Source organism: Ensifer sp. SL37, assembly GCF_026672675.1.
In the GTDB taxonomy this organism is placed as follows: Bacteria; Pseudomonadota; Alphaproteobacteria; order Rhizobiales; family Rhizobiaceae; genus Ensifer; species Ensifer adhaerens.
The window spans coordinates 1,710,211-1,822,794 of sequence record NZ_JAPPRN010000006.1; the positions used below are offsets into that span (position 1 = coordinate 1,710,211).

Annotated in this window: 107 protein-coding genes, 1 tRNA gene and 3 pseudogenes (2 of these 111 cut by a window edge); 59 read left to right on the forward strand and 52 right to left on the reverse strand. The window is 63.5% G+C overall.

Annotated features, from left to right (window positions below; genetic code table 11):
- Positions 1-506, reverse strand: the beginning of a protein-coding gene (gene proB, locus OVA00_RS20375) for a glutamate 5-kinase (RefSeq protein ID WP_268089534.1). 664 nt of this gene lie to the left of the window's left edge; only the first 506 of its 1,170 coding nucleotides appear in the window; the start codon lies at positions 504-506; the stop codon falls past the left edge of the window.
- 1 nt (position 507) lies between these two features.
- Complete coding sequence (gene obgE / locus OVA00_RS20380) at positions 508-1,530, reverse strand: GTPase ObgE (RefSeq protein WP_060521425.1); 1,023 nt, start codon at positions 1,528-1,530, stop codon at positions 508-510.
- Positions 1,531-1,665: 135 nt separating this feature from the next.
- Here obgE and OVA00_RS20385 point away from each other — a divergent pair, with 135 nt between their 5' ends.
- The gene (locus tag OVA00_RS20385; RefSeq protein ID WP_268089535.1) at positions 1,666-2,526 is read left to right on the forward strand and encodes an endonuclease/exonuclease/phosphatase family protein; all 861 of its coding nucleotides are present in this window, start codon (positions 1,666-1,668) and stop codon (positions 2,524-2,526) included.
- A 41-nt stretch (positions 2,527-2,567) separates the two neighbouring features.
- Here the strand turns inward: OVA00_RS20385 and OVA00_RS20390 are convergent, their stop codons facing one another.
- The 4 genes from OVA00_RS20390 to rplU form a co-directional block, all read right to left on the reverse strand.
- The gene (locus OVA00_RS20390; protein ID WP_060586506.1) at positions 2,568-3,152 is read right to left on the reverse strand and encodes a GNAT family N-acetyltransferase; all 585 of its coding nucleotides are present in this window, start codon (positions 3,150-3,152) and stop codon (positions 2,568-2,570) included.
- Positions 3,149-3,781 carry a GNAT family N-acetyltransferase gene (locus OVA00_RS20395; protein ID WP_034802649.1) on the reverse strand — a complete coding sequence of 211 codons (633 nt, stop codon included), beginning with the start codon at positions 3,779-3,781 and terminating at the stop codon, positions 3,149-3,151. Before OVA00_RS20395 ends, OVA00_RS20390 begins: the two co-directional genes overlap by 4 nt.
- A gap of 126 nt (positions 3,782-3,907) precedes the next feature.
- Positions 3,908-4,177, reverse strand: a complete 270-nt coding sequence (rpmA, locus tag OVA00_RS20400) for a 50S ribosomal protein L27 (protein ID WP_034802646.1) — start codon at positions 4,175-4,177, stop codon at positions 3,908-3,910.
- Positions 4,178-4,210: 33 nt separating this feature from the next.
- Complete coding sequence (gene rplU, locus OVA00_RS20405; RefSeq protein WP_034802644.1) at positions 4,211-4,585, reverse strand: 50S ribosomal protein L21; 375 nt, start codon at positions 4,583-4,585, stop codon at positions 4,211-4,213.
- Positions 4,586-4,880: 295 nt separating this feature from the next.
- Here rplU and OVA00_RS20410 point away from each other — a divergent pair.
- Positions 4,881-4,970 (forward strand) — tRNA-Ser (locus OVA00_RS20410).
- A gap of 430 nt (positions 4,971-5,400) precedes the next feature.
- Here the strand turns inward: OVA00_RS20410 and OVA00_RS20415 are convergent.
- The 6 genes from OVA00_RS20415 to OVA00_RS20440 form a co-directional block, all read right to left on the reverse strand.
- Positions 5,401-5,898 (reverse strand): hypothetical protein, encoded by a 498-nt coding sequence (locus OVA00_RS20415; RefSeq protein WP_034802641.1) that lies wholly within the window; start codon positions 5,896-5,898, stop codon positions 5,401-5,403.
- A 92-nt stretch (positions 5,899-5,990) separates the two neighbouring features.
- Entirely contained in the window at positions 5,991-7,097 is a 1,107-nt protein-coding gene (locus tag OVA00_RS20420; protein ID WP_268089536.1) for a DUF937 domain-containing protein, read from the reverse strand.
- Positions 7,098-7,527: 430 nt separating this feature from the next.
- Positions 7,528-9,204, reverse strand: coding sequence for a flotillin family protein (locus tag OVA00_RS20425; protein WP_060611126.1), 1,677 nt, complete (start codon positions 9,202-9,204; stop codon positions 7,528-7,530).
- Positions 9,205-9,237: 33 nt separating this feature from the next.
- On the reverse strand, positions 9,238-9,867 hold the full coding sequence (locus OVA00_RS20430) for an OB-fold-containig protein (protein ID WP_268089537.1): 630 nt from the start codon (positions 9,865-9,867) through the stop codon (positions 9,238-9,240).
- Positions 9,868-9,872: 5 nt separating this feature from the next.
- Positions 9,873-11,006, reverse strand: a complete 1,134-nt coding sequence (locus tag OVA00_RS20435) for a PspA/IM30 family protein (RefSeq protein ID WP_268089538.1) — start codon at positions 11,004-11,006, stop codon at positions 9,873-9,875.
- Positions 11,007-11,166: 160 nt separating this feature from the next.
- Positions 11,167-11,670: a hypothetical protein gene (locus OVA00_RS20440; protein WP_034803102.1), complete on the reverse strand. Its 504-nt coding sequence runs from the start codon at positions 11,668-11,670 to the stop codon at positions 11,167-11,169.
- Positions 11,671-11,911: 241 nt separating this feature from the next.
- Here OVA00_RS20440 and OVA00_RS20445 point away from each other — a divergent pair, with 241 nt between their 5' ends.
- Positions 11,912-12,073, forward strand: a complete 162-nt coding sequence (locus OVA00_RS20445) for a hypothetical protein (protein WP_090295460.1) — start codon at positions 11,912-11,914, stop codon at positions 12,071-12,073.
- A 490-nt stretch (positions 12,074-12,563) separates the two neighbouring features.
- Here the strand turns inward: OVA00_RS20445 and OVA00_RS20450 are convergent, their stop codons facing one another.
- Positions 12,564-13,874, reverse strand: coding sequence for an amidase (locus OVA00_RS20450; RefSeq protein WP_268089539.1), 1,311 nt, complete (start codon positions 13,872-13,874; stop codon positions 12,564-12,566).
- A 263-nt stretch (positions 13,875-14,137) separates the two neighbouring features.
- On the opposite strand from OVA00_RS20450, the gene OVA00_RS20455 reads away from it, so the two are divergent.
- The 3 genes from OVA00_RS20455 to OVA00_RS20465 all read left to right on the forward strand — a co-directional run bounded on the left by OVA00_RS20455 (position 14,138) and on the right by OVA00_RS20465 (position 18,446).
- Positions 14,138-15,703 (forward strand): alkaline phosphatase D family protein, encoded by a 1,566-nt coding sequence (locus tag OVA00_RS20455; protein ID WP_268089540.1) that lies wholly within the window; start codon positions 14,138-14,140, stop codon positions 15,701-15,703.
- Between the two features lie 201 nt (positions 15,704-15,904).
- The gene (gene typA, locus OVA00_RS20460; RefSeq protein ID WP_268089541.1) at positions 15,905-17,731 is read left to right on the forward strand and encodes a translational GTPase TypA; all 1,827 of its coding nucleotides are present in this window, start codon (positions 15,905-15,907) and stop codon (positions 17,729-17,731) included.
- 208 nt (positions 17,732-17,939) lie between these two features.
- A complete protein-coding gene (locus tag OVA00_RS20465; RefSeq protein WP_034802619.1) occupies positions 17,940-18,446 on the forward strand; it encodes a GNAT family N-acetyltransferase in 507 nt (168 codons plus the stop codon).
- Between the two features lie 33 nt (positions 18,447-18,479).
- Here OVA00_RS20465 and OVA00_RS20470 read toward each other — a convergent pair whose 3' ends face one another.
- Positions 18,480-19,079 carry a hypothetical protein gene (locus OVA00_RS20470; protein ID WP_268089542.1) on the reverse strand — a complete coding sequence of 200 codons (600 nt, stop codon included), beginning with the start codon at positions 19,077-19,079 and terminating at the stop codon, positions 18,480-18,482.
- Positions 19,080-19,239: 160 nt separating this feature from the next.
- On the opposite strand from OVA00_RS20470, the gene ppa reads away from it, so the two are divergent.
- On the forward strand, positions 19,240-19,773 hold the full coding sequence (gene ppa / locus OVA00_RS20475; protein ID WP_034802613.1) for an inorganic diphosphatase: 534 nt from the start codon (positions 19,240-19,242) through the stop codon (positions 19,771-19,773).
- A 3-nt stretch (positions 19,774-19,776) separates the two neighbouring features.
- Here the strand turns inward: ppa and OVA00_RS20480 are convergent, their stop codons facing one another.
- Both OVA00_RS20480 and OVA00_RS20485 read right to left on the reverse strand, forming a co-directional pair.
- On the reverse strand, positions 19,777-20,094 hold the full coding sequence (locus OVA00_RS20480; protein ID WP_034802611.1) for a DUF167 domain-containing protein: 318 nt from the start codon (positions 20,092-20,094) through the stop codon (positions 19,777-19,779).
- A gap of 21 nt (positions 20,095-20,115) precedes the next feature.
- Positions 20,116-20,409: a YggT family protein gene (locus OVA00_RS20485; protein ID WP_089044330.1), complete on the reverse strand. Its 294-nt coding sequence runs from the start codon at positions 20,407-20,409 to the stop codon at positions 20,116-20,118.
- 237 nt (positions 20,410-20,646) lie between these two features.
- Here OVA00_RS20485 and OVA00_RS20490 point away from each other — a divergent pair, with 237 nt between their 5' ends.
- Positions 20,647-21,888: an MFS transporter gene (locus OVA00_RS20490; RefSeq protein ID WP_060521413.1), complete on the forward strand. Its 1,242-nt coding sequence runs from the start codon at positions 20,647-20,649 to the stop codon at positions 21,886-21,888.
- Between the two features lie 21 nt (positions 21,889-21,909).
- On the opposite strand, the gene OVA00_RS20495 is transcribed toward OVA00_RS20490, so the two are convergent.
- From OVA00_RS20495 to hemC, 6 genes are all read right to left on the reverse strand, one after another.
- Positions 21,910-22,650 (reverse strand): glutamine amidotransferase, encoded by a 741-nt coding sequence (locus OVA00_RS20495; protein WP_442780540.1) that lies wholly within the window; start codon positions 22,648-22,650, stop codon positions 21,910-21,912.
- A gap of 1 nt (position 22,651) precedes the next feature.
- A complete protein-coding gene (locus OVA00_RS20500; RefSeq protein ID WP_034802604.1) occupies positions 22,652-23,134 on the reverse strand; it encodes a tellurite resistance TerB family protein in 483 nt (160 codons plus the stop codon).
- 26 nt (positions 23,135-23,160) lie between these two features.
- Entirely contained in the window at positions 23,161-24,807 is a 1,647-nt protein-coding gene (locus tag OVA00_RS20505) for a heme biosynthesis protein HemY (protein ID WP_268089543.1), read from the reverse strand.
- A gap of 11 nt (positions 24,808-24,818) precedes the next feature.
- Positions 24,819-26,099, reverse strand: a complete 1,281-nt coding sequence (locus OVA00_RS20510; RefSeq protein WP_268089544.1) for a COG4223 family protein — start codon at positions 26,097-26,099, stop codon at positions 24,819-24,821.
- A gap of 102 nt (positions 26,100-26,201) precedes the next feature.
- Positions 26,202-26,915: a uroporphyrinogen-III synthase gene (locus tag OVA00_RS20515; RefSeq protein WP_060611113.1), complete on the reverse strand. Its 714-nt coding sequence runs from the start codon at positions 26,913-26,915 to the stop codon at positions 26,202-26,204.
- Positions 26,916-26,919: 4 nt separating this feature from the next.
- Complete coding sequence (gene hemC, locus OVA00_RS20520; RefSeq protein WP_089044334.1) at positions 26,920-27,849, reverse strand: hydroxymethylbilane synthase; 930 nt, start codon at positions 27,847-27,849, stop codon at positions 26,920-26,922.
- Between the two features lie 74 nt (positions 27,850-27,923).
- Between hemC and tsaD the strand changes: the two genes are divergently transcribed.
- From tsaD to OVA00_RS20545, 5 genes are read left to right on the forward strand one after another with little or no spacing between them, the layout of a single operon-like run.
- Positions 27,924-29,018: a tRNA (adenosine(37)-N6)-threonylcarbamoyltransferase complex transferase subunit TsaD gene (gene tsaD, locus OVA00_RS20525; protein ID WP_112976118.1), complete on the forward strand. Its 1,095-nt coding sequence runs from the start codon at positions 27,924-27,926 to the stop codon at positions 29,016-29,018.
- Between the two features lie 26 nt (positions 29,019-29,044).
- Positions 29,045-30,046: an NAD(P)H-dependent glycerol-3-phosphate dehydrogenase gene (locus tag OVA00_RS20530; RefSeq protein WP_268089545.1), complete on the forward strand. Its 1,002-nt coding sequence runs from the start codon at positions 29,045-29,047 to the stop codon at positions 30,044-30,046.
- Positions 30,047-30,102: 56 nt separating this feature from the next.
- Complete coding sequence (locus tag OVA00_RS20535) at positions 30,103-30,396, forward strand: YciI-like protein (protein ID WP_034802587.1); 294 nt, start codon at positions 30,103-30,105, stop codon at positions 30,394-30,396.
- A gap of 7 nt (positions 30,397-30,403) precedes the next feature.
- Entirely contained in the window at positions 30,404-30,835 is a 432-nt protein-coding gene (locus tag OVA00_RS20540) for an EVE domain-containing protein (protein ID WP_034802584.1), read from the forward strand.
- 48 nt (positions 30,836-30,883) lie between these two features.
- Positions 30,884-31,543 carry a class I SAM-dependent methyltransferase gene (locus OVA00_RS20545; RefSeq protein WP_268089546.1) on the forward strand — a complete coding sequence of 220 codons (660 nt, stop codon included), beginning with the start codon at positions 30,884-30,886 and terminating at the stop codon, positions 31,541-31,543.
- A 76-nt stretch (positions 31,544-31,619) separates the two neighbouring features.
- Here OVA00_RS20545 and OVA00_RS20550 read toward each other — a convergent pair whose 3' ends face one another.
- On the reverse strand, positions 31,620-32,441 hold the full coding sequence (locus OVA00_RS20550) for a hypothetical protein (RefSeq protein ID WP_268089547.1): 822 nt from the start codon (positions 32,439-32,441) through the stop codon (positions 31,620-31,622).
- Positions 32,442-32,746: 305 nt separating this feature from the next.
- Between OVA00_RS20550 and sdhC the strand changes: the two genes are divergently transcribed.
- From sdhC to lpdA, 17 genes and pseudogenes are all read left to right on the forward strand, one after another.
- Complete coding sequence (gene sdhC / locus OVA00_RS20555) at positions 32,747-33,139, forward strand: succinate dehydrogenase, cytochrome b556 subunit (RefSeq protein ID WP_060586452.1); 393 nt, start codon at positions 32,747-32,749, stop codon at positions 33,137-33,139.
- 16 nt (positions 33,140-33,155) lie between these two features.
- Positions 33,156-33,536, forward strand: coding sequence for a succinate dehydrogenase, hydrophobic membrane anchor protein (gene sdhD / locus OVA00_RS20560; RefSeq protein WP_034802578.1), 381 nt, complete (start codon positions 33,156-33,158; stop codon positions 33,534-33,536).
- Positions 33,537-33,543: 7 nt separating this feature from the next.
- Complete coding sequence (gene sdhA, locus OVA00_RS20565) at positions 33,544-35,385, forward strand: succinate dehydrogenase flavoprotein subunit (protein WP_112771752.1); 1,842 nt, start codon at positions 33,544-33,546, stop codon at positions 35,383-35,385.
- 18 nt (positions 35,386-35,403) lie between these two features.
- Positions 35,404-36,183 (forward strand): succinate dehydrogenase iron-sulfur subunit, encoded by a 780-nt coding sequence (locus OVA00_RS20570; protein ID WP_034802573.1) that lies wholly within the window; start codon positions 35,404-35,406, stop codon positions 36,181-36,183.
- 299 nt (positions 36,184-36,482) lie between these two features.
- On the forward strand, positions 36,483-37,031 hold the full coding sequence (locus OVA00_RS20575; RefSeq protein WP_034802570.1) for a protease inhibitor Inh/omp19 family protein: 549 nt from the start codon (positions 36,483-36,485) through the stop codon (positions 37,029-37,031).
- Between the two features lie 59 nt (positions 37,032-37,090).
- Positions 37,091-38,245, forward strand: a complete 1,155-nt coding sequence (zapE, locus tag OVA00_RS20580) for a cell division protein ZapE (RefSeq protein WP_268089548.1) — start codon at positions 37,091-37,093, stop codon at positions 38,243-38,245.
- 183 nt (positions 38,246-38,428) lie between these two features.
- The gene (gene mdh, locus OVA00_RS20585; RefSeq protein ID WP_034802565.1) at positions 38,429-39,394 is read left to right on the forward strand and encodes a malate dehydrogenase; all 966 of its coding nucleotides are present in this window, start codon (positions 38,429-38,431) and stop codon (positions 39,392-39,394) included.
- 108 nt (positions 39,395-39,502) lie between these two features.
- Positions 39,503-40,696, forward strand: a complete 1,194-nt coding sequence (gene sucC / locus OVA00_RS20590; RefSeq protein ID WP_090295314.1) for an ADP-forming succinate--CoA ligase subunit beta — start codon at positions 39,503-39,505, stop codon at positions 40,694-40,696.
- Positions 40,697-40,713: 17 nt separating this feature from the next.
- A complete protein-coding gene (gene sucD / locus OVA00_RS20595; RefSeq protein ID WP_058321727.1) occupies positions 40,714-41,616 on the forward strand; it encodes a succinate--CoA ligase subunit alpha in 903 nt (300 codons plus the stop codon).
- Between the two features lie 244 nt (positions 41,617-41,860).
- Positions 41,861-44,857, forward strand: coding sequence for a 2-oxoglutarate dehydrogenase E1 component (locus tag OVA00_RS20600; protein WP_060521400.1), 2,997 nt, complete (start codon positions 41,861-41,863; stop codon positions 44,855-44,857).
- A gap of 56 nt (positions 44,858-44,913) precedes the next feature.
- Positions 44,914-46,156: pseudogene (gene odhB, locus OVA00_RS20605) on the forward strand (2-oxoglutarate dehydrogenase complex dihydrolipoyllysine-residue succinyltransferase).
- 149 nt (positions 46,157-46,305) lie between these two features.
- Positions 46,306-46,722 carry an MAPEG family protein gene (locus OVA00_RS20610; protein ID WP_318267229.1) on the forward strand — a complete coding sequence of 139 codons (417 nt, stop codon included), beginning with the start codon at positions 46,306-46,308 and terminating at the stop codon, positions 46,720-46,722.
- Between the two features lie 31 nt (positions 46,723-46,753).
- The gene (locus OVA00_RS20615; RefSeq protein WP_113553560.1) at positions 46,754-47,179 is read left to right on the forward strand and encodes a VOC family protein; all 426 of its coding nucleotides are present in this window, start codon (positions 46,754-46,756) and stop codon (positions 47,177-47,179) included.
- Positions 47,176-47,817, forward strand: a complete 642-nt coding sequence (locus tag OVA00_RS20620; protein ID WP_060521397.1) for a LysE family translocator — start codon at positions 47,176-47,178, stop codon at positions 47,815-47,817. Before OVA00_RS20615 ends, OVA00_RS20620 begins: the two co-directional genes overlap by 4 nt.
- Positions 47,817-48,320 (forward strand): hypothetical protein, encoded by a 504-nt coding sequence (locus OVA00_RS20625; protein WP_442780570.1) that lies wholly within the window; start codon positions 47,817-47,819, stop codon positions 48,318-48,320. Before OVA00_RS20620 ends, OVA00_RS20625 begins: the two co-directional genes overlap by 1 nt.
- Complete coding sequence (locus OVA00_RS20630) at positions 48,317-49,069, forward strand: SDR family oxidoreductase (RefSeq protein ID WP_034803090.1); 753 nt, start codon at positions 48,317-48,319, stop codon at positions 49,067-49,069. The genes OVA00_RS20625 and OVA00_RS20630 overlap by 4 nt, the downstream gene beginning before the upstream one ends.
- A 24-nt stretch (positions 49,070-49,093) precedes the next feature.
- On the forward strand, positions 49,094-50,500 hold the full coding sequence (gene lpdA, locus OVA00_RS20635; RefSeq protein WP_060586444.1) for a dihydrolipoyl dehydrogenase: 1,407 nt from the start codon (positions 49,094-49,096) through the stop codon (positions 50,498-50,500).
- 146 nt (positions 50,501-50,646) lie between these two features.
- Here the strand turns inward: lpdA and OVA00_RS20640 are convergent, their stop codons facing one another.
- Positions 50,647-51,141, reverse strand: a complete 495-nt coding sequence (locus tag OVA00_RS20640) for an acyl-CoA thioesterase (RefSeq protein WP_034802542.1) — start codon at positions 51,139-51,141, stop codon at positions 50,647-50,649.
- A gap of 190 nt (positions 51,142-51,331) precedes the next feature.
- Here OVA00_RS20640 and OVA00_RS20645 point away from each other — a divergent pair, with 190 nt between their 5' ends.
- The gene (locus tag OVA00_RS20645) at positions 51,332-51,808 is read left to right on the forward strand and encodes a DUF2867 domain-containing protein (protein WP_112771758.1); all 477 of its coding nucleotides are present in this window, start codon (positions 51,332-51,334) and stop codon (positions 51,806-51,808) included.
- Here the strand turns inward: OVA00_RS20645 and OVA00_RS20650 are convergent.
- Positions 51,805-52,401, reverse strand: coding sequence for a TetR/AcrR family transcriptional regulator (locus tag OVA00_RS20650; RefSeq protein ID WP_268089550.1), 597 nt, complete (start codon positions 52,399-52,401; stop codon positions 51,805-51,807). The genes OVA00_RS20645 and OVA00_RS20650 overlap by 4 nt on opposite strands.
- Positions 52,402-52,525: 124 nt before the next feature.
- Here OVA00_RS20650 and OVA00_RS20655 point away from each other — a divergent pair, with 124 nt between their 5' ends.
- Entirely contained in the window at positions 52,526-52,894 is a 369-nt protein-coding gene (locus OVA00_RS20655) for a hypothetical protein (RefSeq protein WP_268089551.1), read from the forward strand.
- Positions 52,882-53,763 (forward strand): MFS transporter, encoded by an 882-nt coding sequence (locus tag OVA00_RS20660; RefSeq protein WP_268089552.1) that lies wholly within the window; start codon positions 52,882-52,884, stop codon positions 53,761-53,763. The genes OVA00_RS20655 and OVA00_RS20660 overlap by 13 nt, the downstream gene beginning before the upstream one ends.
- Positions 53,764-53,807: 44 nt before the next feature.
- On the opposite strand, the gene OVA00_RS20665 is transcribed toward OVA00_RS20660, so the two are convergent.
- Together OVA00_RS20665 and OVA00_RS20670 are read right to left on the reverse strand one after the other, a co-directional pair.
- Positions 53,808-54,893, reverse strand: coding sequence for a TraB/GumN family protein (locus OVA00_RS20665; protein ID WP_268089553.1), 1,086 nt, complete (start codon positions 54,891-54,893; stop codon positions 53,808-53,810).
- A gap of 99 nt (positions 54,894-54,992) precedes the next feature.
- Positions 54,993-55,928 (reverse strand): tyrosine recombinase XerC, encoded by a 936-nt coding sequence (locus OVA00_RS20670; RefSeq protein ID WP_034802532.1) that lies wholly within the window; start codon positions 55,926-55,928, stop codon positions 54,993-54,995.
- Between the two features lie 135 nt (positions 55,929-56,063).
- Between OVA00_RS20670 and OVA00_RS20675 the strand changes: the two genes are divergently transcribed.
- Together OVA00_RS20675 and OVA00_RS20680 are read left to right on the forward strand one after the other, a co-directional pair.
- A complete protein-coding gene (locus OVA00_RS20675; protein ID WP_034802530.1) occupies positions 56,064-56,987 on the forward strand; it encodes a GNAT family N-acetyltransferase in 924 nt (307 codons plus the stop codon).
- 68 nt (positions 56,988-57,055) lie between these two features.
- Positions 57,056-58,189, forward strand: coding sequence for an AAA family ATPase (locus tag OVA00_RS20680; protein WP_034802522.1), 1,134 nt, complete (start codon positions 57,056-57,058; stop codon positions 58,187-58,189).
- A gap of 54 nt (positions 58,190-58,243) precedes the next feature.
- Here the strand turns inward: OVA00_RS20680 and fsa are convergent, their stop codons facing one another.
- A complete protein-coding gene (gene fsa, locus OVA00_RS20685; RefSeq protein WP_034802519.1) occupies positions 58,244-58,897 on the reverse strand; it encodes a fructose-6-phosphate aldolase in 654 nt (217 codons plus the stop codon).
- 179 nt (positions 58,898-59,076) lie between these two features.
- Here fsa and OVA00_RS20690 point away from each other — a divergent pair, with 179 nt between their 5' ends.
- From OVA00_RS20690 to OVA00_RS20725, 8 genes are all read left to right on the forward strand, one after another.
- Entirely contained in the window at positions 59,077-61,293 is a 2,217-nt protein-coding gene (locus tag OVA00_RS20690; RefSeq protein WP_089044347.1) for a primosomal protein N', read from the forward strand.
- 138 nt (positions 61,294-61,431) lie between these two features.
- Positions 61,432-61,818 (forward strand): AGROH133_08824 family phage infection protein, encoded by a 387-nt coding sequence (locus OVA00_RS20695; RefSeq protein WP_034802512.1) that lies wholly within the window; start codon positions 61,432-61,434, stop codon positions 61,816-61,818.
- Between the two features lie 257 nt (positions 61,819-62,075).
- Positions 62,076-62,642: a F0F1 ATP synthase subunit delta gene (locus tag OVA00_RS20700; protein ID WP_034802509.1), complete on the forward strand. Its 567-nt coding sequence runs from the start codon at positions 62,076-62,078 to the stop codon at positions 62,640-62,642.
- The gene (atpA, locus tag OVA00_RS20705) at positions 62,642-64,171 is read left to right on the forward strand and encodes a F0F1 ATP synthase subunit alpha (protein WP_034802507.1); all 1,530 of its coding nucleotides are present in this window, start codon (positions 62,642-62,644) and stop codon (positions 64,169-64,171) included. The genes OVA00_RS20700 and atpA overlap by 1 nt, the downstream gene beginning before the upstream one ends.
- Positions 64,172-64,198: 27 nt before the next feature.
- Positions 64,199-65,080, forward strand: a complete 882-nt coding sequence (locus OVA00_RS20710) for a F0F1 ATP synthase subunit gamma (RefSeq protein WP_034802504.1) — start codon at positions 64,199-64,201, stop codon at positions 65,078-65,080.
- Positions 65,081-65,104: 24 nt separating this feature from the next.
- Positions 65,105-66,622, forward strand: a complete 1,518-nt coding sequence (gene atpD / locus OVA00_RS20715; protein WP_034802502.1) for a F0F1 ATP synthase subunit beta — start codon at positions 65,105-65,107, stop codon at positions 66,620-66,622.
- 120 nt (positions 66,623-66,742) lie between these two features.
- Positions 66,743-67,144, forward strand: a complete 402-nt coding sequence (locus OVA00_RS20720) for a F0F1 ATP synthase subunit epsilon (protein WP_034803086.1) — start codon at positions 66,743-66,745, stop codon at positions 67,142-67,144.
- A gap of 178 nt (positions 67,145-67,322) precedes the next feature.
- Positions 67,323-68,750: a mannose-1-phosphate guanylyltransferase/mannose-6-phosphate isomerase gene (locus OVA00_RS20725; protein ID WP_268089554.1), complete on the forward strand. Its 1,428-nt coding sequence runs from the start codon at positions 67,323-67,325 to the stop codon at positions 68,748-68,750.
- A gap of 86 nt (positions 68,751-68,836) precedes the next feature.
- Here OVA00_RS20725 and OVA00_RS20730 read toward each other — a convergent pair whose 3' ends face one another.
- On the reverse strand, positions 68,837-69,940 hold the full coding sequence (locus OVA00_RS20730) for a saccharopine dehydrogenase family protein (protein WP_034802496.1): 1,104 nt from the start codon (positions 69,938-69,940) through the stop codon (positions 68,837-68,839).
- 125 nt (positions 69,941-70,065) lie between these two features.
- Here OVA00_RS20730 and OVA00_RS20735 point away from each other — a divergent pair, with 125 nt between their 5' ends.
- Entirely contained in the window at positions 70,066-70,497 is a 432-nt protein-coding gene (locus OVA00_RS20735) for an Lrp/AsnC family transcriptional regulator (RefSeq protein ID WP_034802493.1), read from the forward strand.
- A 36-nt stretch (positions 70,498-70,533) separates the two neighbouring features.
- On the opposite strand, the gene OVA00_RS20740 is transcribed toward OVA00_RS20735, so the two are convergent.
- Complete coding sequence (locus OVA00_RS20740; protein ID WP_060521384.1) at positions 70,534-71,448, reverse strand: DUF6030 family protein; 915 nt, start codon at positions 71,446-71,448, stop codon at positions 70,534-70,536.
- Positions 71,449-71,529: 81 nt separating this feature from the next.
- Positions 71,530-71,691, reverse strand: a complete 162-nt coding sequence (locus OVA00_RS20745; protein ID WP_268089555.1) for a hypothetical protein — start codon at positions 71,689-71,691, stop codon at positions 71,530-71,532.
- 41 nt (positions 71,692-71,732) lie between these two features.
- Here OVA00_RS20745 and OVA00_RS20750 point away from each other — a divergent pair, with 41 nt between their 5' ends.
- The gene (locus tag OVA00_RS20750) at positions 71,733-72,638 is read left to right on the forward strand and encodes an aminoglycoside phosphotransferase family protein (RefSeq protein WP_268089556.1); all 906 of its coding nucleotides are present in this window, start codon (positions 71,733-71,735) and stop codon (positions 72,636-72,638) included.
- 330 nt (positions 72,639-72,968) lie between these two features.
- Positions 72,969-73,718: a F0F1 ATP synthase subunit A gene (locus OVA00_RS20755; protein WP_113187482.1), complete on the forward strand. Its 750-nt coding sequence runs from the start codon at positions 72,969-72,971 to the stop codon at positions 73,716-73,718.
- 40 nt (positions 73,719-73,758) lie between these two features.
- On the opposite strand, the gene OVA00_RS20760 is transcribed toward OVA00_RS20755, so the two are convergent.
- From OVA00_RS20760 to OVA00_RS20775, 4 genes are read right to left on the reverse strand one after another with little or no spacing between them, the layout of a single operon-like run.
- A complete protein-coding gene (locus OVA00_RS20760) occupies positions 73,759-74,610 on the reverse strand; it encodes a metal ABC transporter permease (protein WP_113187417.1) in 852 nt (283 codons plus the stop codon).
- Positions 74,607-75,467 carry a metal ABC transporter permease gene (locus OVA00_RS20765; protein WP_034802481.1) on the reverse strand — a complete coding sequence of 287 codons (861 nt, stop codon included), beginning with the start codon at positions 75,465-75,467 and terminating at the stop codon, positions 74,607-74,609. Before OVA00_RS20765 ends, OVA00_RS20760 begins: the two co-directional genes overlap by 4 nt.
- Positions 75,464-76,399 carry a manganese/iron ABC transporter ATP-binding protein gene (locus tag OVA00_RS20770; RefSeq protein ID WP_034802478.1) on the reverse strand — a complete coding sequence of 312 codons (936 nt, stop codon included), beginning with the start codon at positions 76,397-76,399 and terminating at the stop codon, positions 75,464-75,466. The genes OVA00_RS20765 and OVA00_RS20770 overlap by 4 nt, the downstream gene beginning before the upstream one ends.
- Positions 76,396-77,301 (reverse strand): metal ABC transporter substrate-binding protein, encoded by a 906-nt coding sequence (locus OVA00_RS20775; RefSeq protein WP_034802475.1) that lies wholly within the window; start codon positions 77,299-77,301, stop codon positions 76,396-76,398. The genes OVA00_RS20770 and OVA00_RS20775 overlap by 4 nt, the downstream gene beginning before the upstream one ends.
- Before the next feature lie 121 nt (positions 77,302-77,422).
- On the opposite strand from OVA00_RS20775, the gene OVA00_RS20780 reads away from it, so the two are divergent.
- On the forward strand, positions 77,423-77,851 hold the full coding sequence (locus OVA00_RS20780; RefSeq protein ID WP_034802472.1) for a Fur family transcriptional regulator: 429 nt from the start codon (positions 77,423-77,425) through the stop codon (positions 77,849-77,851).
- Between the two features lie 61 nt (positions 77,852-77,912).
- Here OVA00_RS20780 and OVA00_RS20785 read toward each other — a convergent pair whose 3' ends face one another.
- Positions 77,913-78,824: a DMT family transporter gene (locus tag OVA00_RS20785; protein WP_060611070.1), complete on the reverse strand. Its 912-nt coding sequence runs from the start codon at positions 78,822-78,824 to the stop codon at positions 77,913-77,915.
- A 158-nt stretch (positions 78,825-78,982) separates the two neighbouring features.
- On the reverse strand, positions 78,983-80,467 hold the full coding sequence (locus OVA00_RS20790; protein ID WP_060611068.1) for a nucleobase:cation symporter-2 family protein: 1,485 nt from the start codon (positions 80,465-80,467) through the stop codon (positions 78,983-78,985).
- A 384-nt stretch (positions 80,468-80,851) separates the two neighbouring features.
- Between OVA00_RS20790 and OVA00_RS20795 the strand changes: the two genes are divergently transcribed.
- Complete coding sequence (locus tag OVA00_RS20795) at positions 80,852-81,259, forward strand: hypothetical protein (RefSeq protein WP_268089557.1); 408 nt, start codon at positions 80,852-80,854, stop codon at positions 81,257-81,259.
- Positions 81,260-81,376: 117 nt separating this feature from the next.
- Here OVA00_RS20795 and OVA00_RS20800 read toward each other — a convergent pair whose 3' ends face one another.
- The 8 genes from OVA00_RS20800 to OVA00_RS20835 all read right to left on the reverse strand — a co-directional run bounded on the left by OVA00_RS20800 (position 81,377) and on the right by OVA00_RS20835 (position 90,019).
- Positions 81,377-83,098 carry an ABC transporter substrate-binding protein gene (locus tag OVA00_RS20800; RefSeq protein ID WP_034802459.1) on the reverse strand — a complete coding sequence of 574 codons (1,722 nt, stop codon included), beginning with the start codon at positions 83,096-83,098 and terminating at the stop codon, positions 81,377-81,379.
- Between the two features lie 82 nt (positions 83,099-83,180).
- On the reverse strand, positions 83,181-83,603 hold the full coding sequence (locus tag OVA00_RS20805) for a DUF2160 domain-containing protein (protein WP_034802456.1): 423 nt from the start codon (positions 83,601-83,603) through the stop codon (positions 83,181-83,183).
- Complete coding sequence (locus OVA00_RS20810) at positions 83,603-84,421, reverse strand: carbohydrate ABC transporter permease (RefSeq protein WP_034802454.1); 819 nt, start codon at positions 84,419-84,421, stop codon at positions 83,603-83,605. Before OVA00_RS20810 ends, OVA00_RS20805 begins: the two co-directional genes overlap by 1 nt.
- Positions 84,422-84,443: 22 nt before the next feature.
- Complete coding sequence (locus tag OVA00_RS20815) at positions 84,444-85,310, reverse strand: carbohydrate ABC transporter permease (RefSeq protein WP_034802451.1); 867 nt, start codon at positions 85,308-85,310, stop codon at positions 84,444-84,446.
- Positions 85,311-85,312: 2 nt separating this feature from the next.
- Entirely contained in the window at positions 85,313-86,383 is a 1,071-nt protein-coding gene (locus OVA00_RS20820; protein ID WP_268089558.1) for an ABC transporter ATP-binding protein, read from the reverse strand.
- A gap of 21 nt (positions 86,384-86,404) precedes the next feature.
- The gene (locus OVA00_RS20825; RefSeq protein ID WP_060521377.1) at positions 86,405-87,475 is read right to left on the reverse strand and encodes an ABC transporter ATP-binding protein; all 1,071 of its coding nucleotides are present in this window, start codon (positions 87,473-87,475) and stop codon (positions 86,405-86,407) included.
- 130 nt (positions 87,476-87,605) lie between these two features.
- Entirely contained in the window at positions 87,606-89,123 is a 1,518-nt protein-coding gene (gene glpD, locus OVA00_RS20830; RefSeq protein WP_060586417.1) for a glycerol-3-phosphate dehydrogenase, read from the reverse strand.
- Between the two features lie 131 nt (positions 89,124-89,254).
- Complete coding sequence (locus OVA00_RS20835; RefSeq protein WP_034802440.1) at positions 89,255-90,019, reverse strand: DeoR/GlpR family DNA-binding transcription regulator; 765 nt, start codon at positions 90,017-90,019, stop codon at positions 89,255-89,257.
- 172 nt (positions 90,020-90,191) lie between these two features.
- Here OVA00_RS20835 and OVA00_RS20840 point away from each other — a divergent pair, with 172 nt between their 5' ends.
- The 7 genes and pseudogenes from OVA00_RS20840 (at position 90,192) to OVA00_RS20870 (ending at position 98,237) form a co-directional block, all read left to right on the forward strand.
- Positions 90,192-90,959, forward strand: coding sequence for an SDR family NAD(P)-dependent oxidoreductase (locus OVA00_RS20840; protein WP_089044358.1), 768 nt, complete (start codon positions 90,192-90,194; stop codon positions 90,957-90,959).
- Positions 90,960-91,155: 196 nt separating this feature from the next.
- Positions 91,156-92,054: pseudogene (locus OVA00_RS20845) on the forward strand (LysR family transcriptional regulator).
- A 176-nt stretch (positions 92,055-92,230) separates the two neighbouring features.
- Complete coding sequence (locus OVA00_RS20850) at positions 92,231-92,710, forward strand: formate dehydrogenase subunit gamma (protein ID WP_034802432.1); 480 nt, start codon at positions 92,231-92,233, stop codon at positions 92,708-92,710.
- Positions 92,707-94,263 (forward strand): formate dehydrogenase beta subunit, encoded by a 1,557-nt coding sequence (locus OVA00_RS20855; protein ID WP_268089559.1) that lies wholly within the window; start codon positions 92,707-92,709, stop codon positions 94,261-94,263. Before OVA00_RS20850 ends, OVA00_RS20855 begins: the two co-directional genes overlap by 4 nt.
- Positions 94,264-94,273: 10 nt before the next feature.
- Complete coding sequence (gene fdhF, locus OVA00_RS20860; RefSeq protein WP_060586411.1) at positions 94,274-97,153, forward strand: formate dehydrogenase subunit alpha; 2,880 nt, start codon at positions 94,274-94,276, stop codon at positions 97,151-97,153.
- Between the two features lie 21 nt (positions 97,154-97,174).
- A complete protein-coding gene (gene fdhD / locus OVA00_RS20865) occupies positions 97,175-98,014 on the forward strand; it encodes a formate dehydrogenase accessory sulfurtransferase FdhD (RefSeq protein WP_110818910.1) in 840 nt (279 codons plus the stop codon).
- Positions 98,004-98,237, forward strand: coding sequence for a formate dehydrogenase subunit delta (locus OVA00_RS20870; RefSeq protein ID WP_034802422.1), 234 nt, complete (start codon positions 98,004-98,006; stop codon positions 98,235-98,237). Before fdhD ends, OVA00_RS20870 begins: the two co-directional genes overlap by 11 nt.
- Positions 98,238-98,383: 146 nt before the next feature.
- Here OVA00_RS20870 and OVA00_RS20875 read toward each other — a convergent pair whose 3' ends face one another.
- The 4 genes from OVA00_RS20875 to rocF all read right to left on the reverse strand — a co-directional run bounded on the left by OVA00_RS20875 (position 98,384) and on the right by rocF (position 103,621).
- Complete coding sequence (locus tag OVA00_RS20875; protein ID WP_268089560.1) at positions 98,384-100,168, reverse strand: methyl-accepting chemotaxis protein; 1,785 nt, start codon at positions 100,166-100,168, stop codon at positions 98,384-98,386.
- 421 nt (positions 100,169-100,589) lie between these two features.
- Positions 100,590-101,069 (reverse strand): chemotaxis protein CheW, encoded by a 480-nt coding sequence (locus tag OVA00_RS20880; RefSeq protein ID WP_034803080.1) that lies wholly within the window; start codon positions 101,067-101,069, stop codon positions 100,590-100,592.
- Positions 101,070-101,354: 285 nt separating this feature from the next.
- Positions 101,355-102,560 carry an ornithine--oxo-acid transaminase gene (gene rocD / locus OVA00_RS20885; protein WP_034802416.1) on the reverse strand — a complete coding sequence of 402 codons (1,206 nt, stop codon included), beginning with the start codon at positions 102,558-102,560 and terminating at the stop codon, positions 101,355-101,357.
- 137 nt (positions 102,561-102,697) lie between these two features.
- Positions 102,698-103,621: an arginase gene (gene rocF, locus OVA00_RS20890; protein WP_060582860.1), complete on the reverse strand. Its 924-nt coding sequence runs from the start codon at positions 103,619-103,621 to the stop codon at positions 102,698-102,700.
- A 155-nt stretch (positions 103,622-103,776) separates the two neighbouring features.
- On the opposite strand from rocF, the gene OVA00_RS20895 reads away from it, so the two are divergent.
- On the forward strand, positions 103,777-104,211 hold the full coding sequence (locus tag OVA00_RS20895) for an Lrp/AsnC family transcriptional regulator (protein WP_043614769.1): 435 nt from the start codon (positions 103,777-103,779) through the stop codon (positions 104,209-104,211).
- Positions 104,212-104,322: 111 nt separating this feature from the next.
- On the forward strand, positions 104,323-104,805 hold the full coding sequence (locus OVA00_RS20900) for a VOC family protein (protein ID WP_034802409.1): 483 nt from the start codon (positions 104,323-104,325) through the stop codon (positions 104,803-104,805).
- 67 nt (positions 104,806-104,872) lie between these two features.
- Here the strand turns inward: OVA00_RS20900 and OVA00_RS20905 are convergent, their stop codons facing one another.
- Entirely contained in the window at positions 104,873-105,664 is a 792-nt protein-coding gene (locus tag OVA00_RS20905; protein WP_268089561.1) for an APH(3') family aminoglycoside O-phosphotransferase, read from the reverse strand.
- On the opposite strand from OVA00_RS20905, the gene OVA00_RS20910 reads away from it, so the two are divergent.
- Positions 105,575-105,874, forward strand: a complete 300-nt coding sequence (locus OVA00_RS20910) for a hypothetical protein (RefSeq protein WP_268090393.1) — start codon at positions 105,575-105,577, stop codon at positions 105,872-105,874. The two genes, OVA00_RS20905 and OVA00_RS20910, sit on opposite strands and share 90 nt — an antisense overlap.
- 21 nt (positions 105,875-105,895) lie before the next feature.
- A complete protein-coding gene (locus OVA00_RS20915) occupies positions 105,896-106,390 on the forward strand; it encodes a MerR family transcriptional regulator (protein ID WP_051659627.1) in 495 nt (164 codons plus the stop codon).
- Positions 106,391-106,592: 202 nt separating this feature from the next.
- On the opposite strand, the pseudogene OVA00_RS20920 reads toward OVA00_RS20915, so the two are convergent.
- Positions 106,593-109,394 (reverse strand): annotated as a pseudogene (locus OVA00_RS20920) (translocation/assembly module TamB domain-containing protein); the annotation flags it as partial.
- A gap of 1,480 nt (positions 109,395-110,874) precedes the next feature.
- On the reverse strand, positions 110,875-112,584 hold the 3' portion of the coding sequence (locus tag OVA00_RS20925; protein ID WP_112975146.1) for an autotransporter assembly complex protein TamA. The gene runs 204 nt beyond the window's last position; the window shows 1,710 of its 1,914 coding nt (coding positions 205-1,914); the start codon falls outside the window, past its right edge — the gene reads right to left on this strand; it ends in the stop codon at positions 110,875-110,877.

A 112,584-nucleotide genomic window follows, 5' to 3' on the forward strand; every position in this document is an offset into this window, starting at 1 on the left:
GCGCCGACCATAGTGGCGACACGGGCGGCGAGGCGATCGTTGTCGCCATAGCGGATTTCTGTGGTCGCAACCGTATCGTTCTCGTTGATGATCGGCACGGCGCCGAGTTTCAGCAGCTGGTTGATGGTGGCGCGGGCGTTGAGGTAGCGGCGGCGCTCTTCCGTGTCGCCGAGTGTCAGCAGCACCTGGCCGGCGACGATGGCATCGGTCGAAAGGCTCTCCGACCAGGCGCGCGCGAGCGCAATCTGGCCGACGGCGGCGGCCGCCTGGCTCTCTTCGAGCTTCAGGGCACCTGCCGGCAGGTTGAGCACGGTACGGCCGAGCGCGATCGCGCCCGAGGAGACGACCAGCACTTCGACGCCCTTGGCCTTCAGGCGGGCGATGTCGGCGCACATGGCGTCAAGCCAGGCCTTCTTCAGCCCGGTGGCGCGGTCGACCAGCAATGCCGACCCGATCTTGATGACGACCCGGCGATACTTCAAAAGCGGCTTGCGGGTCTTGGTCATCTCAGAGGTTCTCCTCGCCATAGCCTTCACCGGCCTTGGCGGCGACGATGACGCTGCGCAACGCTCGCAGCGCTTCGGTCATGCCCTTGCCGACGGCGGCAGAGAGCAGCAGGGGCTGCTCGCCGCAGGCCTTGGCCAGCGCCTTGGCTTTCACCTTCAGCTCGTCCTCGTCGAGCACGTCGATCTGCGACAGCGCGACGATCTGCGGCTTGTCTTCCAGCCCGCCGCCATAGGCTTCGAGCTCGTGCCTGACCGTCTTATAGGCCTTGGCGACATCTTCCTCCTGGGCGGAGACGAGGTGCAGCAGCACGCGCGTGCGCTCGACATGGCCGAGGAAGCGGTCGCCGATGCCCACACCTTCATGCGCACCTTCGATCAGGCCGGGAATGTCGGCGATAATGAACTCGTTGCCGTCGATGGTGGCGACGCCGAGATTGGGATGCAGCGTCGTGAACGGATAGTTGGCGATCTTCGGGCGAGCGCGCGTGCAGGCGGCAAGGAAGGTCGACTTGCCGGCATTCGGCAGACCGACGAGACCGGCATCGGCGATCAGCTTCAGCCGCAGCCAGAGCGTCTTCTCGTCGCCCTCGAGACCGGGGTTGGCCCAGTTCGGCGCCTGGTTGGTCGCGGACTTGAAGCGGGCGTTGCCGAAGCCGCCATTGCCGCCGGCGGCCAGCCGATAGCGCTGGCCCTCGGCGACCATGTCGACGATCAGCGTCTCGTTGTCTTCCTCGAAGATCTGGGTGCCGACCGGGACCTTCAGCGTCACGTCGTCGCCGCCGGCGCCGGTGCGGTTGCGGCCCATGCCGTGCTGGCCGGTCTTGGCCTTGAAGTGCTGTTGGTAACGGAAGTCGATGAGCGTGTTCAGGCCGTTGACGGCCTCCACCCAGACGTCTCCGCCACGGCCGCCGTCGCCGCCGTCCGGTCCGCCGAACTCGATGAACTTCTCGCGCCGGAACGAGACGGCGCCTGCGCCACCGTCGCCGGAGCGGATATAGACTTTCGTTTCGTCGAGAAATTTCATTGGGCTGCCATCTGTTCGGTGTAAGTGCGCGGTCTTAGAAAGTGTTACAGCGACCTTTGCAGGTCCTAAAGGATGCGCGGCGCTGTAATTTGCCGCCATCGATATAGGCGGTTTATTCGGAGGTCAAAGAATATCGTGCGGTTCGTTAGCTACAACATCCAATACGGCATCGGCCTCGACGGCCGCTTCGATCCCGAGCGTATCGCCGCCTCGATCGGGGACGCCGACATCATCGCGCTTCAGGAAGTGACGCGCGGCTTCCACCGCAACGGCCATGTCGATCTCGTCACCCGCTTCGAAAAGCTGTTTCCTGGCCAATTCGCGGCCTTCCACGCGCCTTGCGACATCGACATCGGTTCGGCGATCGAGGATGGACGCGCCGTCAGCCGGCGCTTCCAGTTCGGCAACATGATCCTGTCGCGCTGGCCGATCCTTGCAACCCGGCTCATCCCCTTGCCGCGCACCCGCACGATCAGCCCGATGAACCTGCAGCGCGGGGCGACGGAAGCGCTGATCGCAACGCCCGACGGTCCACTCCGGGTCTATTCCGTGCATCTCGATCATGTGCTGCCGGCCGAGCGTATTGCCCAGATCCGTTATCTCAAGGACCGGCTGCTCGGTTATCCGCTCGAAGGCGGCGCGATCACCGGGGCGGCCGATTTCGGCATGGCCGAGCCGCCGCATCCGGAGGACTTCGTCGTCATGGGCGATTTCAACATGGAGCCGGAGACGCCGGAATACTGCGCGATGACGGGCTCGCGCGACGCCTTCTACGGCCGTTCGCTGCGGCTTGAGAATCCGGTCGATGCGCTTGCCCATCTCGGCCGCCTGACGCCTGAAAGCTATAGCTGGATCCATCCCGAAAACCCCGAAAAACGCATGCATCTCGACTATTGTTTCTTGAGCGCCGGCCTTGCGTCTCGTCTCACCGATGCCTGGACCGACTATGAGGCCAAGGGTTCCGACCACCTGCCTGTCGGTTTCACGCTCGCATGAAAAAAAGTCCCCGCGAAGCCCGAGCTTCGCGGGGATGTTCTCTAGTGCGGTCGGCGCAGATCGGCGGCGGTCAGCCGCGTCTCGATATGGGCGACCATGGCGTTGCGCGCGAGCGCATAGACCTGGGCGCAGCCGGTGATCTGGAAGCCGATCTTCTCCTGCACCTTCAGCGATCCCGGATTGTCGGCAAAGACGCCGGAATGCAGGGTCGTTTCGGGCATGCGGCGGAAGAAGCGCTCGACCGCCGCATAGGCAGCCTCCGAGGCAAAGCCCTTGCCCCAGTAGAAGCGGTTCAGCCAGTAGCCGACATGCCATTGGCCGTGGCGGAGCTCGATGCCGACGCAGCCGATGTGCACGTCGTCACCGGTGGTGACGGCGAAGGTCCAGTCTGGCGTCAAACCTGAAGTCTGCGCCGTCAGCCAGTCGAGCGCGTCCTGCTGATCGTAGGGCGCGGGAACGCGCGCCAGCATGCGCGCCACCTGGAAATCGCCGAGCGACTGGGCGATCGCCTCGGCGTCGTTTCGCCGATGCGGGCGTAGAACCAGGCGCTTGGTCTCGATGACCGGGCAGGGGCCGGGACCGGGGCGGGCGACGATCCGCTGGCGTTCGGAAGCGAGCGCGTTCATCGCATGCCTCCCCAGCTTCTCAAGGAGACCCAGGTCTTGCGGTCGAGTCGGTACCATTCGACGGCGATCGAGCCGCCGAGCGCCAGGCTGCCGACCATGCCGCTGCCCTGGAACTGGAAACCGCACTTCTGGATGACCCGGCGCGATGCCAAGTTCATGACCCGGCAGCGCGCATCGATCTGGTCGATGTCGCGGGTGCGGAAGGCCATGTCGGTCAGGACCTGGGCGGCCTCGGTGGCATAGCCCTGGTTCCAATAGGGCTCGCCCAGCCAATAGCCGAGCTCCGCCGTCTTGCCATCGGGATGCGGCTCGATACCGCAACAACCGAGAAATGCGCCATTGTCCGCTTTGGTAATCGCGTAGACGCACTTGCCAATCGTGCCGGCTTTCGCGCGTCGCACGAAGTCGGCGGCATCGGCCGTCGTATACGGGTGCGGCATGCGCGAAACCATGGTCGCGACATTGGCATTGTTGGCAAGATGGGCAAGGGCGTCGATATCGTCTTCATGGGGCGCGCGCAGAACGAGCCGGGGTGACAACAATATCGGGCAATCGGTCCTTGACCGTTGGGGCCTCAGCCTCTGCTCGGGAGACCGGGATTGGTCTTCCCTCAACAACTCGGTTTGCATGGTTTCCTCCAGAAACGAAAAAGGGGAGTTGGGTATTGCCCCATCTCCCCTTTGAAGTCTGGCTTGGAACCATCAGGTGCGTCAGCCGGGTCGATGAGACGCCGGCTGTTTTAGAGCGCTACCGGCTTATTCCGCTGCTTCGGCTTTCGGCATTACAGACACGTACACGCGGCCATTGGCCTTCGTACGGAAGTCCACGTTGCCGGCCGTAAGTGCAAAAATCGTGTGGTCCTTACCGAGGCCGACATTGGCGCCCGGATGCCACTTCGTACCGCGCTGGCGCACGATAATGTTGCCTGCAATGACGTTCTCGCCGCCGAACTTCTTCACGCCAAGGCGCTTGGACTCAGAATCGCGACCGTTACGCGACGAACCGCCAGCTTTTTTGTGTGCCATTGGTGTTCTCCTTTAAACCTTAGATCCCTGAACTCAGTTTGCAGCGGCTTCAGCGGCAGCTTCAGACTTCTTCGAAGCCTTCTTTGCCTTGCCACCGGCAGCAGCGATGTCCAGGATGCGGACGGTCGTCTGGTGCTGGCGGTGACCGCGCGAGCGCTTGGAGTTCTGGCGGCGACGCTTCTTGAAGGCGATGACCTTCTTGGCGCGACCCTGCTCAACAACTTCAGCGCTGACAACGGCGCCTTCGACAAACGGAGCACCGATGGTTGCATCGGCGCCAACGCCGACCATCAGGATCTCGGTGAATTCGATCTTGTCGCCTGCAACGCCTTCCAGCTTTTCGATGGTGAGGACGTCGTTGGCGGCCACGCGGTACTGCTTACCGCCGGTCTTGATGACTGCGAACATTTTTTATCCTTTCATGTTCGATCCGGCTCTCTGCCCGAAGACAAGGCCGTCTTTTTCTCAGTCGACAGTTGAGTGGATCTCCTTTTCGGATATCCACCGGTGAATGGGCGCAAATCGCACCCGCTGCGGTGAAGCTAGGCCACACCACTTCATTGCGCGGATTACAAGGATTTGCACAGGCGTGTCAAGGCGAAAGCAACGAGGCCGTTACATATTCTTCAAACAAGGCCCTTGCCAGCACCCGAATCTGCCGCTATGAACCCGACCGCGCCGAACAAGCGCCGACCAGCAAAGCGGAGAGGTGGCTGAGTGGTCGAAAGCACCGCACTCGAAATGCGGCGTACGGGCAACCGTACCGTGGGTTCGAATCCCACCCTCTCCGCCATAATCTATCTCACCACCATGTGCTATGCGAAGCAGCCCGACTTCAGGGCGGTTCACGGAAGCTTCCGGGGTTCGTTGTTTAAACGCGCGTCTCTATCAACTCGACTTCGGCGTCCAGGAAACAAAATCGCCAGCAGGCTCGATATCTGTTTCAGGATGGGGGCGGGCACGTTCCTGTTGTGTCGGAGGCGCGGCGATCGATCGTTCTCCTTGCCAGCGGTCATCCGGCGCTTCCGATAGCCCACCCTGATATGGCGATCGCGGGTCGTGCGCCGCGTCAAAGGGTGACCCATCTGACAACGATGTCGCGGCGTTGTCGCCAGCGATTGCGGTTTGCCGAACTATAGCCATCGATGCCCTTGCGAACCGGGCAAGGGCGTCGGCGGCCGGGCTGACGGCACGTTCGTGCTTCCGCGGCGAAACGCAGCTGCCTAGGCGACTTTCAGCGCCGCGGAAATCTCCGACAAGGTGGCCTTCTCAGCATCGCTGACAGCGACGCCGCCGAAGCCCAGGAAGCCGCCTTCCTTGGCGGCTTCCGCCACCTTCTGGCTGATCTGGTATAGCCATGTGCTGAAGGCTGCGACATCACCCTGCGCCTTGGTCTCGACGAGTGTCCGGGCCTGATTCAGCGTTTCAATGCATCTGGCCTTCATGTCCTCCGGCTTGGCACCCTTGAGTTTCGTCTGCAGCCCATCGCGAGCGGCGGTCCGGCCCTCCGAGGTTTCGAAGTCGGCGACCAGCGCCTTGACGAGCGGGCTTGCTGCGGCATCGGCTTTTGCCTGCAGAAGTGCGCTGCTGTTGGCGATGCCTTCCTTCATCATCCCCCAGAGGCCGCTCGGCTCCGCGGCCGTCACGGCAATGCCGGCCATCATCACGCTCTCCAGGAGCAGCGTCCATTCTTCCGGGGTGAATGTCGATTTGTCGGCCATGGCCGTCTTCCTTCCTATCCGGTTTCGTCGATGACAATCGCCAACGGTCCGTGCGGAATGCAGGGCCGGCAGCTCATGCTTGGGCTGGTTCTTCAGGTCGCCAGTGAGGCGAGCTTGGTCTTCAATGCATCGATTGCGGGTTTCACGATGTCGGAAGCGCCGGGTATCGCCAGCACCTTGTCGAAAAGCCCGTTGAGCGTTGGCATCAATGGCCCGACGAGCGCGGAAAGGGCTGCCTTCTGTTCGGCAGACAGTTGCCCGGTGGCGCCCGTGACTTTGTCGAGCCCGGCTGAAATCTCCTCCAGTTTCGGCAGGGCGGCCGTGGCCGAGGCGGCGTCCGTGACACCGGTCAGCGTTGTCTGCAGGCTCGCCATGCTGTCCTGGACCTGCCGGCCGATGTCGACCCCGCCGACCGTCAAGCTTTGCCCCGCCGTGCCAGCCTGTGGCGCGACCTCTCCGCTCGGTCTGCCGAACAGATAGAAGAGCACGGCTGCAAGCGCGAGTACGGCAATCACCCAGTAGAGCCAGTTGCGCGACCCGGACGGCGTCGCCGCCTCGGCTGCGCGCTGACCGGCTCCACCGACGGACGAAGCCGCTGTCGCGGCGCTGCGGGCGACCTGGCTCGCCGAGGCCGCGGCAGACTGTGCCGAAACGCCGAGCCCGCCGAGCAAGCCTGTTCCGCCAAGCAGTTCTCTTGCGCCGGAGGGCAGGGCGGCCGCGATGTTGTCCTTCTGGCTCGCGAGCAGTCCGGCGATGCCATTGGCGCTGAGATCGCCGCCGCTCTGCCGGGCAAGGCCACCCAGCACGAGGGGAGCAAGCGTCGCCAGCAACGAACCGCTCGCCCGCGGGTCCATGCCGGAGATCCCGCCGATGGCGTTCGCAAGCGCACTGCCGTCCTTCGCCCCGAAGATTGACGAAATGATCTGTGACCCGTTCTGGCTAAGCGTCGCCTGATCGCCTCCCTGAAGCATCCCGATGAGACTGTCGAGCGATCCGCCCTGTTGACTGGCGGTATCGGCGATCTTCTGCGCCCCGCCCGGTTGCGCGGCGACACCCGTCAGTCCCGCCAGCACCGCGGGAATGGCGGCGCTGACGGCGCCCTGCACCTTGCTGCTGTCGAGCCCGAGCGCCGAAGCGATGCGTGCGATCATGTCAGGGGTAAGCATCTGCGCGATATACGAAACAAGATTGCTGGCCATTGGCTTTTCCTCCACGTTGATGTCGTCGGACATCGACGGCGCTCATGGAGCGGTCGTCCGACGGCGCGGCAATTGGCTGCAAGCAATTCGCGTTTATCTGATTGTCGGCCGCGAGGCGGGTTCCTCTGGAACCTTCGGCCCAAAAATATTAGCACTTGTGGATGTAAATGGCCAGTTCTCGGCAACTTGCGGAAACGGCAGAACGTGGCGCATTGAACACGCGCGCTAGTGCGCCAGCATGTTGAGCGGCCCGTGACCCGGCAGCCGAGGCAGGAGGGAAGAAGGCGGACCGTCGGCCGCAGGGCCGGTTTAAGGGTCGCGACGACAGCGCCGCAGGATGCTTGCGGTCACGCGCGGGCCGGCCTGACCTGATGCCCGCACCCATAGTCTGATCCCCGGCCGCGAGGCCAGGGATCCCGTCGGTTTCGCGTTACTTCTTCGGCGATTTCTCCGCCGGCGGCGGTGCCGCCTGCAGGTTGCCGAGCAGCGACGAGATGGCATTTTCACCGTTGAAGCCGGCTTCCTTCAGCAGTTGGTCGACGATCGGCTTGTTGGCCTGGTAGGACAGGAGCTGGCCCGCCAACCCGTCGCCAAGGCCGATGCCGTTTGCAGCACCGTCGCCGCCGCCGTTGCGGCCGAGCATGCCGCCGGTGTCGAAGATGCGGATGTCGGAGATCTTCTCGATCGGCTTGACCGCTTCTGCCAGCGCTTCGGGAATGATGCGGATGCGTTCGCGCAGGATCTCGAATTCAATGATGGCGGAGCTCAGCTTGTTGCGGGCTTCGTTGAGCAGCGCCTCGCTCTCGGCTGCGGCCTTGCCGGTTTCGAGCACGCCCTTCGCCTTGATGATCGCGGCGTCGGCCTCGGCGGTGGCCAGCGTCTTGATCGCATCGGCCTGGTCGAGGGCCGCCTGCTTTTCGGCTTCGGCGCCGACGGTCACGGCGGTCGCTTCGGTTTCGGCGTTCTTGCGGGCGTCGATGACGGCGATCTGGCGTTCGCGTTCAGCGATTTCCACGGCCTTTGCGGTTTCCACCTTTTCTTCCGCGGCAATGGCGAGCGCACGGGCGGTTTCAGCCTGGGCCTTCGCCTCGGACTCTTCCCGGCTCTTGTTGGCAACCGCGATGGCGCTTTCCTGCGAAACGATCTGCAGGTCGCGGCGGGCTTCCGTGTCGCGCTGCTGCACGGCGCGGGTGGCGTCGATGTTGGCGCTTTCACGCGCCTGCTTGGCAAGCGCCTCGCGTTCGGCGATCGCCTGCTCGGCGGCGATGCGAGCTTCTTCCTCGGCGCGCTTGGCCGCCTGTTCCTGCTGCGCGGTTTCGGCGCGGGTGGCGGCCGACTTGTTGGCGATGTCGCGTTCCTGGTTCAGCTCCGCCTCGCGCTTGGTGCGCTCGATCGTCAGCGATTGCTGGCGGGCTTCCAGATCCTTCTGGGCGATCGCGACTTCGGTATCGCGCACGATCTCGTTGCGCTCCTTCTTGCGGCCCTCGGTAATGCGGGTCAGCGCCGCAAGACCATGGGCGTCGAAGAAGTTGTTGGCGTTGAAGTGCTTGATATCCGTCTGGTCGAGACGGGTCAGCGAAACGGATTCGAGTTCGAGACCGTTCGACTGCAGGTCGGCGCCGACCGCTTCCTGCACCGCCTTGACGAAATCCATGCGCTGTTCCTGCAGCGCGTCGAGGCTCATGGTGGCGGCGACCGAGCGCAGACCGTCGACGAACTTGGCCTCGATCAGCACGCGCAGCTGTTCGGCATCGTTGGTACGGTCGCCGAGTGTCTGGGCTGCAAGCGCGATCGAGGAGGCATCGGGCTTCACGCGGACATAGAATTCCGCGCCGATATCGACGCGCATGCGGTCCTTGGTGATCAGCGCGTCGCCTTCGCCGCGGCGAACTTCAAGGCGCAGCGTCTTCAGGTTGACGCGGGCGATCGAGTGGAAGATCGGCAGCACGATGGAGCCGCCGTCGAGGACCACCTTCTGGCCGCCAAGGCCCGTGCGCACATAGGCTTCGTCGCGGCTCGAGCGGGTATAGAGCGATGCAAGAACAAAGCCGATGCCGAGGATCAGGACGATGCCGATGCCGGCCGGCACCAAGAGTTCATAAAACATGGTTGCTCCGTGAGACTTTAAGACGTGGGAATTTTAAGGATTGGGCGGCGTCAGCAGGTCTGCCGGCGCCGATATCGCAATGAAAATGTTGGAAACGCGGTCGACGACGAGCACCTGCGTGCCGATGGCGATCGGTTGCTCGTTGCGGGCGGCGCGCGCGCGCAGCACATGCCAGTTGCCGTGGCGATCCTTGAGGCGGATGCGTCCCGGCAGGCCCTGGTCCAGTGGGCCGACGGTGACTTCGCCGCTGCGGCCGACGAAATCGCCGAGATCGACGGCATAGCTTTCGTCACGCGGCACGATCTTTGCCACCCATCGGCTCGACATCCGAACTGCGGGCAGCGAGACGGCGAGTGCCGGTAGCGCCGCGACAAGGGCAGGCAGCGGCACCCACAGGGCCCCGGCCACCGCCTGGATGACAAAACCGATCATCGCGAAGAGGCCGAGGAAAAGCATCAGCAGCACGAGCAGCGGTACGCCGCCGACATTGAACCAGGACATCAGCCCGCCCAATGCGTTGTGGTCGTCCAGCCAGGCCTTGTCGATCGCCTCGCCCAGTGAGAAGCCGAGCAGCAGGCAGAGGAGCTCGATGCCGGTGAAGGCGGCCAACATCACCGCCGCAACCGCGAAGGGTAGGGATTCCGGGGCGAGGAAGAACAGCATCGGCGTCAGTGCTGCTTTGCCTTGAGTGCGGCCAGTCTCGCGTCGATCGCCCGATCGCGATGCAGGCGGTCGAGTTCGTCCAGCTCGGCGCTGTTGCCGTGTTCTCCGCCCGGTACGCCCGTGGCGCGGGAGACGGCGGCAGCGGCGCGGGCGGCACCGTCCACCGGGCTGGGCTTCGCCAGGCCCGAAACCTTGCTCTCGGGGAACTGGGCGATGCTGCGCTTGAGATCGGCGAGCCGCGCCTCGGCCTCGCGGCGGGTGGCAAGCACCGCCTGCAGCGCCTGCTGGCCCTCTTCGAGATCGGTGCGGGCGCCGGCGAGCGCCTTGTCCAGCGCGGTCAGCTGCGATTCCAGGTCGATCTGGCGGGCGACGCCGGCCTTGGCAAGGTCTTCCCGGGCGGCAGAGATGGCGGTGCTGATCTTTTCGTCCAGCTTTTCGAGATCGGCGCCGATTTCGTCGCGGCGGCTGAGGATGCGATACTCCTCGGCGCGTGCCTGGCCGATATCGACCCGGGCCTCTTCGGCGGCCGCGTCGATTTCGCGGAGCGCCTGTTCGACGATCACGATCTTGTTGCTGCCTTCCGCCTTGTCGACGGCGGCATTGGCGAGACCGGCGATCAAGCGGCCCATACGGGATAGGATGCCTTCATTCGTCATCATTTTCTTCTCCGTTCGGTCGGAATGCGTGGTGACGCCAATGTGGATCTGATAGCCGCCGTGCTGTGCAACGAGCTGGGCGGCGAAGATATTCAGAGTGCCCGGCGAATAGCCGGCGACGTCGTATGGGATCGCGACGCGACCACGCACGGTGGCGACGGTCAGATCCGACGGTCCCTTGATTGCGAAAAGCTTGTCGTCCAGCGGCAGCCTTTCGGCATTGGCCTGCTGTCCGCGGTTTGCCGCGAAGTCACGCAGTCCAAGCGTGACCATGCGCGCCGGAAGCCCGGTGCGCTCCCGGACCGTTTCGTAGGCAAGTTCATGCAACGTTACGAGATTGGCGCCCGCCTTTTCGCCGGCGAGTTCATCGAGCATCGCCAGCATGTCGCCGTAGGCAACGAAGGTTTCTTCCAGGGCGCGTCTGGCCTCCGCGTCCGGCGCGAGATCGTAGTACAAGATCGACGTGTGGTTGCCCTGAGCCATGAGCAATAACATAAAGCACCACTTTCGTGCTTTCAAGGATTGGCTCAGGTTTAAGTTGCAATATTCTTCTGCTGAACGCGCGCAACGGTCGTGCGCCGGCAATGCGGGTTGCAGCGGGCGGAAGAGGGGCGCGTTGAAAGCGGACGATTGTCCGGCGGGTTCACTCCGCCGCGTTGTTGCGCAACCAGGTTTCCAGCGCGGCAATCACCGAGAGCCGCAGGCTTGCGCCCTTGGACAGGGCGCGGGTGAGGGACAGGTCGTCGCCGGCAAATCCCATCTCGGCCATGATGTCGTTCGCCCGCATCCGGCGGCGATTCATGATCGTGCGGATTTCGGCGATCGTTTCGGGGAGCAGGTAGCGACCGCTGGCAATCGCGGGGGGCGCTGCGAGCGGCGGATCGATATGAGCGTGTGGGGCAAGCCCGTCCGGGCCGCCATTGCTGCTCAGCCACTTGAGGAACGTTTCACGCTCGGTGGGGCTTGCCTTGGTCCAGGAATTCTTGAGCTTGTCGAGGCGCGTGCGCTCGTCCTTAAGCCCTGCCGCGATAAGCGCCTTGCGCAGCGACGGGATGCGGCCGGCGATCAGATCCGCATGGATGTCGGGAAAATCGAGTTTCAGGCGCTGCACGTCCGCGGTTTCGTCGCTCTTGGTTTTCTTCGACATGCTCATTCCCGCGTCGTTCGTCGGCGACATGCTCTAGCGTGCTCGTGCGGCCGGCGCGAGCGAAATAGGTCGCTATCCTCTATCCTTTGTCAGTCGACCCCGTTAGGGAGCGCATGGAGAATAACGCGACGCTGCGTGCTGTGCCCTTCGCCTGATGTCATGCATCCAGCTTTACGCAAGTCCCTTCGCCTATAGTCACCTCAATGGCCGGGATGTGACACGGCGAATGAAGGACAATGATATGTCAAACGATATCGAGCATTACCGCGACCCATCCGACAAGATGGTTGCCCTCTATCTCGCGAACAATGACGGCGACGAACTGACCGATGTCTTGGTCGCCGCGCTTGAAGATGCCTTCCGCATCCTCCGTGACGAGATCTCCGGCGAAACGATGCATTGAGCGGAGCGCGTCTCCTCCACGAACTATTTTTCGAACGTAATCCACCATCGGTTGCGAATCGAATCAGGGATGTCCTGTTCTGACCGGGTTCCAATCGGCGACGCGTCGGATGTCGGGAGAGTTCGCGGCCACGTATCGCTTGCGCTAGGGGAGACGCACAAGCATGACATTTTCTATCTGGCATACGGTCATAGCGCTGCTGATTATCGGCGCACCGGTCTGGCTGATCCTTCGGGCCTCGAAGCGCTCACGCTAAAGCGCGTCGCAGATCAAGTCTGCTTCATCGCATATCGCTGTCGCAAAATCGGCGCGCACATCGCTCGGCATGCTTGGCGCATCAAGGCGCGAGCGATTGGCCGTAGAGAACAAGGCGTTGCGGGGTTCCGATTTCAACGGGATCCATGCCCGCTTGATGTCCTCATCGACGACGACTGCCGAACCGGCCTGCTTGCAGGCCGGTGATTCATTCGATGACCATCGGGCGCGCCGTTCAAGCTTCCTGAAGCAGCGCCTCGGCTGAAAGGGCTGACGCCAGTACGGTCGCATCGGTTCCGTTTCTCCCAACCAGCATCAGTCCGGCCGGCCGCACAAGGCCCGGCATCGGCAGGGTGATAGCGGTGAGATCGAACTGGTTGGCGACCTGGCAGTTGCGCAGCAGCAGGCTCTCCACGCGGTCGTATTCCGCCGCATCGATGTCGACGCTTGCGATGGACACGGCCGCAATCGGCGTCGTCGGCAGTGCGATGAGATCGTAGGGCGAGAGCCGCTCGTCCATGGCGGCGGCGAGCGCATGCCGGGTTTGCAGCAGGGCCGAGATCGCCGCGTCGGGCACCAAAAGGCGGCGGCGAAGCGAGAACTTGACCCTGTCGTCGACGGGGGCGGCCGCATCGCTCAGCCAGCCGGCGTGGACGCGGCTTGCCTCCAGGCCCGCAATCGAGCCGATCCGCGTCGCTTCGCCGAGCTTCTCGATCAAGTCATCGATGGTGCAGTCGACGATCTTGGCACCCGCTTTGGCCAGGCGGTCGAGGCTTGCCGCGAAGGCGTCGGCGACTTCGAGGGAGAGGTCTTCAAACAGCCTGCCACGGGGGATGCCGATACGAAGACCTGCGACAGGGCGGGCGACAAGCGGCCTTGGCTGCTCGCCGGCCATCACAGCATCGGTCGCTGCACAATCGGCCACGGTCCGGGCGAGCGGTCCGAGCGAATCCAGAACCGGCGAGAGCGGAAAGGCGCCATCGAGCGGGATGCGGCTGGCTGTCGGCTTGAAGCCGACAATGCCGTTCAGCGCCGCGGGGATGCGGATCGAGCCACCGGTATCTGAACCGATGGCAATATCACAGGTGCCTTCTGCTGCCGACACGCCAGCGCCCGAGGATGAACCGCCGGGGATCAGGCTTTCGTCGGTGGCGTTGCCGGGTACCGGGTAGTGTGGATTGAGGCCGACGGCCGTAAACGCGAATTCGGTCATATGCGTCTTGCCGATAATGACCGTACCGGCAGCACGTAGCCGCTGGACAACGAGCGCGTCTTTTTGGGCCGGCGGCGCGTCGCGGCGGATGATGGAGCCGGCAAGCGTCGGTTCGCCGGCGATATCCAACAGGTCCTTGATTGAAACGATCTTGCCGTCGAGCGGCCCAAGGCTGTCCCCCGCCTGCCGGCGGCGGTCGGCCGCGTCTGCCTCACTCCGCGCGCGCTCTTCGTAGAGCCGGACAAAAGCCTTTTCCTCGTGCCGGCGATCGTTGAGCCGGCTCAGGATCTGTTCCAGGCGGTCGCGGACGGAGACGTTGGCGGCATGGGACACGATGATCACCTGTCGATTTGTGTGGCCACCGAACGGGGGCAGGAGGCGGGTTCGTTGCCCGGATTCATCAAGGCCAACGCTGATCGCCTTTGATAACAGCATTGGCGGCGTTTGCCATCGTCCCATTGTCGCCGCGGCCAGCTCCGGCCTTCACCGAACTGTCGCCAAACCGTTCAAATAGTTTCATGCGGCTGTTACGTCGCTGACACCCAGATGACCAAAGGTCCGGCACGCGCGGTGGCGCTGCCGAATCGGAGGTCTGTTTGGCCGATATCCTCAAGACGCTTTCGAGGCGTTCTTTCCTGCTTTCCGCCGGTGCCGCGGGCTTCGTGGCCTCATCCGGTCTTGCGACACCCTTTTATGCACGCGGCTACGGCCGGCCGGAATTCATTCACGGCGTGCAATCGGGCGATGTCGATACGTCCTCCGGCATGATCTGGACACGGGTGGATCGCCCGTCGAAGGTGTCGGTCGAATACTCGACCACCGAGAGCTTCTCCAACCCCCTTCGCCTTTCCGATCTGACGGCGACGCCGCAGACGGATTGCGCGATCAAATGTTCGCTCGACGGGCTGCTGCCGGACCAGGATATCTTCTACCGCTTCACCGCCACGGATCTCTACGACGTCAACCGCGTCTCCGCGCCGGTCACCGGCCGGTTTCGCACCGCCCCCTTGCGCAAGCGCTCAATCCGCTTCGTCTGGTCCGGCGACACGGCCGGGCAGGGCTGGGGCATTGATGATGTCGGCATGAAGACCTATGCGACCATGCGCCAGCACGAGCCGGACTTCTTCATTCATTCCGGTGACACGATCTATGCCGATAACCCGATCCCCGACGAGATAGCGCTACGTGATGGCGGTGTCTGGAAGAACCGCGTGGTGACGCATGAGAAGCGCGACGTGGCGCGGACGCTGGAAGAATATCGCGGGCAATGGAAATACAATCTGCTCGACGAGCATGTGCGGCAACTCAACGCCGTGTGCCCCACTTTCTATCAATGGGACGACCACGAGGTGCTGAACAACTGGTCGGCCTCGACCGACCTGCGCGACGACGCGCGCTATCCGGAAAAGGATGTTGCCGTCTATGCCGAGCGGGCGGCGCGGGCGTTCCACGAGATGACGCCGATCCGCATGCCGGCAACGCAGCCCGGCCGCATCTTCCGCAAGATCGGCTATGGTCCGTTGCTCGACGTGTTCTTCGTTGACCTCAGATCCTATCGCGGCGCCAACCAGGGAGAAGACGGCGGCGGCGCCCTGTTCGGCTGGCGGCAGGTCGACTGGCTTAAGCGCGAACTTGCTGCCTCGCGGGCCACCTGGAAGGTGATCGCCTGCGACATGCCGATCGGTCTCGTCGTCTGGGACGATTACACCAACCGGCGCGGCTCGGACGCGATCGCCAATGGCGACAACGGTCCGCCCGCGGGGCGCGAACGCGAATTTGCCGATCTCTTGCGCTTCGTCCGCGACAACGGCATCGACAACCTCGTCTGGCTGACGGCGGACGTGCACTACACCGCCGCGCATCACTACGATCCGGGGCGCGGCGCATTCAAGGATTTCACGCCGTTCTGGGAGTTCGTGTCCGGTCCACTGCATTCCGGCACCTATGGGCCGAAGGAGCTCGACATGACCTTCGGGCCGGAGGTTCGCTTCATAAAGGCATCCGGCGGCGGCATCGACCAGAACCTGCCGCCATCGGCTGGTCTGCAGTTTTTCGGCATCGTCGATATCAACGGCCAGACGCAGCAGATGACGGTGCGGCTGATGGACCGGCAGGACCAGGAACTCTGGCGCGTGACGCTCGATCCGGCCGCAATTGCATGAGGAATTCGGTCGCGGCCAACAGCTTTGCAAACGGCGTTCGTGAGACCCCTGACGAGTGCAAACCCATGGCCTACCGGCATTTGAACACGACGCTCATGCGCGCGCCCCCCTTTCGCAATCGCAAAAAAACCTGTATGAGCGCGACCATTGAAAAAGCGGCGTGGCCCATCGGGGCTTGCCCTGAACCTTCCGAGACGAAAAATGAGCATTCGTAACATCGCGATTATCGCGCACGTCGACCATGGGAAAACGACCCTTGTTGACGAGCTCCTGAAGCAGTCGGGCTCGTTCCGCGAAAACCAGCGCGTGGCCGAACGCGTCATGGACTCCAACGACATCGAAAAAGAACGCGGCATCACCATCCTCGCCAAGGCGACTTCGGTCGAGTGGAAGGGCGTGCGCATCAACATCGTCGACACCCCCGGCCACGCCGACTTCGGCGGTGAAGTCGAGCGCATCCTGTCGATGGTGGACGGCGCCATCGTTCTCGTCGACGCTTCCGAAGGCCCGATGCCGCAGACGAAGTTCGTCGTCGGCAAGGCGCTGAAGGTCGGCCTGAAGCCGATCGTGGCGATCAACAAGATCGACCGTCCGGACGGTCGCCACGAAGAAGTCATCAACGAAGTCTTCGACCTCTTCGCCAACCTCGACGCCTCCGACGAGCAGCTCGACTTCCCGATCCTCTACGGTTCGGGCCGCGATGGCTGGATGAACGTCAACCCGGAAGGTCCGAAGGACCAGGGCATGGCGCCGCTGCTCGACCTGGTGCTGCAGCACGTGCCGGAGCCGACGGTTGCCGAAGGCCCGTTCCGCATGATCGGCACGATCCTCGAAGCCAACCCCTTCCTCGGCCGCATCATCACCGGTCGCGTTCACTCGGGCACCGTCAAGCCGAACCAGGCCGTCAAGGTTCTCGGCCAGGATGGCAAGCTGCTTGAAACCGGCCGTATCTCGAAGATCCTCGCCTTCCGCGGCATCGAGCGTCAGCCGATCGAAGAAGCGCAGGCAGGCGACATCGTTGCGATTGCCGGCCTTACCAAGGGCACCGTCGCCGACACCTTCTGCGATCCGTCGGTCGCCGAAGCGCTGACCGCGCAGCCGATCGACCCGCCGACCGTCACCATGTCCTTCATCGTCAACGACAGCCCGCTTGCCGGCACCGAAGGCGACAAGGTCACGAGCCGAGTCATCCGCGACCGCCTGTTCAAGGAAGCCGAAGGCAACGTTGCGCTGAAGATCGAAGAATCCTCGGAAAAGGACTCCTTCTTCGTATCGGGCCGCGGCGAACTGCAGCTTGCGGTTCTCATCGAAACCATGCGTCGTGAAGGCTTCGAGCTTGCCGTTTCGCGTCCGCGCGTCGTCATGCACAAGGATGACAACGGCCAGATGCTCGAGCCGATCGAAGAAGTCGTGATCGACGTCGACGAAGAGCATTCGGGCGTCGTCGTGCAGAAGATGTCCGAGCGCAAGGCCGAGATGGTCGAACTGCGTCCGTCTGGCGGCAATCGCGTCCGTCTGGTGTTCTTCGCTCCGACCCGCGGCCTCATCGGCTACCAGTCGGAACTTTTGACCGACACCCGCGGCACGGCGATCATGAACCGCCTGTTCCACGCCTACCAGCCCTACAAGGGCGAGATCGGTGGTCGCGTCAACGGCGTTCTGCTTTCGAACGACTCCGGTGAATCGGTTGCCTACGCGATGTTCAACCTGGAAGACCGCGGCCCGATGATCATCGACGCCGGCGAGAAGGTCTATGCCGGCATGATCATCGGCATCCACACCCGCGACAACGATCTCGAAGTGAACGTGCTCAAGGGCAAGAAACTCACCAACATGCGCGCCGCCGGCAAGGACGAAGCCGTTCGCCTGACGCCGCCGATCCGCATGACGCTCGAGCGCGCGCTCTCCTGGATCCAGGACGACGAGCTGGTCGAAGTGACGCCGAAGTCGATCCGTCTTCGCAAGCTGCACCTCGACCCGAACGATCGCAAGCGCTTCGAAAAGGCCCGCACGGCTGGCGCTGCCTGATCGATCCTGATCGATCCTACGACTTTCAGAAAAACCCCGGAGCGATCCGGGGTTTTTTGCTGTGTGTGCCACCGATGGGCGACTTGCGGATAAAGTTAAAAAGGCGTTAACCTTCCATTGGGTGCCGTTAAAGTTGCCTGTGGGTTAACGCAGGCTGGCAACCGGGCGGGATTCCTGTTCGCCTTGTGTGTGTTTAGAGTCGCGAGTCATGAAGACTGTTTCGATAGAGATTCGGCCCGGAGAGCCGCAGGAAGCGTCGGCAATTGCCGATGTGCACCGCGTTTCGTGGCTGCAGACCTATGGCGGTCTCATTCCCCATCGTCCGCTCGTTCAGATGGTCAATCGCCGTGACGAGACCTGGTGGCGCAAGGCGACCCGCGGCCCTGCCACGCTGCTCGTCGTCGACGTCGCCGGAACCATCGCCGGCTATGCAACGCTCGGCCTCAGCCGCGCCAAGGCCCTGCCGCAGGAAGGCGAGATCTACGAGATCTACCTGAGGCCGGAATACCAGGGCATCGGCCTCGGGCGGATTCTCTTCGGCGAGGCCAAGAGCCTGCTGCGTTCGCTCGGCTGCCGTGGCCTCGTCGTCTGGTGCCTCGAAGACAGCGAGCACGCCTACCAGTTCTTCCAGGGTGCCGGCGGCACCGATATCGCCGAAGGCATGGAAGATTTCGGCGACAAGCACCTGAAGAAGGTCGGCTTCGCCTGGAACTAGGCCCGACGCCTCCGCGACACTGAAATCAAAGACTTACTCAGGCAGTTCGTTGTTGGGATCGGCCGCCTTGTCGCCCCGCGTGCCGTGATAGGCGGGCTTGTCGACGCCGCAGCGGAAGGTCGGTGCCACCTCGTCGGCGATCTTGCGGGCGAACGCATTCGGATCGGGATTGGCAAGCGCATCGACATAGCCGGCGACGCAGCCCTTGCCGTCATCCTTCTCGGCCACCTTGGAAATGACGAGCACCTGCCCCTGAAGTGCAGGAACCGAAGCGCCGGACGCGTCCGTGTTCTCGATGAACCAGCGCAGGATCGTCGCTACGGCCTTGCCATCCTTGGCAACCCGCCACTCCACGGTCGTGCCGGCGTGATTGAATGGAATGAAACTCTCGAAAGCGTCGTCGGCATAGCGGTGGTTCAGGTGACCGAACGAGACACTCTGGCGGATGTCGGCTTCCTTGAAGCGAACGGGATAGTCCGCATGACCAGGGCAAGTCATCAACGCGTACATGCCCTCTTCTTCGGCGATCGTCCTGCACTTGTCGCGGCCGATGTCGGTATAGACGCTCTCATTGGCCAAGACGGGGCCGGCGGACAAAAGCACCAGCGCCAGGCATGCAACCCTTCCGTTCATACGAAACTCCCTCAAACGCGATTGGCAGACCTGTAGAGGTCGATGGGCAGGCGCAAAACGACCGGTTGAATCTGCGCTACGGACGAAAGTTATGTTGCATCGCGGCATGTTTCCCTTTATCCGACGGGCAAACTTCTCAAACCGACCCTGGAGTAGATCCATGCGCATCGACGCGATTTCCATCGGAAAGAATCCACCAGAAGATGTCAACGTGATCGTTGAGGTTCCCGTCGGCGGCCATCCGATCAAGTACGAGATGGACAAGGAAGCCGGCACGCTGGTCGTCGACCGCTTCCTCTATACGCCGATGACCTATCCGGGCAACTACGGCTTCGTGCCGCATACGCTCTCGGACGATGGCGATCCGATCGACGTTTTGATCTGCAACACCCGTCCGCTGGTTCCAGGCTGCGTCATCAATGTGCGCCCGATCGGCGTGATGATGATGGAAGACAATTCCGGCCAGGACGAGAAGATCATCGCCGTTCCGTCGGGTCACCTGACGCAGCGATACGACAAGGTTCACGAATACACCGATCTGCCGGAAATCACGCTGAAGCAGATCGAGCACTTCTTCGAGCACTACAAGGATCTGGAGCCCGGCAAGTGGGTGAAGATCTACGGCTGGAAGGATGCTTCCACCGCCCGCCAGCTGATCAAGGAAGCCGTCGAGCGCGCCAAGGGCGCCAAGTAAGCTTTATCTGCCGGCCAGTTCGGCAAGGCGTTTCATCAGCTCCTCCGGGTCGCTCTCGATCCGGAGGATTTTTTTGCGCTGCGTTTCGCCTGAGATGAGGGAGAGCTTGCTCTTGGCAAGCCCGAGCGTCTTGGCAAGAAAGGCAAGCAGTGCCTGATTGGCCTTGCCTTTCTCCGGGACCGCGCGGACGCGCACTTTCAGATATTCTTCGCCATCAGCAGCCGCTTCCAGCCCGTCGATGGCATCACGGCCGCCGTTCGGCGTCAGGCGCACCGTCAGGCGAACATGGTCGCCATGCGCGGTGAAGGCCGTGCTACTCACCCTGCACCTGGCCGGCCGTCGTCAGCCCAGCAAGGCCGGCGCGATCGTCGTGTTCAGGAAAAGCTGGATGAAATAGAGGATTACCAGAACGACCAGCGGCGAAAGGTCGACGCCGCCCATGTCGGGCAGGATGCGGCGGATCGGGCGGTAGAGCGGCTCGGTCAACTGGTAAAGCGAGCGGCCGATCATGTTGATCGCCTGGTTGTTCACGTTGATGACATTGAACGCGTAGAGCCAGGAAAAGATGGCCGACGCGATGACCAGAAACCACGCGATGTTGATGATGAAGTTCAAGGTGCCGATAACAGCAAGCATGCCGGTCTCCAAATCGTTATTGACAGACATGTAGACATTGAGACCTAAACGAGCAAGTACGCCGGTTTATCGGGCGCGATCATGTTTAACGTGTGGCCGCTCGACAGTCGGTGCCGACGAGAGCGTGTCGCGATCCTTCAGATGCGCTGCCTGCCTTTTGAATATTGACGTTTCACTTGTCGTTATCGCAAAACCGCGACCCAGTTTTGCGCGACCCGCTTCAGGAGCGACTTTCTCATGTCCGCCGTCCATGCCTCGCATCGTTTTGCCGCGTTTCGGCATGTCGGCTATCGTCGCTACTTCTTCTCGCGCTTCCTCGCCTATTTCGCGATCCAGATCATCTCTGTCGCCGTCGGCTGGCAGATCTACGATCTGACGCGCGATCCCTTCGATCTCGGCTTGATCGGCCTTTTCCAGTTTCTGCCATCGCTGGTGCTGATCCTCGTCACCGGATCCGTGGCCGACCGCTACAACCGGCGCATGATCATGGGCGTCTGCATGGTGGTCAGCACGCTTTGCGCAGCGGCGCTGCTCGCGCTGACAGTCACCGGGCTGTTTTCGCCGTGGCCGGTTTATGCGGTTCTCGTGGTCTTCGGCATCGAGCGTGCGTTCCTTGCACCCGCGTCGCAATCGCTGGCGCCAAACCTGGTGCCGCCGGAAGATCTGCCCAACGCGATCGCCTGGAACTCCACCTCCTGGCAGACCGCGATGATCGTCGGCCCGGTCGCGGGTGGTCTCATCTACGCGCTCGGCGCGGTCTTTCCTTATGCCATCGGCTTCTGCTTCTTCCTCGCCTCCGCATTCATGGTCTTTGCCATTCCGAAGCCGGCGACGCGCACCCAGGCCTCGGCGCAAAGCTGGCAGACGATCACCGCCGGCTTCCGCTACATCAAGGCGGAGAAGGTGGTGCTCGGCGCCATATCGCTCGACCTTTTTGCAGTGCTGCTCGGCGGCGCCGTGGCGCTGATGCCGGTCTTTGCCCGCGATATCCTCGACCTCGGCCCCTGGGGGCTCGGCCTGTTGCGCGCGGCCCCGGGTGTCGGCGCCGTTGCCATGGCGGTCTGGCTGGCAGCGCACCCGATCCGCCATCGCGCCGGTTTCTATATGTTCATCGGCGTGGCGCTTTTCGGTCTCGGCACCGTTATCTTCGGCCTTTCAGCGACCCCCTGGGTCTCGATCGCGGCCCTCGTCGTCATGGGTGCTGCCGACATGGTCTCGGTCTATGTGCGCGAGACGCTGATCACGCTCTGGACGCCGGACGAACTGCGCGGCCGGGTCAACGCCGTCAACATGGTCTTCATCGGCGCGTCGAACGAACTTGGCGAATTCCGCGCCGGCATGATGGCGTCCGGCTTCGGCGGGGTCTTTGCCGTCGTCTTCGGTGGCATGGGCACGCTGCTCGTCTCAGGGCTTTGGGCGCTTGGCTTTCCGCAATTGCGCAAGATCGATACGCTCGACGTGCCCGATCACCACAAGTAAACGGTGCGAGCGGACAGCACGTTACGCGCTTTCCGCCATTTCTCCCGGCCGTTCATCGCGCAGGAAGATCAACTCAAGGAAGTTTTCCATCCAGGTGCGCAGCGGCCCGTCGTGCTGCATGCGGCCGTCGAGATGGGCCTTGCCCACCTGGGCACCGGGCATCTCGAAGCGATGGGCGCCGTGCACCACCCAGCGATGCATCATCGCGCGGGTGAGTTCGCCGTGGAACTGGATGCCCCAGGCATTGTCACCGTAGCGGAAGGCCTGGTTGGGGTAGGTGTCGCCAGTTGCGAGCAGCTCGGCGCCGGAAGGCAGGTCGAAGCCCTCGCGGTGGAAATGGTAGACCATGGCCGGCCAGTCCATCAGCGCCTTGCCCGCTTCGGTCGCAACCAGCGGATACCAGCCGATTTCGGTCATGCCCTCGTGATGGGGTGCCACCGAGCCGCCGAGGTTGCGCGCGAGCATCTGCGCGCCGAGGCAGATGCCGAGATAGGGCTTGTTTTCCTTGAGCGGCACGGAAAGCCAGTCGATCTCGCGGCGGACGAACTCTTCCTCGTCATTGGCGCTCATCGGGCCGCCGAACACGATCGTGCCGCTGTGCCGTTCCAGCGTTTCCGGCAGATCGTCGCCGAGCGCCGGACGACGGATGTCGAGCCCAAAACCCTTCTGCTCGAGTATCTGGCCGACGCGGCCGGCGCTCGATCGCTCCTGATGCAGGATGATCAGGACGGGTTTTCGGGCGCTGTCGTCGGGCATCGGCATTTCAGTTATCCTGTTGTGACTCGGCTTTCTCGACCGTGTCGCTTCTGGCCGCCGCCTCCTGGCGCTGCAACACCCGGTCGCGACCGGAAACGCCGAGCAGATCGGCAATACGCCAGATCACGTGATCTTCCATCTCACTGCGCTCGCCATCGGCATAGACGACGTCCCAGAGCATGCCGACGAGTTCGACGCGTTGCTCCTCGGAGAGGTGACGCTTGAGCTCGGCGGTGAATTGGTAGAAGTCGATCGCCTCGCTCTCGGCAGTCTCGCCGGCTTCGATCAAAGCGGAGAGCGAGGCATCGTCGAGCTTGTAATGCTCCTTGATGACCTTGCGCATCTTGCGCCGCTCGGACGCGAGGATCCGGCCGTCGGCCTCCATCACCTGGAAACAGAGAGCGATGACCGCCACGCGCGGATCGCCATGCTCTATGCGCTTCGCCGGGCCGGTCAGACCATCGAGAAACGTCCGTAAGCGTTCAAACATGTATTTTGCCACAGCCCCTTGAGAACTCAGAACAATCGGAAAGTCGTCTTTTCCGGCGCCTTCTCGCCAGCGGCCGGATCGCGCACGCCGGGGTCATCCGGCGGGCGGCCGAAGAAGGGATCGGGCCTGTGCTCGCCATTCGCACCCTCTTCCTTCTCCGCCTTGACCGGAGGCTTGTCGGCAACCGGTTCCGGCGCCTTGCGCTCGGCGACCTTGATCGGCTGCGGTGCCGGACGCGGCTCCTCGCGCTCGGCCTCCAGGATCACCGGCGTCTCGCTGCGCCGGGCTGCGGGTGCGGGCTGGTGCACATGCGCCTCCACCACGGCGGGCAGGCTGCGGATCGCCTCGTCGGCGTTCGACTGGTCGTGGTCGACCGTGGCCGAAAGCGTATGCGGCGGGGCTTTCCATTCGAAGGCATCGAGCCGGCCGCTCACCGGCGAGACCGGTAGCCAGGTCGGCGAGGTCACGCCGTCGGCGGTCCAGGCCGGATCACGCGGGCTCTTCAGCGCCTGCGCCATCCAGTGACGGATGCGGCCCTCGTCGCCGGTGTCGGCCTCTTCGATGTCGGCAAGCAGCAGGAAGATGCTCTCGGCCGGGTCGAGCCGGGCGGCGGCTTCCGCCTTGGTGCGCGCCAGAAGCAGTTCGCGCGCTTCGAGCGCGGCTTCGGCGACGGCAGCCATCGCCACGGCATTGTTGGGCTTCAAGGCTTCGAGCTTGCGCGCCCGTTTCAACCGGTCGACCGCAGTGTCGCCGCCGCGGGCGCGCACGTAGAGCCGGGCCACGTCCGGATGCGGCTCGTGCTTCCAGTTCTTCTCCAGGATCGAGGTGCCCTTGCGCAGGTTGTCCTCGCGAAACAGCGCCTTGGCGGCCGTCAGCGCCGCCGGCACCAGATGTTCGTCGAGCTTCAGCGCGGCAAGCGCATCGTCCCGCGCACCTTTCACGTCGCCCTCGAGCTTCGTCATTGCGCGCGCCGTCAGCAGCACTGCCTTCTTGCGATCGGCTTCCTTGCGATCGACCACGTGGGCGATGCGGCTCTGGTCGAGCAGACGCAGGGCATCGTCCCATTGACCGGCCTGGCTCTGGCTGTCGAGCGTCGCAAGTGCTGCCCAGGGCAGGTGCGGCGCCTTTTCGGCGGCGCGCTCGGCATATTGCCGCGCGGCCTCGTGGGCGCCGAGCCGCTTGGCCTCGAGATAAAGGCCGCGAAGCCCGAGTTCGCGCGTCTCCGGATCGTCGGCCATCAGCTCGAACTTGCGGCGGGCGTCGTCGTACTTGCCTTCGATCAGTGCGGTCTGGGCTTCGAGCAGGTGGATCAGCGGTTCCTGGTCGGCGCTGATCAGGCCGCGGGTGCGGGCGGTCATCTTGCGGGCAAGATTGGCGTCACCGGCGCCGGCGGCGATCAGGCCGGTCGACAGCGCCTGGTAGCCGCGGTCGCGCTTGCGGGCGCGGAAATAGCGGGTGACCGTGTGCGGCGAAAGCCAGATGGTGCGCACCAGCCAGACGACGATCAGCACCGCGGCAATCAGCGAGATCAGCAGCGATGCCGCGCGCATCAGGCTCATCTCGATCAACTGGCCCTGCCAGACGACCGAAAGTTCGCCCGGCCGGTCGGCGAGCCAGGCGAAGCCGAGGCCGAGACCAAGCACGATCAGGATGAAAATCAGAATGCGGATCATATCTGGTTCCCTCAGCCTTCCGTGCCTGGTTTTGCCATCGTCGCAGCGACGGCGGCATCGATCGCGGCTTCGACCCGCAAACGCTGGTCGAGCTTGGCCTTGAAAGCCTCGCCCGCCGGCTTGGCGGTGTCGGGCACGCCATTCCACTCCAGAGCGGCGCCCTTGAGGTCGCCATTGTTCAGCTTGTCCTCGATCCGGGCGATGACGGCTTCGGGCGTTTCACCCTCGACGCTGCCGACGGGACGCACGCGAATGCCGGACATGGCGCTGGACACTAGCCGGTCGAAGATACCCTCGTTCGGGTCGGGCTGGTTGAGAGCGTCGAGCATGGCGTCGGCGGTTTTCGGGAACTCGCGGCGCAGATCCGTGCGGGTCGGCACGCCGACCTGGGCATCCTGGGCGAGCGCGGCGACGGCCTGTTCGTCCGGCGCGATGCTGCGCAGCGCGTCGAGTTCGGCGAGGAAAGCCCCGCCGCGATCGATGGCCGACTTCAGTGCAGTGACCGCAACGGCTTTCGCCATCTGGATATCGTTGACCGGCTCGTTGAGCTTCTGCTCGGCGGTCTCGATGCGGCTCGTCAGTTCCGCCTTCTCGGCGGTTGCCGCCTGCTGCGCATCGGCGAGCGCTGTCTTCAGACCTGCAAGCTCCTTGGTGAGATTGTCGACTTCCGCCTTCAGCGTCTCGACCTCGGCGCTCGGTGCGCCGTTTGCGGCCGGTTGGGAGGCGGACTGTTCGAGCGCGGCGATACGACCTTCGAGTGCGGTGTTGTCGACGACGGCTGCGGGGGTGGGCAGCGCCGCGATCTGGTCGCGCAGGGCCTGCAGTTCGCCGGAAATGTTCTGCTCGACGCCGCGGGTCGGCCCAAGTCCAGGCACGATGCCGGCATATTGCAGGCCGCCGAAGCCGAGCAGCGTCACGAGACCGCCGACGATGCCGGCCGCGAGCGCCCCGGAGTTCGATACCGGCTTCTGCGGCGGTGCCGGTTCCGGCTCGCGGGCCACATGCGGCGGCTCTTCGGCGAAGACGGCCGCGGCCGCGTCGGCGGCGGCATCGGCGCGCTGCTCCTCGATTTCTTCGTCCAGGCGGGATCCGGCGGCGCTGTCGTCGCTGGTGTCCCTTATCGGCTCATCCGTCTCGGCTTTGTGCGCTGTGTTCTCGGCCGCAGCGTCTGCCAGCGTCTCGCCGGTTGCTTCCGGGCCGGCCGGTTCCGCAACGGTTTTCTCCGCTTCGAGGTCGATCGTCAGCGGTTCCTTCTCGGACTTCGAGCGGCGCGGCGGGTTTTCCGATACCATGGTGACCTCTTACCGTTAGTGCCTGTCGGCTCTTCCTTCAAACCTAGTCAGCCGGAACGGTGAGGGAAAGCCCCTCCGTTCCGTTTTTGGATGAATTCGATGTTAGAGAAGACTGAAAAGGCTGTCTTCATCGGGCCTTGCGGCGGTCTCCGCCACGACGTTACCCGGCAGCGCCTCGGCCACCACGGGGCTGAGGCAGAGGTAGCGCGGCGCAAAGGAAGCAGCATCGACACCGGCTTCGGAAAGCAGGCGAACGAACTGTCGCGCGGTCTCTCGCGAGTATAAAAGCACGGCGTCGGGACGGCTGCTCCGCCGCAGATCTTCGATCGCGGCGCGCGAATGGGCGATCGGCTCCATGCGGTAGCACTCGACCGTCCGGTGCTCTATGCCGCGTTGTCTCAGCCCCTTTTCCAGCCCTTCGGAGCGCGGCGTTCCTGCCAGATAGAGCAGGGGAAGTGGCGGCAGCGTGTCGATGGTCGCGCCGATTAGTTCCGCCAGGGACTGGCCGGTACCCTCCGCTATGCGCAGATCGGAGAAACCGAGCCCGGCTGCTGCTTGCGCCGTGGCGGCGCCCACGCAGAAGCACGGGGTCGCCAGATGCTGTGACAGGTCTGCATCTGACGATACGAGCATCCGAATGGCTTCGGCGCTGGTGAGCACGATCGCCGCATGCGGCACTTCAAGCGCGGCAACGGAGACGGCAGCAAGATGGGTCGCCTGCATCAGCGGCAGCAGGATCGGCCGGTGGCCGGCGGCTTCCAGCCGGCGTACCGTCGCCTCGGCGGCGGGAGGCGGCCGGGTGACGAGCACGCGCATGGCTTTAAGTCCAGCTTGCAAAGAAGCCGGGGCCGGCCTTGGCGCGGATCTCTTCTCCGGCCTTTTGCCCAAGCGCTTCGGCGTCGGTGGCCTTGCCCTCGATCGTAACCCGGTGATGGGTCTGGCCGTCGGGCGTGAGGATCATGCCGGAAAAGCTGAGATGGGTGCCGTCCGAGGTGGCGAGACCGGCGATCGGCGTGCGGCACGAGCCGTCGAGCGTCGCGAGGAAGCCACGCTCGCAGGCGACTGCCTCATGGGTGCGGGGATCGTCGATGGCTGCGAGCAGGTCGTTGATGCGGCTGTCGCCGATGCGGCTCTCGATGCAGATCGCGCCTTGGGCCGGCGCCGGCGGGAATTCCTGGGGGTCGAGCAGTTCGGTCGGAACGTCGGTCATGCCGAGACGCTTGAGGCCCGCATAGGCAAGCAGTGTCGCATCGACCTGGCCCTCAGCGAGCTTTCTCAGCCGCGTTTCCACCTGGCCGCGATAGGTGATGACATTGATATCCGGACGCAGCCGGCGGATCAGCGCCTGGCGGCGCAGCGACGACGAGCCGACGGTCACGCCCTGCGGCAGTTCCATCAGTTTTTTTGCCGTCCGACCGATGAAGGCATCTCGAATGTCCTCACGCGGCAGGAAGGCGGAAAGACAGAGGCCGTCAGGCAGTTTCGTCGGCATGTCCTTGGACGAATGCACAGCGAAATCGAGTTCGCCCGACAGCAATTGTTGCTCGATCTCTTCGGTGAACAGGCCCTTACCGCCGATCTCGGCGAGCGAGCGGTCGGTGATCCGGTCGCCCTTGGTCGAGAGGATGACGACCTCGAACATTTCCGGCGCCAGACCATGCGCCGCTGCGAGGCGATCGCGCGTTTCATGGGCTTGAGCGAGCGCCAGCGGGCTGCCGCGCGTGCCGATCCGGAAAGGTTTTGTTTGCATCAAAGGCTATCCATTGTTACCGGAGTTCCGTGTACCCACCTTTCGGTGCGACCGCAATCTTTGAGTAGTTCCCGATGTCTCCGCCCCTGCGCATCCTCGGCATAGAAACAAGCTGCGACGAAACCGCCGCTTCCGTCATTTTGCGCGATTCCGGCGGTAAGGGCCATATCCTCGGCGACGTGGTCTTAAGCCAACTGGAAGAGCACAGCGCCTATGGCGGCGTGGTTCCAGAGATCGCGGCGCGCGCCCATGTCGAGGCGCTCGACACGCTGATCGAGGAAGCGCTGCTCAGGGCCGGCGTCACGCTTTCCGACATCGACGCCATTGCTGCGACAAGTGGTCCCGGTCTGATCGGCGGCCTGATCGTCGGGCTGATGACCGGCAAGGCGATCGCGCGCGCAACCGGCAAGCCACTCTATGCCGTCAATCACCTCGAAGGCCACGCGCTGACCGCGCGGCTGACCGATGGGCTCTCCTTTCCCTATCTGATGCTGCTCGTTTCCGGCGGTCACACGCAACTGATCCTCGTCAAGGGCGTCGGCGAATACGAACGCTGGGGCACGACGATCGACGATGCGCTCGGCGAAGCCTTCGACAAAACGGCCAAGCTGCTCGGCCTCCCGTATCCGGGTGGTCCGGCGGTCGAGCGGGCAGCACTTGCCGGCGATCCGCAGCGTTTCGATTTTCCGCGACCGCTCGTCGGTGACGCCAGGCTCGATTTTTCCTTTTCGGGATTGAAGACGGCGGTGCGCCAGGTGGCGCAATCGCTGGAGCCGGTAACGGAGCAGGACATCGCCGATATCTGCGCCTCGTTCCAGCGGGCGATTTCCCGCACGCTCAAGGATCGGGTCGGGCGCGGCCTGAAGCGCTTCAAGGCGGAGCATGGCAGTGTGGCGCGCCCGGCGCTGGTGGTTGCCGGCGGTGTCGCCGCCAATCAGGTGCTGCGCTCGACGCTGCAGACCTTGTGCGCGCAGTCCGGTTTCGACTTCATCGCGCCGCCGCTTTCGCTCTGCACGGACAACGCGGCAATGATCGCCTGGGCCGGTGCCGAGCGGCTGGCGGCAGGCATGGCGGCCGACGGCCTCGATGTCGCGCCGCGCTCGCGCTGGCCGCTCGACGCCCAGGCGCAGGCGCTGCTCGGTTCGGGCAAACGCGGCGCCAAGGCGTGACAAGATCTAAAGCATACGGATAGAGCATGAACGACATTTCCAAGAACGGGCCGAAGATCGTCGTGGTCGGCGCAGGCGCCTTTGGCACCGCGCTCGCCGCGGTTGCCGCCTCGACCGAAGGCAGCGACGTGACGCTGCTTGCCCGTCGTCCGGAGATTGCCGAATCCTGCCGCGACACCGGCCGCAATGAGGCCGCCCTGCCGGGCATCGACCTGCCGCCGGCGCTGAAACATACGGCCGATGTCTCGGTTCTTGCCGATGCCGGAGTCGTGCTCTTCGTGATGCCGTCGCAGGCGCATAGGGATGCGGCGCGCCAGTATGGTCCTCATATCAATGCGGCTGCCACGATCGTCACCTGCGCCAAGGGTATGGAGCAGGCGACGGGACGGTTGCTGACCAACGTGCTGGCGGAGGAATTGCCCGGACGTTCGATCGGCGTGCTCTCGGGTCCCGGTTTCGCTGCCGACATCGCCAAGGGTCTGCCGACCGCGATGGTGATTGCCGCGGCCGATGCTGCGACGGCGACGATGCTGGCCGAGGTGCTCTCGGGTCCGACCTTCCGGCTCTATCCCTCGCAGGATCGCATCGGCGTGCAGCTCGGCGGCGCGCTGAAGAATGTGCTGGCGATCGCCTGTGGCATCGTCGAGGGCGCAGGCCTTGGCGACAGCGCCCGTGCCGCGCTGATCTCGCGCGGCCTTGCGGAGATGTCGCGTTTCATTGCCGCCGAAGGCGGCGAGGCGGATACGGTGCGCGGTCTCTCCGGTCTCGGCGATCTCGTCCTGACGGCGACCAGCCACCAGTCGCGCAACCTGCGTTTCGGCATCGCGCTCGGCAAGGATGGCCGTGCCGGCGGGCGCAAGGGAGAACTGGTCGAAGGCGCGTTCGCCGCATCGGTTGCTGCCCGCGTCGCCCATGATCTCGGCGTCGAAATGCCGATCACCGAAGCGGTGGCGGCGATCATCGACGGCAAGCTCGATGTCCGCACCGCGCTCGAACAGTTGATGACCCGCCCGATCACCCAGGAATGAAGGGAGCGGCGATCTTCCGCCCGCATCCCGCACCAACGAAAACTCTAGGAGGAAGCATGCTCTTCGCACTTCATTGCACCGACAAGCCAGGCGCGCTGCAGCTTCGGCTCGATACCCGCCCCGATCACGTCGCCTATCTCAACGACCTGAATGCCAAGGGCATTTTGAAGATGGCCGGTCCGTTCCTCGGCGACGACGGCAAGCCGACCGGTAGCCTGGTGCTCGTCAAGGCGGAGACGATCGACGAGGCGCGTGCGATCGCCGAAGCCGATCCCTATGCCAAGGCCGGGCTCTTTTCCAATGTCGAGATCAAGGCCTTCAACTGGGTCTTCAACAATCCGGAGGCTTGAGACCAAGATGGCGCATTGGCTCTACAAATCCGAACCGTTCAAATGGTCCTGGCAGATGCAGAAGGATGCCGGCGCCAAGGGCACCGAATGGACCGGCGTGCGCAACTATCAGGCGCGCAACAACATGCGGGCGATGCAGATCGGCGACAAGGGCTTCTTCTACCACTCGAACGAAGGACTTGAGATCGTCGGCATCGCCGAGGTCTGCGCGCTGTCGCATCCGGATTCGACCGCCGAGGGTGACGCCCGCTGGGACTGCGTCGATATCCGCGCGGTTGCCGACATGCCGCGGCCGGTGACGCTGAAGGAGATCAAGGACAATCCGAAGCTCGCCAAGATGTCGCTCGTCACCTCCATGCGCCTGTCGGTGCAGCCGGTGACCGAGGACGAATGGCTCGAGGTCTGCCGCATGGGCGGGCTCGACAATCCGCCGCGCTAGTCTTGTTTTCCGCCTGTCCGGGACGCTCGGGCAGGCGCGGAGAGTTTTGTGAAGACCGATCCGGAAAGCTTCATCCTCGAAAACACCGATGTGCTCACGCCGCTGCATGTGCCGGAGATCCGTCTGCATCTGGCGACCGAAGCGCATGAGCTCTGGCTGAAGACCGAGGAAGAGTTGCAGGAGATCGGCCTGCCGCCGCCGTTCTGGGCCTTCGCCTGGGCCGGCGGGCAGGGGCTCGCCCGCTACATCCTCGATCACCCCGAAGCGGTGCGCGGCCGCCGTGTCGTCGACTTTGCCTCCGGTTCGGGTCTGGTGGCGATCGCGGCGATGAAGGCGGGTGCAGTATCGGTGCTGGCCGCCGATATCGACCCCTGGGCGGAAACGGCCGTCCGGCTCAATGCCGCACTCAACGGGGTCACGCTTTCCTATACCGGCGAGGACATCACTGGCCGCGATCTTGAAGCCGAGGTCTATCTCGCCGGCGACGTCTTCTACGACAAGGCTTTTGCCGACCGGTTGAAACCGTGGTTTTCGGGACTTGCCGCGAACGGCGCCTCGGTGATCGTCGGCGATCCCGGACGTTCCTATTGCCCGCGCGAGATGATGACGGCGCTTGCCACCTACGAGGTTCCCGTCACCCGGGCGCTGGAGGACAGCGAGGTCAAGCGCACCACCGTCTGGCGCTTCGGCACCACCTCCTTCAATTGACGATGCCTGCACTTCCGAAGATGCGCCCGATCATCGAAGCCGTTGGCCTGACGGGCTGATATCGCTGTAGTCGCGATTACCGGCGGATGACGCAGACGCCGTGTTCGTAGGCGCAGGAACTGTTCATGGTCTGTGGCGTCACGTTGATGATCTTGCCGCGTTTCGCCTCGGGCGGCGGCGCAGTATCTGCCTCATCCGCATAGCCGTAGTCGCCTTCCTGGCTGAAATAGATGCCATTGCCGACGTCGACATAGGCCGAAATGCCGCCGACATAGGTGCCGATACCAGGAATGATGTCCGGATATTCATCACCGCCATAGTAGCTCGGGCGATAGTCTCGGCCTTGGTTGCTCGATGTCCAGATCTCGCGCCCGGCCTGATCGCGCCCCCATCCGCCGCCATTGCCCCACCGCTCGGGATAGGCCCGATATTGCGGCAGGCGGATATGGCGGGTGCGGGTCGAGACCTGCGGCGGTACGTCATAGATGCCTGGGCGACCGTCGTGCCTGCGGGCGTCGGATGTCCAGTAGTTGCGACCGGCTCCGTCGCGCACCCATCCGCCACGCTGCTCCGACCGTCCGGCATAAGCGCCGGGGTAGGGGCGGTAGCGCGGCAGGCGAATGTGCCGGGTGCGCGTGTTCACTTCCGGCGGGCCACCGTTGGACGCCCAGTCGCGGCGCGGTCTGCGATGGCGGTCCCAGTCGTTGCGATAACCCATGCGATCGAAATCGTGACGAGGATAGAAACGATCGGCATTCATCCTGACATGGCGTGTTCGCGTCTGCGCCTCCGGCAGTCCGCCCCGGTCTCGAGCTTCCATCGGAATGTAGCTGGTGGCGATGACCAGGCCGGCAAGCGCCAGCACTTTGGTCGCATGGATTGCCCTGAACAGAATCATTCTGCCCGCCCTCCGGGTGACGCTTAACAAATCGTTAAGGGCACTCTGGGCCACATCGTCGGGAAAGTCACGGAATTGCTTGGCTTTTTGTCGCTATCGTTAACGCCGGCCCATGTCTTCGGCTGGCAGGAAAATGGCGCAATTCGTCTAATCGATTAAATTGATTTTGCACCGCAAACACACTTGTCGTTAAGCTTTATGGTGATTAAAGGTCCGAATGACTGAATTGCGCACAATCAGGTGCGATACCGGACTAAAATCGTCCAGTTTTTTGGGCGGAAATCCGGGCATTCCGTGAGGTTCCGATGACGAATGTCACAAGAAGCCGGCCACTCTCGCCGCATCTTCAAATCTATAAACCTATCCCGACGATGGTCATGTCCATTGTGCACCGCATCACCGGTGGTGCGCTCTACTTCGGGACCATCCTCGTCGCCTGGTGGCTGATCGCCGCTGCGTCGGGTGCTGCCTATTACGACTGGGTCAGCTGGCTGTTCGGTACGCTGATCGGCAAGCTGGTGCTGTTCGGCTATACCTGGGCCCTGGTGCACCACATGCTCGGCGGCTTGCGCCACTTTGCCTGGGATCTCGGCTACGGCTACGAGAAGCACTTCGCCACCAGGATGGCCAAGGCAACGATCATCGGTTCGGTGGCGCTGACGCTGCTGATCTGGGTGGTCGGCTATCTCGTTCGCTGACTGAGGGAGAATACTCATGGATATGCGCACTCCTCTCGGCAAGGTTCGCGGTCTTGGCTCGGCCAAGGAAGGCACGGATCATTTCTGGCGCCAGCGCCTGACGGCCGTCGCCAACGTTCCGCTGTTGATCTTCTTCGTCATCTTTCTCGTTCGCTACGCAGGTGCGCCCTATGCGGATGTCGTCGCCGCGCTCGCGAACCCCTTCGTCGCCGTCGTCATGGCGCTCGTCGTGCTCTCGGGCCTCGTTCACATGCGGCTCGGCATGCAGGTGATCATCGAAGACTACGTGCATGGTGAAGGCATGAAGATCGTGCTTCTCATGCTCAATACATTTTTCACGATCGCGGTTGGCGGGCTCTGTCTCTTCGCCATCCTGAAGATCGCTTTTGCAGGGTAATTTCGCCATGGCATCGAACAGTTCACCCGCTGCAAACGGCAAGGCCTATCAATATGTCGATCACGCCTTCGACGTCGTCGTCGTCGGCGCCGGCGGTGCGGGCTTGCGCGCGACGCTCGGCATGGCCGAGCAGGGTCTGAAGACCGCCTGCATCACCAAGGTCTTCCCGACCCGCTCGCACACGGTTGCCGCGCAGGGCGGCATTGCCGCCTCGCTGCAGAACATGACGCCGGACAGCTGGCAGTGGCACCTCTACGACACCGTCAAGGGTTCCGACTGGCTCGGCGACGTCGACGCCATGCAGTATCTCGCCATGGAAGCGCCGAAGGCGGTCTATGAGCTCGAGCACTATGGCGTGCCGTTCTCGCGTAACGCCGAAGGCAAGATCTACCAGCGGCCCTTCGGCGGCCACATGCAGAACTACGGCGAAGGCCCGCCGGTCCAGCGCACCTGTGCTGCTGCCGACCGTACCGGCCACGCGATCCTGCACACGCTCTATGGTCAGTCTCTGCGCAACAACGCCGAGTTCTTCATCGAGTATTTCGCGCTCGACCTGATCATGTCGGATGACGGCCGCTGCACCGGCGTCGTCGCCTGGAACCTCGACGACGGCACGATCCATCGCTTCTCCGCCAAGATGGTGGTGCTGGCGACCGGCGGTTACGGCCGCGCCTATTTCTCGGCGACCTCGGCGCACACCTGCACGGGCGACGGCGGCGGCATGATTGCACGCGCCGGCCTGCCGCTGCAGGACATGGAATTCGTTCAGTTCCATCCGACCGGCATCTACGGTGCGGGCTGCCTGATCACCGAAGGCGCACGCGGCGAAGGCGGCTACCTCGTCAACTCCGAAGGCGAGCGCTTCATGGAGCGCTATGCGCCGTCCGCCAAGGACCTTGCCTCGCGCGACGTCGTCTCGCGCTGCATGACGATGGAAATCCGCGAAGGCCGCGGCGTCGGCAAGAACAAGGACCACATCTTCCTGCACCTGGATCACCTCGATCCGGCCGTCCTGCACGAACGCCTGCCGGGCATCTCGGAATCGGCGAAGATCTTTGCCGGTGTCGACGTGACCCGGGAGCCGATCCCGGTTCTGCCGACGGTGCACTACAACATGGGCGGCGTGCCGACCAACTACTGGGGCGAAGTCCTGAATGCCGACAGCCAGAACCCGGAGCGCATTGCGCCCGGCCTGATGGCCGTCGGCGAAGCCGGCTGCGCCTCGGTGCACGGCGCCAATCGCCTCGGCTCCAACTCGCTGATCGATCTCGTGGTCTTCGGCCGTGCCGCCGCCATCCGCGCCGGCCAGGTCATCGACCGCAACGAGCCCGTGCCGGAACTCAACAGGGCCGCCTGCGACCGGATCATGGACCGCTTCGACCGCCTGCGTAACGCCAATGGCTCGACGCCGACCGCCGTGCTGCGCGAAAAGATGCAGCGCGCCATGCAGGAAGACGCGGCCGTGTTCCGCACCCAGGAATCGCTGGAATCGGGCTGCAAGCGCATCTCGGCGATCTGGAAGGAGATGCCCGACATCAAGGTCACCGACCGCTCGATGATCTGGAACTCGGACCTCGTCGAGACGCTGGAACTCGAAAACCTCATGGCCAACGCCATCACGACGATCTACGGTGCCGAAGCGCGCAAGGAGAGCCGTGGTTCGCACGCCCGCGAGGACTACACCGAGGGTCCGCTCGGCGGCCGCGACGACGTCAACTGGCGCAAGCACACGCTCGCCTGGGTCAACGAGGCCGGCGACGTCAAGCTCGACTACCGCCCCGTCCATACCGACCTGATCGCCGACGGCATCGATCCCAAGAAGATCGAGCCGAAGGCCCGCGTCTATTGATCTTGAGGAACAAGCCACATGGTTGAACTCGCTCTCCCCAAGAATTCGCAGATGACGGAAGGCAAGGTCTGGCCGAAGCCTGCCGGCGCGACCAACGTTCGCGAATACCGCATCTATCGCTGGAACCCGGATGACGGTGCAAATCCGCGCATCGATACCTTCTACATCGATGTCGACGATTGTGGCCCGATGGTGCTCGACGGTCTGCTCTACATCAAGAACAAGATCGACCCGACGCTGACGCTGCGCCGCTCCTGCCGCGAAGGTATCTGCGGGTCGTGCGCCATGAACATCGACGGCACCAACACGCTTGCCTGCACCAAGGGCATGGACGAGGTGAAGGGTGCGGTAAAGGTCTATCCGCTGCCGCACATGCCGGTCGTGAAGGACCTGGTTCCTGACCTCACCAACTTCTACGCCCAGCACCGCTCGATCGAGCCCTGGCTGAAGACGGTATCGCCGACGCCGGCCAAGGAATGGAAGCAGAGCCACGAGGACCGCCTCAAGCTCGACGGCCTCTACGAGTGCATCCTGTGCGCCTGCTGCTCGACCTCCTGTCCGAGCTATTGGTGGAACGGCGACCGTTACCTCGGTCCGGCGGTTCTGCTGCAGGCCTACCGCTGGCTGATCGATAGCCGCGACGAAGCGACCGGCGAGCGCCTCGACAACCTCGAGGATCCCTTCCGCCTCTATCGTTGCCACACGATCATGAACTGCGCCCAGGCCTGTCCGAAGGGCCTGAACCCGGCCAAGGCGATCGGCGAGATCAAGAAGATGCTGGTCGAGCGCCGTGTGTAATCGGCCGGACCGGACATGAAGTTTTGGAAACGGCGGGCCCTGGCTCGCCGTTTTCTGTTTTGCGCCTCTCCAGGGCGGCGGACAATTCGTGATTGTGCCGATGCGGGAGAGGCGGGCCGACGGCAGGAGGCGATGATACGCAGCGAGGACGTGGCGCGCGATCCGCCCCTGCGGACGTTTCAATCCTGCAACAGGTCGCCAGGAATCGTCGTCCCTTGATTTGTCAGGTGGATTTGCTGTATTTCGGCCTATATTATCGCGTTGCATCATGGTTCGCGGACACGAACAGGAGTAGGGATATGCGGGTAATTCATGCGGCGGCGGGGCTGGCGGTTGTGCTTGCGCTGGCCGGATGCCAACGGACGTCGATGGGCGGTTTCAGCTCCCAGGACGCCTCGCCCGCTCCCATCCAGGCCGCACCGGTCCCTTCGGTTTCGTCGAACCAGCTTCCGGCACCGACCGGAAACACGTCGCAATTCCCGGCTGCACCGGCGAGCGGCACGGCGGTTGCCGGCGGCGCTGTCCAGCAGCCCGGCACGCAGGTCGCCGCGGCTGCAGGTGGCGGGCTCGACGTCACCAAGGAAGCGATGGTCGGCAACTGGCGCGTCTCCAGCGCCGGCAGCTCCTGCGACATGTTCCTGACGCTCACCAATCTTGGCTCCGGTTCGCGCGGCGGCACCCGCGGTTGCGCCGGCGAGCTGACGACCATGGGCTCCTGGGAAGTGGCCGGCAAGCAGGTGGTCCTCAAGGACCGCAGCGGCAATGCCATCGCCCGCCTCTACAAGACGGCCGACGCGCGTTTCGACGGCTCGACCAATGGCGGCCAGCCAGTCAGCCTCAGCCGCTGACGCTTCTCCAGCCCGGTCTCGTGCCGGGCTTTTGTTTTCCGTCCCATCTCGGGTGAGACGTGCTCAATCCTGACGACAGCATTTACCGCAAGCTCGAAGCGCTCGTCGCGAACGGCGAGCGCAAGCGTGACCCGGCGCAGTTTACGATCGCGCGGCGGTTCGATCATCTCTCGGCCGAGCTGCTCGCCAGCCGCCCGTCGCGCAAGACCAATGCGCTCGGCTGGCTGTTTGCCTCGCGCAAGAAGGACCACCCGCCGGTCAAGGGCCTCTACATCCACGGCGGCGTGGGGCGCGGCAAGACCATGCTGATGGACATGTTCTTCGAGGCGGTGCCGATCCAGCGCAAGCGCCGGGCGCATTTCCACGAGTTCATGGCCGATGTGCACGAGCGCATCTACAAGCACCGGCAGAAGCTGAAGAACGGCGAGACCAAGCAGGCCGATCCGATCCCGCCCGTCGCCTCCGAGCTCTTCGGTGAAGCGCGGCTGCTCTGCTTCGACGAATTCTCCGTGACCGACATCGCCGATGCGATGATCCTCGGCCGCCTGTTCGGCGAACTCTTCGCCAAGGGCTGCGTGCTGGTTGCCACCTCGAACGTGGCGCCCGACGATCTCTATCGCGATGGCCTCAACCGCGGCCTGTTTTTGCCGTTCATCGAACTCCTTAAGGCAAATGCCGAGGTTATCTCGCTGGACACGGACACCGACTACCGGCTGACAAAGACCGACGGCAGCCCGGTGTGGCTCTCGCCGCTCGGGCCTGAGGCGGATGCGGCGATGGCGCGCGCCTGGGCCCATGAGACCGGCAATGCGCCGGCCGCTCCGGCGGACGTGCCGCGCAAGGGGCGCAAGATCCCCGTACCGGCCGCGTCCGGAAAGAGTGCCCGCTTCAATTTCGCCGACCTCTGCCAGCAACCGCTTGGGGCTGCCGACTATCTCGCCATCCTCGAGCGCTATTCGACGATCTTCGTCGACCACGTACCGCATCTCGGTCCGCATATGCGCAACGAGACCAAGCGTTTCATCCTGCTGGTCGATACGCTCTACGACAACGGCGCCCGGCTCTTTGCCTCGGCGGCGGCAGAGCCGCGGGATCTCTTGACCCAGAAGAAGGGCACGGAAGGCTTCGAGTTCGACCGCACGGTTTCACGTCTGATCGAGATGCAAAGCGAGGAATATGCCGCTGCGCATCCCGCAAATGTTGCTGTTTCGTGACGCAGATGTGGCGAAAACTCTTACGTTTACGTAAGTATTTTATGATCTAACCGATTGAAATTGTTCCACCAAAAAGTATCGATTGATATTTTAACGATTGCCGTTTAATGGCTTCCGGCGAAGGTTTGGCGTTTGCCGCGTTTCAGGCCTTGATCATATTGGGATCACAAAGGAAGCACTTTCATGGCTCGCAACAAGATCGCACTTATCGGTTCAGGGATGATTGGTGGCACGCTGGCGCATCTCGCCGGCCTGAAGGAACTGGGCGACATCGTCCTCTTCGACATCGCCGACGGCATTCCGCAGGGCAAGGGTCTCGACATCGGCCAGTCCTCCCCGGTCGAAGGCTTCGACGTGAACCTGACGGGTGCGAGCGATTATTCCGCCATCGAAGGCGCTGATGTCTGCATCGTCACCGCCGGCGTCGCTCGCAAGCCGGGCATGAGCCGCGACGACCTGCTCGGCATCAACCTCAAGGTCATGGAACAGGTCGGCGCCGGCATCAAGAAGTATGCCCCGAACGCCTTCGTCATCTGCATCACCAACCCGCTCGACGCCATGGTGTGGGCGCTGCAGAAGTTCTCGGGCCTGCCGAAGAACAAGGTCGTCGGCATGGCCGGCGTTCTCGATAGTTCGCGCTTCCGCCTGTTCCTCTCGCAGGAATTCAACGTCTCGGTCCAGGACGTCACCGCCTTCGTTCTCGGCGGCCACGGCGACACCATGGTGCCGCTCGCCCGCTACTCGACCGTTGCCGGCATCCCGCTGACCGACCTCGTGCAGATGGGCTGGGTCACCAAGGAACGCCTCGAAGAAATCATCCAGCGCACCCGTGACGGCGGCGCGGAAATCGTCGGCCTGCTCAAGACCGGTTCGGCCTACTACGCACCGGCCGCCTCGGCGATCGAAATGGCTGAAGCCTACCTCAAGGACAAGAAGCGCGTTCTGCCCTGCGCGGCACACCTGACCGGCCAGTACGGCGTCAAGGACATGTATGTCGGCGTTCCGACCGTTATCGGCGCCGGCGGCGTCGAGCGCATCATCGAGATCGATCTCAACAAGGCCGAGAAGGAAGCGTTCGACAAGTCCGTCGCTTCGGTCGCCGGTCTTTGCGAAGCCTGCATCGGCATTGCGCCGAGCCTCAAGCAGTAATCGCCCCCCGTCGGGCGGACGCTGATCCGCTCGACCTCATTGTTTTTGCCGCATTGGTGCGGGTAGGTGCCCCACCTGCCCGCACAATGCTCAGACAGGAAAAACACCATGAACATTCATGAATATCAGGCCAAGGCTCTCCTGAAGAGCTATGGCGCACCGGTCGCGGAAGGTGTCGCGATCTTCTCGGCTGACGAAGCTGAAGCTGCTGCCAAGTCGCTCCCGGGCCCGCTCTACGTGGTCAAGAGCCAGATCCATGCGGGCGGCCGCGGCAAGGGCAAGTTCAAGGAACTGTCCGCCGACGCCAAGGGCGGCGTTCGTCTTGCCTTCTCGATCGACGAAGCCAAGGCTCATGCCAAGGAAATGCTCGGCAACACGCTCGTCACCGCGCAGACCGGCCCGGCCGGCAAGCAGGTGAACCGCCTCTACATCGAGGACGGCGCCGACATCGAGCGCGAACTCTATCTGTCGCTGCTCGTCGACCGCTCGGTCGGCCAGGTTGCCTTCGTCGTTTCGACGGAAGGCGGCATGGACATCGAGGCTGTTGCGCACGACACGCCGGAAAAGATCGTCAACGTCGCGATCAACCCGGAAGCCGGCGTCACCGCCGCTGATCTTGCCAAGCTCACCGCGGCCCTGAAGCTCGACGGCGAAGCCAAGGCTGACGCTGAAAAGCTCTTCCCGATCCTCTACAAGGCCTTTGTCGAGAAGGACATGAGCCTGCTCGAGATCAACCCGCTGATCGTCATGAAGAACGGCCGCATGCGCGTTCTCGACGCCAAGGTCTCGTTCGACGGCAACGCGCTCTTCCGCCACGACGACATCAAGGCTCTGCGCGACGAGACCGAAGAAGACGCCAAGGAAATCGAGGCCTCGAAGTGGGATCTCGCCTATGTCGCGCTCGACGGCAACATCGGCTGCATGGTCAACGGCGCCGGCCTTGCCATGGCGACGATGGACATCATCAAGCTCTACGGCAAGGAGCCGGCGAACTTCTGCGACGTCGGCGGCGGCGCTGGCAAGGAGAAGGTCGCGGCAGCCTTCAAGATCATTACGGCCGACCCGAAGGTCGAGGGCATCCTCGTCAACATCTTCGGCGGCATCATGAAGTGCGACGTCATCGCTGAAGGTGTCGTTGCCGCCGTGCAGGAAGTCGGCCTCAAGGTTCCGCTGGTCGTTCGTCTCGAAGGCACGAATGTCGAGCTTGGCAAGAAGATCCTGAATGAATCCGGCCTGGCGATCACCGCCGCCGACGATCTGGACGATGCTGCCAAGAAGATCGTCGCCGCGATCAACGGCTAACTGAAGGACCAGACCACATGTCGATTCTCGTTAACAAGAACACCAAGGTCCTCGTTCAGGGCCTGACCGGCAAGACCGGCACCTTCCATACCGAACAGGCGCTTGCCTATTACGGCACGCAGATGGTCGGCGGTATTCACCCGAAGAAGGGCGGCGAAACCTGGACCGGCTCCAAGGGCGAAACCCTGCCGATCTTCGCCTCGGTTGCCGAAGGCCGTGAAAAGACCGGCGCGGACGCATCCGTGATCTACGTTCCGCCGGCAGGTGCCGCGGACGCGATCATCGAGGCGATCGATGCGGAAATCCCGTTCATCACCTGCATCACCGAAGGCATCCCGGTTGCCGACATGGTACGCGTCAAGGCTCGCCTCGACCGCTCCAAGTCGCGTCTGCTCGGCCCGAACTGCCCCGGTATCCTGACGCCGGAAGAATGCAAGATCGGCATCATGCCGGGCTCGATCTTCCGCAAGGGTTCGGTCGGCATCGTCTCGCGCTCCGGCACGCTGACCTATGAAGCCGTGTTCCAGACCTCCAACGAAGGCCTCGGCCAGACGACGGCCGTCGGCATCGGCGGCGACCCGGTGAAGGGCACCGAGTTCATCGACGTGCTCGAGATGTTCCTGGCGGACGAAGCCACGACCTCGATCATCATGATCGGCGAAATCGGCGGCTCGGCCGAAGAGGATGCTGCACAGTTCCTCATCGACGAAGCCAAGAAGGGCCGCAAGAAGCCGATGGCCGGTTTCATCGCGGGCCGTACCGCTCCGAAGGGCCGTACCATGGGCCACGCCGGCGCTGTCGTTTCCGGCGGCAAGGGCGATGCGGAATCCAAGATCGCTGCGATGGAGCAGGCAGGCATCCGCGTATCGCCTTCGCCGGCTCGTCTCGGCAAGACGCTGGTCGAAGTCCTCAAGGGCTGATCTCAAACCATTTGTCCGGGCCGACCGATCCGGCCCGGACAACGTGCCTGCCGCCTGTTTCCTTGGCTGATTGAAGATCAGGACATGCGGCAATGACTGCCACGGTGACCCAGCGCGTCCTGACGATGCGCGGCGCCGTAGGAAAAAGGCCCGGCGCCCGGACGCGCCGAACGAACATGAACGACCGGGATACCCGGCAACCCAACTTCAGTCAGGAGGCGGACAGATCAGTCCGCGTGAGACCATGACAAGGCAAGAGGCCAACGAGCAATTCCAGCTCACTTCGTTTCTGGACGGCGCCAACGCCGCCTATATCGAGCAGCTCCATGCACGCTACGAGGCGGACCCGGCGTCCGTGTCGGCTGAATGGCAGGCCTTCTTCAAGGCGCTCGCCGACCGGCCGGAAGATGTGGTGAAGGCAGCCAAGGGCGCCTCCTGGAAAAAGAACAACTGGCCGATCCCGGCCAATGGCGAACTGGTCTCGGCGCTCGATGGCGACTGGGGCACGGTCGAGAAGGTCATCGAGAAGAAGGTCAAGGCGAAGGCCGAGGAAACGGCGGCCGCCACCGGCACCGTCGCCAGCGCTGCTGACATCCATCAGGCGACGCGCGATTCCGTCCGCGCCATCATGATGATCCGCGCCTATCGCGCCCGCGGCCACCTGCATGCCAAGCTCGACCCGCTCGGCCTGGCTGCCCCGGTTGAAGACTACAACGAGCTTTCGCCCTCGAACTACGGTTTCGAGGACAAGGATCTCGACCGCAAGATCTTCATCGACAACGTGCTCGGCCTCGAATACGCGACCCTCCGCGAGATGGTCGAAATCCTCGAGCGCACCTACTGCTCGACGATCGGCGTCGAGTTCATGCACATGTCCAACCCGGAAGAGAAGGGCTGGATCCAGGAGCGCATCGAAGGTCCGGACAAGGGCGTCGACTTCACGCCGGAAGGCAAGAAGGCGATCCTGCAGAAGCTGATCGAGGCCGAAGGCTTCGAGCAGTTCATCGACGTCAAGTACAAGGGCACCAAGCGCTTCGGTCTCGACGGCGGTGAGTCGCTCATCCCGGCGCTCGAGCAGATCATCAAGCGCGGCGGCCAGGAAGGCCTCAAGGAAATCGTGCTCGGCATGGCCCACCGCGGCCGTCTGAACGTGCTTTCCCAGGTCATGGCAAAGCCGCACCGCGCCATCTTCCACGAGTTCAAGGGCGGCTCCTACGCGCCTGACGACGTCGAAGGTTCGGGCGACGTGAAGTACCACCTCGGTGCGTCTTCCGACCGCGAATTCGACGGCAACAAGGTTCACCTGTCGCTGACGGCGAACCCGTCGCACCTGGAAATCGTCAACCCCGTGGTCATGGGCAAGGCACGCGCCAAGCAGGACCAGATGGCGACCGTCTTTGAAGGCGACATCATTCCGCTGCGCGAACGTTCCAAGGTCATGCCGCTTCTGCTGCACGGCGACGCTGCCTTTGCCGGCCAGGGCGTGATTGCTGAAATCCTCGGGCTTTCCGGCCTGCGCGGTCACCGCGTTGCCGGTACGGTCCACTTCATCATCAACAACCAGATCGGCTTCACCACCAATCCGGCCTTCTCGCGCTCGTCGCCCTATCCGTCCGACGTCGCCAAGATGATCGAAGCGCCGATCTTCCACGTTAACGGCGACGATCCGGAAGCGGTTGTCTACGCGGCCAAGATCGCCACCGAATTCCGGATGAAGTTCCACAAGCCTGTCGTCATCGACATGTTCTGCTATCGCCGCTTCGGCCACAACGAAGGCGACGAGCCGGCGTTCACGCAGCCGAAGATGTACAAGGTCATCCGCGCCCACAGGACCGTCGTCCAGGTCTACTCCGACCGCCTGATCGCCGAGGGCCTGATTTCCGAAGGCGAAGTCGAGAAGATGAAGGCCGACTGGCGTGCGCATCTCGAACAGGAGTTCGAGGCCGGCCAGTCCTACAAGCCGAACAAGGCCGACTGGCTTGACGGTGTCTGGTCGGGCCTGCGCTCTGCCGACAACCAGGACGAACAGCGCCGCGGCAAGACCTCGGTGCCGATGAAGCAGTTGAAGGAAGTCGGCCGCAAGATCTCTGAGATCCCGGCTGGTTTCAGCGCGCACCGCACGATCCAGCGCTTCATGGAAAACCGCGCCAACATGATCCAGACCGGCGAGGGTGTCGACTGGGCCATGGCTGAGGCGCTCGCTTTCGGCACGCTGGTCACGGAAGGCACCAAGATCCGCCTGTCGGGTCAGGACTGCGAACGCGGCACCTTCTCGCAGCGCCACTCGGTGCTCTACGATCAGCAGTCGGAAGAGCGCTACATCCCGCTCGCAAACCTGTCGCCGACCCAGGCGCGCTACGAAGTCATCAACTCGATGCTTTCGGAAGAGGCGGTTCTCGGCTTCGAGTACGGCTACTCGCTCGCCCGTCCGAACGCGCTCACCCTCTGGGAAGCTCAGTTCGGCGACTTCGCCAACGGTGCGCAGGTCGTCTTCGACCAGTTCATCTCGTCGGGCGAACGCAAGTGGCTGCGCATGTCGGGTCTCGTCTGCCTGCTGCCGCACGGCTATGAAGGCCAGGGTCCGGAGCACTCGTCTGCTCGCCTGGAACGCTTCCTGCAGCTCTGCGCGGAAGACAACATGCAGGTCGCCAACGTCACGACGCCGGCGAACTACTTCCACATCCTGCGCCGCCAGGTGAAGCGCGACTTCCGCAAGCCGCTGATCCTGATGACGCCGAAGTCGCTGCTGCGTCACAAGCGTGCGATCTCCAGCCTGTCGGAAATGGCCGGCGAGAGCTCGTTCCACCGCCTGCTGTGGGACGATGCCGAGGTGATCAAGGACGGCCCGATCAAGCTGCAGAAGGACTCGAAGATCCGTCGCGTCGTGCTCTGCTCGGGCAAGGTCTACTACGACCTGCTCGAAGAACGCGAAAAGCGCGGCATCGACGACATCTACCTGCTGCGCGTCGAACAGCTCTATCCGTTCCCGGCCAAGGCGCTCATCAACGAGCTCAGCCGCTTCCGCAACGCGGAGATGGTCTGGTGCCAGGAAGAGCCGAAGAACATGGGCGCTTGGTCGTTCATCGACCCGTACCTCGAATGGGTTCTTGCCCATATCGACGCCAAGTATCAGCGCGTGCGCTACACCGGCCGTCCGGCTGCCGCATCGCCGGCGACGGGCCTGATGTCGAAGCACCTGGCGCAGCTTGCCGCCTTCCTCGAGGACGCGCTGGGGGGCTGATGCTCCCCACGCTCTGAGCCAATAGAAACAGATATCTGATCAACGGAACAAAAATCATGGCAACAGAAATCCGCGTTCCCACCCTTGGCGAATCCGTCAGCGAAGCGACCGTCGGCACCTGGTTCAAGAAGGTCGGCGACGCCATCAAGGCCGATGAACCCCTGCTCGAACTCGAAACCGACAAGGTGACGATCGAAGTTCCGGCTCCGGCCGCAGGCACGCTCTCTGAAATCGTCGCCCAGGCCGGCGAGACCGTCGGTCTCGGCGCGCTGCTCGGCCAGATCGCTGCAGGTGCCGCTGGCGCCGCAGCGGCCGCTCCGGCTGCTGCCGCCGAAAAGAAGGCCGAGCCGGCTGCTGCCGCTCCGGCTGCCCCCGCTGCTGCTGCAGCACCGGCTGCCTCGTCGATGCCGCCGGCACCGTCGGCTGGCAAGCTGCTTGCCGAAAACAACCTCTCGGCCGATCAGGTCGACGGCTCCGGCAAGCGTGGCCAGGTGCTGAAGGGCGACGTCCTTGCAGCCGTCGCCAAGGGCATCTCGACGCCGGACCGCTTCCGAGCCAGCCAAGGTCCAGGCCCGTGCGCCGTCGACGGCTGAAGACGTCGTTCGCGAAGAGCGCGTCAAGATGACCCGCCTGCGCCAGACGATTGCCCGTCGCCTCAAGGATGCGCAGAACACTGCCGCCATGCTCACCACCTACAACGAGGTGGACATGAGCGCCGTCATGTCGCTGCGCAACAAGTACAAGGACATCTTCGAGAAGAAGCACGGCGTGAAGCTCGGCTTCATGGGCTTCTTCACCAAGGCCGTCACCCACGCGCTGAAGGAAATCCCGGCCGTCAACGCCGAGATCGACGGCACCGACATCATCTACAAGAACTACTGCCACATCGGCGTCGCCGTCGGCACGGACAAGGGTCTTGTGGTTCCGATCGTTCGCGATGCCGACCAGATGTCGATCGCCGAGATCGAAAAGGACATCGGTCGCCTCGGCAAGGCTGCCCGTGACGGCGCCCTGTCGATGGCCGACATGCAGGGCGGCACCTTCACCATCTCCAACGGTGGTGTCTACGGTTCGCTGATGTCTTCGCCGATCCTCAACGCGCCGCAGTCGGGCATCCTCGGCATGCACAAGATCCAGGAGCGTCCGGTCGCCATCGGCGGCCAGGTCGTCATCCGCCCGATGATGTACCTCGCGCTCTCCTACGATCACCGCATCGTCGACGGCAAGGAAGCCGTGACCTTCCTCGTGCGCGTCAAGGAAAGCCTGGAAGATCCGGAACGCCTGGTTCTCGATCTCTGATTATCCGGAAACAGCGGGGGCGTCCTTCATGCCCCCGCCGTTCGCCGTCCGCGATCACGCGCGGCGAAAACCGTCTCTGCGGCCTGGCCGGAGAGACTGGCCCTCAGGGCCGATGATGTCGATCCGAACCGCTCCTGCGATTGCGAGGGATGATGGAAGCCGCCGCAGCGTCGACTGAAATCTGGGTGCTTGGCTGGAGCGTGGTGTTCCTGATCGTGCACATCCTGGTGCAGGCGCTGTCGCTCGATCTCGCCGGCGATCTCGGTTTCAAGTATCTGCTCGGCCCCCGCGACGAACAGCGCGTTTCGAAGAGCATCGTGGCAGGACGTTTGCTGCGGTCGCTTCGCAACATGCTGGAAACCTATCCGGCCTTCGTTGGGCTTGCGCTCGCCCTGGCAGTGACCGGCAAGACCGGCGGTCTCGGCGCCATCGGCGCAGTGACCTGGCTTCTGGCACGGCTGGCTTACACCGTTCTCTACGCGGCCGGCGTTCCCGTGCTGCGCACCCTCGTCTGGTTCGTGTCGATCATTGCGCTGTTGCTGATGGTCGTCCGGCTCATGGCATAGCATCCCGGCGACAAGGCAAGAGGAGACTGGCATGGCATTCGGACCCGACGTTCCGCCGATCCAGGCGCATATCTGCGTCAAGGACGGGCTTGCCGCCATCGCCTTTTACGAGAAGGCGCTCGGTGCGGTGAATACATTCCACGCGATGGCCGAGGACGGCAAACGCGTCATGCACGCCAATCTGGCGATCTGCGGCGGCGAGGTGATGCTGCACGACGAATTCCCCGAATTCGGCGGCAGCGTGCTTTCGCCGAACACGATCGGCGGTACCGGCGTTGCGATCAGCATCAACCTGGCGAAGCCTGCCGATGTCGACGCAGCCTACGACAAGGCGGTGGCCGCCGGGGCATCGACAGTTCTGGAGCCGCAGGATACCTTCTGGCACGCACGCTACGCGCGCATCCAGGATCCCTTCGGCCACGTCTGGGCCTTCAACGCACCGGTCGCAAACCCATGAGCCAGTATTTCTTCGAACTCGCATCGCTGATGGCGATCTTCGCCTTCGCCATCGTCTCACCCGGCGCCGACCTCGCGATGGTCATGCGCCAGTCGATCGTGCATGGCCGCCGTCCGGCGATCATCACGTCCTTCGGCATCGGCACGTCGCTGATGTTCCATGTGACCTACACGATCCTCGGCCTCGGGCTGATCATTTCGCAGTCGATCTATCTGTTCAACATCGTCAAATGGTGCGGCGTCGCTTATCTGATCTATATCGGCATCAAGGCGCTTCGCGCCGGCCAGACGGAGATCCAGGTCGACCACACGGAAGGCAGCGGGCCGGTCAAGGGCCAGTCGGCGGCCAAGGCCTTCGGCCTCGGCTTTGCCGCCAACGCGCTCAACCCCAAGCCGGTGTTCTTCTTCCTGTCGATCTTCTCGACGGTCGTTCACGCCCATACGCCGATGATGATCAAGTTCGGCTACGGCCTTGTCATGGCGACCTGCCTGATCGCGTGGTTCGTCGGCGTCAGCCTGTTCATGACGACGCCGCGCATGCGTGCTGCGTTTACGCGCGCCAGCAAGTGGATCGACCGCGCCAGCGGCGTGGTCTTCATCGCGCTCGGCCTCAAGCTCGCGACGGAGAAGGCTGCCTGATCATGTGCTCCGATCGACTCCTTTCAGCCCTGTTCGGTCTTGCCTTTGCCGCGCCGGCGATTGCCGCCGACTGCAAGCAGTCGCACGCGATCTACGGCGACCGCGACGGAGCCTACGAGCTGCGTTTCGAACCGGTCGGCTCGGCAAGCGCCGCGACCAGCAACCACTTCAAGGTGGCGGTTCTCAAGCCCGGCCTGCTGCTCGATGGCGTCGTCATGCCGGCGGGCGAGCCGGAACGGGCGACCGGGCTGATCATGCACAATTGCCCCGAGGGGGATGCGACCGGCGAGGAACTGCGCGCCTGTACTGTGTGGCAGGGTGTCGTCTACGCGCTCGACAAGGCCGGCGCGATCGGCGAGATCCCGCAAGAGACCGAGACGGCGGCCGAGCAACTGTTGCTTCCCGACTTCGGTCCGTCGCTTCGCGCTTCGACCGCCTGGGGCAAGGGCAAGGCCGAAGCCGACAGTTGGGATGCCTTCACGTTCAAGGGATGCGCCGCATGAGTGCGAGCCCTGTTCTTCTCGTGACCGGCGGCAGCCGCGGCATCGGTGCTGCAATCTGCCTTGGCGCTGCAAAAGCCGGCTGGCGGGTCGCCGTCAATTATGCGTCGAACCGCGATGCGGCCGATGCGGTTGTCGGCGCGATCGAGCGGGCCGGCGGCACGGCGATCGCAGTTCAGGGCGATGTCGGCTCCGAGGCGGATGTCCAAGCGATCTTTGCTGCCGTCGATTCGGCTTTCGGCCGGCTGGACGGGCTCGTCAACAATGCCGGCATCGTCGGACAGACGGCACGTGTCGACGAGATGTCGCCCGAGCGGCTTGAGCGCATGTTCCGCATCAACGTCACCGGCTCCATCCGTTGTGCAGCGGAAGCCGTCCGGCGCATGTCGACACGATACGGGCACCAGGGCGGTGTCATCGTCAACATCTCCTCGGTTGCCGCCACGCTTGGCTCGCCGGCGCAGTATGTCGATTACGCCGCCTCGAAGGGTGCGATCGACACCTTCACGACAGGGCTTTCGCGCGAGGTCGCGACTGAAGGCATTCGCGTCAACGCGATACGGCCCGGCATCATCGATACCGAGATCCACGCCTCCGGCGGCCTGCCGGACCGGGCGCGTGATCTCGCCTTCACCATTCCCGTTCAGCGACCCGGCACGGCCGAGGAAGTCGCTGACGCGGTTCTCTACCTCCTGTCGGATAAGGCGACTTATGTGACGGGGGCAATTCTCAATGTCAGCGGCGGACGGTAACCGTCCTGAAGGAAGGATATTCTAATGGCTTATGATCTCATCGTTATCGGCAGCGGCCCCGGCGGCTATGTCTGCGCGATCAAGGCGGCCCAGCTCGGCCTGAAGGTCGGCGTCGTCGAAAAGCGCGCCACCTACGGCGGCACCTGCCTCAACATCGGCTGCATCCCGTCGAAGGCGTTGCTGCATGCTTCCGAGATGTTCCATCAGGTTGCCCACGGTGTTGACGCGCTCGGCGTCGAAGTCGCGGCACCGAAGCTGAACCTCGAAAAGATGATGGCCCACAAGGACGCGACCGTTAAGGCCAATGTCGACGGCGTCTCGTTCCTGTTCAAGAAGAACAAGATCGACGGCATCCAGGGCACCGGCAAGGTGCTCGGCCAGGGCAAGGTCTCCGTCACCAACGACAAGGGCGAGGAACAGATCCTCGAAACCAAGAACATCGTGATCGCCACCGGCTCCGACGTCGCTGGCATCCCGGGCGTCAAGGTCGATATCGACGAGAAGGTGATCATCTCGTCGACGGGCGGCATCGCGCTCGAGAAGGTTCCGGCCAACATGATCGTCGTCGGTGGCGGCGTCATCGGCCTCGAACTCGGCTCGGTCTGGGCCCGCCTCGGCGCCAAGGTCACCGTTGTCGAGTATCTCGACACGCTTCTCGGCGGCATGGATGGCGAGGTTGCCAAGCAGTTCCAGCGCATGCTCGCCAAGCAGGGCATGGACTTCAAGCTCGGCGCCAAGGTGACCGGCGTCGTCAAGGACGGCAAGGGCGCCAAGGTGACGTTCGAGCCGGTCAAGGGCGGTGACGCCCAGACGCTCGATGCCGACGTCGTGCTGATCGCCACCGGCCGCAAGCCCTATACCGACGGTCTTGGCCTTGCGGAAGCGGGCGTCGTCATGGACCAGCGCGGCCGCGTCGAGATCGACAATCATTTCCAGACGAGCGTCGCCGGCGTCTACGCGATCGGCGACGTCGTGCGCGGCCCGATGCTCGCCCACAAGGCGGAAGACGAAGGTGTGGCGGTTGCCGAGATCCTCGCTGGCCAGGCCGGTCACGTGAACTATGACGTCATCCCTGGTGTCGTATACACCCAGCCGGAAGTCGCCTCGGTCGGCAAGACCGAGGAAGAGCTGAAGGCTGCTGGTGTCGCCTACAAGGTCGGCAAGTTCCCATTCACGGCCAACGGCCGTGCGCGCGCAATGCTCGCCACCGACGGCTTCGTGAAGATCCTTGCTGACAAGGAAACCGACAAGGTGCTCGGCGGCCATATCGTCGGCTTCGGCGCCGGCGAGATGATCCACGAGATCGCGGTTCTGATGGAATTCGGCGGTTCGTCGGAAGACCTCGGCCGCACCTGCCACGCGCACCCGACCATGTCGGAAGCGGTCAAGGAAGCGGCACTTTCGACCTTCTTCAAGCCGATCCACATGTAAGGATCATGCAGGGGGCTGCGATCACGCGGCCCCCTGTTTCCGGCCGCGTTTCTGCGTGCCGGCTGGCCCTTGTGGCCATTGCTCACCTTATCGGCGTCAGCGCCCGCATTGCCGCTATCGGCGTTTCCGGTCGCCAAGCGACCGTATCATTCTTCTGAAGCAGACCTGAGGGCGTGGAAACGCTCCTCGAACTCGCGCCTCAGGCTGCGCCGTGCCTCGGCAGCGCGCTGCCGGCGCTTGCGGTCGGCCGTGTCGGTGACAAGGGTCGGAACCGGAGTCGGGCTGCCGTCGGCATCGACGGCGACCATGGTAAAATAGCAGGAATTGGTGTGGCGGCGCTCGCCGCTCCTGATGTTCTCGGCCTCGACCCGGATGCCGATTTCCATCGAGGTGCGGCCGGCATTGTTGACGGCTGCACGGAAGGTGACGAGCTCGCCGACATGGATCGGCTGGCGGAAGGTGACCTGGTCGACCGAGAGCGTCACGGCATATTGCTGCGAATAGCGCGAGGCACAGGAAAACGCCACGCGGTCGAGGAGGTTGAGGAGCGCGCCACCATGGACCTTGCCGCTGAAATTCGCCATATCCGGCGTCATCAGTACGACCATCTCGAGTTCGCGTGTGTCGTAGCTGGTTTCCATTGTCCATCTCCAGATTTTGCAGCATCCCGCCTGAGTTATGCAGCTTGGCGGAGCGAAGGGAAGGGGGAGGATCTGGAAGAGGGGATGTGACGATTGGCCCGAGGGCTGCGACAAGCGGTCTTCTGTCCAGGCACGGGGGAGGGGGCGATCATGTCTGCAAGGACGGACGACGCGCGCGTCAGGAGGAAAGATGAAACCGAGAGCCGTGGCCATATCGTTGCCGAGCCGGCATCTACCGGATGCCGATTGGGCCGACCGTTTCGAGCTTGCCCTTGATGGCAAGGGCGTGACCGCGGCGGAAGCCGCCGAACGTTCGCTTGGCCGGTCGCCGCGATGGGTCCGCGTGTTGCTGCGCCTGCGCAACCGCATCGTCTCGATCATCGGCCTGAAGTCGGCGGCGCCGTCCAGCCGTCTGGGACTGATAGGGGCGTTTCCTGTCGTTTCGAAGAGTGATGACGAAGTGGTGCTCGGCTTCGATGACAAGCATCTCGATTTCCGCATCGTCGTCGACGTCCGGGCGGGGTCGGCGGTCAATCAGATCGTCGGCGTCACCACGCTTGTGCGCAGGCACAACACGCTCGGGCGGGTTTACCTCATGGCCGTCACGCCGTTTCACAAGGCTATCGTGCCGACACTTCTGGCGCGGGTGGCGGGTCCTGGCGGTTAAGTCCGGGGTTCAATTTTCAGTCCGGACAAAAGCAGGTCGAGATTGTCGCGCGCGCTGGTGAGGCGCATGGCCGAATCGTCCGCCTCGGCAATCCAGAGCGCCGCATCGGAGAGCGCGCCATTGATCAGCCGCGCCAATGTCTCGGCATTTCCCGGACGTACGACGCCCGCGGCGATCATCGCCGAAAGCCTGGTGGCAAGCGACGCGAGGCATTGGCGCCGGCTCGGTTCCAGCACGCTTGCGCCGAGTACGGCCGGCGCATCCTTCAGCACGATCTGTCGGATTTCCGGTTCAAGCGCCATTTCCAGATACAGCCTGCAGCGGCGCACGAAACCGTCCCACGGGTCCGGGGTCGCGGAGGCTGCGTCGAGCCGTGCGTCCATCTCGCCGTCCAGGGTCTCCACGACCGCACGCAGCAGGCCCTTCTTGTCGCCGAAATGATGATAGAGCGCCCCACGCGTGAGCCCGGCCAAGGCGGTGAAATCGTCCATCGAAGTCTCCGCATATCCGCGTTGCCTGAACGCTTCCCGGGCGGCGGCGATCAGCTTTGCCTTCGTTTCCGCGATCATGTCGCTGCGCGCGCGCCTTGTCATTTGCAGCTCCTCCTTTTGCATACGGTTCGTATGTTAATTGACATGCGAAGCGTATGTCAATATCGTTCCCATACGCGGCGTATGTTAATGATGCCGCGCTCAGACATGTATCGCAGGAGTTTTCATGGCCAATCCCTATGCACAGATCTTTGCTGCCAAAGGCACGGTGGGCTTCACCTTGGCGGGATTGGTGTCACGGTTGCCGTTGTCGATGATGGGCATCGGCATCATCACCATGCTGGCCCAGTCCCGCGGCAGCTACGGGCTGGCTGGCGGTGTGGCCGCCGCCTTCACGCTGGCCTCGGCGCTGCTGGCGCCGCAGGTTTCCGGCTCGTCGATCGCTTCGGCCAGAGCCACGTCCTGCCGGTCGCCGCGGCACTCAGCCTTCTCGGCAGCTCGGCTCTCCTCGTCTTCACCCATTGGCGGGCGCCGGACTGGACACTCTTCGTCTTTGCCATTCTTGCCGGGTGCACGCCCAGCATGTCGGCGATGACCCGGGCGCGATGGACCGAGCTCTATCGCGGCCGTCCGGAGCTGAAGACCGCCTTTTCGCTCGAATCGGTCTTCGACGAGATCTGCTTCATCGTCGGGCCGCCGATCGCCGTGGGCTTAAGTGTCGGCCTGTTTCCCGAGGCCGGACCGCTGGCGGCCGCCGCATGCCTGGCCATCGGGGTCACCGCCTTCGTGCTGCAGAATGGCACCGAGCCACCGGTCAAGCCGGCCGATACGATGGCGCCCGGTTCGGTCCTTCGTTACCCGGCGCTGCGCGTGCTGATTGTCGCGCTCGCCGGCATGGGCATCATTGTCGGCACGATCGACGTGGTCAGCGTCGCCTTTGCCGAGGCCGAACGACGACCAGCGGCGGCGAGCCTCGTGCTCTCCCTCTATGCCCTCGGTTCCTGCATCGCCGGTCTGGCGTTCGGTGCGGTCCGGATCGGCCCCCCTTTGGCGAAGCTGTTCCTGATCGGCGCGGGCATGACCGCCGCCAGCACATTGCCGCTGCTCTTTGCCGACGGGATCGGCAGCCTTGCGACGATGATGTTCATTTCGGGCGTGTTCTTTGCGCCGACGATGATCGTCGCCTTGAGCATCGGCGAAACCGCCGTGCCGCCGTCGAAGTTGACGGAAGGGCTGACCTGGTTGACCACCGGTCTCGGCATCGGTGTTGCGGCGGGTGCGGCGGTGTCAGGCGGCGTGGTCGCGCGCTTCGGCGTTCAGGCCGGCTTCACCATTGCGCTCGCCGCCGGGGCCTTGATCCTTGCCGCAGCGTTCTGGGGCTATCGCCGTCTGTCGTGGATCGAGAGTGATTCTGCCACTGCAAGCGCGTCCGAGGTCGTTTCCCGTGCCGGTGCGCAAGGCTGAGAAGGGAGCGTCGTGCCGGCGGGCGCTCGCTGACGGCCGGCCCGTCAGTTGGCGCGCGTGACCGTAAAACCCTGGGCGCGCAGCAGTTCGACCAGACCTTCCTTGCCCGGCAGGTGCAGTGCGCCGACCGCCATGAAGGCGCCGCCGTCCTTGAGGATCGGTTCGGCGCGCGTCGCCATGGTTTTGTTGCGGTCGACGATGATGCGCTGCTCGAAATCGGCATAGCCGAAATCCTCGGCGCTCTTGTCCGACACGGCTTTCATCATCGGCATGATCATGCCGGTGTCGCCTGCGAGGTAGAGATCGGTCATCGTCGCGAAGACGTCGTCGATGGTCTTGCCGAGCGCGAGCGTCTCGATGAGGGCGCGCAGATGCAGTTCGGTCGGCAGCGAGTCCATGGCGGCGAGCTGCTCGACCAGCGTTTCCAGCCCCTTCAGCGTCTTGCCCTGACTGACGGCATCCTCGGCGATCTTCTTGTCGAGGAAGGAGGCGCCTGCAGCCTTGCGGCTCATTTCGCAGGCGGGCAGCGCAACGAAGCTCGCGATCATCCAGGGCTTCATGCGGGAAACCAGGGTCAGCGGAATGCCGCGTGCCTTGAGGCCTGTTTCGAGCTGTTCGCGGTCGTCGGGCTTCAGGAAGTCGGCGATCGTCTTGTTGTCCGGAAGCATGGTGAGATCGGGTCGCATCAGGATCGCGGCGGCCGACTTCTTCTCGTCGATGATCTCGTCCGATTCGACGATGACGGTCGAGGCTGCCTCGAAGGCGGCGGGCGCCTCAGTCGGCAGGGCCAGCACGCGCGGATCGGTGACATGCATCGTGCCAAGCAGCCAGGACGGCGCGACACCGTCCTTCTCGATCTTCCAGAAGATGCCCTTGCTGTTCGGGATGGCGGCAGCTTCCGCTTCGAGTGCGGCCAGTTTCGTCGGGTCGGATTTTGCAAGCGCGGTCAGAACATTCGCGCCGCCACATTCGACCTCCGTGGCATCAGCCTCAGCGACGAAGACGAGAGTGACGAGGAGGCAGGCGGCGAGCATGACATGCAGCAGGGCGACCAGCCAAAGTGCGCCATCGGCGAGCCGCGCAAGCAGGTGCCGCGGCAGGTTTTGCTGAGGTCTCGCAAAGGCGGTCATCGTTCTTCCCTGACAGTCGCATGGTCGATAGTCGACCCTAGGCCCGGGCCGGTCACGGCTTCCTTAACGGGCATGGTTAATCCGCCCTTTCGCCGAAAATCAGGCGCGCGGGTGGGCGCGGTCGTAGATTTCCAGAAGCCGAGCCGAATCGACGCCGGTATAGACCTGGGTGGTCGACAGGCTGGCATGGCCGAGCAGTTCCTGAATGGTCCTGAGATCGCCGCCGCCGGCCAGCAGATGGGTGGCGAAGGAGTGGCGCAGCGCATGCGGCGTTGCCGTCTCGGGCAGGCCGAGCGCCCCGCGCAGCTTCTGCATTTCGCGCTGGATGATCGCCGGCTGCAGCTTGGCGCCGCGCGCACCCAGGAACAGCGGCGCATCGGCCGCGATCGGATAGGGGCAGAGCTTCAAGTAGGTGGCGACGGCCTCGCGCGCCGCTTCGATCAGCGGCACGATGCGGGTCTTGTCGCCCTTGCCGACGATGCGCAGCGACGAGGGCGCGCCGGCAAATGCTGACGGCGTGAGGCCGAGTGCCTCGGAAATGCGCAGGCCGCAGCCGTAGAGCAGGGTCAGCACCGCTGCGTTGCGCGCCGCGATCCAGGGTTCCTCGGCAAGCTGCGCCTCGGACGTCACGACATTCAGCGCTTCGCGATCGGTGAGCGGCTTCGGCAGGGATTTGGGCTGTTTGGGCGAACGCACCGCAGCCGCACCGGCCGCGTTGGCAAGGCCGTTGCGTTCGAGATAGCGCAGGAAGGAGCGAAGCCCGGCCAGCCCGCGGCCGAGCGTGCGGGCGCCGGCGCCGCCCTTGCGACGCTGGGCGAGGAAGCCGCGAAGGTCAGCCGGCCTCAGCGTGCGGATATCGGAAAGCCGTGGCGGCCCGGCGAGATGGCCGGTGAGAAATGTCAGGAATTGCCGGGTGTCGCGCTCATAGGCCTCGACGGTATTGTCGGAGAGGCGGCGCTCCCGCATGAGGCCGTCCAGCCAGCGCTGACGCTCGGCAAGTAGCTCGGGATGGCCGATGACGAGGAACTCGTTCATTGTCGTTTTCCTGAGTTTGTCGGTCCGCGACAATGCCCTGACGCATCTTAGGTTTTTGCTAATGCACCCTTGGAATCTGTCATCCTTCGATCATATAGAATTGCGATGGTCAGCCGCAAACAAACGGATCGGACTATGGCGGGACGGGATTCGGTGAACGGATTCGCGCATTTTGCAGAAGTAATCACCCTGGTCTCCCAGGGGCAGCCTGGCCACATCGTCGATACCCTGATCGCGGAGCGTGGCCAGCGGATCGTCAAGAGCCCGCTCTGGCCGCTGATGCGGCCTTTTCTCTACACGTTGCTGAACTATCGCAAGGCGCACGAGTTCGCCGATGCCGTCGCCAACATGCCGGGATTCCAGGCCTTCGAACACCTGAGCTCGCTGCTTTCGCTGGAGGTGCGGGTCGACCGGGCCGAGCGCATTCCCGCCAAGGGCGGCTTCCTGCTCGTCAGCAACCACCCGACCGGCATTGCCGATGGGATCGCCGTTTTCGACCTCTTGAAGAGCCGGCGGCCGGACATGATGTTCTTCGCCAATCGAGACGCCATCCGCGTCAATCCGCGTTTCGTCGAAATGGTCATCCCGGTCGAATGGCGCGAGGAACACAAGAGCAAGCTGAAGGCGCGTGAGACGCTGCAGGTGACCAACCGGGCGATCGGCGAGGGTAAGGCGACGGTGCTCTTCCCCTCGGGACGCATCGCCTACTGGGCCGAAGGATGTCTCAACGAGCGGCCATGGAAGACATCGGCCGTGGGCTTTGCGCGCAAATACGGCCTGCCGATCCTGCCGGTGCATATGAGCGCCCGCAATTCCGGCCTGTTCTACTGGTTCGCCAAATGGTCGACCGAGCTGCGCGACATGACCGTGTTCCACGAACTGCTGAACAAGAAGGGCGATCTTTTCGACTTTCGCATCGGCAACCTCATCCCGCCGGAGGCGCTGGAAGGTGAAACGGGCGAGGTGACGAAGGCGCTCGAACGACACACGGTCTTCGATCTGGCGCTGGATGCCGACGCGGCCTTCAAGCCCCGGCTGCAAACGGCGGCCGCGCTCTAGCGACTGTCGTGGCTTACGGAAACGCTGGCGGGCTTCACCCTGAGCGGCGGATCGGCTAGGTCTGAGCCATGCAGCTTCAATCCATGTTTGCCGAAAACTACCGTTCGCTGAGGTCGATCCGCATGGATCTGACCGGGGTCAACCTGTTCATCGGCGAAAACGGCGTCGGCAAGTCCAATCTCTACCGGGCGCTTCAACTCGTGCAAGCCGCCACGCGGGGCACTTTGGCGCGTGAGATTGCCGAAGAGGGCGGCATGTCGTCGGCGCTCTGGAGCGGCCGCCGGCGTGCCGACAAGCCGGCGCGCATAAGGCTCGAAACCGAGCTTCTGGACGAGGAGCGGGCGATCACCTTCCGCTACCGCATCGAGGCCGGGCTGCGTCCGCCGAAGGCTGCGGCCGGGTTCGCCTATGAGCCACAGGTCAAGGAAGAGGAACTGACGGTCGAAACCGGCCGCCGCCCGGTGACGATGATGAAACGCGTGGGCCCCGGCATCTTCGTGCGCGGCGAACGCGGGCGGATGGAGGATTATCCGGAGCAGGCGCTGACGTCCGAAACGGCGATCTCGCTGCTCGGCGATGCCGGCCATTATCCGGAGGTCGGCACCTTCCGCCGAGCGGTCGAGCAGTGGCGCTTCTTTCACGGCTTCCGCACCGACCGCGATTCGCCGTTGCGGCTGCCCTGCCTTGCGGTGACCGCGCCGATGCTCGACGAGACCGGCGTCAATATGGCGGCCGTCTTTGCAACGCTCCGTCACACGCGCGAGGACACGGTCGATCTCGACCGGGCCATCGCCGACGCGTTCGGCGGCGCTTACCTCGATGTTCCCGAACCCGGCCAGTTCGCCGAGTTTTCGCTGGTCTTTCCGGATTTTCCCAACAGACCGTTTTCGCCGCGCGAGCTTTCCGACGGGCAGATGCGTTTTCTGGCGCTGGCGGCCGCACTGCTTTCCTATCGCCGGCCGCGCTTCATCGCGCTCAACGAGCCGGAGACGAGCCTGCACCCGGACATGCTGCCGGCGCTTGCCGACATGATCGCCAGCGCGTCGCGCGAAAGCCAGATCTGGATCGTCACCCATTCGGAGCGGCTGGCGCAGGAAGTGCGTCAACGCTCGGGCATTCGTCCTCGGCGAGTGATCCGCAAGGACAGCGCCACCTGGATCGACGGCATGCGGCTGACAGGGCTGATGGACGATGACGAGTAGGCAACAAAAAGCCCGGCGCGGTGGCCGGGCTCTTTCTGAACTTTCCTGAAAGTATCAGGCGATCTTCTGGCCGGTCTTGGCCCAGTCGGCCAGGAAGGTTTCGAGGCCCTTGTCGGTCAGCGGGTGCTTGACCAGCGCCTTCAGCGTTGCCGGCGGTGCGGTGACGACGTCCGCGCCGATGAGGGCGGCTTCCTTGACGTGGTTCACGGTGCGGATCGAAGCTGCAAGGATCTCGGTCTCGTAGCCGTAGTTGTCGTAGATGTGGCGGATCTCGCGGATCAGGTCCATGCCGTCAAACGCGATGTCGTCGAGGCGGCCGACGAAAGGCGAGACGAAGGTCGCGCCGGCCTTGGCGGCGAGCAGCGCCTGGTTGGCCGAGAAGCACAGCGTCACGTTGGTCTGGTGACCGTCAGACGTCAGCGCCTTGCAGGCCTTGAGGCCGTCGAGCGTCAGCGGCAGCTTGATGCAGATATTGTCGGCGATCTTCGAGAGAACGGCGGCTTCCTTCATCATCTCGGCGTATTCGGTTGCGGTCACTTCAGCCGAAACCGGGCCTTCGACGATGCCGCAGATTTCCTTGGTGACTTCCGTGATGTCACGGCCCGACTTCAGGATCAGCGACGGGTTGGTGGTGACGCCATCGAGGAGGCCGAGATCGTTCAGCTCACGGATTTCCTTGACGTCGGCGGTATCAACGAAAAATTTCATGGGGTCACTCCCTTGGGGCACGATTGCCGTTCGGCGCATATCTACCGGGGAGGAATTCCGTTGGCAGAGATCGCGCGCGTTGAAACTCTGGTGGAACCGTGACAAACCCTGCGGCCTGCAAGGCTGCGGTTCGCAGCGCAGTTTTCTTTAACCGAAACACGTGGCAAGGTCACGGCAAAATGACTCGCGATTCAACCGATTTATTCGGCGATTTGCTCGGGCCCGTTTCGGCCCGTCGCGTCGTGCCGGTCCTGGTGCCCATGCCGGCGCCGAAAGCCTATTCCTATGCGGTTCCCGACGGCATGGCGGTCGAACCGGGCTCGATCGTGCAGGTGCCTCTGGGCCCCCGTCTCGTCGTCGGCGTGGTCTGGGATGGCGATGATGACGGGAGCGTCGATGCCAAGAAACTCAAGACGATCGAGAAGGCTTTCGATTGCCCGCCGTTGACGCGCGACATGCGGACCTTTCTCGATTGGGTGGCCGCCTATACCGTCACGCCGCCGGGGCTGGTGGCACGTATGGCGCTCCGCGCACCGGCGGCGTTCGATCCCGAACCGATGGTGGAGGCACTGCGTCTCACCGAGATGCGGCCGGAGCGCATGACGGCTGCGCGCGAGCGCGTAATCGCTGCCGCCAGTGACGGTTTTTCCTGGACTCGCTCGGGGCTGGCGCATGCCGCCGGCACGTCGTCGAGTGTGATCGAAGGGCTAACCCAGCAAGGCGTCTTCGAGACTGTCTTCATGGCGCCGCCGCCTGTCGTCGCCTTGCCAGATCCCGATTTCACCGCGCCCCGGCTCGAAGGCCCGCAGAAGGATGCGGCCGCCGATCTGCTGGCAGCGGTTGAGGAGGGCGGCTTCTCGGTGTCGCTGATCGACGGCATCACCGGATCCGGCAAGACCGAGGTCTATTTCGAGGCGATCGCTGCGACCCTTCGCGCCGGCAAGCAGGTGCTGATCCTGCTTCCCGAAATCGCGCTGACGTCGAGCTTCCTCGAGCGCTTCCAGGATCGTTTTGGCGCCAAGCCCGCCGAGTGGCATTCGGACTTGGCTCCCCGCACCCGCGAAAAGGTCTGGCGCCAGGTGACCACAGGCACCGTCCGCGTCGTGGCCGGCGCCCGCTCGGCGCTGTTCCTGCCCTTCGAGGAACTGGGCCTCATCATCGTCGACGAAGAGCACGACCCTGCCTACAAGCAGGAAGATCGCGTCTTCTACAATGCGCGCGACATGGCGGTCGTTCGTGGTCGCATCACCGGCTTTCCCGTCGTGCTCGTCTCGGCGACGCCGTCGCTCGAAAGCCGGGTCAATGGCGATGTCGGCCGTTACAAGCCGATCCACCTGCCGACCCGTTTCGGCGATGCGGCGCTGCCGCGGCTCGGCGTCGTCGACATGCGTCAGCACCCGCCGGCACGCGGCGGCTTTTTGTCGCCGGTGCTCTTGAACCAGGTCGGCAAGGCGGTCGAGCGTGGCGAACAGGCGTTGCTCTTCCTCAATCGTCGCGGCTACGCACCGCTGACGCTCTGCCGCGTCTGCGGCCATCGCTTCCAGTGCCCGGATTGTTCGAGCTGGCTTGTCGAGCATCGCTTCCGCGGGCAGATCCAGTGCCACCAGTGCGGCTATTCCGAGCGCACGCCGGAAGCCTGCCCGGAATGCGGCACGCTCGATCATCTGGTGGCCTGCGGGCCGGGGGTCGAGCGCATCGCCGAAGAGGTGGAGCGGCATTTCCCCGAGGCGCGCACCATCGTGCTTTCTTCCGACCTGATGGGCGTCAAACGGTTGAGGCTGGAGCTTGAAGCCATCACGCGTGGCGAAGCCGATATCGTCATCGGCACGCAACTCGTCGCCAAGGGACATAACTTCCCCCTGATGACACTGGTCGGCATTGTCGATGCGGATCTGGGTCTTGCGAACGGCGATCCGCGTGCGGCCGAGCGGACCTTCCAGCTGCTCTCGCAGGTGACGGGTCGTGCGGGCCGAACGGGTCTCAAAAGCCTCGGCTTGCTGCAGACCTATCAGCCGCAGCATCCGGTGATGCAGGCGATCGTTTCCGGCGATGCCGACGCCTTCTACGACCGCGAGATCGCCGAGCGCGAGAAAGCGCTGCTGCCGCCTTTCGGCCGGCTTGCCTCGCTGATCGTTTCGGCCGACACGCGCCAGGATGCCGAGGGCCACGCGCGCGGCTTGCGGATGGCAGCGCCCCGGACCGATGGCATTTCTATTCTCGGTCCGGCCGAGGCGCCGCTGGCGCTGGTGCGTGGGCGGCATCGCTTCCGGCTGCTGGTGCATGGCCGGCGCAACAGCGACATGCAGGCCTTCGTCAAGGCGATGATCGCCGCCGGTCCCAAGGAGCGCGGCTCGATCAGCGTCCAGCTCGACATCGATCCGCAGAGCTTCCTGTAGTTCAAGTTTCCTGTGATCGCCGCATTGAAGAGCTCTTGGGCGATTCACAACCGGGGCGACATGCGCTAGAGGTCAGGGACGCATTGCTCCGGCCGACGACGGGGCAGCATGACAACGGGCTCATCTGCGGGAACGGGCATGGAGTTTTATATTCCGACGGAAACCGGCGAGTTCCTCGCCTTCTGCGCGGCGGCGGTCGCAGCGTTGATCGGCGTCGTCATGCTGTTTGCTCCGCGGCTGACCTTTCGCGCAGCCGGCATCGGTATTGCCGAGGGGCGGCGCGGCGGCCTTGCCGAGGCGCGCTCGACCATGGGCGGCATGCATGTGGGGCTCGGTCTTGCCGCCATTCTGCTCGCCCAGCCGATGGTTTATCTCGCTGTCGGCGCGGCCTTTGCGCTCGCCGCCTTCGGCCGAATCCTCTCGATGATGAGCGACAACGGCAGCACGCTCTACAACTGGGCGGCGCTCATCGTTCAGGCGGCACTCGCCATCCTTCCGCTCGCCTATGTCTTCGGCATGATCTGATTGCGATTGCGGGCTTCCCCGCGATTCACAGCGCAGGACCGAATTTACGGCAAAATTCGGCCAAAGGTGGCCGACTTATGCCGCATTCCTGCCCTTCGCGTGTTGCGAGTCCAAACATCCTATGCTAGACGAACCGCGAATTGCGGGGGAAGTGGGTCGCCAGGCCTCGATATCCTGCAAATTATTGCAGCAAATTCAAGATCTTAAGTTGACGGCCCACCGCCAGCGCAGTTCTTGGATGAAATTGAGAGAAGCTTGTGCCCGTGGCAGACACATCCCAGCTTATTTCCGGTGTTGCAGAAAGATATGCGTCCTCGCTTTTTGAACTCGCGCTCAGCGCCGGTTCGGTCGAGGCAGTCGGTGCGGATCTTACCCGCGTCCAGGCCCTGATCGACGGCAGCGACGATCTGAAGCGGCTGATCGCCAGCCCGGTCTTTTCTGCAGACGACCAGTTCAAGGCCATTTCGGCAGTTGCCGCGAAGGCTGGCATCTCCGGGCTCGTCGGTAACTTCCTCAAGGTCGTTGCCCGCAATCGCCGCCTCTTCGCGCTGCCGGGCATGATCAAGGCGTTCCGCCTGATCGCCGCGCGCCATCGTGGCGAAATTTCCGCCGACGTCACGTCGGCCCATGCGCTCTCCGCGGCGCAGGAAACTGAATTGAAGGCGACGCTGAAGAGCGTCACCGGCAAAGACGTGGCGGTCAACGTCACCGTCGACCCGTCTATTCTTGGAGGTCTGATCGTCAAGGTCGGGTCCCGCCAGATTGACACTTCCCTTCGCACCAAACTCTCTACCCTTAAGCTTGCACTGAAAGAGGTCGGCTGATGGATATCCGCGCCGCGGAAATTTCCGCAATTCTCAAAGATCAGATCAAAAATTTCGGCCAGGAAGCAGAAGTCTCCGAAGTCGGTCAGGTGCTTTCCGTCGGTGACGGTATTGCCCGCGTCTACGGCCTCGACAATGTCCAGGCAGGCGAAATGGTCGAATTCCCGGGTGGAATTCGCGGCATGGCGCTGAACCTCGAAGCCGACAACGTCGGTGTCGTTATCTTCGGTTCGGACCGCGACATCAAGGAAGGCGACACCGTCAAGCGGACTGGCGCCATCGTGGACGTTCCGGTTGGTCCGGAACTGCTCGGCCGCGTCGTCGACGCGCTCGGCAACCCGATCGACGGCAAGGGCCCGATCAACGCCAAGCAGCGCTCGCGCGTTGACGTCAAGGCTCCGGGCATCATTCCGCGCAAGTCGGTGCATGAGCCGATGTCGACCGGCCTCAAGGCCATCGACGCCCTCATCCCGGTTGGCCGTGGCCAGCGCGAGCTCGTCATCGGCGACCGTCAGACCGGCAAGACCGCGATCATCCTCGACACGATCCTCAACCAGAAGGCCATTCACGACAATGGTCCGGAAGGTGACAAGCTGTATTGCGTCTACGTCGCAATCGGCCAGAAGCGTTCGACCGTTGCCCAGTTCGTGAAGGTTCTGGAAGAGCGTGGCGCTCTGCAGTACTCGATCATCGTTGCTGCGACCGCTTCCGACCCGGCTCCGATGCAGTACCTCGCACCGTTCGCCGGTTGCGCGATGGGCGAATACTTCCGTGACAACGGCAAGCATGCCCTGATCGGCTACGACGACCTGTCGAAGCAGGCTGTTTCCTACCGCCAGATGTCGCTCCTGCTGCGCCGCCCGCCGGGCCGCGAAGCTTACCCGGGCGACGTTTTCTACCTGCACTCCCGTCTGCTCGAGCGCGCTGCAAAGCTGAACGACGACATGGGCGCTGGCTCGCTGACGGCTCTGCCGGTCATCGAAACGCAGGGTAACGACGTTTCGGCGTTCATCCCGACCAACGTGATCTCGATCACCGACGGCCAGATCTTCCTCGAAACCGACCTGTTCTATCAGGGCATCCGTCCGGCCGTTAACGTCGGTCTGTCGGTTTCGCGCGTCGGCTCGGCCGCGCAGATCAAGGCGATGAAGCAGGTTGCCGGCTCGATCAAGGGCGAACTCGCCCAGTATCGCGAAATGGCCGCCTTTGCGCAGTTCGGCTCGGACCTCGACGCCGCTACGCAGCGCCTGCTGAACCGCGGTGCCCGCCTGACCGAACTCCTGAAGCAGCCGCAGTTCTCGCCGCTGAAGACGGAAGAACAGGTCGCTGTCATCTTCGCAGGCGTCAACGGTTACCTCGACAAGCTGCCGGTCAACCAGGTCGGCAAGTTCGAGCAGGGCCTGCTTTCGTACATGCGTTCGGAAGGCAAGGACATCCTGGAAACCATCCGCAAGGACAAGGCGATCTCCGACGACGTCAAGGGCAAGCTGAAGGCTGCAATCGACAGCTTCGCCAAGTCTTTCGCCTGAGCGGATTTCATTTAGGACGGATAACGGATGCCTTCACTTAAGGATCTGAAGAACCGGATCGCCTCCGTCAAGGCGACGCAGAAGATCACCAAGGCGATGAAAATGGTCGCCGCGGCGAAGCTTCGGCGCGCGCAGGAGGCGGCCGAGGCCGCCCGGCCTTACTCGCAGCGTATGGCTGCCGTTCTCGCCAACATCGCCCAGGCGGTTGGCGCGGACGACAGCGCGCCTGCGCTGATGACCGGAACCGGCAAGGACGATACGCACCTTCTGGTCGTCTGCACGGCTGAACGCGGCCTTTGCGGCGGCTTCAACTCGCAGATCGCCCGTCATGCCCGCGACCACGTTCGCAAGCTGCTTGCAGCCGGCAAGACGGTCAAGATCATCTGCGTCGGCAAGAAGGGCTTCGATATTCTGCGCCGCGAATACGCGTCGCTGATCATCGATCGTGTCGACCTGCGTGAGGTCAAGAAGATCGGCTTTGAAAACGCCGACCAGATTGGCCACAAGATCATCGCGCTCTTCGAAAAGGGCGAGTTCGATGTCTGCACGCTGTTCTATTCTGAGTTCAAGTCCGTTATCGCCCAGATTCCGACGGCTCAGCAGCTGATCCCCGCTTCGGCCGGCCCGGTCGCAGCGGAAGCATCGGATGCTTCGGCCGTCTACGAATATGAGCCGGACGCGGGCGCGATCCTCAGCGATCTTATTCCGCGCAACATTTCGGTGCAGATCTTCCGGGCCTTGCTCGAGAACGTCGCCGGCGAAATGGGCGCCAAGATGAGCGCGATGGATAACGCGACGCGCAATGCTGGTGAGATGATCAACAAGCTGACGCTGAACTACAACCGTCAGCGCCAGGCTCAGATCACCAAGGAACTCATTGAAATCATCTCGGGCGCGGAAGCGCTCTAAGGTCACGAGAAGAGGGTAAGGATTATGGCTAAGGCAGCTACCCCGAAAGAAACCGCAGCGGAGAAGAAGCCCGCTGCACCGAGGAAGGCAGCTTCCGCCAAGACCGCAGCAGCAGCCGCAACCGGCGCTGTCGGTCGCGTAACGCAGGTCATCGGCGCCGTCGTCGACGTCGCGTTCGATGAAGGCCAGCTTCCGCAGATCCTGAACGCGCTGGAAACCGACAACAACGGTAACCGCCTCGTTCTCGAAGTCGCACAGCACCTCGGCGAAAACGCCGTCCGTACGATCGCCATGGACTCGACCGAAGGTCTCGTCCGCGGCCAGTCGGTCACCGACACCGGCGCACCGATCACGGTTCCGGTTGGCGACGAAACGCTCGGCCGTATCATGAACGTCATCGGCGAGCCTGTTGACGAAGCAGGCCCGCTCGTCACCTCGGGCAAGCGCGCCATCCACCAGGAAGCGCCGTCCTACGTCGAGCAGTCGACGGAAGCGCAGATCCTCGTCACCGGCATCAAGGTCGTCGACCTTCTCGCTCCTTACGCAAAGGGCGGCAAGATCGGCCTCTTCGGCGGCGCAGGCGTCGGCAAGACCGTTCTCATCATGGAACTGATCAACAACGTCGCCAAGGCGCACGGTGGTTACTCGGTGTTCGCAGGCGTGGGTGAACGTACCCGCGAAGGCAACGACCTTTACCACGAAATGATCGAGTCCGGCGTTAACAAGCACGGCGGTGGCGCAGGCTCCAAGGCTGCGCTCGTGTACGGCCAGATGAACGAACCGCCGGGCGCCCGCGCTCGTGTCGCTCTGACGGGTCTGACGATCGCTGAAGACTTCCGCGACAAGGGTCAGGACGTTCTGTTCTTCGTCGACAACATCTTCCGCTTCACCCAGGCAGGTTCCGAAGTGTCGGCTCTGCTCGGCCGTATTCCGTCGGCCGTGGGTTACCAGCCGACGCTGGCGACCGACATGGGTCAGATGCAGGAACGCATCACTACGACGACCAAGGGCTCGATCACCTCGGTTCAGGCCATCTACGTTCCGGCCGACGACTTGACCGACCCGGCACCGGCAACCTCGTTCGCCCACCTGGACGCAACGACCGTTCTGTCGCGCTCGATCGCCGAAAAGGGTATCTACCCGGCCGTTGACCCGCTCGACTCGACCTCGCGCATGCTCGACCCGATGATCGTCGGCGAAGAGCACTACGAAGTGTCGCGTAAGGTGCAGACGACCCTGCAGCGCTACAAGGCGCTCCAGGACATCATCGCCATCCTGGGCATGGACGAACTGTCTGAAGAAGACAAGCTGGCCGTTGCCCGCGCTCGTAAGATCGAACGCTTCCTGTCGCAGCCGTTCTTCGTCGCCGAAGTCTTCACCGGTTCGCCGGGCAAGCTCGTCGCTCTCGAAGACACGATCAAGGGCTTCAAGGGCCTGGTCAACGGCGAGTACGACCACCTGCCGGAAGCTGCCTTCTACATGGTTGGCTCGATCGAAGAAGCGATTGAAAAGGCCAAGAAGCTGGCTGCCGAAGCCGCTTGATAGCACTGTTAAGCCTCGGCGCTGCACAAGCGCCGAGGCTTCCATCCTGTCCTTTCGCAAGGATAGGGAAGACATGCACAGCCATCTCTCAGGTGGCGCGCCCACAAGAAGTGAATGGTCATGGCCGATTTCAACTTTGAGCTTGTTTCCCCCGAGCGCTTGCTCGTCTCTGAAAAGGTGACGGAAGTCGTCATTCCGGCGACCGAGGGCGAGATGACCGTGATGGCCAATCACGCGCCGACGATGACGACGGTGAAGCCCGGCGTGGTCACGGTGAAGCTGGCCGACGGCAAGACGGAGCGCTTTGCGGTGTTTGGCGGCTTTGCCGACATCCTGCCGACCGGCTGCACGCTGCTCGCCGAATCCGCCGTTCATGTCGATGAACTCGACCGCACGGCTCTCGAAAGCCGTATCGACGCGGTTCGTGCCGAGCTGGAAGGCGCCGGTGACGAAAAGAAGACCCGTCTGGAGCAGTTCGTCGCCGAACTGACGAAGCTCGGCGAGATCGTGATCCCGGCCTGAAAGGGACACCCGGAAGGGTGAAGCGAATGAGAAAGCCCCGCCCTCGAGCGGGGTTTTTTGTTGCCTGTTTTGCCCGATCTTGTAACCAATAGCAGCCGGACCGGCCGCTTTAGCCATTCTTCATTAGAGCTGCTGTACTGAGCCGGCATCGTTCAGCCTAGGAAGAGAGACCGTTGGCATGACGTCGAAGATTGTTCCTGTCATCATGGCCGGCGGAAAGGGCACCCGACTGTGGCCGCTCTCGCGCTCAGCCGCGCCCAAGCAGTTCCTGCAGATTCTTTCCGAGCGATCGCTGTTCCAGCAGACGCTCGAACGCGTGGGCGACCGCACGCGATACGAGCCGGCCATCGTCGTCACCAACAGCGACTTTCGCTTCATCGTCGCCGAGCAGGCCCGTACGATCGAGGCTGAGCTCGGCGACATCCTCTTGGAGCCGGTGGCGCGCAACACCGCACCGGCCCTTGCGGCCGCCGCCTTTGCAGTCCTTGGCCGCTACGACGAAGGGGCGATCATGCAGGTGCTTGCCTCCGATCACGAGATCGATGCCGGCGTCCTCTACGAGGACTGCATCCTGAGAGCGCAGGCGGCCGCCGGGCGGGGAGAGCTGGTGACCTTCGGCATCACGCCGACCGAGCCGGCCACCGGTTACGGCTATATCGAGTGCGGCGAAGAGCTGGCCGAAGGTACGAACCGGGTGGTGCGTTTCGTCGAGAAGCCGGATCGGGCGAAAGCCGAGGCGATGATCGCGACCGGGCGCTATCTCTGGAACTCCGGCCTGTTCATGCTGCCGGTAACGCTCTTTCTCGACGAGTTGAAGCGCTTTGCGCCCGAAGTATTCGACGCAGCGAAGGCTGCCGTCGAAGGTGCCTACAAGGATCTCGATTTCACCCGGCTGCACGGCGATAGCTTTGCAGCCGCTCCGGATATTTCCGTCGACTACGCCGTTTTCGAAAAGACCGACCATGCAGCCGTTGTGCCGTCGTCCTTCCCCTGGTCGGATCTCGGAAGCTGGGATGCGGTGTGGAAGACCGGGCGCAAGGACGACGACGGCAATGTCGTCACGGACCGGGCGACGGTGTCGAACACCCGCAACTCGCTGGTTCTGTCACGCGACATTCACCTGGCGGTGCAGGGGTTGGAAGACGTGGCCGTCATCGCCGGCGAGGACGCCGTCTATGTCGGGCGGCTAGACGACAGCCAGAGCGTCGGCCATATCGTCAAGGCGCTCGCGCGTTCTCCCAAAACCGCAGCGCTGACGGAAGTGCACCCCACCGCCTACCGTCCCTGGGGCGCGGTGGCCGCGCTTTCCGACGGCGAGCGCTTCTCGGTGAAGCGGCTGCGTGTGACGCCCGGCAAGAAGATCTCCCTGCAGAAGCACCATCACCGCGCCGAGCACTGGATCGTCGTGCGCGGCACGGCGGAGATCACCATGGGCGGCGAGACGCGGCTCCTGCACGAGAACGAGTCCGTGTTCATTCCGCAGGGCACGGTGCACCGGCTGCACAACCCGGGCAAGATTCCGCTCGAGCTGATCGAGGTGCAGACCGGCTCCTATCTCGGCGACGACGACACCGTTCGCATTGAAGACGAATTCGGCCGCAACTAAGCGCATCGCATCGTTGCCGGACCGTGAAACGAAAAATGCCCGGGCTGAACCCGGGCATTGAAGTCGGCGCATCAGGACTGATTGGCTCAGCCGGCGACGCGCGCGCTCTCGCCCTTCTGGGCGTAGTAGTGACCGAAGCGGTTGGCGAGGAAGGTGTCGAGGCCGATGTCTTCCTGACGAACGAAACCCTTCTGGGCGATCTTGCCTTCGGCGAGCAGATCGAGCACGGCGCAGATGCTGCCGGCCGTGGTGATCTGGATGCCGCTCTGCATGCGACCGGCAACGACGCCGCTATAGACCTTGTTGGCGTAGGTTTCCTGGATCAGGCGACCGTCGCGGAAGCCCGAAACGGTGACGAAGATCACGACGACGTCCTGGGTGGTGGTCGGCAGCGAATTTTCGAAGATGTCCTTGAGGACTTCGCGGCGGTGACGCAGGCCGAGGTCGTTCAGCAGCGCCTTCATGATGGCGGCGTGACCCGGGTAGCGGATCGTCTTGTAGTTCAGCGTGCGGACCTTGCCCTTCAGCGTTTCGCAGAGCGTGCCGAGGCCGCCTGAGGTGTTGAAGGCTTCGTAGGTGACGCCATCAAGCGAGAATTCTTCGCGCTCTTCCATGGCCGGAACTTCGATCAGGTTGCTCTCAACGATCGCCTCGCAGGGCTCGATGTATTCGTTGATGACGCCGTCGGTGCTCCAGGTGAGGTTGTAGTTCAGAGCGTTCGACGGGTACTGCGGCAGGGCGCCGACGCGCATGCGCACGCTTTCCAGCGTCTGGAAGCGGCTGGCGAGATCGTTGGCGACGATCGAGATGAAGCCCGGTGCGAGGCCGCACTGGGGGATGAAGGCGGTGTTCGCCTTGGCGGCGATCGCCTTGACCTGGCGGGTGGATTCGACGTCTTCGGTAAGATCCAGGTAGTGGATGCCGGCTTCGGCAGCGGCTTCGGCGATTGCGACCGTCAGGTGGAACGGAGCGGCGCTGAGCACGGCGAACTTGCCGGAGAGAAGGGCGACGAGCGCCTTCTTGTCGCCGATGTCGACGGTTGCCGTCGTGATCGCGGCATGCTTTTCGACCTGTTCCAGCTGCTCGGCGGCGCGGTCGGCGACGCAGACGCTGTAGTCGCCGGTGTGGGCCAGCATGCGAGCGATGGTGGAGCCGATCTTGCCTGCTCCGATGACGACGATATTCTTCATTCTTTCCCCCGGGGTATGAGAACTGTTTGTGTCTCTATTGTCGCGGGAGGGGCTGTTGATTTGAAGCGCTGATATGACTAAATCGCCTATCTAAATTCGGCAGATTGCCCAACAGGATCGACGAAATGCAGATCACCGACAAGGATCGCGAGCTTCTCGCCATCTTGAGCGAGAACGCCCGCATGCCGACGGCGACGATTGCCCGAAGGCTTGGTCTGTCGCGCACGACGGTGCAGGCCCGTATCGAGCGCTTGGAGCGCGAAGGCATCATCGCCGGCTATGGCGTGCGCCTCTCGGAAAGCTACGAGAAGGGGCTGGTCAAGGCGCATGTGCTGATCACCATTGCGCCGCGGGCGCTCTCGCGCGTGACTCCAGAACTGAGCGCCATCCGGGAAATCCAGACGCTGCATTCGGTCAGCGGCAGCTTCGACCTGATCGCCGTGGTCGCCGCGATGTCGATCAGCGAACTCGATCTGCTGATCGATCGGATCGGCGAAATCGACGGTGTCGACCGGACGCTGTCGTCGATCATCCTCTCGACGCGGATCGACCGCTAGGCCGTCCTTCGGCTCAAGCGACAAGCGACGCGGCCGTCAGGGTGGGCTAGCGGACGGCGCGGATTCCTCTTTGTTGCTACCCGTTCCGTCGGGCACCTTGGCTGGAGCGTTCCAGGCGCTCGGCCCCCGAACGAAACTGCGCAGGCTGCCATCGCCATAGGCGAGCCACTTGCTGCGGTCGAAATATTGTTCGGCAATGTTCTTCGGGCGGGCGCGGGCGGGTTGATTGGCGAGGAAATTGTAGCGCTGCGTCTCCTCGTCGGATTCACGCTTGAGCTGGATGCGGCTGCCGAAGCGCTTGAGGTCGAACTCCCTCAGCGCCTGGATCTGCAAGGTGACGCTGGCCGCATCCGCCCAGCGCACGTGGTCGAGGAACACGGATGCCGCGCGCGCCGCCGCCGTCGTCACCGCCTGGCTGTCCTCCTGGCGCTCGATGTTGAGCTTGACCCGGAACGATGAGATCTCTTCCTCGCCGCTGCCCTTGACGAAGATGAAGATCGAGGAGGGTTTGTCCTCGCCCGGCCGGGGGAAGGAAATGAGCGACGAGCATTCCCATTGGGCCTGTTCGCCGGCGCTCGATTTCCATTCGAGTTCCCGAAACCCGGCGTCGCGCAACTCGTCGCAAAGCGCCTTGGGGTCGCTGCGGATGGCGCGCAGGAACGGCTGCTCCGGCGTCTGCAGATCCTGGAAGGTCCAGGCGGGCAGGGCGATGCGCGGTGGCACGCGCCTCGCGCGCTTCGTGCCCGTCGTCTCGTCTGGCTTTCCCCGTTCGAGGAAGGTCGTCGGCAGGCCGAATGCGAGCAGAACCCTTTTCAGATTGCGCTGCTCGTTGGCGAGCAGGGCCGTCGCGACGATGGCGGTGACGATCAGCAGCAGGGCCACGATGAAGAAGCGCAGACCGGTGCTGCGGGCCGGCTTGCCGGCGGGCGTCTTGCCTTTGGCCGTGCTCATGCAGCCTCGCCCGCCCGATGATGGGCGATGAGCTGCGGAGCCTCCAGCGAAGGGCGATCGGTCTGCCGGGTTTCCATGATCTCAGGCTAGCAAGATGTCCAAGCTTTCTTCATCCTCGAAATCCGTCGCGGCGGCAATATGCAACCGCCGATAACCGCGCGGCGACTTTTGCATCCAGGCACAACGCGCCGGTGAATGGTTGTCGGCGTGAACTAAAAAGTTGAAATCCGGAAGCGATTGCATAGCTTGCGTCCGCAGACATTCAAACGGGGCGTACGTTCGTCATGACAGAGCCGACATCCGCAACTCCCTCGATCGACGTACCACTGGTGCGCCGGCTGCTCGCGGCGCAGTTTCCGCAATGGTCGGAACTCGACGTACGGCCGATCGAACCGGGCGGCTGGGATAACCGGACGTTTCGCCTCGGCGACCGGATGACCGTCCGGTTGCCGAGCGCCGAACACTACGTTCTGCAGGTCGAAAAGGAACATCGCTGGCTGCCGCTGCTGGCGTCGCAACTGCCGCTGCCCATTCCGGTGCCTCTCGGCAAGGGCGTGCCGGGAGAAGGTTTTCCCTGGCCCTGGTCGGTCTATCGTTATCTCCCCGGGCAAACACTGGCTGTCGAGCGGGTCGACGATGTCAGTCAGGTGGCGAAGGACCTGGCGCGGTTCCTGCGCGCGCTGATGCAAGCGGATGCCATCGGGGCACCCTTGCCCGGCGATCACAATTTCCATCGCGGCGGACCGCCCGCCTTCTATGACGCGCAGACGCGTCAGGCGCTCACGCTGCTTGCGGACAATGTCGATACGACAGTGGCAGCAGAGGTGTGGGAGGCCGCACTTGCCGCGTCTTTCGAAGGAGCGCCTGTCTGGTTTCACGGCGATATCGCCTGGGGCAACCTGCTGGTCGAGAACGGCAGCTTGAGCGGCGTCATCGACTTCGGCACCTCCGGCGTCGGGGATCCGGCCTGCGATCTGGCGATCGCCTGGACGTTTTTCGACGGCGAGAGCCGCGAGGTTTTCCGCGACGGCATGGCTCTCGATCGCGGCGCCTGGGCGCGCGGCCGCGGCTGGACCCTGTGGAAGGCGCTGATCGTCCTTGCCGACATGACTGGCGCGCCCGCGAGCGAAAAGGCAAAGCAGCGCGTGGTGATCGACGAGGTGCTTGCGGATCACCTTCGCTACGGCTGAGACCGGTTGGGCGGCGGCCAAGCGCCGACTTGACCCCGGCGCAAATTGCCTCTAGGTCAGGCTCACGCGGGACGACCCGCGTCGGTGTTTCGCCTGGGGACGGCCCCATTATCTCGACCGAGATATTGGAGACGATCGTACCATGCAGCCCCGTAGCCCGCGGCACGTCCGCGTGACCAGTTCCTTCATCGAGCAGCCCGATTGCCCCGCCGGAAGCCATCGTTTCGTGGAACGATCTCGGCCGCCGATCGCTTTCCCAACATATTGAAGCGCGCAGGTGGCCGCCTGCGCGCGCCGCCGCCGTTTCATCACCAACGCACGAGGTTGATGATGGCCGGACCCATCGAACAATTTGAGATCAAGTCGCTCTTCCCGATCGCCGAAGTCGGCGGCCACCAGATCAGCTTTACCAACTCGGCCGCCTACATGGTGCTGACGATCGCGATCGCCAGCCTCTTCCTGATCCTGTCGACCAGGAGACGCGGCCTCGTGCCGAACCGGGCGCAGTCGGCTGCCGAAATCCTCTATGAGTTTGCGGCAAAGACTTTGCGCGACAACGCCGGCGAAAAGGGCATGCGCTTCTTCCCGCTGGTGTTCTCGCTGTTCATGTTCATCCTGACCGCCAACCTGATCGGCATGTTTCCCTATGCCTTCACGGTAACGAGCCATATCGCCGTCACCTTCTCGCTGGCGATGCTGGTGTTCCTGACGGTCACGCTCTACGGCCTCTACCGGCACGGCCTCGGCTTTCTCAGGCTGTTCATGCCCTCAGGCGTGCCGTTGATCCTGGCACCGATCATCATCCCGATCGAGGTGGTCTCCTACCTGTCGCGCCCGGTCAGCCACTCGGTCCGTCTGTTCGCGGTCATGCTCGCCGGTCATATCACGCTCAAGGTTTTCGCCGGCTTCGTCGTGGGCTTGAGCGGTTTTGGCGCGCTTGGCATTCTGGCGGCGATCATGCCCCTGCTGATGACGGTGGCGCTGACGGGGCTGGAGCTGCTGATGGCCCTGATCCAGGCCTATATCTTCACCATGCTGACCTGCATGTATCTCAACGACGCGCTGCATCCGAGCCACTGAGAAAAGGCAAGAGGCTCCCCCGCCAAGGGGAGCCTCTTTTTCATTCGGCCGCCACGCGCCGGGCTTCGTTGCGGTAGGTCCGCCAGGACGACCAGGCGAAGGCCATCAGGAACATTGCGGTCATCAGGAGCACGATGGTCGGCGCCGGCGCGCTGTCGATGAAGAAGGACAGATAGACGCCGGCGAAGGACGCCGTCATCGCGATCAGCACGGCGACGATGAGCATCATGCCCATTGTCCGGGTGATCAGGAAGGCGATGGCGCCGGGCGCGATCAGCATGGCGATGGCGAGGATCAGCCCCACCGCCTTCAGCGCACCGACAATCGTTAGCGACAGGATCGCCAGCAGCCCATAGTGCAGCCAGTTGACCGGCAGGCCGACCGCCTTGGCCTGGGCCGGGTCGAAGGCATGCAGCAGGAAATCCCGCCACTTGACCGCGAGGATGCCGGCGGCGACGAGCGCGATCGCGCCGGTCTCGACAATGTCCGGCCAGCCGATGCCGAGCATGTCGCCGAAGAGGATGTGATCGAGGTGCACGTCGCTCTGGATCTTGGTGTAGAGCACCAGGCCGAAACCGAACATGCCGGAGAAGACCACGCCCATGACGGTATCCTGCTTGATGCGGCTGTTTTCCTTGAGATAGCCGGTGAGCAGCGCGCAGGACATGCCGGCGGCAAAGGCACCGACGGCGAGCGGCAGGCCGACGATGTAGGAGATCACCACGCCGGGAAAGACGGCATGTGAGATCGCATCGCCCATCAGCGACCAGCCCTTCAGCACCAGGAAGCAGGAGAGCATCGCGGTCGGGATCGCCACCAAGACCGAGATCAGAAGCGCGTTGCGCATGAACTCGAATTCGAACACGGCAAGCATCATGTCGAGCGAGATCATCGGCCGGCCTCCACCGGTTCGGCGCCGCGCCGGCGCGCGGCCAGAAGCCCGTGCTTCGGGGCAAAGACGAAGGCCGTCAGGAAGATCAGCGTCTGCAGCACGATGATGATGCCGCCGGTGGCGCCATCGAGGAAATAGCTGAAATAGGCGCCGAAGAAGCTCGTCAGCGTGCCGATGGCGACGCTGATGAGGATCAGCCGCGGAAAACGATCCGTCAGCAAATAGGCGGTGGCGCCGGGTGTTACGACCATGGCGATGACGAGAAAGGCGCCGACGGTCTGGAGGGCCGCGACCGTGCAGGCCGAAAGCAGCGTGAAGAACAAGACCTTGAGGAAGGTCGTCGGGATGCCGATCGAGCGGGCGTGGCTCTCGTCGAAGAAGGTCACCATCAGATCCTTCCACTTGGCCGTCAGGATGATGAGCGAGACGATGCCGATGATCGCCAGTTGCAGTGTGTCGGCGGGCGTGATCGCCAGGATGTTGCCGAGCACGATTGTCTGGATGTTCACCGACGTCGGCGACAGCGAGACCATGAAGAGGCCGAGGCCGAAGAAGGAGGTGAAGATCAGCCCGATGATCGTGTCTTCCTTGAGCCTTGTGCGCTGATTGAGAAACAGCATGGCGCCGGCGGCAAGGGCGCCGGAGAAGAAGGCGCCGAGCGAGAAGGGCAGGCCGAGCATGTAGGCGCCGGCAACGCCGGGCACAATCGAGTGCGAGAGCGCGTCGCCGATCAGCGACCAGCCCTTAAGCATCAGATAGGAGGACAGGAAGGCGCAGACGCCGCCGACCAGTGCGCTCACCCACATGGCGTTGAGCATGTAGCCGTAAGTGAAGGGTTCGGAGAGCGTGGCGATCATTTGCCGTTCTGTTCCCCGTTGGTCTCGGGCTTTGCCGGTTGCGCCACCATGCGGTCCTTGTCGCCATACATGACGAGCGGACGCTCGTCGTCGGTGATGACGGCAAGCTGGCGGGGATCGGCGTCGTCGTGCAGGCTATCGCCGCCGAGCACGAAGTGCCGCAGCACGCCACCGAAGGCGAGCTCGAGGTTCTCGCGGGTGAAGGTCGTCTCGGTCGGGCCATAGGCGAGCACGGTGTTCTTCAGAAGCACGGTGCGGTCGCAGAATTCCGGTACGCTGCCGAGATTGTGGGTCGAGACCAGCATGACCCGGCCCTCGTCGCGAAGGCCGATCAAAAGCCGAATGATCGCGTCCTCGGTTTTGACGTCGACGCCGGTGAAGGGTTCGTCGAGCAGGATGACCTTGCCGTCCTGGGCAAGGGCGCGTGCGAGGAAGACGCGCTTCTTCTGGCCGCCGGAGAGTTCGCCGATCTGGCGCTTGCGGTAGTCGCTCATGCCGACGCGGGCAAGGGCTGCCTCGACCGCTTCGTGATCGACTTTCTTCGGGATGCGCAACATGTTCATGTGGCCGTAACGGCCCATCATGACCACGTCCTCGACCAGCACCGGGAAGTTCCAGTCGACTTCTTCGGCCTGCGGCACATAGGCGACGAGGTTTTTCTTCAGCGCGTCCGGCACGGAAAGACCGAGGATCGCGATCTCGCCGCGCGACAGGCGGGCAAAGCCCATGATCGCCTTGAACAGCGTCGACTTGCCGCTGCCGTTGACGCCAACGAGCGCAGTGATCGTGCCGGTCGGGATCTCGAAACTGGCGTCACGCAGCGCCCGCAGGCCGTTGCGGTAGGTGACGGTGGCACCCGCGACGCGGATGCCGCTTCCTTGCTCACCGGAAGAAGGTGCTGGCCCGGAGCGCGTCTTCACCTGAAGGTTCATTGTGCAAGACCCTTGGCGATGGTTTCCGATGTGACGCGCAGCAGGTCGACATAGGTCGGAACCGGGCCGTCCGCTTCGCTCAAGGAATCAACGTAGAGCACACCGCCGTATTTTGCACCGGTCTCGCGCGCCACTTGTTCTGCCGGGTCCGGCGAAATCGTGCTTTCGGAGAAGACCACAGGGATATGGTTCGCCCGGACGGCGTCGATCACCTTGCGGACCTGCTGCGGGGTACCCTGCTGGTCGGCGTTGATCGGCCAGAGATAGAGTTCCTTCATTCCGAAATCGCGGATCAGGTAGCTGAAGGCGCCTTCGCTCGAGACCAGCCAGCGCTTGTCCTCGGGGATCTTGGCGATCTCGGCGCGGATCGGTGCAATGGTCGCCTCGATCTTCTGCTTATAGGCCTCGGCATTGGCCTTGTAGGTCTCGGCATTATCAGGGTCGTACTTCACGAAGGCGTCGCGGATGTTGTCGACATAGATCAACGCGGCCGATGGCGACATCCAGGCATGCGGATTGGGCTTGCCGGTATAGGGGCCCTCGGCAATGCCCATGGGGTCGATGCCGGTCGAGACGACGACACCGGGAACATCGTCGAAGTTCTGGAAGAATTTCTCGAACCAGCGCTCCAGGTTCAGGCCATTCCAGAGGATCAGCTTGGCGTCATGCGCCTTCAGGATATCGCGCGGCGTCGGCTGGTAGTTGTGGATCTCGGCGCCCGGCTTGGTGATCGATTCGACGATGGCCGCGTCGCCCGCGACGTTCTTTGCCATGTCGGCAATGACCGTAAAAGTCGTCACTGCCTTGAATTTCTCCTGCGCGTAAGCGGCGCCTGGAACGAGCGCAATGGCTGCGACGGCCGTCATTGCCGCCAGGATCGCGCGCCTCGTCTGATCGATCATTCTCTACTCCCAGATGTTGATGCTCACAGGAGTAGGGGAATGATTTGCATAAGTCAATGCAAATGAGAAGCATTCGCAACTAGCTATTTTCAAAGGCCGTGCCCTTGGCTAGTGTACGACCATGAAACAGAACAAGAATCGTGTCGAAGAACTGGAAGGCGTGTTGAGGGATGGCGGCGTGCGCGTGACGCGCCAGCGTGCCGCTATTCTGAAGATCCTCGCCACCGCCGAAGACCATCCGGATGCAAACGAACTGCATCGCCGGGCGAAGGAAATCGACGCCACCGTCTCGCTATCGACGGTCTACCGGACGTTGTCTGCGCTTGAGCAACAGGGCGTGGTGCAGCGCCATGCCTTTGAGAGTGCGACCGCTCGCTTCGAGACCGCCGACGCGCCGCACCACGATCATCTGATCGACATCGACACCGGTGCGGTGATCGAGTTCCGCTCCGACAAGATCGAGCAGCTTCAGGCGGAAATCGCCGCCGAACTCGGCTATGACCTCGTACGTCACCGGCTGGAACTCTACTGCCGCAAGCGCAAGGACTGAGGCGTCGGCAATGGCGCGCCAGACGGCGCGAGCAATCTCTTCTCTTTATCCGTAAGTGGCCTCAGCCGCGGTCGGCGATCGCGTCGCCGCGTCGCCGCGCCGGAATGGTCATGGCCGCGACCCCGACGATGACGCAGCCAAGGCCGATCCAGGCGGTGTCCGACAGCCGTTCGCCGAGGAAGAGCGAGCCGATGGCAACGCCGATCGGCACGCGCAGATAGGCCTGTGCCGTGGCGCCGACCGAGCCCAGTGTCTGGATCAGCCGGAAGTAGATGGCAAAGGCAAGGGCGGTCGAGAAGACGGCGAGGCCGAGCAGTGCCAGCAGCGACTCCGTCGACGGCGCAAGCGTCCAGGGCCTGTCGACGACGAGGCTTACCGGGATCAGCAGGGCAGCACCTGCGATCAACGAGCCGGCGGCGGGCATCATCGGGTCGAGCCCCTTGAAGCCGCGACCGAAGATGGCGGCGCCCGCGTAGCAGACGGTGGCGAGCACCACGGCCAACTGTGGCAGCAACTGTTCCCCGAGGCCGCCGAAGGCCTCCATGCCGATGATCAGGCTGATGCCGGTCATGCCGGCGACGATGCCAACGAGCTTGCGGGCCGTGACCGCTTCGTGGCGGGTGATCAGCGCCGTCATCAGGAAGGCGAAGATCGGCGTCGTCGCATTGAGGATCGAGGCGATGCCGGCATCGATCGTCTGCTCGGCCCAGGCGATCAGCGTGAAGGGCACAACGCTGTTGAGGCAGGCCTGGAACAGGAAGCGCCGCCAGGTCGCCGCGTCACGCGGCAGGCTGAGACCACGCCAGCGCAGAACGGCAAGAAGAAGCGCGCCGGCAATCAGGGTGCGGGCGGCAATCAGCGTAACCGGCGGAATGGTCTCGATGCCGATCTTGATGAAGGTGTAGGAGGCGCCCCAGAGCGTTGCGAGCGCAAGAAGCAGCAGGAGTTCGAGAGAAAGGTTGGTCTTGGCCATCGGGATCGCATCCTTGTGTCGTCATTGTTGCCATCGTTCTAGCGCGACGCTTACGGCGGATGCTTCGTTGGCGATCGAAGTATCGGGATCCTCCGAGATGTGAAAAAGCGGAACCCCGGCTTTCGTGGGAAAGCCGGGGTTCCGTGATTGCGGGTGGCTCAATGGCTGTCGGCGAGCTTGGCCGCGTTGACGCTGGCTGTGCTTTCGAAGCTGAGGCCATTGAAGAAGGCGTTGAGCACGACGGCCGAGATCGAGGCAAGCACGATGCCGGACTCGATGATCGGGTGGATCGCATGCGGCAGCCAGATCAGGAAGTTCGGCGCGATCAGCGGGATCAGGCCGAAGCCGACCGAGACGGCGACCACGAACAGGTTGTTGCGCGACGACTTGAAATCGACGGTCGACAGGATGCGCACGCCGGTCGCAGCGACCATGCCGAACATCACCAGGCCGGCGCCGCCGAGCACGAAGGTCGGAACCGCTTCGACCAGTGCGCCCATCTTCGGGATGAGGCCGAGCGCGATCATGATGACGCCCCCCATCACGCAGACGTAGCGGCTCTTGACGCCGGTGACGCCGACAAGCCCGACATTCTGCGAGAAGCTCGTGTAGGGGAAGGTGTTGAACAGGCCGCCGATCATGGTGCCGAGGCCATCGACCCTGAGCCCCGCCGTCAACTGCTGCCGCGAGACTTCGCGATTGGTGATTTCGCCGAGTGCCAGGAACATGCCGGTCGATTCGATCATCACGACGATCATCACCAGCGACATGGTGGCGATCAGCACCGGATCGAAGATCGGTATGCCGAAGCGCAGCGGCGTGACCACGGCAAACCAGCCGGCATCGGCCACCCGGTCGAAATGCATCATGCCGAGTGCTGCGGCGACGACGCAGCCGACGACGACGCCGGTCAGCACCGCGATGTTGCTGATCAGTCCGCGGCCGAAGCGGGCGATCACGAGAATGGAGAGAAGCACGAAGCCGGCCAGCGCGATGTGGCTCGGCTCGGCGTAGAGCGGGTTCGGCACGCTGGCGCCAAGCACCAGGCCGTCCGGTACCGCCGGGCCTCCGGTGGCCGCGGCCTTCTTGAGCTCCGCCAGCCATTCCGCATGGCTCGGATCGACGAGCTTGGGTGCGGTCGGACCGAAGGGATTGCCGAAGATCCAGTTCACGCCGACGCGCATCAGCGAAACGCCGATGACGAGAATGATCGTGCCGGTGACGACGGGGGGGAAGAACCTCAGTAGCCGGCCCATGACCGGCGCGAGCAGGAGCGCGACGAGGCCGGCGCCGATGATGGCGCCGAAGATCATCCGGGCACCCTCTTGCCCGGGTGTCATCGCCGCCATCGAGACCATCGGGCCGACCGAGGCGAAAGTAACGCCCATCATGACCGGAAGCCGGATGCCGATGCTGCGGCCGAGGCCAAGCGACTGGATGATGGTGACGAGACCGCAAACGAAAAGATCGGCGGAAATCAGGAAAGCGACGTCCTGGGGGCTGAGCTGCAAGGCGCGGCCGACGATCAGGGGCACCGCGACGGCGCCGCCATACATGACAAGGACATGCTGCAACCCGAGGGTCGCAAGTCTGCCCACGGGCAGCCTCTCGTCCACCGGGTGTATGCTGGAAACGTCGCTCATGGTTCCTCCTCCCATTACATCGACCAGTCCGGCCCCCCGTCCTCCAACAGGGGAACCGCTATCTTCGGTTGTCGAGACAGAATGTCGCAAGTATCGCCGGAACGAAAACACTTTCCGGATTTCGGGGGAAATTGTCGAGGGGTGATCGGGGCGGGAAAGGTTCGGATTTGCCCGTCGAATGGCTCCGACCGGGCAGGTATTGCCGAAGAAAGCCTCAAGGCGCGCCAACGAACAGCTTGATCCTAGCAACGATGCAACGTTGCTGCAATGCGAAGCGACGATGGTTCGTCGCGCCGGGTGCGAAGGCTCCGCCGCGGTTCGTTGGGGATCATGTCGATGAAATCTTGCAGAGTGGCCTTTTCGTCTCCCTGCCGTGCGCTTTTCGTGCTGCTGATCGTTCTCTGGCCGGCGGTCGCCGGGGCGAGCGGCGTCAGCTTCCAGGGGCAATGGCATCAGGTCACGTCCGGCGCCGGTGACTGCGAGAGCTGCTCGGTCGAGATCCGGCGGAACGGCCCCGTGCTGAAGGTGACGGCGAGGGATGGATGGTTCGCGGTGACTCATCTCGGGCGCGTCGGCGGCGGTTCGAGCGCTGCGGGCATCGGGCGCTGGAACGAGGACGGCGCCGGCCGCTATCGCGGCAAGCCGTTCGACATCCGCATCACGATCGTCGATGAGCATCTCCACATGGATATGAGCGTGCGGATGGATGATGGCTCGACGCAGGCGGTCAGGGCCATCTTCGACAAGCGACGATCCGAGAAATCCGGACGCCTGCGGCTTGCGCACATGTAGGCGCGACAGGTCTTTTCACGCCTATGGGCAAAGAAATACCGGGGCCGTTGCCGACCCCGGTGCCGCATCTCCCGAGGAGATGAGGGCCGCCCGTTTTGCAGGCGGTCCGTTGGTTTCTTACTTCTGCCAGCTCTTGACCAGATCGTCGTAGTTGACGGTCTGCGGCTTTTCCTTCTCGTTCTCGATCTTCAGCTGCGGAGCGAGGTTGCCCTTGGAAACGGCATCCTTGTTCCAGTACTCGAGATCGTGCTCTTCGGCGAGCTTCGGACCGATGTCGCCCTGAACGCCCGAGCGTTCGAGACGGGAGAGAACCTTCTCCTGCTCGGCGCACAGCGAGTCCATGGCTTCCTGAGCGGTCTTGGCACCCGAGGATGCATCGCCGATCGCCTGCCACCAAAGCTGAGCCAGCTTCGGATAGTCAGGAACGTTCGTGCCGGTCGGCGACCACTGCAGGCGGGCCGGCGAACGGTAGAACTCGATCAGACCGCCGAGCTTCGGAGCGCGGTCCGTGAAGCTCTTGTGGTCGAGCGTCGACTGGCGGATGAAGGTGAGGCCGACATGGCTCTTCTTCACGTCGACGGTCTTCGAGGTCACAAACTGCGCATAGAGCCAGGCGGCCTTGGCGCGGTCGTCAGGCGTGGACTTCAGCAGCGTCCAGGAACCGGCGTCCTGGTAACCGAGCTTCATGCCGTCCTTCCAGTAGACGCCATGCGGGCTCGGAGCAAAACGCCACTTCGGCGTGCCGTCCTCGTTGACGACGGGCAGGCCCGGCTTGACGAAGTCGGCGGTGAACGCCGTGTAGGTGAACATCTGCTGGGCGACTTCGCCCTGCGACGGAACCGGGCCGGATTCCGAGAAGGTCATGCCCTGCGCAGCTGCCGGTGCGTAGGCCTTCATCCAGTCGAGATACTTCTGGATGGAGTAGACAGCGGCCGGGCCGTTGGTGTCGCCACCGCGGGCAACGCAGGAGCCGACCGGACGCGAGTTTTCGTCGACCTTGATGCCCCACTCGTCGACCGGCTTGCCGTTCGGGATGCCCTTGTCGCCGTTGCCGGCCATCGACAGCCAGGCGTCGGTGAAGCGCCAGCCGAGCGACGGGTCCTTCTTGCCGTAGTCCATGTGGCCATAGACTTTCTTGCCGTCGACTTCGCGACCGGTGAAGAACTCGGCGATATCCTCATAGGCCGACCAGTTGACCGGAACGCCGAGGTCGTAGCCGTACTTCGCCTTGAAGTCCGCCTTGTTCTTCTCGTCGTTGAACCAGTCGTAGCGGAACCAGTAGAGGTTCGCGAACTGCTGGTCGGGAAGCTGGTAGAGCTTGCCATCCGGTGCTGTCGTGAACGATTTGCCGATGAAGTCGTCGATGTCGAGGTTCGGGTTGGTGACGTCCTTGCCTTCATTGGCCATGAAGTCGGTCAGGCTGCGGGCCTGCTGGTAACGCCAATGGGTACCGATCAGATCCGAGTCGTTGATGTAGGCGTCATAAACGTTTTCGCCCGACTGCATCTGAGTCTGCAGCTTTTCGACGACGTCGCCTTCGCCGATCAGGTCGTGGGTGATCTTGATGCCGGTGATGTCGGAGAAGGCCTTGGCCAGGGTCTTCGATTCGTATTCATGGGTGGTGATCGTTTCGGAAACGACCTTGATTTCCATGCCGGCAAAGGGCTTCGCCGCATCGACGAACCACTGCATTTCGGCTTCCTGTCCGGCGCGGTCGAGCGAGGACATGTCGCCGATCTCGCTGTCGAGGAACTTCTTGGCTTCGTCCATGCCGGCAAAAGCGCTGCCGGTGAAAGCCAGCAGCATAGCTGCCGTCGTAGTCAAAAGATGCCGTCGCATAATTCCCTCCCTTAGGTTTGCGAATGCGGTTCTTTATCTTTCGAGGGGCCGCCCGTCTGGCGGCCCCTCAAATCGGTTCGCCTCAGACGTAGCGGAAGACGCCGACTGCATAGACCAGGGAGAGCGCGAGCGCCCACCACAGGTTCTGCCCGCCGACGAAGCCGAGCCATGCGAGGTGAATGAAGGCGCTGCCGAGCAGTGACACGAAGAGGCGATCGCCCCGTGTCGTCTCGAAGCGCAGGATGCCGACGCGCGGGTTGCCACCGGGCGAGGCATATTCCCAGACCGCCATCATCGACAGCAGTGCGAAGATCGTCAGGAAGAACATGGCCGACGGAAACGACCAGGCCATCCAGCCACCGGGGATGAGCGGCGCGAACCAGTCGCGCGCGCCGTCCTTGATGGGCAGCATGCTGAAGAGCAGCCCGGCAACGGCGGCGTAGACGACGAGAACGGCGGCAAACGGCAGTTGCCAGCGGGCGTTGCGAACGGGTTGAGCGGTCATCATACCCTCCCCAGGGCAAAGCCCTTGGCGATGTAGTTGCGAACGAAATAGATCACGAGTGCGCCCGGAATGATGGTGAGCACGCCGGCGGCCGCCAGCACGCCCCAGTCGAGACCGGAAGCGGAGACCGTGCGGGTCATGGTGGCGGCGATCGGCTTGGCGTCCGTGGTCGTCAGCGTGCGGGCAAGCAGCAGTTCGACCCAGGAGAACATGAAGCAGAAGAACGCAGCGACACCGATGCCCGAGGCGATCAGCGGCATGAAGATCTTCACGAAGAAGCGCGGGAACGAGTAACCGTCGATATAGGCGGTCTCGTCGATCTCCTTCGGCACGCCCGACATGAAGCCTTCCAGGATCCAGACCGCGAGCGGCACGTTGAACAGGCAGTGCGCAAGGGCAACCGCGATGTGCGTGTCGATCAGGCCGAAGGCCGAATAGAGCTGGAAGAAGGGCAGCGCGAAGACGGCCGGCGGCGCCATGCGGTTGGTCAAGAGCCAGAAGAACAGGTGCTTGTCGCCGAGGAAGCGGTAGCGCGAGAAGGCGTAGGCCGCCGGCAGCGCTGCCGTCACCGAGATCACCGTGTTCATGACGACGTAGATGATCGAGTTGATGTAGCCGTTGTACCAGGAGGGATCGGTGAAGATCACCTGGTAGTTCCGGAGCGTCGGATTGACCGGCCAGAGCGAGAACGTGCTCAGGATCTCGCTCGTTTCCTTGAAGCTCATGTTGACGAGCCAATAGATCGGCAGGAGCAGGAAGACGATGTAGACCGTCGGCACCAGCCAGGAGAGGCGTTCGGTAAGTGGTTGTTTTTGCATTTTGTTTCTCCTCCCGCCTTTGTCAGCCCTGCGCGTCGCTCGTGGTCATCACGGTGTAGAAGATCCACGAGAGCAGCAGGATGATGAGGAAGTAGATGATCGATAGCGCTGCCGCCGGACCGAGGTCGAACTGGCCGATGGCCGTTTTGACGAGGTCGATGGACAGGAAGGTTGTCGAGTTGCCGGGACCGCCGCCGGTGACGACGAAGGGCTCGGTGTAGATCATGAAGCTATCCATGAACCGCAACAGGAAGGCGATCAAAAGCACGCGCTTCATCTTCGGCAGCTGGATGTAGCGGAACACCGACCAGCGCGAGGCGCCGTCGATCTTGGCCGCCTGGTAATAGGCGTCGGGGATCGAGACGAGGCCGGCATAGCAGAGCAGGACGACGAGGCTCGTCCAGTGCCAGACGTCCATGACGATCAGCGTGACCCAGGCGGCAACGGGGTTCTGCACGTAATTGTAGTTGATGCCGATCGCTTCGAGCGTGCGGCCGAGCAGGCCGATGTCGACGCGGCCGAAGACCTGCCAGATGGTGCCGACGACGTTCCACGGGATCAAGAGCGGCAGCGCCATCAGGACGAGGCAGACCGGCACGCCGAGACCCTTCTTCGGCATGTTGAGCGCGATGATGATGCCGAGCGGGATTTCGATCGCCAGAATGATCGCCGAGAAGATCAGGTTGCGGCTGAGCGCGTCCCAGAAGCGGTCCGACGTCAGCACCTGCACGTACCAGTCGGTGCCGGCCCAGAAGAACTGGTTGTTGCCGAAGGTGTCCTGGACCGAATAGTTGACGACGGTCATCAGCGGGATGACGGCCGAGAAGGCGACCAGCACGAGGACCGGCAGCACCATGAACCAGGCCTTGTTGTTCCAGGTTTTCTCCATGGTCAGGCCTCCTCGCCGACGCGCCAGGAATCGGCGTAGATATTGATGGCTTTCGGATCGAAGGTGACGCGCGGCTCGGCGGGGATCTCGCCGTCCTCGTCGACGATGATCGAGATCGGCTGGTCGGCAAAACGGGCGCGCACGATCTTGTGGCGGCCGATATCCTCGACCTTGGTGATCGCGACCGGCATGCCTTCGCGACCGAGCGAGACGAATTCCGGGCGGATGCCGAGCTCGGTCTTGGCGCCGGCCTTGACCTTGGGCTGGAAGGTGAGGCCCAACTGCTCGCCGCCGATCGTCGCGGTGCCGCCGTCGAGCTTGACCGGCAGCACGTTCATGCCCGGCGAGCCGATGAAGTAGCCGACAAAGGTGTGGCGCGGGCGCTCGAAGAGTTCCGCCGGCGTGCCGATCTGCACGATCTGGCCGTCATACATGACGACGACCTTGTCGGCGAAGGTCAGCGCCTCGGTCTGGTCGTGGGTGACGTAGACCATGGTGAAGCCGAACTGCTTGTGCAGGCGCTTGCTCTGTGAGCGCAGCACCCACTTCATTTCCGGATCGATGACCGTCAGCGGTTCGTCGAAGAGGATCGCGCTGACGTCGTTGCGCACGAGGCCGCGGCCGAGCGAGATCTTCTGCTTCTGGTCGGCGGTGAGGCCCCGAGCCGTCTTCTTCGCCCAGCCGCCAAGGCCGATCATCTCGATCGTTTCCTTGACGCGGCGGTCGACCTCGGCCTCCGGCACATGCCGGTTGCGCAAGGGGAAGGCCAGATTATCGTAAACCGTCATCGTGTCGTAGATGACCGGGAACTGGAACACCTGGGCGATGTTGCGTTCCTGGGTCGACAGATGCGTCACGTCCTTGCCGTCGAAGAGGATCTCGCCTTCGGACGGGTTGATCAGGCCAGAGATAATGTTGAGCAGCGTGGTCTTGCCGCAGCCGGAGGGCCCGAGCAGCGCATAGGCGCCGCCGTCGTTCCACTCGTGGTGCACTTCCTTCAGCGCGTAGTCGTTTTCCGACTTCGGCTTGGCGCCATAGGCGTGGCGGATATGGTTGAGATTGATGCGTGCCATGTTTTCCTCCCAGCGCCTCCTTTAGGCCGTGCCGCCGATGGCGCGTCCGTCCGGCCCGAAGGCCATGAGATGGCGGGTATCGACGAAGACCTCGAGGGTCGCGTCGGGTTCGATGTCGTGAATGCCCGGCGCCAGCATCACCCAGCGCGCATTGGCAAAACCGACGTGAATGAAGCTTTCGGAGCCGGCAATTTCGGAGATCGCCGTCTTCACCGTCAGCGCATCGCCGCCGCCCTGCGGGCGGTCAAACGACAGGTGATGCGGCTGGAAGGCGACGGTGCAGGGACCGTCGCCAATGCCAGCCAGATGTGCCGGGACGGTGAGCACAGACTTGCCGTCGAGCGTGAAGGCCGAGCCTGATTTGACCAGCTCGATGCAGTTCAGCGGCGGATCGGCGAAGGTGCGGGCGGTGATCAGGTCGACCGGGCGGCGATAGACGTCGATTGTCTTGTCGAACTGGGTGATGCGGCCCTGGCTGAGGGCTGCGGTGTTGCCGCCGAGCAGCAGCGCTTCCGAAGGCTCGGTCGTCGCATAGACGAAGATGGCGCCGGAGGCGGCGAAAATCTTCGGCAGTTCCTCGCGCAGTTCCTCGCGCAGCTTGTAGTCGAGGTTGGCGAGCGGTTCGTCGAGCAGCACCAGATCGGCGTTCTTGACGATGGCGCGGGCAAGTGCCGTGCGCTGCTGCTGGCCACCCGAGAGGTTCAAGGGCGTGCGGTCGAGATAAGGCGTCAGCTTCAGCAGATCGGCCGCCTTGCGCACCTCGCGGTCGATGGTGGCGGTGTCGGCGCCGCTGATGCGCATCGGTGAGGCGATGTTTTCGTAAACGGTCATCGCCGGATAGTTGATGAACTGCTGGTAGACCATGGCGACCGAACGCTTCTGCACCGGCAGGCCGGTGACGTCGGCGCCGTCGAAAAGGAGCGAACCGGAAGCGGGCTTGTCGAGACCGGCCATCAGCCGCATCAGCGACGTCTTGCCGGAAAGGGTCGGGCCGAGCAGAACGTTCAGCGACCCCCTCTCCAGCACCAGGTCGGTCGGGTAGATATGCGTCTCCCCGCCTACGACCTTGGATATCTTCTTCATTTCAAGCATTGAATTCTCCACCCAGCCTGTCGGCAGTCCGAGCGTCTTCCACCCCAGCGTGGAAACGCTCTCTCTCATCGGTTTTCTGCATTTCCGGGCGCGCGCGCCCGTGTTGGAAATGCATTGAATGCGAGCGTTGTCAGGCGGCTGCGTTGGCCGCGCCTCGCATGTATTCCTCCAGCGCTGCCGCCTCGCCCGGCGTCAGCTTCAATCCCAATTTCGTGCGCCGCCACAGCACGTCCTCGGCGTGCCGCGCCCATTCCTGCGTCATCAGCCACTTGACCTCGGCCTCGTAGAGATCGGCGCCGAAATGGTGGCCGAGACCGGCCTCGTTCGACGCCGATCCCAGAAGTGCTGCGGCGCGCGTGCCATAGAGGCGCACGAGGCGACGCGCATGCTGGGGCGCAAGGAAGGGATATTGCTTCCGCAGTCTTGCGACTTCGTCGGCATAACCCTGGGCGGGAAAATCGCCGCCCGGAAGCCTGGAGCCGGCGGTCCATTTCGAACCCTTGACGCCGATCGCCTCGCCGATCTTTTCCAGCGCGGATTCGCCGAGGCGGCGATAGGTCGTGAGCTTGCCGCCGAAGACGTTGAGCAGCGGTGCCGCACCCTTGTCACCCTCGACCCGCAGCACGTAGTCGCGCGTCGCTTCCTGCGCCTTGCTGGCGCCGTCGTCGTAAAGCGGGCGAACGGCCGAATAAGTCCAGACGATGTCGTCCTTTTCCACCGGCTCAAGGAAATACTCGCTTGCTGCCCGGCAGAGATAGTCGACCTCCGCGTCGCTGATGCGCACCTCGCCCGGATTACCGGTGTAGTCGCGGTCGGTGGTACCGATCAGCGTGAAGTCTTCTTCGTAAGGGATGGCGAACATGATGCGGCCATCCGGGTTCTGGAAGAAATAGGCGCGCGGATCGTCGAACTTCTTCTTCACGACGATGTGGCTACCCTGAACGAGGCGGACATTGTGCACGTCGTTCTTGCCGAGCGCGCCCGAGAGAACCGCGTCGACCCAGGGGCCGGCAGCATTGATGAGCATGCGGGCCTTGAGCGTCTTGCGTTCGCCGGTTGCCTGGTTCTCGGTTTCGATGGTCCAGAGCCCACCGTCGCGTCGTGCGGCGACGACGCGGGTACGGGCCATGATGACGGCGCCGCGGTCGGCAGCGTCGCGGGCATTCAAGACCACGAGGCGGGCGTCGTTGACCCAGCCGTCGGAATATTCGAAGGCCTTGTTGAACAGGCGCTTCAGCGGTTTGCCGGCGGGATCGCGGTTCATGTCCAGCGTCGCCGTTGCCGGCAGCAGCTTGCGGCCGCCGATATGGTCATAAAGGAAGAGGCCGAGGCGGATGAGCCAGGCCGGGCGCAGGCCGCCCTTGTGATAGGGCAGCACGAAGCGCATCGGCCAGATGACGTGCGGCGCCATCGCCCACAGCACCTCGCGCTCCATCAGCGCTTCGCGCACGAGGCGGAATTCGTAATGTTCGAGGTAGCGCAGGCCGCCGTGAATGAGCTTGGTGGAGCCGGAGGACGTGCCGGAAGCGAAATCGTTCATTTCGGCCAAGGCGACCGAGTACCCACGGCCGACCGCGTCGCGCGCGATGCCGCATCCGTTGATGCCGCCGCCGATGACGAAGACGTCGTAGATTGCCTGCTCTGACACTGCTGTTTCCCCTCCACATTTCGCGATGCACAAATTGATGCATCAGCGAAAGTGAAATCAGTTAAAACGAAAACATATCGAATGTCAAACGAATGCTCCCCGAATCTTTAGGGGTGGCTAAATCTCCCGTTTCAGGCGTCGGTTTCGATCAGGCGAACGTCCTGTTCAACACAGATTTTCCTGACGTTTTCGAGCGTGCAGCGGTCGGTGATGAAGGTCTGGACCTGCGATATATGGCCGATGCGAACAGGCGCGGTTCTTTCGAATTTGGTCGAGTCGGAAACCAGAATGACATGGCGCGCATTGGCGATGATCGCCTGGGCGACTTTCACTTCGCGAAAATCGAAATCCAGCAGCGCGCCGTCATGGTCGATCGCCGAGGCGCCGATGACGGCGAAGTCGACCTTGAACTGCTTGATGAAATCGACGGCGGCCTCGCCGACGATGCCGCCGTCCGAGCCGCGCACGACGCCGCCGGTGATCACCACCTCGATCGAGGGGAAAACGCGTAAGCGATTGGCGACATTGATGTTGTTGGTGATGACCATCAGTTCCTTGTGGTCGAGCAGGGCCTCGCCCACAGCTTCGGTGGTGGTGCCGATATTGATGAACAGCGACGCGTTGTCGGGGATGAGTTCGGCGGCGGCCTTGCCGATCGCCTGTTTCTCCGGTGCCGCGATCTGGCGGCGGGCGTCGTATTTGACGTTTTCCTTGCCGCTCGGGAAGATCGCGCCGCCATGAATGCGGTTCAGGATCTTGGCGTCGCAGAGGTCATTCAGGTCCTTTCGGATGGTCTGCGGCGTGACGGAAAAGCGCTGCGCCAGCTCCTCGACCAGTACCCGGCCCTCGCTTTTTGCCAGTTCCAGGATCTCCTCCTGCCGACCGGTCAAATACATTCCATCCTCCCCATTTTCGTTTTGTTTCATAATATGCAAAAACGAAAGCCGCGCAATTTCAGAATCGGCGTTTGCGGCGAAATTGCTTTCGCAGCGGGTCCAGGGTGTCGGCGCGCGTTGCATTCGCTACGGCGATAGGCGACCCTGCCTTAGGAGTGAAGAGGGGAAAGACATGTTTCATCCGGCCTTGTTCAAGGGCATGACCGTCGTGATCACCGGTGCCGGGCGCGGCATCGGGCTCGAGGTTGCCCGGCAGTTCCTGGATTGTGGCGCGCATGTACTCGTCCATGCCGGCCGGTCGATCGGCGACCTGCCCGATTTTCTCGAATCTGCGGCGACGGAAGGCCGGGCCTATGTGGCGACGGCAGACTTTCTCGCGCCGGATGGTGTCGAGGGGCTGGCCGACGTGGTGCGCAGCCGCTTCCAGAGCATCGATATCCTCATCAACAATGCCGGCACGATGGTCGGCCGCTTCCCGGCGGCGGAGCTGTCCGACGAGCAGTACCAGACCGTCGTCCAGCTCAACCAGACCGCGGTCGTCGAGATGACGCGGGCGATGCTGCCGCTGTTGCGCAAGGGTACGCATCCGGCGATCGTCAACACCGTCTCGATCTCTGCGGTTACCGGCGGCAGCGCCGGATCGTCGATCTATTCGGCGACGAAGGCGTTCGTCTCCACCTATTCCAAGGCCTTGGCGCGGGAACTCGCGCCCGATGGCATCCGTGTCAACTGCGTTTCGCCGGGGACGATCACCACCGAATTCCACGAGCGCTACTCATCGCCGGAGAAGCTGGAGGCGACCCGCAAGACCATTCCGCTTGGTCGGCTCGGGACGGCGGAAGACTGCGCGCCCGCCTATCTCTTCCTCGCCTCGCATGCGCTGTCGGGCTACATCACCGGGCAGGTGCTGGAGGTGAATGGCGGGCAGCTGATCGTTTGAGCGGTAGATGAAGTCGGCTGCCCCTCATCCGCCTACCGGCACCTTCTCCTCGCTTGCGGGGAGAAGGAAGGCTGCGGCGCCCGCTCGCGTCCCCACTCCATTCGGGCCTGCATCATGAAGGGGCGACCTCGCGAAGCGCCGCGTCCCGCAAGCGGGAGAGGGTTAGGGGCAGAGCCACAACAACTGAAGGCCGGACATGATCGACAAGCTGGAAATGTTCCTCGTTCTCGCCCGCGAAAGGCATTTTGGTCGCGCGGCGGAGGAGTGTGGGGTGACGCAACCGACGCTGTCGGCGGCCATCCGCCAGCTTGAGGATCAGCTCGGCGTCATGCTCGTCAGCCGCGGGTCGCGCTTTCAGGGCCTGACGCCCGAGGGCCAGCGCGTACTCGAATGGGCGCGGCGCATCGTCGGCGATACCCGCACCATGCGTGAGGAGATGCGGGCGGCGCGCAAGGGTCTTTCTGGCCATATCCGGCTGGCCGCGGTGCCGACGACACTTGCCATGGTGCCGATGATCACGGCGCCATTCCAGGAAAAGCACCCTGATGTCACCTTTTCCGTGCTCTCGACGACGTCGGTGCAGATCCTGGCGCTGCTCGAAAATCTCGAGATCGATGCGGGGCTCACCTATCTGGAGAACGAGCCGCTCGGCCGGGTGACGAGCGTTCCGCTCCAGGTCGAGCGCTATCACCTCGTCACCGCCGCCGGAACACCGCTTTCGGAGCGGGAAAGCGTGACGTGGAAAGAGGTTAGCGACGTTCGGCTTTGTCTATTGACGGCCGATATGCAGAACCGCCGCATCATCAACCAGCATTTTTCGGAGGCCGGTGCCGTCGCCAAACCGACGCTCGAATCGAACTCGATGATCGTGCTTTTTTCGCATGTGCGCACCGGTACCGCTGGGCCAGCATCATGCCATTCAACGTCGCGAAATCATTCGGTTTTCACGAAGATATCCGGATGATCCCGATCGTCGATCCGGACGCTCGTCACACGGTCGGCCTGGTTGCGACGCATCGTGAGCCGTTTACGCCGCTGGTGTCGGCCTTGCTGCACGAAGCACGCATTCTCGGCGAGCGAAATCAGGCTCAATAGATTTTTTCTATCGATCGACGGAACAGCCTTATTGACCCATGCGGCCATAAGCGCGAAGCTTTTTGATCATGGCCGGAGACCGCCGAGGAACGGCCTTCGCCAGAAGTGAAATGTCGGCTGGGCCGGTCGTCCGTTTCGGGTGCTGCGGCCTCGCCCATGAGCCGGGAGGGCTCCCGTTGAACATCCATCAGCCGCGCGCCGATATCGCGGAAACCACGCTCGCCATCGTCGAGGAGCTGAAGAGGCTGGAAGGGCCCTTGCTGCCGATCCTGCACGAACTGCAGGAAGAGTTCGGCTATGTGCCGCAGGAATGTCTTCCGGTGATTGCCCGCGAACTCAACCTCTCGCGCGCCGAAGTCTATGGGGTGATGAGCTTCTACCATGATTTCCGCGATCACCCCGCGGGGCGCCACGTGCTGAAGCTCTGTCGCGCCGAAGCCTGTCAGTCGATGGGCGGCGACCAGCTGGCCGAGCGCGCGAAGCGGCTGCTCGGCATCGATTTTCACCAGACGACCCCGGATGGCGCGGTGACGCTGGAGCCGGTCTACTGTCTCGGGCTCTGTTCCTGCGCACCCTCCGCCATGCTGGACGGAGAGGTGCATGCCCGGGTCGATGCCGCCGATCTCGAAGCGCTCGTTCAGGAGGCGCGTCGATGACCGCAAAGATCTACATTCCGCGGGACGCCGCGGCCGTGGCGCTCGGCGCCGACAAGGTAGCCAAGGCCATGGCCGAGGCGATCGGCGCACGCGGCCTCGACGCCACGATCGTGCGCAACGGTTCGCGCGGCATGCATTGGCTGGAGCCGCTGATCGAGGTGGAAACGGCTGACGGCCGCGTTGCCTATGGCCCGGTCAAGGCACATGACGTTTCCTCACTGCTCGATGCCGCCCTGCTCGACGGCGGCGATCATGCCCTCTGTCTCGGGAAGACCGAGGAGATCCCCTTCCTGAAGCAGCAGACGCGGCTGACCTTTGCCCGCTGCGGTATCATCGATCCGCTTTCGCTCGACGATTACCAGGCCCATGGCGGGCTCGCCGGTCTGCGCAATGCCATTGCCATGGCGCCGCAGGACATTGTCGCGCAGGTGACCGAAAGCGGCCTTCGCGGCCGTGGCGGCGCAGGCTTTCCGACCGGCATCAAGTGGAAGACCGTTCTCGATGCGGCGGGCGATCGGAAGTACATCGTCTGCAACGCCGACGAGGGCGACAGCGGCACCTTTGCCGACCGGATGATCATGGAAGGCGATCCCTTCGTGCTGATCGAGGGCATGGCGATCGCCGGCATCGCGACCGGCGCGACCAGGGGCTTCATTTACACCCGCTCCGAATACCCGCATGCGATCGCGGCGATGGCTGAGGCGATCGAGATCGCCCGCAAGGCCGGCGTGCTCGGCACCTCGGTGCTCGGTTCCGGTCGGGCCTTCGATATGGAAGTGCGCGAGGGCGCAGGTGCCTATGTCTGCGGCGAGGAAACGGCGCTGCTCAATAGCCTCGAAGGCAAACGCGGCATCGTGCGGGCCAAGCCGCCGCTTCCCGCGCACAAGGGCCTCTTCGACTGTCCGACCGTGATCAACAACGTGATCTCGCTCGCCTCCGTCCCCATCATCATGGACAAGGGCGCCGCCTATTACCGCGACTTCGGCATGGGCCGGTCGCGCGGCACGATCCCGATCCAGATCGCCGGCAACGTCAAGCATGCCGGTCTCTACGAAACCGCCTTCGGCCTGGCGCTCGGCGAGATCATCGATCACATCGGCGGCGGCACGGCGAGTGGCCGGCCGGTCAAGGCCGTGCAGGTCGGCGGTCCGCTCGGCGCCTACTTCCCGCGGGCGCTGTTCGACACGCCGTTCGACTACGAAGCCTTCGCCGCGCGTGACGGCCTCATCGGCCATGCCGGCATCGTTGTGTTCGACGACACCGTCGACATGCTGCACCAGGCGCGCTTTGCGATGGAATTCTGCGCGGTAGAAAGCTGCGGCAAGTGCACGCCCTGCCGCATCGGTTCGACGCGCGGTGTCGAGGTGGCCGACAGGATCGCCGCCGGCATCGAGCCGGAGAAGAACCGCGAACTGCTCGCCGATCTTTGCAACACGATGAAGTTCGGTTCGCTCTGCGCCCTTGGCGGCTTCACGCCCTATCCGGTCATGAGCGCCATGACCCATTTCCCGGATGATTTTCAGCCGGCACCGCGCGTTCAAGCGGCGGAGTGAGGAAAAGACCATGTCTCTCATTCATGAAATCGACTACGGCACTCCGGCCTCCAAGTCCGAAAAACTGGTGACGCTGACGATCGATGGACGCGAGGTCACCGTGCCCGAGGGCACTTCGATCATGCGCGCGGCGATGGATGCCGGCATAGAAGTGCCGAAGCTCTGCGCTTCCGACATGATGGATGCCTTCGGCTCCTGCCGGCTCTGTCTTGTCGAGATCAAGGGACGCGCCGGCATGCCGGCCTCCTGCACGACGCCGGTTGCAGCCGGTATCGAGGTCTCCACCCAGACGCCGCGGCTAAAGGACGTGCGCCGCGGGGTGATGGAGCTCTACATTTCCGACCACCCTCTCGACTGTCTGACCTGTGCTGCCAATGGCGATTGCGAGTTGCAGGACATGGCCGGCGCAGTCGGCCTGCGCGACGTGCGCTACGGCTATGAGGGCGAGAACCACGTCACGGCGCGCAACAATGGCGAGATCAACGCCAAGTGGATGCCGAAGGACGAGTCCAATCCCTATTTCACCTACGATCCGGCCAAATGCATCGTCTGCTCGCGCTGTGTGCGCGCCTGCGAGGAAGTGCAGGGCACCTTCGCGCTGACGATCGGCGGCCGCGGTTTCGACAGCCGCGTTTCGGCCGGGATGGCGGAAGACTTCATGTCGTCGGAATGCGTCTCCTGCGGCGCCTGCGTCCAGGCCTGCCCGACGGCGACGCTCATCGAAAAGTCGGTGATCGAGATCGGCCAGCCCGAACATTCCGAAGTGACGACCTGCGCCTATTGCGGCGTCGGCTGCTCGTTCAAGGCGGAAATGCGCGGCGAGGAACTGGTGCGTATGGTGCCGTGGAAGGATGGCCAGGCCAACCGCGGCCATTCCTGCGTCAAGGGCCGCTTCGCTTACGGCTATTCCAACCACAAGGACCGCATCCTCAACCCGATGATCCGCGAGAAGATCTCCGATCCCTGGCGCGAGGTCACTTGGGAGGAGGCTTATGCGCATGTGGCCTCCGAGTTCCGGCGGATCCAGTATCAGTACGGCCGCGATTCCGTCGGCGGCATCACCTCGTCGCGCTGCACCAATGAAGAGACCTATCTGGTGCAGAAGCTGGTGCGCGCCGGCTTCGGCAACAACAATGTCGATACCTGCGCCCGCGTCTGCCATTCGCCGACCGGCTACGGCCTCGGCCAGGCCTTCGGGACCTCGGCCGGTACGCAGAACTTCGACAGTGTCGAGTTCACCGACGTCGCCGTCATCATCGGCGCCAACCCGACCGACGGCCATCCGGTCTTCGGCTCGCGACTGAAGAAGCGGCTGCGCGAAGGCGCCCAGTTGATCGTCATCGATCCGCGCCGCACCGACATCGTGCGCTCGCCGCATGTGGAGGCCGCCTATCACCTGCCGCTCCAGCCCGGCACCAACGTCGCGATCTTGACGTCGATCGCCCATGTGATCGTCACCGAAGGCCTCGCCAACGAACAGTTCATCCGCGAGCGCTGCGACTGGTCGGAGTACGAGGATTGGGCCGCCTTCGTCGCCGAGCCCTACCATAGCCCGGAGGCGACCGAAGCCTATACCGGCGTGCCGGCCGATCTCGTGCGGGGCGCGGCCAGGCTCTATGCCACCGGCGGCAACGGCGCGATCTATTACGGTCTCGGCGTCACCGAGCACAGCCAGGGATCGACGACGGTCATGGCGATCGCCAACCTCGCCATGGTCACCGGCAATATCGGCCGGCCGGGCGTCGGCGTGAACCCGTTGCGCGGCCAGAACAACGTGCAGGGTTCCTGCGACATGGGTTCGTTCCCGCACGAGCTGCCGGGCTACCGCCACATCTCCGACGATGCGACTCGCGAAACTTTCGAGAAGCTCTGGGGCGTCGAGATCTCCAACGAGCCGGGCCTGCGCATCCCCAACATGCTCGATGCCGCGGTCGACGGCACCTTCAAGGCGCTCTACATCCAGGGCGAGGACATCCTGCAGTCCGACCCGGACACCAAGCATGTGGCAGCCGGCCTCGCCGCGATGGAATGCGTCGTCGTGCACGACCTGTTCCTGAACGAAACGGCCAACTACGCGCACGTCTTCCTGCCCGGTTCGACCTTCCTCGAAAAAGACGGCACCTTCACCAATGCCGAGCGCCGCATTAACCGCGTGCGCAAGGTGATGACGCCGAAGAACGGTTATGCCGACTGGGAGGTCACGCAGAAGCTCGCACAGGCCATGGGCCTCAACTGGAACTACCGCCATCCGTCCGAGATCATGGACGAAATCGCCGCGACGACGCCGAGCTTCGCGCTGGTTTCCTACGATTATCTCGAAAAGATGGGCTCGGTGCAGTGGCCCTGCAACGAGGCGCATCCCGAGGGTTCGCCGATCATGCATATCGACGGTTTCGTGCGTGGCAAAGGCAAGTTCATCCGCACCGAATATGTGGCGACGGATGAACGCACCGGCCCGCGCTTCCCGCTGCTTTTGACGACCGGCCGCATCCTTAGCCAGTACAATGTCGGCGCCCAGACGCGACGCACCGACAACGTCGTCTGGCATGCGGAAGACCGGCTGGAGATCCACCCGCACGACGCCGAGCAGCGCGGCATCCGTGATGGCGACTGGATCCGGCTCGCAAGCCGCGCCGGCGAGACGACCCTGCGTTCGCTGATCACCGATCGCGTCGCGCCCGGCGTCGTCTACACCACCTTCCACCACCCGACGACGCAGGCAAACGTCATCACCACCGACTTCTCCGACTGGGCCACCAACTGCCCGGAATACAAGGTGACGGCGGTGCAAGTGATGCCGTCGAACGGCCCGTCGGACTGGCAGGTCGACTATGACGAGCAGGCCCGCCAGTCGCGCCGGATTTCCGGCAAGCTGGAGGCGGCGGAATAATGCCTTTCGCTGCGACCGATCATGGCGACGTTTAGGACATCCAAGACCGTTCCCGAGGCCGCCCGCCGCAACGGCGCGCTTCGGGACGGTGCACGCGCCGTGCCGGAGGAGACGCCGGTCGCCTTCAGCTATGGTGGTTCGACCCATGCGGTGATGATGGCGACGCCCGGCGATCTCGAAGATTTCGCCGTCGGCTTCAGCCTGACCGAAGGCATCATTACCGATCCCGGCCAGATCGAAACGGTCGAGTTCGTCTCCGAGACGGTCGCCGGCAATCTCGGCATCGACTTGCAGATCGTGCTTCAGGACGAAGAGAACGACATGCTGCGTCAACGCCGACGGCACATGGCGGGGCCGGTCGGTTGCGGTCTTTGCGGCATCGAATCGATCGAGCAGGCGGTACGGCCGACGCCGGACGTTTCCCGTTCGAGACTGACGTTGTCGCAGGAGGACGTGGTTTCGGCCGTAGCGCTGCTCAATGGCCAGCAGCCGCTGCATTTCGAAACGCGCGCCGTGCACGGTGCCGCCTTCTATGTGCCGGGCCGCGGGCTGATCGCGGTGCGTGAGGATGTCGGCCGCCACAATGCGCTCGACAAGCTGGTCGGTGCCGCCGCACGCGCCGGCTTCAAGGGCAGCGAGGGCGCCGTGGTCGTCACCAGCCGCGTGTCCGTCGAGATGGTGCAGAAGACGGCAGTCGTCGGCAGCCCTGTGATCATCGCCATTTCGGCGCCGACGGCGCTTGCCATCCGCACGGCGGAAGCTGCGGGCATGACGCTGATTGCGCTCGTGCGCGGCGACGAATTCGAGATTTTCACCCATGCCGAACGCATCAAGTCCGGAGCTGCCGTCGATGTCGCATGACAATACCAACGCCAAGCTGATCTATATGGCGAACCAGATCGCCACCTTCTTCAAGAGCCAGCCCGAGAGCGAGGCGGCGCAGGGCGTTGCCACCCATATCAACAAGTACTGGGAGCCGCGCATGCGGCGCAAATTGTTCGAGCATATCGACAATGGCGGCGAGGGGCTGACGCCGCTGGTGCTGGAGGCGGCCGCAAAGATCAAACGTCCGGAAGCGGCCTAGCCTGCATTCCTTACCCGCCAGCGCTTTCTGCACGCTCATCGAGGGCGCGTTTTCCTAAGCGGGCACTCTCCTGAAAAGATTTAAGGGAAGGCGGCTACCGGTCGCCGCCTTCCCCATTCCCGAGCGCGGGGTGCAGGGATGTGCGCTCAGAAATTCTGCCAGCCATCCGCGGCCGGCGCCGCGGCAAGGCTCGTTCGTTGACCGCCGCGCATGGCGCGGGCGGTGGCATGCAGGCGCGATGGCTGCGCGCGATCTTCGAGGTGGCGGTTCGCGTCGACGACCTGGGCCTGCTCGCCGTAGCGGAACTGCCGGAGCAGTTCGTGCAGGGCTTCGGCCTCGCGGGCCATGGCGTGGCTTGCGGCCGTGCTTTCCTCGACCATCGCGGCGTTCTGCTGGGTCGCCTGGTCCATCGAGTTGACCGCCTGGTTGATCTCCTTGAGGCCGGTCGACTGTTCCCGTGCCGCCTCGACGATCGCCGAGACGTTGGCGTTGATCTCCTGGACCTGGACGAGGATTTCCTCAAGCGCCGCCCCGGTCTGGCCGACCAGCGACACGCCGTTCTTGACGTGTTCGGTCGAGGTGCCGATCAGCGACTTGATGTCCTTGGCGGCACTGGCGGAGCGTTGGGCCAGTTCACGCACTTCCTGGGCGACGACGGCGAAGCCCTTGCCGGCTTCACCGGCGCGCGCCGCCTCGACGCCGGCGTTCAGCGCCAAGAGGTTCGTCTGGAAGGCGATGTCGTCGATCACGCCGATGATGTTGGAGATTTCGCGTGACGACTGTTCGATCTGGTCCATGGCGCCGATCGCGCTCTTGACCACATTGCCGGAGCGCTCGGCACCGGCCTTAGTCTTGGCGACCAGGCCTCCGGCCTCCTCGGCGCGGCGGCTGGAGTCCGAGACGGTCGTGGTGATCTCGTCGAGCGCTGCGGCGGTCTCTTCCACGGAAGCAGCCTGTTGCTCAGTGCGCTTCGACAGGTCGTCGGCGGCAGCCCGGATCTCGCGGGCGCCGGAGGCGATCGCGCTGGCATTGTCGCCGACGGTTCGCATCGCCCCGCGCAGCTTTGCGGTGGCATCGTTGAAGTCGATCCGCACCGCTTCCATGCTTGGTACGAAGGGCGTGTCGAGGTTGCGCGTCAGATCGCCTTCGGCGAGCGCCCGCAGGCCCGCGCCGAGGCTGTTGATGGCGCTCATGCGCTCGCTGACATCGGTCGCGAACTTGACGACCTTGTAGACCTTGCCGCTGAAGTCGCGGATCGGGTTATAGGCCGCCTGGATCCAGATCTCCTTGCCGCCCTTGCCGTAGCGCACGAACTCGTTGGAAAAGAACTCACCGGCGGCGAGCCGCTTCCAGAAGTCGGCATATTCGGCGGTGCGAGCATAGTTGGGCTCGCAGAACATGCTGTGGTGCTTGCCCTGGATTTCCTGGAGGCTGTAGCCGAGCGCGGCGCAGAAGTTTTCGTTGGCGGTCAGGATCTCGCCCGATGGCGTGAACTCGATCACCGCCTGGGAGCGGGAGATCGCGTCGAGCTTGCCGGCATCTTCCGTGGCCCTTGCCTTGGCGGCAGTGATGTCGCTTGCGAACTTGACCACCTTGTAGGGCTTGCCGCCCCGAAGCACCGGGTTGTAAGTCGCCTGGATCCAGATTTCGCGGCCGCCCTTGGCGACACGCTTGTAGGCATTGGCGTCGAATTCGCCGCGGCCGAGCCGGGCCCAGAAGTCGCGGTATTCCTGCGTCTGGGCGTAGTCGGCGGGGCAGAACATGCGGTGGTGATGCCCGACGATTTCGCTGAGGTTGTAACCGAGTGCCTGGCAGAAATTCTCATTGGCGGTCAGGATCTTGCCGGTCAGGTCGAACTGGATGATAGCCTGCGACTTCGATAGCGCGGCGATGATCTGGTTCGCGTCTGCAATTTTTCCGAGAGCGAACATTGTAACCCTCTTCTCGTTTGTTGGCTCAAGCCGGGGGCTTCGTGCCTTCTTTGACAGGGTTTGCGGAGCCGAAGCGGCGCAAACTCCCGGACTAAGACAAATGCCGGCCTGCCGAAATATGTCTGGTCGTCCCGCGCCGGCCCACCGGGTCAGCGATTTAGTGCTTCGTGAGGGGAGTTCGAACTGGCGGGCTTCATGCCCAGGCGCCGTGTTTATGCAATCTAGGTTAGTGATATGACTATTAAGCAGGTGTTAAAATAGCAACTATCAAATTTCAGTTGTAAGAACTCGTAGATCCCAATTTTAGTTGAATTAGTTTCTCCTGTTTTTCTAAAGTATTGCCCTCCGGCTGAGCAAATAACCAACAAAAAAGCCGCCCGACGAGACGTCGGACGGCCTTGAATATCGCTGAGCTGTTGCTTTAGGCGGCCAGTTCCTCGACCTCGCGTTCCTTGAACATGCGGGCAAGGTTCAGGAAGCAGATCATGCCGGTTTCGTTGGCGATGATGCCTTCGGCGAAGCTCTTGTCGAAGGAGGCCGTCACTTCCGGCACCGGCTGCACCTGGCTGCCCTGGACCGTGAGGATATCCGACACGCGGTCGACGACGAGGCCGATGACCATGTTGTGCACTTCGGCGACGACGATGGCGCTGCGCTCGTTGGCGGTGGTCGATTTCATGCCGAGCTTGTGGGCGAGGTCGATGATCGGGATCACCGTGCCGCGCAGGTTCATGACGCCGATCACTTCCGGCGGCGAATGCGGGATAGGCGTCGAGGGCGCCCAGCCGCGGATTTCACGGATCGTCGTCGTCTTGACGCAGAATTCCTGATCGTGGAGGCGGAACGCAATGATTTCCAGCGTCTCGCCGTCGAACCCGGCCGTCCTGAGTGTGCTTGTCATCGAAGGTCCTTCCAGCTTTCCGGTCGACGCCTCTGGGCGCGACACCGCCATACTCCAGATCTCTCCGCATGGCTGACGGCGCATCAGGCGCGGTCAATGATCCGTAAAGGAGAGATCCTTCCAGTCCGCCGATCACATCCGGCAGGGCGCAGCTGCATCATGCGCGGAGGAACCGCTTTGCGCTTTGGGAAAGGACTATAGGCCGGGATTCGTTAAGACTTGCTTTTGCAAGTGCTTACGAAGATCTCGCCCCGGGCGTGACCCCGGGGCGGAAGCGATTTGCGATCAAGCGGAGGCGAGAACCCTGGCAAACTGTTCGACCGCCCAATCCACCTGCTCGGCGGTGATGACGAGCGGCGGCGCGATGCGGATCGTGTCGCCGTGGGTGTCCTTGGCAAGGATGCCGAGCTGCTTCAGCGCTTCGCAATACTTGCGCGCGCCGCCGGCTTCCGGCACCAGTTCCACCGCCAGCATCAGGCCGCGACCGCGCACTTCCTTGATGATGTTGGAACGGATGTCGGTGAGGCCCTTCTGGAAGCGCTCGCCCATCTTTGCCGAGTTCTCGATCATGCCTTCCTCGGTCAGCGCCTTCAGCGCCGCGCGGGCAATGGCGCAGGCAAGCGGGTTGCCGCCGAAGGTCGAGCCGTGCTGGCCGGGCTTCAAGACGCCGAGCACTTCGGAATTCGAAAGCACCGCCGAGACCGGATAAAAGCCGCCGGACAGAGCCTTGCCGATCAGCGTCACGTCGGCTTCGATCGCCTCATGCTCTTCGGCAAGCAGCTTGCCGGTGCGGCCAAGCCCGGTCTGGATCTCGTCGAGGATCAGCGTGATGCCGTGCTTGGTGCAGAGCTCGCGCACCGTCGTGAAGTAGCCGACCGGCGGGACGATGACGCCGGCTTCGCCCTGGATCGGCTCGACCAGGAAGGCGACGGTGTTTTCGTTGATCGCCGCACGGAAGGCGTCGATGTCACCGAAGGGTACGACCTTGAAGCCCGGCGCAAACGGGCCAAAGCCGGTGCGGGCGTCCGGATCGGTCGAGAAACCGACGATACCCATGGTGCGGCCGTGGAAGTTGTTGGAGCAGACGATGATCTCGGCCTTGTTCTCGGCCACGCCCTTGACCTCGTAGCCCCACTTGCGCACGGCCTTGACGGCGGTCTCGACGGCTTCGGCGCCGGAGTTCATCGGCAGCACCTTGTGCGAGCCGGTCAGCGCAGCGATCTCTTCGTAGAAATGCGCCAGCTGATCGTTGCGGAAGGCGCGGGAGGTCAGCGTCAGCTTCTGCGCCTGCTCCATCATCGCCTTCAGGATCTTCGGGTGGCAATGGCCCTGGTTCACGGCAGAATAGGCCGAGAGACAGTCGAGGTAGCGGTTGCCTTCCATATCCCAGACATAGACACCTTCGCCGCGCGAAAGCACCACGTCGAGCGGCTTGTAGTTATGGGCGCCGAGCCGGTATTCGGTTTCGATCAGGGCAGCCGTCGTGTTCATATATCGTCCTCCGGTGTTTCTTTGTCTGAGCGGGAAGAGGAAAAGTGTGCGCGGTTTTCCGCCCGCATCCCGCTTAGACTTATGAGAGCCGTTCACGCTTATGATCTTGGATCCAGTCGACCCAAGATCTCCGTGATCTAGGCGCTGCGGGTCGGCCGGTCGAGAACACGGCGGCCGAAGAGGCTCGCCGTCAGTTCGACCAGGATGCGCGCGCTCTTGCCGCGATCGTCGAGGAAGGGGTTGAGCTCGACGACGTCGAGCGAGGAAACGAGCCCGCTTTCCCAGAGCACTTCCATGATCAGGTGCGCCTCGCGGAAGGTGGCGCCGCCCGGAACGGTGGTGCCGACGCCCGGCGCCAGTTCCGGATCCATGAAATCGACATCGAGGCTGACATGCAGCAGGCCATTGGCGGCGCGGACCTCTTCGAGGATCTGGCGCATGATGTGAGCCATGCCGAGTTCGTCGACGGCGCGCATGTCGAAGACGCGCACGCCATGTTCTGTGATCTCTTCGCGCTCGCGGTCGTCGACCGAGCGGATACCGACCTGGAAGACCTTCTTCGGATCGACGAGCGGACGGTCCGACGGCAGGATCGGGGCGAATTCGGCCTGGCCGCAGAAGAAGGCGACCGGCATTCCGTGCATGTTGCCGGAGGGCGAGGTCGACGGCGAGTTGAAGTCGGCATGGGCGTCGAGCCAGAGCACGAACAGCGGCCGGCCGACGTCTGCGGCATAGCGCGCCATGCCGGAGACGCTGCCCATCGAAAGCGCATGGTCGCCACCCAGAATGATCGGGAAATGGCCCTTGCGCACGGTGTCGTGCACGGAATCATGCAGGGCGCGGGCGAAGGCTGCGACGATCTGCAGGTTGTTGGCGCCGGGATGGTTGGCGAGATCGCGCGCCGGCAGCGGCTTGACGTCGCCTTCGTCGTGAACCGTATGGCCGAGATCGCGCAGCACCGTATCGATGCCGGCGATGCGCAGAGCCGTCGGGCCCATGGCCGCGCCGCGTCGTCCAGAACCTTCCTCGATGGGTGCGCCGATCAGCGTGATGGTCGTCATGTCCGCCCGATTCCTTTTCAAGATAATTCCCATGTGATCCCGTCCGGGATGTGTGGATTATGGCCAAAATGGGCGTCAGCAAAAAGATGGAAAACTGCCGATTAGTGAGCTAGTTTCGACAGATTGCTAAGTCCGATTTTACAAAGTGGCAGACTATGGATGATCTCGACCAGGCGCTGATAAGCGCTCTGCGCCAGAATGCGCGCATTCCCGTTTCGACGCTATCGGAAATGACGGGCGTGTCGCGGGCGACGGTGGCGGCCCGTATCGACAGGCTGGTCGCCAATGGTACGATCGCCGCCTTCACCATCCGCACCGGTGCCGAAATCCCGGCCTCCGGGGTGCGCGCCGTGGTCATGATCGAGGTGCACGGCAAGATGGCCGATCGTGTCGCCGAGCAATTGCGCGGACTGCCGCAGGTGCGGGCGCTGCACAGCACCAATGGCCGCTGGGACTTCATCGCCGAGCTTCAGGACCGCGATCTCGTCTCTTTCGACGAAACGCTGCGGCGCATCCGCCTGATCGACGGCATCACCGTTACGGAGACGAATATCCTGTTGAAAACCAGCAAGATGACCGGCGCGTTCTGAGCATTTCTAGCCGCCCGAAGCGGTGAGGAAATTGCCTCTCAGAGTCGAATTGTTCTTGATTTGTTCTCGTGTTTCGCTATGATGGCCGCCTCACCCAAGATGGAGGATGTCATGGTTGCCAATGGCGGCAGGCTTGCCGATCGGCAGATCTGTGTGAAGCTGTTCGTCAGGCATGGCGACGAGGATCGCGCCATCGCCTTCTATCGCGAAGCACTCGGCGCCGAACTGCTGCAAAGGCATGAATGGCCGAGCGGCATTCTGACGAGTGCGGATCTGAGGATCGGGGAATCGGTGTTCCGTATTGCCGGGGCCAATCCGCGCCGCGATGCGGAACCCAAGCTTGGCGGGCCGCGCTCGCCGCATGCGCTCGGCACCACGGCGGTGATCCTGGAGCTGCATGTGCGCGACGTCGATCGCGTCATCGGCCGAGCGATCGGCGCAGGCGCAAGCCTTCGCAATGCGGCCGAAACCTTGTCGACGGGCGATCGCGTCGGCGCCTTCATCGACCCCTTCGGCCACATCTGGGCGTTGTTCAACGCTATGGAAGATGCCGACGTCGTCGATCTGAGCATCGAGGCCCGCAACGCCGCCTGAGGCGTTGCGGGCCCTTTCGCTGCCCGGGCATGTGCTCTGGGTGGATTTCATGCCTGCTGCCTGACGATCAGAAGAACTCGTCGAGCAGGCAGTAGAAGTCACGTTTCTCCGAATCGTCCTTGTCGAGGCCATAGCGGGTCAGAAACGGCTGAACCCATTCCTCGCCGAGATTGTGGACGATGCTGCGGCAGGCAAGAGCGATGTCCTGGTAGGGGTCGGCGACGCCCAGCCGGCTGCAATCGATGAAGCCGGAAAACCGGCCGTTCTTCTCGATGATGTTCGGCAGGCAGGCGTCGCCATGGGTGACGACGAGTTCACCGGGTTGGGGCACGCGCGCCTGCAGTTCGGCAAAGAGATCCGCCGCCGTTCGGCCGAGCCGCGTCTCGTCAAAGTCGCTTTCATCGATCACGCCTGCCTGGGTGCGCGCCTTCGCGATGGCGATGCGCTCTTCGATCCGGTGATCGAAGGGGCAGTTGGCGATATCCAGCGCATGCAGTTGCTTCAGCGCGTCCGCGAGGATGACGATTTGGTCCTTGGGCGAGAGCGCCGTGGAGGCGAGGTCCGTCCCTTGCACTGCTTGCAGCAGCAGCCAGTTCGTCTCCGCGCCGAAGGCACGAGCGATCACCCGCGGGCAGGGCAAGTCCTTTGATGCCAGCCAATCAAGCCGCGCCGCCTCGTCGACGAACTCGCTGAACGGGCCGGCTTCCTCGAGCTTCAGCACCAGCATGGGTCGATCGGGCGCCTTCAGAAGAAAGATGCTCGAGTCGGATTGCCCGAGCAGATCACGGTTCCACTGATAGCCAGCGACAAGAGGGCGGAATGGTTCGGGCAGTTCGGGACGCGGAAAAGAAGAGGGCAAGGCAATCACCTGAAAAAAGGAATGAAACAACGGGGCGCGCGGCCGCGCCTGGATGCCGATGTAGGTTTGGCAAAGTGGCATTTCCACGGAGCGGTCCCGCAAGTTTTGACGGCGCGTGCCGGTAAATCGCCTTTCACGGTGCGTCTTCGCCAAATCTCCATCAAAGCTTCGCAAAGCGCGCTCGGCTCGACCGCAAAGTCACCTTTTTAGAAGTGTTTCGAAGAGGTGCTCATGGGCGTGAACCACAATGAACTGCTGTCGGCGGCCGAATGCGCCGACCGTCTTGGCCTTACCATCCGCGCTCTCAAGGTCTATGAGGACCGCGGCCTGATCACGCCGCGGCGGACGGAGAAGAAGTGGCGGCTCTATGGTGCGGTCGAAATCGCGCGGCTGACCGAAATCATGGCTTTGAGGCGGCTTGGCCTTAGCCTCACCCGGATTACCGAAATGCTCGCCGGTACTGCGCCGGCCCTCGGACAAACGCTAGCCGTCCAGCAATCGGCGTTCTTGGACCTGCGCGACCGTGTCGAACACAGCCTGTCCTTGATCGATGCGGCGCTCCAGAAGATCGAGCGCGGCGATGCCCTGTCGATCGACGAACTCCTCATGCTCGCCCGAAAAACCGAGATGACCGGCCTGTCGCCTGACGCCGTCGCATGGAACCGCTACGAGCTGACGCGCCCACGCCGCGAGGTCTCCTTCGTCCCCGAGAATGGCTGGGCCTGAAACAGGCGCAAGAAGGGCAGCGCGCTCCGCGCCGATGACATGTGACCGATCACGGCTTCAGGCGCCGCCGGTGCCTCCAAAGGACCATAGTGAGTTTGCTGTCGAGCGGGCGACACAGGGGCTCTGGAGCCGGTGGATCGCGATCGACCCACCGGCTTCCTTGTGATGCGGGCGGGACAGGCGTGTTTACGCCCGCCGCCGCTCAATATTCCTTTTCGAAGAAGACGCCGCCCGAGGCCGAACCGTCGCCGGCGGCCGAGCCCTTGAGCTTCACGCCCTTGCCGACATCGAGATTGATGACCGCCTTGCTGGAGGCGGAATCGGAGCCCTGCTGCAGCTCGATATAGGTGCGGTCGTTGAGATACTTGCCGGCGCGCACGGAGGCGCCGCCATTCTCGTCGGTGGTGACGTCGAGATCGTCGACGCCGAGCTTGTTGCGCAGGCCGTCGAGCAGCGAGGTCGATCCGCCACCGGCAAGCTGGCTGACGGCCGAGGCGAGCTGGGCGATCTGGAAGGCCGAGAGGTTTGACAGCGACCGGTTGAAGATCAACTGCGCCAGGATTTCGTCCTGCGGCAGCGCCGGGGAGGAAGAGAAGGCGATCTGCGGATTGTTGGCGAGGCCCGCGACCGCGACGGTGATGGTGGTCGCGCCGACGCTGGAGGTCGCCTTGAGGTCGAGCGTCGGGATCAGGTCACCGCCAAAGCCGATATTGCCGTCGGTGAAGGTCAGGCGCTTGCCGAGGATTTCGAGCCGTCCGCGGCGCATCTCAAAGCCGCCGGAAACAATTGGCTGCACGGCGGTGCCACGGATCGTCAGGTCGCCGCCAAGCTCCGCGTCGATGCCGCGGCCGCGCACGAAGATCTGGTGGGCGTTGACGCCGAGATCGAAGGCAATCACGCCGCTGGCATTGGCACCTGCGGCCGGCACTTCGTCCTTGCGCAGGTCCTTGACCATCTTCCGCACCTTGGGCGGCGCATTCTTGTGCTTGATGTCGATGGCCGAAAGCGACGTCGGCAACTTCTCCGGAATGGTGATCGATGCCTTGCGGATCGTCACCTTGCCGCCGAGCGTCGGGGTCGCGACCAGGGGACCGGTCAAGGTCATCTCGCCGGCAACGTTGGCGTTGAACAGGGTGCCATCGACGTAGGTCGCGTTGTTCAGCTTGATCGTCAGGTTGGCCGGGAAGCCGGAACCGGGTACGGTGCCGACGGTACCGCTGGCTTCGACCGAGCCGCCGGTCGCGAGATTGGCCGAGAGCCTGGAGATCGTCGCCTGCTTGCCATCGAGCGCGACATTGGCGGTCAGGTCGTTGAGCGCCAGGTTGCGACGCACGTCGACGAGGCGCCCGCCTGACGTGGTGATCGTGCCGGCGATCTGCGGCGCCTTCGCGGAACCGGAGATTGCCACATCGACATTTGCCTGGCCCGTCAGCGTGAAGCCTTTCTCCGCCATCAGGTTGGCGATGAGGGCGAAGGGGACGTTGCCGTTGAACTTCATCGCGATCGGCATGTTGCCGCCGATGTCGACATTGCCGCCGCCCTTGAAGGAAAGTCCGCCGGCGCCCGAAAGCGTCGTATCGAGCGTCACTTTGTTGTTGGCAAACTTGCCGTCCGCCGTCACATCGAAGGCCGCAACGCCCGCGGTGCGGGCTGCCGCGAGCGAGGCGCCCGACCATTTGAGGTCGTAGGCGACGACCGGGGCGGACGCTGCGCCCTCGACATCGACGGTGCCGGCGATCGTGCCCTCGGCGCCGAGGTCCGGTGCGAAGGCGTTGACCAGTGCTGCGGGCAGGGCGTTGAGCTTCGCAGTGATGTCGAGCTTTTCGCCAGCCGTGCCGTTGACTGCGATCGTGCCTTTCGATGCCTGGATCGTCAGCGCGTTGAGACGGACGGTGCCGTTTTCGATGGCGATCACCGTCGGCTGCGCCAGTTTCAGGGCAATGCCCTTCGGCGTTGCGCCAAAGGATGCGAGGCGGATTTCGGTGCGGCCCTTGGCGCTCGCAAGGTCGCCCTTCATCGTCAGCGGTCCGCCGTCATATTTGCCGTCGACGGCAAAACCGGTGCGGCCGGCCTGTTGCTCGAAATCGACGGCAAGTCCGGAAACACGGTTTTCGCCCTGCGCCACCGTTTCGGCGCGGATGCTGCCCTTGATCGCCAGGGCCGCGAGGTCGGCGATGGTGATGTCGGCGGTCGGCCTGGAGATGGTCAGCTGGTCGCGTTTGATGCCGCTGCCGCCGGCCTTGACGACGACGGAGGTGATGCCGTTTTGGGTCTTGATGGCCGCCGAGCCGTTGAGGTCGCCGGAGGCCTTCTGCCCGGCCATGGCGGCCAAGAGGCCGAGATCGGGCAGGTCGAAGCTGACCGTGCCGTCCGGCTTGAAATCGGGGGTGAAGCTGATTGCCCCGGTCAGCTTGTTCTCGCCGATCCTGGCCTCGAGCACCGGGATTGCGGTCTGGCCATCCTTCGAGACGACGTCGGCCTTGACGTCGATGGCCTGGCCGTCGAGTGCACCGGTCGCCGTCAGGCTTGCCTGCGGGCTCGAAGGGTTGGCCTTGGCGTCGGCCTTGACGTTGAGGTCGCTGAGCGTGCGTCCGGCCAGTGTCGCGCCGCTCGACGTCAACTCGGCCTTGATGCCGAGTTCCGAAAGCGGGCCGGTCACGGCGGCGGTAAAGTCGGCCTTGCCCTTGGCATCGGCAAGCAGCTTGCCGAGATCAGGCAGGGTACCCCTAAGGTCGGCCGTCAGGTTGCTCTGCGCGAGCGCAACGGTGCCGGCGGCCTCGATCGTGCCCGACTTGAGCTCGAGGCCCTCCACGGTGACGCCGCCGTCGGTTGCCGTCTTCACTTCGCCCGAGAGTGCGATCGTGCCATCGAATTTCGCGGCGGCCGCCGGCGGCAACGCGTCCGGAACGGCGAAGAGCTTGAAGGCCGCGGAAACCGTGTTCTCGTCGCGATAAAAGGCGCCGGTGAGCGAACCGCCGATACCGGGGCTTTCGATCGTCACCGGGTTGAAGGCGATGTTTTCCTTCGTCACGGAGAGGATTGCGTCCACCTTCAGCGGCACCTGGACCAGGCGGGCGAGGTTGGGGTCGTTGAAGCCGGCTTCGCCCACCTCGATTGCCGCCTTCACCGGACCGGATTGCGCCTGGAGATTGAAGCCGTCGCTGCGTGCCGAAAGCTTGACTGCGCCGAGCGCCACGTCGGGCACCGCCAGGGAGGTGACGTCTGCGGTGAGATCGAGGATCGCGGCTTGCGCGTCGCCGATCAGCGAAAAATCGACGGCATTGATCTTGGCCTGCGCTTCACCCTTCTGCAGCGGCCAGCGGAAGTCGACAGGGCCGTTGGTGCCGGCAAGCCTGGCCTTGAGGTTGTTCTCGCCCTTGCTGTCGTAAGTACCGAAAGCGGCAAAGGAGAGCGCGCCCGTCGTCACATGAGCCTTGTCGACCTGAACCAGCCCCTGGTCGTTGAACGCGGCGGCGATGTCGAGACTGGTGTCACCCTCGAACATCGGGCGCAGCGCCGGCGGCATCAGCGAGCCGAAACCGCCGCCGCCGTTGACGGTCAGCCGGTGCATTCCGTCGGGCGTCTGGACGTGGCGACCGTCGAGCTTGAGAATTTCGCTGCCGTCGAGTGCGGCCGTGGCGCTGCCGGCCCAGTCGGAAAGCGGGCCTTCGCCGGTCAGCTTGATGTTGACTGCGGGCTCGTTGGGCAGGCGAAGCAGCTTTGCCAGTACACCGTTGTTCGGCTCGTCCACGGTCGCCTCGAGCTTCAGCTCGTTGCCCGCCGGATTGAAGACGATATCGGCAACCGCGCGCGCTTCCGGCCGGTCGCGCTGGGCGGCCGCAAGCTGAAGGGCGATGCTTTCGTTGGTCGCGTTCACCTTGCCGCTGGCGGTCAGGAACTGGTCCTCGCCGGTGATCGCCTTGCCGATGATGATCTCCTTGAGATCGATCGCGTCGATCTTGACGTCCACGGGAAGCGCAAAGGTCGAGCGGACTTCCTTGGTCTCGGTGGAGGGGATCGGCAGGCGCTCGACGCGCACCGAGCCGGCCGAGAGCGCCGCGGCTTCGAAGCGGAAGGAGAGAAGGGCGGCGGGCGACCAGGTGAGATCGAGGTCGCGCACTTCGGCATAGACGCCCTCGCCATCGAACAGCGTGATGCTTCCGGCCGTGAACTTGCCGGTCAACAGCGCGCTCGGATCGGCGATCCGCACGATCTGGTCAGGGGTTGCCGCATACTTCTCGATTGCCCAGGCGACGAGCCTTGCGCCGGGTGTGGTGAAGCCCACGAAGGCGACGAGAAGAAGGGCAACGACCGCAATCACGCCAAGCACACGAAGGCCATAGCGCAGCGTCGCGCGAAGGAAGCGGACGACCTGATTCATGATCTACCCATAACGCAAGTTGCTCCCAAGCGGAATCGCCGCCGGCAGAAACTATCCGGCAATGGCGGCGATTTGCCGGTTCTGATGGAAGAAACGGCCCGGATCAGAAGGATTGGCCGATACCGGCATAGATGCCGTACTTGGTGCCGCCGGGATATTTGTTAAGCGGAACGGCAAAGTCGAGGCGGATCGGGCCGAAGGGCGTGGCGTAACGCAGGCCGATGCCGGCACCGGCGCGGATGTCGGAGAAGTCCGGCGTTGTCTTCGCAGACACCGTACCGGCGTCGATGAAAGGCACGACGCCGATGGTGTCGGTGATGGCGATGCGGGCTTCGAGCGAGGCATTGACATAGGAGCGTCCGCCGGTCTCCTCGTTGTCGGAATTGCGCGGGCCGATCTCCTGGTAGGAATAGCCGCGTACCGAGCCGCCACCGCCGAGATAGAAGCGGCGGTTGGCAGGAATGTCTTCGAGCCCGCTGCCGCCGACGAGCATGCCGGCGCCGATCTTGCCGGCAAGCACGAAGCGCTTCTCGTCGCCGAGCGCATGGTAACCGGATGCCGAGGCTTCGAAGGACGAGAAGAAGGTCTGCCCCTTGATTTCGTAGCTCGGCTTGGCGTTTATCATCGCCCGGTAGCCTTCGGTCGCGTTCAGCTTGTCGTTACGGGTATCGCGCACATATTCGAGCGGGATCGCGGCCGTCAGATAGGAGTTCGAGCCGAAGGCGTCGTCGATATTGGCCCAGCTGAGCTCGCCGCCGCCTGAGACGGTGTCGGTGTCCGAGAGCTCGAAGGTGGCGCCGGCCGCTGCCGTCAGGATCTTGGCGCGGTAGGCGTCTGGGTCCTGGATGTTGGCCTTGACGCTCGCGGTAAAGGTGGAAGCCGGGCCGAAGGCACCGGGTTTGGCAAACAGGATGCCAACCGAATAGTCGAGCTTGTCCAGTTCCTTGGTCTCGCCGATGCGGTCGACCGATCCTTCGATGCGCAGCGATTCGGCGCGGCCGAAAAGGTTGCGGTGTCCCCAGTAGCCCGAAAGCCCGAGGCCGTCGGTGGTCGAGACCTGGGCGCCGAAGCCGAAATACTTGTGCTTGCCTTCGGACACCTCGATCTTCATCGGGAGAGATCCATCGGGCGAAAGCGCATTGGCCTCCTTGATGGTGACGCTCGAGAAGACGCCGAGCTGGCGCAGGCGCTCGGAGGCTTTGCGGATGTCCGCGGGCGAATAGGGACGGCCTTCGTTGAGGCGTGAGTAGTCGCGCACGAAACCCGGGTCGACGGTCTTCGTTCCGTCGACGCTGACTTCGCCGACTGGGGCAACGGGGCCGCCGCTGGCGCCGATGACGATGTCGACGGTCGAGTCGGCGTGGTTGGCGACAGCGCTGCGTTCGGTGAGCTTGGCCAGGGGGCGACCCTGCTCGCGCAGATCGTTCACGACCTTTTCGCCGGCCTTGATGATCAGGGTGGAATCGGCACGCGCGCCGGCGGGCAGGCCGTAATCAGCGGGACTGAAACCGGCCGCATCGCCTTCGAACTTGACGGAACCGACGTTGAAGACCGGACCCGGCGTCACGGTGACGGTGACCGGAATCGGCTTGCCATCCGGGAAAGACGGATCCGGCGGCAGACTGTCGATATCCTGGCCGTTGATGCGGATCGCGATGGTGCCGCCGTAGCGGGCCTTTTCGTAGAGTGCGGCAAGCAGCCGGTCGCGGTCGTCACGCGCCCGAATTGCCAGGCCAAGATCGCCGGAGACAGGCTTTTCCTGGCCCTGCACGAGCTGCGAGCTGTTTTCCAGCGCTTCCTTCAGTTCCTTGTC

Bases quoted from the DNA above. Each gene is read 5' to 3' on its own strand.
- obgE (WP_060521425.1), bottom strand. From the start codon at position 1,530: ATGAAATTTCTCGACGAAACGAAAGTCTATATCCGCTCCGGCGACGGT.
- OVA00_RS20390 (WP_060586506.1), bottom strand. From the start codon at position 3,152: ATGAACGCGCTCGCTTCCGAACGCCAGCGGATCGTCGCCCGCCCCGGT.
- OVA00_RS20395 (WP_034802649.1), bottom strand. From the start codon at position 3,781: ATGCAAACCGAGTTGTTGAGGGAAGACCAATCCCGGTCTCCCGAGCAG.
- rpmA (WP_034802646.1), bottom strand. From the start codon at position 4,177: ATGGCACACAAAAAAGCTGGCGGTTCGTCGCGTAACGGTCGCGATTCT.
- rplU (WP_034802644.1), bottom strand. From the start codon at position 4,585: ATGTTCGCAGTCATCAAGACCGGCGGTAAGCAGTACCGCGTGGCCGCC.
- OVA00_RS20415 (WP_034802641.1), bottom strand. From the start codon at position 5,898: ATGGCCGACAAATCGACATTCACCCCGGAAGAATGGACGCTGCTCCTG.
- OVA00_RS20420 (WP_268089536.1), bottom strand. From the start codon at position 7,097: ATGGCCAGCAATCTTGTTTCGTATATCGCGCAGATGCTTACCCCTGAC.
- OVA00_RS20425 (WP_060611126.1), bottom strand. From the start codon at position 9,204: ATGTTTTATGAACTCTTGGTGCCGGCCGGCATCGGCATCGTCCTGATC.
- OVA00_RS20430 (WP_268089537.1), bottom strand. From the start codon at position 9,867: ATGCTGTTCTTCCTCGCCCCGGAATCCCTACCCTTCGCGGTTGCGGCG.
- OVA00_RS20435 (WP_268089538.1), bottom strand. From the start codon at position 11,006: ATGGCTCAGGGCAACCACACGTCGATCTTGTACTACGATCTCGCGCCG.
- OVA00_RS20440 (WP_034803102.1), bottom strand. From the start codon at position 11,670: ATGTCGAAGAAAACCAAGAGCGACGAAACCGCGGACGTGCAGCGCCTG.
- OVA00_RS20445 (WP_090295460.1), top strand. From the start codon at position 11,912: ATGTCAAACGATATCGAGCATTACCGCGACCCATCCGACAAGATGGTT.
- typA (WP_268089541.1), top strand. From the start codon at position 15,905: ATGAGCATTCGTAACATCGCGATTATCGCGCACGTCGACCATGGGAAA.
- OVA00_RS20465 (WP_034802619.1), top strand. From the start codon at position 17,940: ATGAAGACTGTTTCGATAGAGATTCGGCCCGGAGAGCCGCAGGAAGCG.
- OVA00_RS20470 (WP_268089542.1), bottom strand. From the start codon at position 19,079: ATGAACGGAAGGGTTGCATGCCTGGCGCTGGTGCTTTTGTCCGCCGGC.
- ppa (WP_034802613.1), top strand. From the start codon at position 19,240: ATGCGCATCGACGCGATTTCCATCGGAAAGAATCCACCAGAAGATGTC.
- OVA00_RS20485 (WP_089044330.1), bottom strand. From the start codon at position 20,409: ATGCTTGCTGTTATCGGCACCTTGAACTTCATCATCAACATCGCGTGG.
- OVA00_RS20490 (WP_060521413.1), top strand. From the start codon at position 20,647: ATGTCCGCCGTCCATGCCTCGCATCGTTTTGCCGCGTTTCGGCATGTC.
- OVA00_RS20495 (WP_442780540.1), bottom strand. From the start codon at position 22,650: ATGCCGATGCCCGACGACAGCGCCCGAAAACCCGTCCTGATCATCCTG.
- OVA00_RS20500 (WP_034802604.1), bottom strand. From the start codon at position 23,134: ATGTTTGAACGCTTACGGACGTTTCTCGATGGTCTGACCGGCCCGGCG.
- OVA00_RS20505 (WP_268089543.1), bottom strand. From the start codon at position 24,807: ATGATCCGCATTCTGATTTTCATCCTGATCGTGCTTGGTCTCGGCCTC.
- OVA00_RS20510 (WP_268089544.1), bottom strand. From the start codon at position 26,099: ATGGTATCGGAAAACCCGCCGCGCCGCTCGAAGTCCGAGAAGGAACCG.
- OVA00_RS20515 (WP_060611113.1), bottom strand. From the start codon at position 26,915: ATGCGCGTGCTCGTCACCCGGCCGCCTCCCGCCGCCGAGGCGACGGTA.
- hemC (WP_089044334.1), bottom strand. From the start codon at position 27,849: ATGCAAACAAAACCTTTCCGGATCGGCACGCGCGGCAGCCCGCTGGCG.
- tsaD (WP_112976118.1), top strand. From the start codon at position 27,924: ATGTCTCCGCCCCTGCGCATCCTCGGCATAGAAACAAGCTGCGACGAA.
- OVA00_RS20530 (WP_268089545.1), top strand. From the start codon at position 29,045: ATGAACGACATTTCCAAGAACGGGCCGAAGATCGTCGTGGTCGGCGCA.
- OVA00_RS20535 (WP_034802587.1), top strand. From the start codon at position 30,103: ATGCTCTTCGCACTTCATTGCACCGACAAGCCAGGCGCGCTGCAGCTT.
- OVA00_RS20540 (WP_034802584.1), top strand. From the start codon at position 30,404: ATGGCGCATTGGCTCTACAAATCCGAACCGTTCAAATGGTCCTGGCAG.
- OVA00_RS20550 (WP_268089547.1), bottom strand. From the start codon at position 32,441: ATGATTCTGTTCAGGGCAATCCATGCGACCAAAGTGCTGGCGCTTGCC.
- sdhC (WP_060586452.1), top strand. From the start codon at position 32,747: ATGACGAATGTCACAAGAAGCCGGCCACTCTCGCCGCATCTTCAAATC.
- sdhD (WP_034802578.1), top strand. From the start codon at position 33,156: ATGGATATGCGCACTCCTCTCGGCAAGGTTCGCGGTCTTGGCTCGGCC.
- sdhA (WP_112771752.1), top strand. From the start codon at position 33,544: ATGGCATCGAACAGTTCACCCGCTGCAAACGGCAAGGCCTATCAATAT.
- OVA00_RS20570 (WP_034802573.1), top strand. From the start codon at position 35,404: ATGGTTGAACTCGCTCTCCCCAAGAATTCGCAGATGACGGAAGGCAAG.
- OVA00_RS20575 (WP_034802570.1), top strand. From the start codon at position 36,483: ATGCGGGTAATTCATGCGGCGGCGGGGCTGGCGGTTGTGCTTGCGCTG.
- mdh (WP_034802565.1), top strand. From the start codon at position 38,429: ATGGCTCGCAACAAGATCGCACTTATCGGTTCAGGGATGATTGGTGGC.
- sucC (WP_090295314.1), top strand. From the start codon at position 39,503: ATGAACATTCATGAATATCAGGCCAAGGCTCTCCTGAAGAGCTATGGC.
- sucD (WP_058321727.1), top strand. From the start codon at position 40,714: ATGTCGATTCTCGTTAACAAGAACACCAAGGTCCTCGTTCAGGGCCTG.
- OVA00_RS20600 (WP_060521400.1), top strand. From the start codon at position 41,861: ATGACAAGGCAAGAGGCCAACGAGCAATTCCAGCTCACTTCGTTTCTG.
- OVA00_RS20610 (WP_318267229.1), top strand. From the start codon at position 46,306: ATGATGGAAGCCGCCGCAGCGTCGACTGAAATCTGGGTGCTTGGCTGG.
- OVA00_RS20615 (WP_113553560.1), top strand. From the start codon at position 46,754: ATGGCATTCGGACCCGACGTTCCGCCGATCCAGGCGCATATCTGCGTC.
- OVA00_RS20620 (WP_060521397.1), top strand. From the start codon at position 47,176: ATGAGCCAGTATTTCTTCGAACTCGCATCGCTGATGGCGATCTTCGCC.
- OVA00_RS20630 (WP_034803090.1), top strand. From the start codon at position 48,317: ATGAGTGCGAGCCCTGTTCTTCTCGTGACCGGCGGCAGCCGCGGCATC.
- lpdA (WP_060586444.1), top strand. From the start codon at position 49,094: ATGGCTTATGATCTCATCGTTATCGGCAGCGGCCCCGGCGGCTATGTC.
- OVA00_RS20640 (WP_034802542.1), bottom strand. From the start codon at position 51,141: ATGGAAACCAGCTACGACACACGCGAACTCGAGATGGTCGTACTGATG.
- OVA00_RS20645 (WP_112771758.1), top strand. From the start codon at position 51,332: ATGAAACCGAGAGCCGTGGCCATATCGTTGCCGAGCCGGCATCTACCG.
- OVA00_RS20650 (WP_268089550.1), bottom strand. From the start codon at position 52,401: ATGACAAGGCGCGCGCGCAGCGACATGATCGCGGAAACGAAGGCAAAG.
- OVA00_RS20655 (WP_268089551.1), top strand. From the start codon at position 52,526: ATGGCCAATCCCTATGCACAGATCTTTGCTGCCAAAGGCACGGTGGGC.
- OVA00_RS20660 (WP_268089552.1), top strand. From the start codon at position 52,882: ATGTCGGCGATGACCCGGGCGCGATGGACCGAGCTCTATCGCGGCCGT.
- OVA00_RS20665 (WP_268089553.1), bottom strand. From the start codon at position 54,893: ATGACCGCCTTTGCGAGACCTCAGCAAAACCTGCCGCGGCACCTGCTT.
- OVA00_RS20670 (WP_034802532.1), bottom strand. From the start codon at position 55,928: ATGAACGAGTTCCTCGTCATCGGCCATCCCGAGCTACTTGCCGAGCGT.
- OVA00_RS20675 (WP_034802530.1), top strand. From the start codon at position 56,064: ATGGCGGGACGGGATTCGGTGAACGGATTCGCGCATTTTGCAGAAGTA.
- OVA00_RS20680 (WP_034802522.1), top strand. From the start codon at position 57,056: ATGCAGCTTCAATCCATGTTTGCCGAAAACTACCGTTCGCTGAGGTCG.
- fsa (WP_034802519.1), bottom strand. From the start codon at position 58,897: ATGAAATTTTTCGTTGATACCGCCGACGTCAAGGAAATCCGTGAGCTG.
- OVA00_RS20690 (WP_089044347.1), top strand. From the start codon at position 59,077: ATGACTCGCGATTCAACCGATTTATTCGGCGATTTGCTCGGGCCCGTT.
- OVA00_RS20695 (WP_034802512.1), top strand. From the start codon at position 61,432: ATGGAGTTTTATATTCCGACGGAAACCGGCGAGTTCCTCGCCTTCTGC.
- atpA (WP_034802507.1), top strand. From the start codon at position 62,642: ATGGATATCCGCGCCGCGGAAATTTCCGCAATTCTCAAAGATCAGATC.
- OVA00_RS20710 (WP_034802504.1), top strand. From the start codon at position 64,199: ATGCCTTCACTTAAGGATCTGAAGAACCGGATCGCCTCCGTCAAGGCG.
- atpD (WP_034802502.1), top strand. From the start codon at position 65,105: ATGGCTAAGGCAGCTACCCCGAAAGAAACCGCAGCGGAGAAGAAGCCC.
- OVA00_RS20720 (WP_034803086.1), top strand. From the start codon at position 66,743: ATGGCCGATTTCAACTTTGAGCTTGTTTCCCCCGAGCGCTTGCTCGTC.
- OVA00_RS20725 (WP_268089554.1), top strand. From the start codon at position 67,323: ATGACGTCGAAGATTGTTCCTGTCATCATGGCCGGCGGAAAGGGCACC.
- OVA00_RS20730 (WP_034802496.1), bottom strand. From the start codon at position 69,940: ATGAAGAATATCGTCGTCATCGGAGCAGGCAAGATCGGCTCCACCATC.
- OVA00_RS20735 (WP_034802493.1), top strand. From the start codon at position 70,066: ATGCAGATCACCGACAAGGATCGCGAGCTTCTCGCCATCTTGAGCGAG.
- OVA00_RS20740 (WP_060521384.1), bottom strand. From the start codon at position 71,448: ATGAGCACGGCCAAAGGCAAGACGCCCGCCGGCAAGCCGGCCCGCAGC.
- OVA00_RS20745 (WP_268089555.1), bottom strand. From the start codon at position 71,691: ATGCAATCGCTTCCGGATTTCAACTTTTTAGTTCACGCCGACAACCAT.
- OVA00_RS20750 (WP_268089556.1), top strand. From the start codon at position 71,733: ATGACAGAGCCGACATCCGCAACTCCCTCGATCGACGTACCACTGGTG.
- OVA00_RS20755 (WP_113187482.1), top strand. From the start codon at position 72,969: ATGGCCGGACCCATCGAACAATTTGAGATCAAGTCGCTCTTCCCGATC.
- OVA00_RS20760 (WP_113187417.1), bottom strand. From the start codon at position 74,610: ATGATCTCGCTCGACATGATGCTTGCCGTGTTCGAATTCGAGTTCATG.
- OVA00_RS20765 (WP_034802481.1), bottom strand. From the start codon at position 75,467: ATGATCGCCACGCTCTCCGAACCCTTCACTTACGGCTACATGCTCAAC.
- OVA00_RS20770 (WP_034802478.1), bottom strand. From the start codon at position 76,399: ATGAACCTTCAGGTGAAGACGCGCTCCGGGCCAGCACCTTCTTCCGGT.
- OVA00_RS20775 (WP_034802475.1), bottom strand. From the start codon at position 77,301: ATGATCGATCAGACGAGGCGCGCGATCCTGGCGGCAATGACGGCCGTC.
- OVA00_RS20780 (WP_034802472.1), top strand. From the start codon at position 77,423: ATGAAACAGAACAAGAATCGTGTCGAAGAACTGGAAGGCGTGTTGAGG.
- OVA00_RS20785 (WP_060611070.1), bottom strand. From the start codon at position 78,824: ATGGCCAAGACCAACCTTTCTCTCGAACTCCTGCTGCTTCTTGCGCTC.
- OVA00_RS20790 (WP_060611068.1), bottom strand. From the start codon at position 80,467: ATGAGCGACGTTTCCAGCATACACCCGGTGGACGAGAGGCTGCCCGTG.
- OVA00_RS20800 (WP_034802459.1), bottom strand. From the start codon at position 83,098: ATGCGACGGCATCTTTTGACTACGACGGCAGCTATGCTGCTGGCTTTC.
- OVA00_RS20805 (WP_034802456.1), bottom strand. From the start codon at position 83,603: ATGACCGCTCAACCCGTTCGCAACGCCCGCTGGCAACTGCCGTTTGCC.
- OVA00_RS20810 (WP_034802454.1), bottom strand. From the start codon at position 84,421: ATGCAAAAACAACCACTTACCGAACGCCTCTCCTGGCTGGTGCCGACG.
- OVA00_RS20815 (WP_034802451.1), bottom strand. From the start codon at position 85,310: ATGGAGAAAACCTGGAACAACAAGGCCTGGTTCATGGTGCTGCCGGTC.
- OVA00_RS20820 (WP_268089558.1), bottom strand. From the start codon at position 86,383: ATGGCACGCATCAATCTCAACCATATCCGCCACGCCTATGGCGCCAAG.
- OVA00_RS20825 (WP_060521377.1), bottom strand. From the start codon at position 87,475: ATGCTTGAAATGAAGAAGATATCCAAGGTCGTAGGCGGGGAGACGCAT.
- OVA00_RS20835 (WP_034802440.1), bottom strand. From the start codon at position 90,019: ATGTATTTGACCGGTCGGCAGGAGGAGATCCTGGAACTGGCAAAAAGC.
- OVA00_RS20840 (WP_089044358.1), top strand. From the start codon at position 90,192: ATGTTTCATCCGGCCTTGTTCAAGGGCATGACCGTCGTGATCACCGGT.
- OVA00_RS20855 (WP_268089559.1), top strand. From the start codon at position 92,707: ATGACCGCAAAGATCTACATTCCGCGGGACGCCGCGGCCGTGGCGCTC.
- fdhF (WP_060586411.1), top strand. From the start codon at position 94,274: ATGTCTCTCATTCATGAAATCGACTACGGCACTCCGGCCTCCAAGTCC.
- fdhD (WP_110818910.1), top strand. From the start codon at position 97,175: ATGGCGACGTTTAGGACATCCAAGACCGTTCCCGAGGCCGCCCGCCGC.
- OVA00_RS20870 (WP_034802422.1), top strand. From the start codon at position 98,004: ATGTCGCATGACAATACCAACGCCAAGCTGATCTATATGGCGAACCAG.
- OVA00_RS20875 (WP_268089560.1), bottom strand. From the start codon at position 100,168: ATGTTCGCTCTCGGAAAAATTGCAGACGCGAACCAGATCATCGCCGCG.
- OVA00_RS20880 (WP_034803080.1), bottom strand. From the start codon at position 101,069: ATGACAAGCACACTCAGGACGGCCGGGTTCGACGGCGAGACGCTGGAA.
- rocD (WP_034802416.1), bottom strand. From the start codon at position 102,560: ATGAACACGACGGCTGCCCTGATCGAAACCGAATACCGGCTCGGCGCC.
- rocF (WP_060582860.1), bottom strand. From the start codon at position 103,621: ATGACGACCATCACGCTGATCGGCGCACCCATCGAGGAAGGTTCTGGA.
- OVA00_RS20895 (WP_043614769.1), top strand. From the start codon at position 103,777: ATGGATGATCTCGACCAGGCGCTGATAAGCGCTCTGCGCCAGAATGCG.
- OVA00_RS20900 (WP_034802409.1), top strand. From the start codon at position 104,323: ATGGTTGCCAATGGCGGCAGGCTTGCCGATCGGCAGATCTGTGTGAAG.
- OVA00_RS20915 (WP_051659627.1), top strand. From the start codon at position 105,896: ATGGGCGTGAACCACAATGAACTGCTGTCGGCGGCCGAATGCGCCGAC.